103 protein-coding genes, 4 tRNA genes and 1 riboswitch (2 of these 108 running past the window's edge) are annotated in these 115,343 nt (G+C 59.8%); of the genes, 45 read left to right on the top strand and 62 right to left on the bottom strand.

Annotation, left to right across the window (positions count from 1 at the left end):
- Positions 1 to 1,433, top strand: the 3' portion of a protein-coding gene (locus J2Y90_RS14425) for a hypothetical protein (RefSeq protein WP_253500579.1). It extends 403 nt beyond the left edge of the window; 1,433 of the gene's 1,836 nt are visible here — the last part of the coding sequence; the start codon falls outside the window, past its left edge; it ends in the stop codon at positions 1,431 to 1,433.
- Between the two features lie 133 nt (positions 1,434 to 1,566).
- Here the strand turns inward: J2Y90_RS14425 and uraH are convergent, their stop codons facing one another.
- Complete coding sequence (uraH, locus tag J2Y90_RS14420; RefSeq protein WP_253500578.1) at positions 1,567 to 1,920, bottom strand: hydroxyisourate hydrolase; 354 nt, start codon at positions 1,918 to 1,920, stop codon at positions 1,567 to 1,569.
- Between the two features lie 419 nt (positions 1,921 to 2,339).
- Between uraH and puuE the strand changes: the two genes are divergently transcribed.
- The 8 genes from puuE (at position 2,340) to J2Y90_RS14380 (ending at position 10,496) form a co-directional block, all read left to right on the top strand.
- Complete coding sequence (puuE, locus tag J2Y90_RS14415; RefSeq protein ID WP_042608504.1) at positions 2,340 to 3,266, top strand: allantoinase PuuE; 927 nt, start codon at positions 2,340 to 2,342, stop codon at positions 3,264 to 3,266.
- Complete coding sequence (gene uraD, locus J2Y90_RS14410) at positions 3,263 to 3,778, top strand: 2-oxo-4-hydroxy-4-carboxy-5-ureidoimidazoline decarboxylase (protein ID WP_253500577.1); 516 nt, start codon at positions 3,263 to 3,265, stop codon at positions 3,776 to 3,778. The genes puuE and uraD overlap by 4 nt, the downstream gene beginning before the upstream one ends.
- A gap of 90 nt (positions 3,779 to 3,868) precedes the next feature.
- Positions 3,869 to 4,864 (top strand): allantoicase, encoded by a 996-nt coding sequence (gene alc, locus J2Y90_RS14405; protein ID WP_042608506.1) that lies wholly within the window; start codon positions 3,869 to 3,871, stop codon positions 4,862 to 4,864.
- Positions 4,865 to 5,005: 141 nt separating this feature from the next.
- A complete protein-coding gene (locus J2Y90_RS14400) occupies positions 5,006 to 5,509 on the top strand; it encodes an ureidoglycolate lyase (protein ID WP_039763801.1) in 504 nt (167 codons plus the stop codon).
- A gap of 51 nt (positions 5,510 to 5,560) precedes the next feature.
- Positions 5,561 to 6,874, top strand: a complete 1,314-nt coding sequence (locus J2Y90_RS14395) for a urate hydroxylase PuuD (RefSeq protein ID WP_253500576.1) — start codon at positions 5,561 to 5,563, stop codon at positions 6,872 to 6,874.
- 166 nt (positions 6,875 to 7,040) lie between these two features.
- Complete coding sequence (locus J2Y90_RS14390; RefSeq protein ID WP_042608508.1) at positions 7,041 to 8,393, top strand: nucleobase:cation symporter-2 family protein; 1,353 nt, start codon at positions 7,041 to 7,043, stop codon at positions 8,391 to 8,393.
- 159 nt (positions 8,394 to 8,552) lie between these two features.
- Positions 8,553 to 9,338: an outer membrane protein OmpK gene (locus tag J2Y90_RS14385; RefSeq protein WP_253500575.1), complete on the top strand. Its 786-nt coding sequence runs from the start codon at positions 8,553 to 8,555 to the stop codon at positions 9,336 to 9,338.
- 372 nt (positions 9,339 to 9,710) lie between these two features.
- Positions 9,711 to 10,496 (top strand): outer membrane protein OmpK, encoded by a 786-nt coding sequence (locus J2Y90_RS14380; protein ID WP_253500574.1) that lies wholly within the window; start codon positions 9,711 to 9,713, stop codon positions 10,494 to 10,496.
- 90 nt (positions 10,497 to 10,586) lie between these two features.
- Here J2Y90_RS14380 and J2Y90_RS14375 read toward each other — a convergent pair whose 3' ends face one another.
- Positions 10,587 to 11,759: a patatin-like phospholipase family protein gene (locus J2Y90_RS14375; protein ID WP_253500573.1), complete on the bottom strand. Its 1,173-nt coding sequence runs from the start codon at positions 11,757 to 11,759 to the stop codon at positions 10,587 to 10,589.
- 35 nt (positions 11,760 to 11,794) lie between these two features.
- A complete protein-coding gene (locus J2Y90_RS14370) occupies positions 11,795 to 12,727 on the bottom strand; it encodes a lipid A biosynthesis lauroyl acyltransferase (protein ID WP_016773752.1) in 933 nt (310 codons plus the stop codon).
- A gap of 117 nt (positions 12,728 to 12,844) precedes the next feature.
- Here J2Y90_RS14370 and minC point away from each other — a divergent pair, with 117 nt between their 5' ends.
- The 8 genes from minC (at position 12,845) to J2Y90_RS14330 (ending at position 21,009) form a co-directional block, all read left to right on the top strand.
- Entirely contained in the window at positions 12,845 to 13,582 is a 738-nt protein-coding gene (gene minC / locus J2Y90_RS14365) for a septum site-determining protein MinC (RefSeq protein WP_253500572.1), read from the top strand.
- 169 nt (positions 13,583 to 13,751) lie between these two features.
- Positions 13,752 to 14,564: a septum site-determining protein MinD gene (minD, locus tag J2Y90_RS14360; protein WP_007913953.1), complete on the top strand. Its 813-nt coding sequence runs from the start codon at positions 13,752 to 13,754 to the stop codon at positions 14,562 to 14,564.
- Positions 14,564 to 14,818, top strand: a complete 255-nt coding sequence (gene minE / locus J2Y90_RS14355; protein WP_003223146.1) for a cell division topological specificity factor MinE — start codon at positions 14,564 to 14,566, stop codon at positions 14,816 to 14,818. The genes minD and minE overlap by 1 nt, the downstream gene beginning before the upstream one ends.
- Positions 14,819 to 14,908: 90 nt before the next feature.
- On the top strand, positions 14,909 to 15,544 hold the full coding sequence (locus J2Y90_RS14350) for an RluA family pseudouridine synthase (RefSeq protein WP_039763788.1): 636 nt from the start codon (positions 14,909 to 14,911) through the stop codon (positions 15,542 to 15,544).
- 179 nt (positions 15,545 to 15,723) lie between these two features.
- Positions 15,724 to 17,013 (top strand): M18 family aminopeptidase, encoded by a 1,290-nt coding sequence (locus tag J2Y90_RS14345; protein ID WP_253500571.1) that lies wholly within the window; start codon positions 15,724 to 15,726, stop codon positions 17,011 to 17,013.
- 192 nt (positions 17,014 to 17,205) lie between these two features.
- Positions 17,206 to 17,382 carry a hypothetical protein gene (locus tag J2Y90_RS14340; protein WP_007965354.1) on the top strand — a complete coding sequence of 59 codons (177 nt, stop codon included), beginning with the start codon at positions 17,206 to 17,208 and terminating at the stop codon, positions 17,380 to 17,382.
- 74 nt (positions 17,383 to 17,456) lie between these two features.
- Complete coding sequence (locus J2Y90_RS14335) at positions 17,457 to 19,610, top strand: mechanosensitive ion channel family protein (protein ID WP_253500570.1); 2,154 nt, start codon at positions 17,457 to 17,459, stop codon at positions 19,608 to 19,610.
- 64 nt (positions 19,611 to 19,674) lie between these two features.
- A complete protein-coding gene (locus J2Y90_RS14330) occupies positions 19,675 to 21,009 on the top strand; it encodes an amidohydrolase (protein ID WP_253500569.1) in 1,335 nt (444 codons plus the stop codon).
- 954 nt (positions 21,010 to 21,963) lie between these two features.
- Here J2Y90_RS14330 and J2Y90_RS14325 read toward each other — a convergent pair.
- On the bottom strand, positions 21,964 to 22,677 hold the full coding sequence (locus tag J2Y90_RS14325; protein ID WP_253500568.1) for a UTRA domain-containing protein: 714 nt from the start codon (positions 22,675 to 22,677) through the stop codon (positions 21,964 to 21,966).
- A 350-nt stretch (positions 22,678 to 23,027) separates the two neighbouring features.
- Between J2Y90_RS14325 and J2Y90_RS14320 the strand changes: the two genes are divergently transcribed.
- The 6 genes from J2Y90_RS14320 to J2Y90_RS14290 all read left to right on the top strand — a co-directional run bounded on the left by J2Y90_RS14320 (position 23,028) and on the right by J2Y90_RS14290 (position 28,385).
- Entirely contained in the window at positions 23,028 to 24,095 is a 1,068-nt protein-coding gene (locus J2Y90_RS14320; protein WP_253500567.1) for an ABC transporter substrate-binding protein, read from the top strand.
- 180 nt (positions 24,096 to 24,275) lie between these two features.
- On the top strand, positions 24,276 to 25,082 hold the full coding sequence (locus tag J2Y90_RS14310) for an alkaline phosphatase family protein (RefSeq protein WP_253500566.1): 807 nt from the start codon (positions 24,276 to 24,278) through the stop codon (positions 25,080 to 25,082).
- Positions 25,083 to 25,087: 5 nt separating this feature from the next.
- Positions 25,088 to 25,924, top strand: a complete 837-nt coding sequence (locus tag J2Y90_RS14305) for an ABC transporter permease (protein ID WP_253505167.1) — start codon at positions 25,088 to 25,090, stop codon at positions 25,922 to 25,924.
- Positions 25,911 to 26,711 (top strand): ABC transporter permease, encoded by an 801-nt coding sequence (locus J2Y90_RS14300; protein ID WP_253500565.1) that lies wholly within the window; start codon positions 25,911 to 25,913, stop codon positions 26,709 to 26,711. Before J2Y90_RS14305 ends, J2Y90_RS14300 begins: the two co-directional genes overlap by 14 nt.
- On the top strand, positions 26,708 to 27,697 hold the full coding sequence (locus J2Y90_RS14295) for an ABC transporter ATP-binding protein (protein ID WP_253500564.1): 990 nt from the start codon (positions 26,708 to 26,710) through the stop codon (positions 27,695 to 27,697). Before J2Y90_RS14300 ends, J2Y90_RS14295 begins: the two co-directional genes overlap by 4 nt.
- 34 nt (positions 27,698 to 27,731) lie before the next feature.
- Positions 27,732 to 28,385 carry an HAD family hydrolase gene (locus tag J2Y90_RS14290; RefSeq protein WP_253500563.1) on the top strand — a complete coding sequence of 218 codons (654 nt, stop codon included), beginning with the start codon at positions 27,732 to 27,734 and terminating at the stop codon, positions 28,383 to 28,385.
- A gap of 114 nt (positions 28,386 to 28,499) precedes the next feature.
- Here J2Y90_RS14290 and J2Y90_RS14285 read toward each other — a convergent pair whose 3' ends face one another.
- Complete coding sequence (locus J2Y90_RS14285) at positions 28,500 to 29,462, bottom strand: zinc-binding dehydrogenase (RefSeq protein ID WP_253500562.1); 963 nt, start codon at positions 29,460 to 29,462, stop codon at positions 28,500 to 28,502.
- Between the two features lie 138 nt (positions 29,463 to 29,600).
- Between J2Y90_RS14285 and J2Y90_RS14280 the strand changes: the two genes are divergently transcribed.
- Together J2Y90_RS14280 and J2Y90_RS14275 are read left to right on the top strand one after the other, a co-directional pair.
- Entirely contained in the window at positions 29,601 to 31,685 is a 2,085-nt protein-coding gene (locus J2Y90_RS14280; RefSeq protein WP_161806099.1) for a carboxy terminal-processing peptidase, read from the top strand.
- 118 nt (positions 31,686 to 31,803) lie between these two features.
- Positions 31,804 to 33,594: a bifunctional diguanylate cyclase/phosphodiesterase gene (locus J2Y90_RS14275; RefSeq protein WP_253500561.1), complete on the top strand. Its 1,791-nt coding sequence runs from the start codon at positions 31,804 to 31,806 to the stop codon at positions 33,592 to 33,594.
- 991 nt (positions 33,595 to 34,585) lie between these two features.
- Here the strand turns inward: J2Y90_RS14275 and J2Y90_RS14270 are convergent.
- The 7 genes from J2Y90_RS14270 to J2Y90_RS14240 form a co-directional block, all read right to left on the bottom strand.
- Positions 34,586 to 34,972, bottom strand: a complete 387-nt coding sequence (locus tag J2Y90_RS14270) for a hypothetical protein (protein ID WP_253500560.1) — start codon at positions 34,970 to 34,972, stop codon at positions 34,586 to 34,588.
- Positions 34,969 to 39,681 (bottom strand): RHS repeat-associated core domain-containing protein, encoded by a 4,713-nt coding sequence (locus J2Y90_RS14265; RefSeq protein WP_253500559.1) that lies wholly within the window; start codon positions 39,679 to 39,681, stop codon positions 34,969 to 34,971. Before J2Y90_RS14265 ends, J2Y90_RS14270 begins: the two co-directional genes overlap by 4 nt.
- Before the next feature lie 240 nt (positions 39,682 to 39,921).
- A complete protein-coding gene (locus J2Y90_RS14260; RefSeq protein WP_253500558.1) occupies positions 39,922 to 40,329 on the bottom strand; it encodes a sel1 repeat family protein in 408 nt (135 codons plus the stop codon).
- The gene (locus tag J2Y90_RS14255; RefSeq protein WP_003223109.1) at positions 40,330 to 40,701 is read right to left on the bottom strand and encodes a hypothetical protein; all 372 of its coding nucleotides are present in this window, start codon (positions 40,699 to 40,701) and stop codon (positions 40,330 to 40,332) included.
- Positions 40,698 to 41,039 carry a helix-turn-helix domain-containing protein gene (locus J2Y90_RS14250; RefSeq protein ID WP_253500529.1) on the bottom strand — a complete coding sequence of 114 codons (342 nt, stop codon included), beginning with the start codon at positions 41,037 to 41,039 and terminating at the stop codon, positions 40,698 to 40,700. Before J2Y90_RS14250 ends, J2Y90_RS14255 begins: the two co-directional genes overlap by 4 nt.
- A 112-nt stretch (positions 41,040 to 41,151) precedes the next feature.
- Positions 41,152 to 41,607: a YkvA family protein gene (locus J2Y90_RS14245; protein ID WP_016773733.1), complete on the bottom strand. Its 456-nt coding sequence runs from the start codon at positions 41,605 to 41,607 to the stop codon at positions 41,152 to 41,154.
- A 293-nt stretch (positions 41,608 to 41,900) separates the two neighbouring features.
- A complete protein-coding gene (locus tag J2Y90_RS14240) occupies positions 41,901 to 42,617 on the bottom strand; it encodes an FKBP-type peptidyl-prolyl cis-trans isomerase (RefSeq protein ID WP_007950433.1) in 717 nt (238 codons plus the stop codon).
- 269 nt (positions 42,618 to 42,886) lie between these two features.
- Between J2Y90_RS14240 and J2Y90_RS14235 the strand changes: the two genes are divergently transcribed.
- Complete coding sequence (locus J2Y90_RS14235) at positions 42,887 to 44,698, top strand: di-heme-cytochrome C peroxidase (RefSeq protein ID WP_253500524.1); 1,812 nt, start codon at positions 42,887 to 42,889, stop codon at positions 44,696 to 44,698.
- Positions 44,695 to 45,864 carry a catalase family protein gene (locus J2Y90_RS14230; RefSeq protein WP_253500522.1) on the top strand — a complete coding sequence of 390 codons (1,170 nt, stop codon included), beginning with the start codon at positions 44,695 to 44,697 and terminating at the stop codon, positions 45,862 to 45,864. Before J2Y90_RS14235 ends, J2Y90_RS14230 begins: the two co-directional genes overlap by 4 nt.
- Positions 45,865 to 45,953: 89 nt before the next feature.
- Here J2Y90_RS14230 and J2Y90_RS14225 read toward each other — a convergent pair.
- From J2Y90_RS14225 to J2Y90_RS14210, 4 genes are all read right to left on the bottom strand, one after another.
- A tRNA-Asp gene (locus tag J2Y90_RS14225) sits at positions 45,954 to 46,030 on the bottom strand.
- A gap of 19 nt (positions 46,031 to 46,049) precedes the next feature.
- Positions 46,050 to 46,125, bottom strand: a tRNA-Val gene (locus J2Y90_RS14220).
- Between the two features lie 190 nt (positions 46,126 to 46,315).
- A tRNA-Asp gene (locus J2Y90_RS14215) sits at positions 46,316 to 46,392 on the bottom strand.
- Positions 46,393 to 46,411: 19 nt separating this feature from the next.
- Positions 46,412 to 46,487, bottom strand: a tRNA-Val gene (locus tag J2Y90_RS14210).
- Between the two features lie 159 nt (positions 46,488 to 46,646).
- Between J2Y90_RS14210 and rdgC the strand changes: the two genes are divergently transcribed.
- From rdgC to sugE, 3 genes are all read left to right on the top strand, one after another.
- Entirely contained in the window at positions 46,647 to 47,567 is a 921-nt protein-coding gene (gene rdgC / locus J2Y90_RS14205) for a recombination-associated protein RdgC (RefSeq protein WP_253500520.1), read from the top strand.
- Positions 47,568 to 47,715: 148 nt separating this feature from the next.
- Positions 47,716 to 48,681, top strand: a complete 966-nt coding sequence (locus J2Y90_RS14200; protein WP_253500518.1) for a bile acid:sodium symporter family protein — start codon at positions 47,716 to 47,718, stop codon at positions 48,679 to 48,681.
- A 119-nt stretch (positions 48,682 to 48,800) separates the two neighbouring features.
- Positions 48,801 to 49,115 carry a quaternary ammonium compound efflux SMR transporter SugE gene (gene sugE, locus J2Y90_RS14195; RefSeq protein ID WP_041479526.1) on the top strand — a complete coding sequence of 105 codons (315 nt, stop codon included), beginning with the start codon at positions 48,801 to 48,803 and terminating at the stop codon, positions 49,113 to 49,115.
- 114 nt (positions 49,116 to 49,229) lie between these two features.
- Here sugE and J2Y90_RS14190 read toward each other — a convergent pair whose 3' ends face one another.
- From J2Y90_RS14190 to J2Y90_RS14175, 4 genes are all read right to left on the bottom strand, one after another.
- Positions 49,230 to 51,101 carry an MFS transporter gene (locus tag J2Y90_RS14190; protein WP_253500516.1) on the bottom strand — a complete coding sequence of 624 codons (1,872 nt, stop codon included), beginning with the start codon at positions 51,099 to 51,101 and terminating at the stop codon, positions 49,230 to 49,232.
- Positions 51,102 to 51,198: 97 nt separating this feature from the next.
- Positions 51,199 to 52,350 (bottom strand): TDT family transporter, encoded by a 1,152-nt coding sequence (locus J2Y90_RS14185; RefSeq protein WP_253500511.1) that lies wholly within the window; start codon positions 52,348 to 52,350, stop codon positions 51,199 to 51,201.
- A gap of 105 nt (positions 52,351 to 52,455) precedes the next feature.
- Complete coding sequence (locus J2Y90_RS14180; RefSeq protein ID WP_253500509.1) at positions 52,456 to 52,767, bottom strand: cupin; 312 nt, start codon at positions 52,765 to 52,767, stop codon at positions 52,456 to 52,458.
- A gap of 49 nt (positions 52,768 to 52,816) precedes the next feature.
- Complete coding sequence (locus J2Y90_RS14175; protein WP_253500507.1) at positions 52,817 to 54,004, bottom strand: MFS transporter; 1,188 nt, start codon at positions 54,002 to 54,004, stop codon at positions 52,817 to 52,819.
- Between the two features lie 91 nt (positions 54,005 to 54,095).
- Here J2Y90_RS14175 and J2Y90_RS14170 point away from each other — a divergent pair, with 91 nt between their 5' ends.
- Together J2Y90_RS14170 and J2Y90_RS14165 are read left to right on the top strand one after the other, a co-directional pair.
- Positions 54,096 to 54,638, top strand: coding sequence for a TetR/AcrR family transcriptional regulator (locus tag J2Y90_RS14170; protein ID WP_253500506.1), 543 nt, complete (start codon positions 54,096 to 54,098; stop codon positions 54,636 to 54,638).
- Positions 54,639 to 54,894: 256 nt separating this feature from the next.
- Entirely contained in the window at positions 54,895 to 58,365 is a 3,471-nt protein-coding gene (locus J2Y90_RS14165; RefSeq protein WP_253500505.1) for a hybrid sensor histidine kinase/response regulator, read from the top strand.
- A gap of 660 nt (positions 58,366 to 59,025) precedes the next feature.
- Here J2Y90_RS14165 and rmuC read toward each other — a convergent pair.
- Positions 59,026 to 60,390, bottom strand: coding sequence for a DNA recombination protein RmuC (rmuC, locus tag J2Y90_RS14160; RefSeq protein WP_253505165.1), 1,365 nt, complete (start codon positions 60,388 to 60,390; stop codon positions 59,026 to 59,028).
- A 175-nt stretch (positions 60,391 to 60,565) separates the two neighbouring features.
- Positions 60,566 to 60,889 carry a sel1 repeat family protein gene (locus J2Y90_RS14155; protein WP_253500504.1) on the bottom strand — a complete coding sequence of 108 codons (324 nt, stop codon included), beginning with the start codon at positions 60,887 to 60,889 and terminating at the stop codon, positions 60,566 to 60,568.
- 911 nt (positions 60,890 to 61,800) lie between these two features.
- On the opposite strand from J2Y90_RS14155, the gene J2Y90_RS14150 reads away from it, so the two are divergent.
- The 3 genes from J2Y90_RS14150 (at position 61,801) to J2Y90_RS14140 (ending at position 64,195) form a co-directional block, all read left to right on the top strand.
- Positions 61,801 to 62,025 (top strand): hypothetical protein, encoded by a 225-nt coding sequence (locus tag J2Y90_RS14150; protein WP_016773719.1) that lies wholly within the window; start codon positions 61,801 to 61,803, stop codon positions 62,023 to 62,025.
- 269 nt (positions 62,026 to 62,294) lie between these two features.
- Positions 62,295 to 62,777: a hypothetical protein gene (locus J2Y90_RS14145; protein WP_041479533.1), complete on the top strand. Its 483-nt coding sequence runs from the start codon at positions 62,295 to 62,297 to the stop codon at positions 62,775 to 62,777.
- 146 nt (positions 62,778 to 62,923) lie between these two features.
- Positions 62,924 to 64,195, top strand: a complete 1,272-nt coding sequence (locus tag J2Y90_RS14140; protein WP_253500503.1) for an OmpP1/FadL family transporter — start codon at positions 62,924 to 62,926, stop codon at positions 64,193 to 64,195.
- Positions 64,196 to 64,405: 210 nt separating this feature from the next.
- Here J2Y90_RS14140 and J2Y90_RS14135 read toward each other — a convergent pair whose 3' ends face one another.
- From J2Y90_RS14135 to cobO, 14 genes are all read right to left on the bottom strand, one after another.
- Complete coding sequence (locus J2Y90_RS14135) at positions 64,406 to 64,966, bottom strand: glutathione peroxidase (protein WP_253500502.1); 561 nt, start codon at positions 64,964 to 64,966, stop codon at positions 64,406 to 64,408.
- A gap of 54 nt (positions 64,967 to 65,020) precedes the next feature.
- Complete coding sequence (locus J2Y90_RS26530) at positions 65,021 to 65,143, bottom strand: hypothetical protein (protein ID WP_256584315.1); 123 nt, start codon at positions 65,141 to 65,143, stop codon at positions 65,021 to 65,023.
- Positions 65,140 to 66,348 (bottom strand): MFS transporter, encoded by a 1,209-nt coding sequence (locus tag J2Y90_RS14130; RefSeq protein WP_253500501.1) that lies wholly within the window; start codon positions 66,346 to 66,348, stop codon positions 65,140 to 65,142. Before J2Y90_RS14130 ends, J2Y90_RS26530 begins: the two co-directional genes overlap by 4 nt.
- A 52-nt stretch (positions 66,349 to 66,400) precedes the next feature.
- The gene (locus J2Y90_RS14125; protein ID WP_253500500.1) at positions 66,401 to 66,805 is read right to left on the bottom strand and encodes a MarR family winged helix-turn-helix transcriptional regulator; all 405 of its coding nucleotides are present in this window, start codon (positions 66,803 to 66,805) and stop codon (positions 66,401 to 66,403) included.
- 175 nt (positions 66,806 to 66,980) lie between these two features.
- Positions 66,981 to 67,703: an adenosylcobinamide-GDP ribazoletransferase gene (locus tag J2Y90_RS14120; protein ID WP_253500499.1), complete on the bottom strand. Its 723-nt coding sequence runs from the start codon at positions 67,701 to 67,703 to the stop codon at positions 66,981 to 66,983.
- Between the two features lies 1 nt (position 67,704).
- Entirely contained in the window at positions 67,705 to 68,280 is a 576-nt protein-coding gene (gene cobC / locus J2Y90_RS14115; RefSeq protein ID WP_253500498.1) for an alpha-ribazole phosphatase family protein, read from the bottom strand.
- Positions 68,277 to 69,332, bottom strand: a complete 1,056-nt coding sequence (cobT, locus tag J2Y90_RS14110; protein WP_253500497.1) for a nicotinate-nucleotide--dimethylbenzimidazole phosphoribosyltransferase — start codon at positions 69,330 to 69,332, stop codon at positions 68,277 to 68,279. Before cobT ends, cobC begins: the two co-directional genes overlap by 4 nt.
- Entirely contained in the window at positions 69,329 to 69,850 is a 522-nt protein-coding gene (cobU, locus tag J2Y90_RS14105; RefSeq protein WP_253500496.1) for a bifunctional adenosylcobinamide kinase/adenosylcobinamide-phosphate guanylyltransferase, read from the bottom strand. Before cobU ends, cobT begins: the two co-directional genes overlap by 4 nt.
- Positions 69,851 to 69,970: 120 nt before the next feature.
- Complete coding sequence (locus J2Y90_RS14100; protein WP_253500495.1) at positions 69,971 to 71,422, bottom strand: cobyric acid synthase; 1,452 nt, start codon at positions 71,420 to 71,422, stop codon at positions 69,971 to 69,973.
- Positions 71,419 to 72,411 (bottom strand): threonine-phosphate decarboxylase CobD, encoded by a 993-nt coding sequence (cobD, locus tag J2Y90_RS14095; protein WP_253500494.1) that lies wholly within the window; start codon positions 72,409 to 72,411, stop codon positions 71,419 to 71,421. The genes J2Y90_RS14100 and cobD overlap by 4 nt, the downstream gene beginning before the upstream one ends.
- A complete protein-coding gene (gene cbiB, locus J2Y90_RS14090; protein WP_041479543.1) occupies positions 72,404 to 73,312 on the bottom strand; it encodes an adenosylcobinamide-phosphate synthase CbiB in 909 nt (302 codons plus the stop codon). Before cbiB ends, cobD begins: the two co-directional genes overlap by 8 nt.
- Positions 73,309 to 73,959 carry a 5,6-dimethylbenzimidazole synthase gene (gene bluB, locus J2Y90_RS14085; protein ID WP_065615127.1) on the bottom strand — a complete coding sequence of 217 codons (651 nt, stop codon included), beginning with the start codon at positions 73,957 to 73,959 and terminating at the stop codon, positions 73,309 to 73,311. Before bluB ends, cbiB begins: the two co-directional genes overlap by 4 nt.
- The gene (locus J2Y90_RS14080) at positions 73,956 to 75,338 is read right to left on the bottom strand and encodes a cobyrinate a,c-diamide synthase (protein WP_253500493.1); all 1,383 of its coding nucleotides are present in this window, start codon (positions 75,336 to 75,338) and stop codon (positions 73,956 to 73,958) included. The genes bluB and J2Y90_RS14080 overlap by 4 nt, the downstream gene beginning before the upstream one ends.
- Positions 75,335 to 75,946 carry a cob(I)yrinic acid a,c-diamide adenosyltransferase gene (gene cobO / locus J2Y90_RS14075; RefSeq protein WP_253500492.1) on the bottom strand — a complete coding sequence of 204 codons (612 nt, stop codon included), beginning with the start codon at positions 75,944 to 75,946 and terminating at the stop codon, positions 75,335 to 75,337. Before cobO ends, J2Y90_RS14080 begins: the two co-directional genes overlap by 4 nt.
- An 83-nt stretch (positions 75,947 to 76,029) precedes the next feature.
- Positions 76,030 to 76,258, bottom strand: a riboswitch (cobalamin riboswitch).
- 161 nt (positions 76,259 to 76,419) lie between these two features.
- Between cobO and J2Y90_RS14070 the strand changes: the two genes are divergently transcribed.
- A complete protein-coding gene (locus tag J2Y90_RS14070) occupies positions 76,420 to 77,004 on the top strand; it encodes a hypothetical protein (protein WP_253500491.1) in 585 nt (194 codons plus the stop codon).
- A 66-nt stretch (positions 77,005 to 77,070) separates the two neighbouring features.
- Positions 77,071 to 78,384 carry a PQQ-dependent sugar dehydrogenase gene (locus J2Y90_RS14065; protein WP_253500490.1) on the top strand — a complete coding sequence of 438 codons (1,314 nt, stop codon included), beginning with the start codon at positions 77,071 to 77,073 and terminating at the stop codon, positions 78,382 to 78,384.
- A 132-nt stretch (positions 78,385 to 78,516) separates the two neighbouring features.
- Here J2Y90_RS14065 and J2Y90_RS14060 read toward each other — a convergent pair whose 3' ends face one another.
- From J2Y90_RS14060 to J2Y90_RS14040, 5 genes are all read right to left on the bottom strand, one after another.
- Entirely contained in the window at positions 78,517 to 79,053 is a 537-nt protein-coding gene (locus J2Y90_RS14060; protein WP_253500489.1) for a C40 family peptidase, read from the bottom strand.
- A gap of 215 nt (positions 79,054 to 79,268) precedes the next feature.
- On the bottom strand, positions 79,269 to 79,886 hold the full coding sequence (locus tag J2Y90_RS14055; RefSeq protein WP_016773699.1) for a C40 family peptidase: 618 nt from the start codon (positions 79,884 to 79,886) through the stop codon (positions 79,269 to 79,271).
- 191 nt (positions 79,887 to 80,077) lie between these two features.
- Entirely contained in the window at positions 80,078 to 80,782 is a 705-nt protein-coding gene (gene hda, locus J2Y90_RS14050) for a DnaA regulatory inactivator Hda (RefSeq protein ID WP_007919828.1), read from the bottom strand.
- 207 nt (positions 80,783 to 80,989) lie between these two features.
- A complete protein-coding gene (locus J2Y90_RS14045; RefSeq protein WP_253500488.1) occupies positions 80,990 to 82,063 on the bottom strand; it encodes an AI-2E family transporter in 1,074 nt (357 codons plus the stop codon).
- Between the two features lie 34 nt (positions 82,064 to 82,097).
- The gene (locus J2Y90_RS14040) at positions 82,098 to 83,156 is read right to left on the bottom strand and encodes a DUF2066 domain-containing protein (RefSeq protein ID WP_253500487.1); all 1,059 of its coding nucleotides are present in this window, start codon (positions 83,154 to 83,156) and stop codon (positions 82,098 to 82,100) included.
- Between the two features lie 373 nt (positions 83,157 to 83,529).
- Between J2Y90_RS14040 and purM the strand changes: the two genes are divergently transcribed.
- Genes purM through J2Y90_RS14025 form a run of 3 tightly spaced genes read left to right on the top strand, consistent with a single transcriptional unit; the run spans position 83,530 to position 85,960 of the window.
- Positions 83,530 to 84,588 (top strand): phosphoribosylformylglycinamidine cyclo-ligase, encoded by a 1,059-nt coding sequence (gene purM, locus J2Y90_RS14035; RefSeq protein ID WP_253500486.1) that lies wholly within the window; start codon positions 83,530 to 83,532, stop codon positions 84,586 to 84,588.
- The gene (gene purN / locus J2Y90_RS14030) at positions 84,588 to 85,238 is read left to right on the top strand and encodes a phosphoribosylglycinamide formyltransferase (protein WP_253500485.1); all 651 of its coding nucleotides are present in this window, start codon (positions 84,588 to 84,590) and stop codon (positions 85,236 to 85,238) included. Before purM ends, purN begins: the two co-directional genes overlap by 1 nt.
- A gap of 8 nt (positions 85,239 to 85,246) precedes the next feature.
- Positions 85,247 to 85,960 (top strand): DUF3108 domain-containing protein, encoded by a 714-nt coding sequence (locus J2Y90_RS14025; protein ID WP_016773693.1) that lies wholly within the window; start codon positions 85,247 to 85,249, stop codon positions 85,958 to 85,960.
- Between the two features lie 166 nt (positions 85,961 to 86,126).
- On the opposite strand, the gene J2Y90_RS14020 is transcribed toward J2Y90_RS14025, so the two are convergent.
- Both J2Y90_RS14020 and J2Y90_RS14015 read right to left on the bottom strand, forming a co-directional pair.
- Positions 86,127 to 87,752, bottom strand: a complete 1,626-nt coding sequence (locus J2Y90_RS14020) for a methyl-accepting chemotaxis protein (RefSeq protein WP_253500484.1) — start codon at positions 87,750 to 87,752, stop codon at positions 86,127 to 86,129.
- A 137-nt stretch (positions 87,753 to 87,889) separates the two neighbouring features.
- On the bottom strand, positions 87,890 to 88,936 hold the full coding sequence (locus tag J2Y90_RS14015; RefSeq protein ID WP_253500483.1) for an amidohydrolase family protein: 1,047 nt from the start codon (positions 88,934 to 88,936) through the stop codon (positions 87,890 to 87,892).
- 129 nt (positions 88,937 to 89,065) lie between these two features.
- Between J2Y90_RS14015 and J2Y90_RS14010 the strand changes: the two genes are divergently transcribed.
- Positions 89,066 to 89,482, top strand: a complete 417-nt coding sequence (locus J2Y90_RS14010) for an OsmC family protein (protein WP_186551036.1) — start codon at positions 89,066 to 89,068, stop codon at positions 89,480 to 89,482.
- A gap of 61 nt (positions 89,483 to 89,543) precedes the next feature.
- Complete coding sequence (locus tag J2Y90_RS14005; RefSeq protein ID WP_253500482.1) at positions 89,544 to 90,416, top strand: pirin family protein; 873 nt, start codon at positions 89,544 to 89,546, stop codon at positions 90,414 to 90,416.
- Positions 90,417 to 90,501: 85 nt separating this feature from the next.
- On the opposite strand, the gene J2Y90_RS14000 is transcribed toward J2Y90_RS14005, so the two are convergent.
- From J2Y90_RS14000 to J2Y90_RS13985, 4 genes are all read right to left on the bottom strand, one after another.
- Positions 90,502 to 91,230: a dienelactone hydrolase family protein gene (locus J2Y90_RS14000; protein ID WP_253500481.1), complete on the bottom strand. Its 729-nt coding sequence runs from the start codon at positions 91,228 to 91,230 to the stop codon at positions 90,502 to 90,504.
- A gap of 69 nt (positions 91,231 to 91,299) precedes the next feature.
- Positions 91,300 to 93,204, bottom strand: coding sequence for a molecular chaperone HtpG (htpG, locus tag J2Y90_RS13995; RefSeq protein WP_253500480.1), 1,905 nt, complete (start codon positions 93,202 to 93,204; stop codon positions 91,300 to 91,302).
- 81 nt (positions 93,205 to 93,285) lie between these two features.
- Positions 93,286 to 93,738 (bottom strand): PaaI family thioesterase, encoded by a 453-nt coding sequence (locus tag J2Y90_RS13990; RefSeq protein WP_253500479.1) that lies wholly within the window; start codon positions 93,736 to 93,738, stop codon positions 93,286 to 93,288.
- Positions 93,735 to 94,211: a PaaI family thioesterase gene (locus J2Y90_RS13985; protein ID WP_253500478.1), complete on the bottom strand. Its 477-nt coding sequence runs from the start codon at positions 94,209 to 94,211 to the stop codon at positions 93,735 to 93,737. The genes J2Y90_RS13990 and J2Y90_RS13985 overlap by 4 nt, the downstream gene beginning before the upstream one ends.
- A 158-nt stretch (positions 94,212 to 94,369) precedes the next feature.
- Between J2Y90_RS13985 and J2Y90_RS13980 the strand changes: the two genes are divergently transcribed.
- On the top strand, positions 94,370 to 94,606 hold the full coding sequence (locus tag J2Y90_RS13980; protein WP_007959016.1) for a hypothetical protein: 237 nt from the start codon (positions 94,370 to 94,372) through the stop codon (positions 94,604 to 94,606).
- A gap of 62 nt (positions 94,607 to 94,668) precedes the next feature.
- Here J2Y90_RS13980 and J2Y90_RS13975 read toward each other — a convergent pair whose 3' ends face one another.
- From J2Y90_RS13975 to sdhC, 12 genes are all read right to left on the bottom strand, one after another.
- Entirely contained in the window at positions 94,669 to 95,070 is a 402-nt protein-coding gene (locus J2Y90_RS13975) for an MAPEG family protein (protein ID WP_056783897.1), read from the bottom strand.
- Entirely contained in the window at positions 95,070 to 95,807 is a 738-nt protein-coding gene (locus J2Y90_RS13970; RefSeq protein WP_253500477.1) for a DUF599 domain-containing protein, read from the bottom strand. Before J2Y90_RS13970 ends, J2Y90_RS13975 begins: the two co-directional genes overlap by 1 nt.
- Before the next feature lie 257 nt (positions 95,808 to 96,064).
- A complete protein-coding gene (gene brnQ / locus J2Y90_RS13965) occupies positions 96,065 to 97,378 on the bottom strand; it encodes a branched-chain amino acid transport system II carrier protein (RefSeq protein ID WP_253500476.1) in 1,314 nt (437 codons plus the stop codon).
- A gap of 393 nt (positions 97,379 to 97,771) precedes the next feature.
- On the bottom strand, positions 97,772 to 98,656 hold the full coding sequence (gene sucD / locus J2Y90_RS13960; RefSeq protein ID WP_253500475.1) for a succinate--CoA ligase subunit alpha: 885 nt from the start codon (positions 98,654 to 98,656) through the stop codon (positions 97,772 to 97,774).
- On the bottom strand, positions 98,656 to 99,822 hold the full coding sequence (sucC, locus tag J2Y90_RS13955) for an ADP-forming succinate--CoA ligase subunit beta (protein ID WP_253500474.1): 1,167 nt from the start codon (positions 99,820 to 99,822) through the stop codon (positions 98,656 to 98,658). Before sucC ends, sucD begins: the two co-directional genes overlap by 1 nt.
- Positions 99,823 to 100,004: 182 nt before the next feature.
- Complete coding sequence (gene lpdA, locus J2Y90_RS13950) at positions 100,005 to 101,441, bottom strand: dihydrolipoyl dehydrogenase (RefSeq protein WP_042607587.1); 1,437 nt, start codon at positions 101,439 to 101,441, stop codon at positions 100,005 to 100,007.
- Between the two features lie 108 nt (positions 101,442 to 101,549).
- Positions 101,550 to 102,773, bottom strand: a complete 1,224-nt coding sequence (odhB, locus tag J2Y90_RS13945; RefSeq protein ID WP_253500473.1) for a 2-oxoglutarate dehydrogenase complex dihydrolipoyllysine-residue succinyltransferase — start codon at positions 102,771 to 102,773, stop codon at positions 101,550 to 101,552.
- A 44-nt stretch (positions 102,774 to 102,817) separates the two neighbouring features.
- On the bottom strand, positions 102,818 to 105,649 hold the full coding sequence (locus J2Y90_RS13940; protein ID WP_123418772.1) for a 2-oxoglutarate dehydrogenase E1 component: 2,832 nt from the start codon (positions 105,647 to 105,649) through the stop codon (positions 102,818 to 102,820).
- A gap of 251 nt (positions 105,650 to 105,900) precedes the next feature.
- The gene (locus J2Y90_RS13935) at positions 105,901 to 106,605 is read right to left on the bottom strand and encodes a succinate dehydrogenase iron-sulfur subunit (RefSeq protein ID WP_016773675.1); all 705 of its coding nucleotides are present in this window, start codon (positions 106,603 to 106,605) and stop codon (positions 105,901 to 105,903) included.
- A gap of 11 nt (positions 106,606 to 106,616) precedes the next feature.
- Positions 106,617 to 108,389, bottom strand: a complete 1,773-nt coding sequence (sdhA, locus tag J2Y90_RS13930) for a succinate dehydrogenase flavoprotein subunit (RefSeq protein ID WP_042607585.1) — start codon at positions 108,387 to 108,389, stop codon at positions 106,617 to 106,619.
- Positions 108,390 to 108,392: 3 nt separating this feature from the next.
- The gene (gene sdhD / locus J2Y90_RS13925) at positions 108,393 to 108,761 is read right to left on the bottom strand and encodes a succinate dehydrogenase, hydrophobic membrane anchor protein (protein WP_008049683.1); all 369 of its coding nucleotides are present in this window, start codon (positions 108,759 to 108,761) and stop codon (positions 108,393 to 108,395) included.
- Positions 108,755 to 109,129, bottom strand: coding sequence for a succinate dehydrogenase, cytochrome b556 subunit (sdhC, locus tag J2Y90_RS13920; protein ID WP_016773673.1), 375 nt, complete (start codon positions 109,127 to 109,129; stop codon positions 108,755 to 108,757). Before sdhC ends, sdhD begins: the two co-directional genes overlap by 7 nt.
- A 363-nt stretch (positions 109,130 to 109,492) precedes the next feature.
- Here sdhC and gltA point away from each other — a divergent pair, with 363 nt between their 5' ends.
- On the top strand, positions 109,493 to 110,782 hold the full coding sequence (gene gltA, locus J2Y90_RS13915) for a citrate synthase (protein ID WP_217863979.1): 1,290 nt from the start codon (positions 109,493 to 109,495) through the stop codon (positions 110,780 to 110,782).
- 1,046 nt (positions 110,783 to 111,828) lie between these two features.
- Here gltA and J2Y90_RS13910 read toward each other — a convergent pair.
- From J2Y90_RS13910 to J2Y90_RS13900, 3 genes are all read right to left on the bottom strand, one after another.
- A complete protein-coding gene (locus J2Y90_RS13910; RefSeq protein ID WP_133340650.1) occupies positions 111,829 to 113,487 on the bottom strand; it encodes a cation acetate symporter in 1,659 nt (552 codons plus the stop codon).
- Entirely contained in the window at positions 113,484 to 113,795 is a 312-nt protein-coding gene (locus J2Y90_RS13905; protein WP_253500472.1) for a DUF485 domain-containing protein, read from the bottom strand. Before J2Y90_RS13905 ends, J2Y90_RS13910 begins: the two co-directional genes overlap by 4 nt.
- Positions 113,796 to 114,036: 241 nt before the next feature.
- Entirely contained in the window at positions 114,037 to 114,888 is an 852-nt protein-coding gene (locus tag J2Y90_RS13900; RefSeq protein WP_253500471.1) for a glycine betaine ABC transporter substrate-binding protein, read from the bottom strand.
- 297 nt (positions 114,889 to 115,185) lie between these two features.
- Between J2Y90_RS13900 and J2Y90_RS13895 the strand changes: the two genes are divergently transcribed.
- Positions 115,186 to 115,343: the beginning of a beta (1-6) glucans synthase gene (locus tag J2Y90_RS13895; protein WP_253500470.1), read on the top strand. The gene runs 1,438 nt beyond the window's last position; only the first 158 of its 1,596 coding nucleotides appear in the window; the start codon lies at positions 115,186 to 115,188; its stop codon lies beyond the right edge, outside the window.

Genomic DNA, 115,343 nt, shown 5'->3' with positions numbered 1-115,343 from the left:
CCTTTGCACCCGGAGTCCACGGCCTTGCTCTGGTTCGCAACGAAGGACAGCCGAGCTGGCGCATCCAGCGCCCTGACAGGCAACCGATCCGGCTCGCTTCGACTGACTCTACCCGTCCCACCTACCTGAAACCAGAGGATGCCAACAGGCTGACGAAACCCGAGCTGGCGACTGATGGCATTCGCTACAACAAGTTCAAGCAGACCTTTGTCACCACGGTAGAGGGCACCGTGATGGTGCGCAAAAACAAGGCCGGCGAATATCAGCAGGCATTTGCGTCGAGCCAGGAGGCGCCTGACATTTTTTTTGAGCAGATCGAAGGAACTGTGTTCTGGCGACAAAAAACCTCAAACACAAAGCCCAACGAAACCCCTTCATCCAGCCAGGAACCAGTCGGCCAGGCCGACGAGCCGATCGCCGGCCCGAGCAAACGGCCACGGCTGGAACCGGCCGTCTCGGCAACGGCAACCGTTCACCATCAGCAGACCCCGTACTTCTGGTTGTCATGGGGCCACTTGAACAAGCCTGCAGGGATCGAGTCGGTGCAGCTTGGCTGGTTGCATTATTCCATCGTGCCGGTGGGCTCAAACCCCGCGCCCAAAGTGTATTTCCTGCGTCACCCGGAGTTTGTGCCGACACACTTTGAAGCCTTCGAAAACATGCTGCTCAACGCTCCCGGGCTGCAGCCGGTGGCAACATTCCGACTTGGCAGCGATCCTGGCGAAATACATCCGGGGAAACGTTTTTTTGAAGAGCCGATAACCCAGTCTGTTGCTCGCGCTTTCCCGGATTTTTCTGCTGCCACTGCACGTGCTGTCGCCAGACGGTTGTTTGAGCTGGCGGATCATTCGCCGACCATTACCGGCACCGGGTTGGTGAATATCCAGGCCACGCTGCATCAGTGGCAGCAAAGACCACTCTCCACGGCGTCGGCACTGGCCGATCCAATAAGCATGCTGGCCGTGGCGCCCGACATCGACCTCGGCGGTAAAAGGCTGATCCCGATGCCTTCCCAGGGAGACGGCGAGTTGCAACGACTGACCTTCGATCCGCAGCGTTTTCCCTTTGCCTGGAACCACTACAAAACCTATCCCTCAGACCTCAACCTGAGGCGCCTGCTCGGCTCCTTGCTGGTAACCAGCGGCTACGAGATTTTCCCGCTGACGTATGAACATCGCATGCCAACACTGGTGTTCAAAAGAGCCCGTCAGGAGCAGATTTTCTTTCTCAAACTGGGGACGATCGATCAGGCGGGCCTGACTCATGTGCCCGGTAATGAACTGACTGAGCCGAGCACACCCGCCCGGATCGGTCAGGTTGCTTTCAAAGCGCTGACCGAGGCGGCTGCACAAAACAAAGTGGTGTGGCTGATCGGGGGAGTGTTGCAGGTTGCCGGCAAGCCTGACGCGGTATTCATTATTCGCGAGCGCTGAGCGATGGCCGGATGCTCTGATTGACGGACTTGAGGGCATCTTGAGGCAATAAAAAAGCCCGCAGTGTGAGCGGGCGAAAGACCAAAGAAGCTATATGCGCAGTCGCTTCCCGGTGGGGGCAGCTGCTTGGGGGTCAGCTGCCCCGGTACGTGGAATAGCTGTAAGGCGAAATCAGCAGGGGCACGTGGTAGTGCTCCTGCTCGGCGCAGATGCCGAAACGCAGCACCACCACATCGAGAAACGCCGGCTCGGGCAGTTGCACGCCACGTGCGCGGTAGTAATCGCCGGCATGGAACTGCACCTGATAAACGCCGCTGCGGTAATCGTCACCCTGCAGCAACGGCGCATCGACCCGGCCATCGCTGTTGGTTGTCGCACTGGCGACCAATTCCAGTTGCGAACCTTCAACGCGGTACAGCTCGACCTTGATCGAGCTGCCCGGGCAACCGTGTGCAGCGTCCAAAACGTGTGTTGTCAAACGTCCCATTGATTCTGCGCGCCTGGCCGCAACAAGCAGTCAGACTTCGCGCCTCCCGAAGTCAGTTGAAAGGAGACCGCACCGTTTCGGAGCACGAAACACTGCGGCGAGCGACTGATTAAGACACTTTTTAAAAAAATTGTACACAATAAAAACGACATTTTTCGCTTCACCCCCGCCATCCGGGTGTTTATCGCCAGTTCGCAGGCAAAGCGCCTGATCATTGAACCTTCTATTCATTAGCTGACTGGTCAGGCAGGTTTCTTGCAGGCTTGAACCATTAGCAGCAAAAGATGACGGCCGATGAAAAATGCGAAAATTCAGGCTTACAAAATGTAAATAAAGTTGTATACAATCAGCCCATCGCTGTGACGCCAGCCTGCCAGGCCGCCACACCAATCTGTCAACGTACAAGAAGGAAGACTGCAGTGAGCGCTGACTACCCACGCGACCTGATCGGTTACGGCAGTAACCCTCCTCACCCACACTGGCCGGGCAATGCCCGGATCGCGCTGTCCTTCGTGCTCAATTACGAAGAAGGCGGCGAGCGCAATATTCTGCACGGCGACAAGGAGTCCGAAGCCTTTCTGTCTGAAATGGTCGCTGCTCAGCCGCTGCAAGGCGCGCGCAACATGAGCATGGAATCGCTTTACGAGTATGGCAGCCGTGCCGGCGTCTGGCGCATTCTGAAACTGTTCAAGGAATTCGACATTCCGCTGACCATCTTCGCCGTGGCCATGGCCGCCCAGCGTCACCCCGACGTGATCCGTGCGATGGTCGAGGCCGGCCATGAAATCTGCAGCCACGGCTACCGCTGGATCGACTACCAGTACATGGACGAAGCGCAGGAACGCGAGCACATGCTCGAAGCGATCCGCATCCTCACCGAACTGACCGGTGAACGTCCGCTGGGCTGGTACACCGGCCGCACCGGGCCGAACACCCGTCGCCTGGTGATGGAAGAAGGCGGTTTCCTCTACGACTGCGATACCTACGACGACGACCTCCCCTACTGGGAACCGAACAACCCGACCGGCAAGCCGCATCTGGTGATCCCGTACACCCTCGACACCAACGACATGCGCTTCACCCAAGTGCAGGGTTTCAACAAGGGTGACGATTTTTTCGAATACCTCAAAGACGCGTTCGACGTGCTCTACGCCGAAGGTGCCGAAGCGCCGAAAATGCTCTCGATCGGTCTGCACTGCCGCCTGATCGGCCGCCCCGGTCGCCTCGCTTCGCTCAAGCGCTTTATCGAATACGCCAAAAGTCATGAACAGGTGTGGTTCAGCCGTCGCGTCGACATCGCACGCCACTGGCAGCAAACCCACCCGTACCAAGGGACTGCAAAATGAGCCGCTTTCAAACCCTGCAACCGTCGACACTGAGCCGCGACGCTTTCGTCAAAGCCTTCGCCGACATCTACGAACATTCGCCATGGGTGGCCGAAAAGGCCTACGACCTCGGTGCGGACGCGTCGATCGACGAGATCGAAACCCTGCACCAGCGCATGAGCGACATCCTGTTGAGCGCCGATCATGCCAGCCAGCTGGCGCTGATCAACGCTCACCCGGACCTGGCCGGCAAAGCCGCCGTCCAGGGCCAGCTTACCGCGGCCAGTACTGAAGAACAGTCGGGCGCGGGGATTCACCAATGCACGGCCGAAGAGTTCCAGCGCTTCACCGAGCTGAACGACGCCTACAAAGCCAAGTTCAAGTTTCCCTTCATCATGGCGGTAAAAGGCAGCAACCGGCATCAGATCCTCGCGGCGTTCGAAACGCGCATCAACAATTCGGTGGAAGCCGAGTTCAAATGCGCGCTGGCGGAGATCAACAAGATTGCCCTGTTCCGTTTACTGACCCTTTAGCGAGCCTGGCCCGAGAAATCTCTAGAACGCTTGTGTTTCCCAGGGCCCTGCAAGCATCCCCAGCCAACTTATCAAAGGCAGACAAGAAGAATGAAAGCTTACGCCGTACCTTTCGAAAAATACGTCAACCTGGCCGACGCCCGTCTGGGCACCAAGATCATTTCGGTCACCGATGACTGGTTCGCAGACGCCAATCGTCTGTTTCAGCCGACCCCGGCCGTATGGAAGGAGGGCGTGTTCGATGACAACGGCAAGTGGATGGACGGCTGGGAGTCGCGCCGCAAGCGCTTCGAAGGTTACGACAGCGCGGTGATCCGTCTGGGCGTACCGGGCTCGATCAAAGGCGTGGACATCGACACTTCATTCTTCACCGGCAACTACCCGCCATCGGCCTCGCTGGAAGCGTGCTTCCTGGCGTCGGGCGAGCCGGATGAGAACACTCAGTGGACCGAAGTGCTGTCGGCCGTCGAGCTGCAAGGCAACAGCCACCACTACCACGAAATCAGCAACGACCAGGCCTTCAGCCACCTGCGCTTCAACATCTACCCGGACGGCGGCGTCGCGCGTCTGCGCGTGTACGGCATTCCGTTCCGCGACTGGTCGGCCGTGGGTGACAACGAGCAAGTCGATCTCGCCGCAGCCCTCAATGGTGGCCGCGCCCTCGCCTGCTCCGACGAACACTTCGGCCGCATGAGCAACATCCTCAACCCGGGTCGTGGCATCAACATGGGCGACGGCTGGGAAACCGCGCGTCGTCGCACGCCGGGCAATGACTGGGTGATCGTCGCCCTGGGTCATCCGGGCGAAATCGAGAAAATCGTCGTCGACACCCTGCACTTCAAAGGCAACTACCCGGACACCTGCTCGATCCAGGGCGCGTTCGTCAAGGGCGGCACCGACAGCCAGATCGAAACCCAGTCGCTGTTCTGGCGCGAACTGCTGCCAAGCCAGAAGCTGGAAATGCACGCCGAACACACCTTCGTCGAGCAGATCAAAGCGCTGGGCCCGATCACCCACATTCGCCTGAACGTGTTCCCGGATGGTGGTGTGAGTCGCCTGCGTGTACTCGGCAAGGTCGCTAAATAACACTGCAATGATCGTTCCCACGCTCTGCGTGGGAATGCATCACTGGACGCTCTGCGTCCGCTTTGGATGTGACGCGGAGCGTCACGGGCTGCATTCCCACGCAGAGCGTGGGAACGATCACTCAACGAAAAGAAGAACAGCATGCGCACACTGACGATTGAACCGCTGACCAAAGAAGCCTTCGCCCCTTTCGGTGACGTCATCGAAACCGACGGCAGCGATCACTTCATGATCAACAACGGTTCGACCATGCGCTTCCACAAACTGGCGACGGTCGAAACCGCGACGCCTGAGGACAACGCAATCATCAGCATTTTCCGCGCGGATGCGCAGGACATGCCGCTGACCGTTTGCATGCTGGAACGCCATCCGCTGGGCAGCCAGGCTTTCATTCCGCTGCTCGGCAACCCCTTTCTGATCGTGGTCGCGCCCGTTGGCGATGCACCTGTATCAGGCTTGGTCCGCGCCTTCGTCACCAACGGCAGGCAGGGCATCAATTACCATCGCGGCGTCTGGCACCACCCGGTGCTGACGATCGAAAAGCGGGATGACTTCCTGGTGGTTGATCGCAGTGGCACAGGCAATAACTGCGATGAGCATTTTTTCAAAGAGGATGAGCGGTTGATCCTCGCCCCCCACCAATAAGAGAAGGTCTGATCACTCGACAACAAGAGTGACAGGCGAGAGGTAAAGACTGTGGAAGCACATCTGTTGGAATGGCTGAACCTGAGCGTGCGCTGGGTTCACATGATCACTGGCGTGGCCTGGATCGGCGCGTCGTTCTACTTCGTCTGGCTGGAGAACAACCTCAACCGCGTCAACCCGAAAACCGGTCTGGCCGGTGATCTGTGGGCGATCCACGGCGGCGGCATCTACCACCTGGAAAAATACAAACTGGCCCCGCCGTCCATGCCGGACAACCTGCACTGGTTCAAGTGGGAAGCCTACTTCACCTGGATGTCGGGGATCGCGCTGCTGTGCGTGGTGTTCTACTCCAACCCCGTACTCTACCTCGTCGCACCCGGCAGCGGCCTCAGCGGTCCTGAAGGCGTGGCCATCGGTATCGGCTCGCTGATCGTCGGCTGGTTCGTCTACGACTTCCTCTGCGATTCGGCCCTGGGCAAGAAACCCGCCCTGCTCGGCTTCATCCTGTTCGTCCTGATCATTGCCGCCGCCTATGGCTTCAGCAAAGTGTTCAGCGGTCGTGGTGCGTACCTGCATGTCGGCGCGATCATCGGCACCATCATGGTCGGCAACGTGTTCCGCATCATCATGCCGGCGCAGCGTGCATTGGTCGCGGCGATTGCCGAGAACCGCACGCCGGATCCGGCACTGCCGGCCAAGGGTCTGCTGCGTTCGCGGCACAACAACTACTTCACCCTGCCGGTGCTGTTCATCATGATCAGCAACCACTTCCCGAGCACCTATGGCAGCCAGTACAACTGGCTGATCCTGGCCGGGATCGCGGTGCTGGCAGTGTTGGTGCGTCACTACTTCAACACCCGTCACGACAGCCACAAGTTTGCCTGGACCCTGCCGGTGGCAGCGGTGGGCATGATCTGCCTGGCCTATGTCACTGGCCCGGCGCCGATGTCGAGCGCACCTGAAGTGGCCAAGGCGCCAGCCAAAATCGAATACCAACCGCTGCCGGAAACGGCACTGGGCGGTGGCGCGAAACCGGCCGAAGCGGCGCAACCTGAGGCACCCGCAGCTCCTGCAACAGCACCGGCGCAAGCCTCGAATGCCGGCCCCGGTTTCGACAAAGTGCACAACGTGATTCAAGAGCGTTGCACGGTGTGCCATTCGTCCAAGCCAACCAGCCCGTTGTTCAGCGCAGCCCCGGCCGGTGTGATGTTCGACACCCCCGAGCAGATCCGCCAGAACGCCGCGCGCATTCAGGCGCAAGCCATCACCACGCAGATCATGCCACTGGGCAACATTACCCAGATGACCCAGCAGGAACGTGACCTGATCGGTGCCTGGATCGCCCAGGGAGCGCAGACCAACTAAGCAACAAAGCTTCGCGAGCATGCTCGCTCCCACAGAGATCGCGCATTTCCTGTGGGAGCGAGCCTGCTCGCGAATCGCCTTAACGCGGTTTACCTGATGCACAGAAACAGCTGCAAGCAACCCGGCAGCTGTTAATCACAAGAATAAAAAAGATCCGAGGTGTTGCATGTCCGAGCTGTCCAAAGCGCGCATCCCCGACGCACCCGCCATTCAGCGTTTGCCCCTTTTGCAACTGATCCTGGTCGGTCTGCAACATGTTCTGCTGATGTACGGCGGTGCCATCGCGGTGCCGCTGATCATCGGACAGGCCGCTGGCCTGAGTCGCGAAGAAATCGCCTTCCTGATCAACGCCGACCTGCTGGTCGCCGGCATCGCCACCATCGTGCAGTCGCTCGGCATCGGCCCGATGGGCATTCGCATGCCGGTGATGATGGGCGCCAGTTTCGCCGCGGTCGGCAGTATGGTCGCCATGGCCGGCATGCCCGGCATCGGTCTGCAAGGGATCTTCGGTGCGACGATCGCTGCCGGCTTCTTCGGCATGCTGATCGCGCCGTTCATGTCCAAGGTCGTGCGTTTCTTCCCGCCGCTGGTGACCGGCACGGTCATCACCTCGATCGGTTTATCGCTGTTCCCCGTCGCCGTGAACTGGGCCGGTGGCGGTGTCGACGCCGCACAATTCGGTTCGCCGATTTATCTGGCCATCGCTGCGCTGGTGTTGGCCACCATCCTTTTGGTCCACCGCTTCATGCGCGGATTCTGGGTCAACATTTCCGTGCTGATCGGCATGTGCCTGGGCTACGTATTGTGCGGCGTGATCGGCATGGTCGACCTCAGCGGCATGGCGAGCGCGCCGTGGATTCAATTCGTCACCCCACTGCATTTCGGCATGCCCAAGTTCGAGCTGGCACCGATTCTGTCGATGTGTCTGGTGGTGGTGATCATCTTCGTCGAGTCCACCGGGATGTTCCTCGCACTGGGCAAGATCACCGGCCAGGAAGTCTGCCCGCGCATGCTCCGTCGCGGCTTGCTGTGCGACGCCGGCGCGTCGTTCTTCGCCGGCTTCTTCAACACCTTCACCCACTCCTCGTTCGCGCAGAACATCGGCCTGGTGCAGATGACCGGCGTGCGCTGCCGTTCGGTGACCATCGTCGCCGGCGGCTTGCTGATCGTCTTGAGCCTGCTGCCGAAAGCGGCGTTTCTGGTGGCGTCGATTCCACCGGCGGTGCTCGGCGGCGCAGCAATTGCGATGTTCGGCATGGTCGCCGCCACTGGCATCAAGATCCTGCAAGAGGCCGACATCGGTGACCGGCGCAATCAGTTGCTGGTTGCGGTGAGCATTGGCATGGGCCTGATCCCCGTCGTGCGTCCGGAATTTTTTGCCCACCTGCCGATGTGGATGAGCCCGATCACCCACAGCGGCATCGCCATGGCCACCCTCAGCGCGCTGACCCTGAACCTGCTGTTCAACATCCTCGGCGGCAAGGAGCGTGCGGCGATCAACGATTGCCATGCTCACTGACAGCCTCACCCATTCCCCCTGTAGGAGTGAGCCTGCTCGCGATTGCGTCTTTTCAGTCAACTGATTTGTTGAATGTAATCCCGCTATCGCGAGCAGGCTCACTCCTACAAAGGGATCGCAACTCTGTGCCTTGAAAATAAAAACAAGAGGGAGCAACAGATGATCCGCACGCAAACCAGCGTTGTGTTGGGTAGCGGCCTGCTGGCTGCCAGTCAGGCCATGGCCGGCGACCTGCTGCTGTGGCAGAGCAACAGCCTCAGTTACCTGTACGGCAAGAACTTCGCGATCAACCCGTCGTACCAGCAGACAGTCACTTTCGAGCACGCCGACAAGTGGAAGTACGGCGACAACTTTCTGTTCGTCGACAAGATCTTCTACAACGGCAAGGAAGATGCGAACAAGGGCCCGCACACCTTCTACGGCGAGTTCACCCCGCGCCTGTCCTTCGGCAAGATCCTCGACCGCAAGCTCGAGTTCGGCCCGATCAAGGACGTGCTGCTGGCGATGACCTACGAGTACGGCGAAGGGGAAAGCGAGGCCTACCTGATCGGCCCCGGCTTCGACCTGAAAGTGCCCGGTTTCAACTACGTCACGCTGAACATTTTCCGCCGCCACACCGAAGGCGCGCGCCCCGGCGATGGCGTCTGGCAGATTACCCCCGCGTGGTCCTGGAGCTTCCCGCTGGGCAGTTCCGATGTGCTGATCGACGGCTACCTCGACTGGGTCGTCGACAACGACGAGAACTCCCGCGGCACCTACCACGCCAACCTGCACATCAACCCGCAGATCAAATATGACCTCGGCAAAGCCTTGGGCTGGAGCCAGAAACAGCTGTACGTCGGCACCGAGTACAGCTACTGGAAGAACAAGTACGGCATCGAGAACAGCCACTCGTTCGACACCAACCAGAACACCGCCAGCCTGCTGCTGAAGGTGCACTTCTGAGATGGCCCGCAACCGTGCGCCATGCCTGTCGTCGGTGCTCTGTTGCGGGGCACTTGAGCGTTGGCCAAGGAGTCAGTATTCTCCGCGGCCTTCCGAATCCGGTCTAAAAAAAAGCCCGGATTTAATTTCTGACCGAAAAGCCAACTTATCCCGGCCCTGGTCAGTTCTGAGGCCCCCGAAAACACGCTCGATCGACTGTTTTTCAGCAGCCGAACGGCGTTTTTTTGTTTTTCGAAAAGCCTTGGCGCAGCTCTTGCTAACAGCAATGAAGCTGACCGATCGGATGACTTTTTCAGCAACGAAAAAAAGGCGCCACACCAGAGCGCCGAACTTAAAAAAATAATGTGCAACACCTACTTTGGGAGCAACCGAATGAAACGCATGTGCACCAGCCTGATGCTGGCCGGATCGATGTTCGCCGGCGGCCAGGCGATGGCCGAAGACCTGCTGCAGTGGCAGAACAACAGCCTGACCTACCTGTATGGCAAGGACTTCCAGGTCAACCCGCGCATTCAGCAGACCGTGACTTTCGAACACGCCGATGCGTGGACGTACGGGGATAATTTCTTCTTCTTCGACAAGATCTTCTACAACGGTGGCAAGGACTTCAGCAACGGTCCGAATACCTACTACGGTGAGTTCAGCCCACGCATCTCGCTGGGCAAGGTGCTCGACCAGAAGATCGAGTTCGGCCCGATCAAAGACGTCCTCGTCGCCATGACCTACGAATTCGGTGAAGGCGATACCGAGGCGTACCTGATCGGTCCGGGTTTCGACCTGGCGATCCCGGGCTTCGACTACTTCCAGCTGAACTTCTATCAGCGTCACACCCAGGGCGCACGCGCCGGTGACAATGTCTGGCAGATCACCCCGGTGTGGTCCTACACCATCCCGGTCGGCAAGTCGGACATCCTGATCGATGGCTTCATGGACTGGGTGGTCGACAACGACTCCAACTCCAAGGGCGACTACCACGCCAACCTGCACTTCAACCCGCAAGTCAAATACGACTTGGGCAAGGCGCTGAATTTCGGCGAGAAGCAGTTGTATGTCGGTGTCGAATACGACTATTGGTCGGACAAGTACGGGATCAAGGACAGCCAGTACTTCAAGACCGACCAGAGCACCACGAGCTTCCTGGTGAAGTTCCACTTCTGATCATAAAAGCTTCGCGAGCAGGCTCGCTCCCACATTTGACCGCGTTCCAATGTGGGAGCGAGCCTGCTCGCGAAGGCCTCACCGCAGATTTCAGGCGGGAGCCACCGCTTCGGATATCCGTAAAAACCGGCACAGCTCCTCGCGCTTGGCCAGCGCATCCCGCCGCCCCAACTCAATCAACTCGCTGCAATAGCCCGCCTCGAACAACAGATAACTGAGCACCCCCGCCCCGCTCGTCTTCGTCGCCCCCGGCCCGCGCAGAAACAGGCGCAACGCCGCCGGCAATTCCTGGCGATGCCGCGCCGCGATTTCATCGATCGGCTGACTCGGCGCAATCACCAGCACCTCCACCGGCGCCACACCCAAAGCCCGGGTCGGCGTACCGTCCGGGAGCAAATGACTGAACTGATTGAGCCGTTGTAACAACTCGATGTCGCTCTCAAGGCTGTCAATGAACGTGCTGTTGAGCATGTGCCCGCCGATCTGCGCCAGCGTCGGTTGCTGGCCGCTGTAGGCGCGCTCCAGCGGCTGCTGCGGATCGACGCCGCGCGGGTTGCCGCTGACGCCCACCACCAGCACGCGACTGGCACCCAGATGCAGCGCCGGACTGATCGGCGCCGACTGGCGCACCGCGCCATCGCCGAAATATTCCTCAGCGATTTTCACCGGCGCGAACAACAGCGGAATCGCCGAACTGGCCAACAGGTGATCGACCGACAGTTGCGTCGGCACGCCAATGCGGCGATGCCGCAGCCAGGCGTCGATGGTCCCGCCACCCTGATAGAACGTCACGGCTTGCCCCGACTCGTAGCCGAACGCGGTCACCGCCACCGCCTGTAATTGCTTGCGTGCGATGGATTCGGCGATGCCGGGCAGGTGCAGTTTTTCCTCGAGCAGTTCGCGCAGCGGCGAACTGTTGAGCAGCGCCACCGGCATCTGCCGACCGAGACCGAGCAGGCTGTGGCTGACGAAACGGCTGGCCTGATGAATCACTCCAGGCCAGTCGCTGCGCAATACGCGGTGGCTGCGAAAGCCTTGCCAGAACTGGGTCAGGCGTTCGATGGCGGCGCGAAAATCCGTGGCGCCACTGGCCAGGCTGACCGCATTGATCGCCCCGGCCGAGGTGCCGACGATCACCGGAAACGGATTGTCCGCGCCCTCTGGAAGCAACTCGGCGATCGCCGCCAGCACTCCGACCTGATACGCCGCCCGAGCCCCGCCGCCGGAAAGAATCAAACCTGTGACCGGTTCAGCAGGACTCATCGCAACACTCCAGGGTGCTTGTCAGGACGGGTGAATCAACGACGCTTGGGGTAAAGCTTCGGCTCGCCCGGCGGGCGACTCTTGAAGCGCCGATGCGCCCACAGATACTGCTCGGGGCACGCGCGCAATGCGCTCTCGACCCATTGATTGATGCGGATGCAATCAGCCTCTTCGCTCTCGCCGGGGAAATCCTCCAGCGGCGGATGAATCACCAGGCGATAACCGCTGCCGTCAGCCAGACGTTCTTGAGTGAACGGCACCACCAGTGCTTTGCCCAGGCGAGCAAACTTGGTCGTCGCGGTAACCGTTGCGGCCTGAATGCCGAACAGCGGCACGAAGACGCTTTGCTTGGCGCCGTAGTCCTGATCCGGCGCGTACCAGATCGCCCGGCCCGAGCGCAGCAGCTTGAGCATGCCGCGTACGTCGTCGCGCTCCACGGCCAGCGAATCGAGGTTGTGCCGCTCGCGGCCACGACGCTGGACGAAGTCGAACAACGGATTTTTGTGCTCGCGGTACATGCCGTCGATGGTGTGCTGCTGGCCAAGCAGGGCCGCGCCGATTTCCAGGGTGGTGAAATGCGCAGCCATCAGAATCACGCCTTTGCCTTCGCGCTGGGCCTTTTGCAAATGCTCCAGGCCTTCGACATGAGCCAGTTTCGCCAGTCGCTCGCGGGACCACCACCAGCTCATCGCCATTTCGAAAAAGGCAATGCCGGTGGAGGCGAAGTTTTCCTTGAGCAGGCGTTTGCGCTCGGCGGCGGACTTTTCCGGGAAGCACAATTCCAGATTGCGCCGGGCGATGGTCCGCCGGTCACTGGCGACGCGATACATCAACGCGCCCAAAACTCGACCGATGGTCAGCAGCGCCGGATACGGCAACTGCACGATCAGCCACAAAAGCCCCAGGCCGCACCAGAGCGGCCAGAAGCGCGGAGCAAGATATGCTTTTCGAAAACGCGGGCGATCCATTAAAGCTTCCGTAAATACAGTGGCCGCGCATTCTACATCGTTCGACGCGGCTTGCGGCTCGCGGGCGTTCTCGTTATAAGTCTCGGCACTTTTAGTGACAAGCCGTTGTATGCCGACATGAGCCAAACCGACCCGTTAGACCAAGATCCCGTATTCCAGCTCAAGGGCAGCATGCTGGCCATCACCGTGCTGGAACTGGCCCGTAACGACCTCGAAAGCCTCGATCGGCAATTGGCCGCCAAAGTCGCCCAGGCGCCGAATTTCTTCAGCAATGCACCGCTGGTTCTGGCGCTGGACAAACTGCCGCCGAACCAGGGCGCCGTCGACCTGCCGGGGCTGATGCGCGTCTGCCGTCAGCACGGTCTGCGTACCCTGGCCATCCGCGCCAGCCGCATCGAAGACATCGCCGCCGCCATCGCCATCGACATCCCCGTGCTGCCGCCCTCCGGTGCTCGCGAACGCCCATTGGAAACGCCGGAAGCCGAAGTCAAAAAGAAGCCGGAAAAACCGCCTGAGCCGACAGTCAAACCGACCCGCGTGATCACTACGCCAGTACGTGGTGGCCAACAGATATACGCCCAGGGTGGCGATCTGATCGTGGTCTCCTCGGTCAGTCCGGGGGCGGAACTTCTCGCCGATGGCAACATCCATGTATACGGCCCGATGCGCGGCCGTGCACTGGCCGGCGTCAAAGGTGACACCAAGGCACGGATTTTCTGTCAGCAATTGAGCGCTGAACTGATCTCCATCGCCGGTCATTACAAGGTCTCCGAGGATTTGCGTCGCGATCCGATGTGGGGCTCGGGCGTCCAGGTCAGCCTGTCGGGCGACGTGTTGAACATCATTCGGCTTTAACGGATACTGCCGCATTTTCCAAGCATCTCTAAAACGTAGCGAAAACGGCTCAAACGAAGTAGGAAAAAGGCCCAAAGCCAAATTCCAGCCAAGGCTGTCCGACTGCAGTAGTTTTCAAGAGATGTTTTTCAGGGGCTGAACAGTCCTTCTTCCTTAGGGGTGAAACACCTTGGCCAAGATTCTCGTGGTTACATCCGGCAAGGGTGGTGTGGGTAAGACCACCACCAGCGCCGCTATCGGTACCGGTCTCGCTCTGCGCGGCCACAAAACAGTGATCGTCGACTTCGACGTGGGCTTGCGTAACCTCGACCTGATCATGGGTTGCGAGCGCCGCGTGGTGTATGACTTCGTCAACGTGGTCAACGGCGAAGCCAACCTGCAACAGGCGCTGATCAAAGACAAGCGCCTGGAAAACCTCTACGTACTGGCGGCCAGCCAGACCCGCGACAAAGACGCGCTGACCGTCGAAGGCGTGGAAAAAGTCCTGATGGAGCTCAAGGAACAATTCGAGTTCGTCGTCTGCGATTCCCCGGCGGGCATCGAGAAAGGTGCGCACCTGGCAATGTACTTCGCCGATGAAGCGATCGTCGTGACCAACCCGGAAGTCTCCTCGGTACGTGACTCGGACCGCATGCTCGGCCTGCTGGCGAGCAAATCGCGCCGCGCCGAACGTGGCGAAGACCCGATCAAGGAACACCTGCTGATCACCCGCTACCACCCGGAGCGTGTTGAAAAGGGCGAGATGCTTGGCGTTGAAGACGTCAAGGAAATCCTCTCGGTAACCCTGCTCGGCGTCATCCCGGAATCCCAGGCAGTGCTCAAGGCTTCCAACCAGGGCGTGCCGGTGATTCTCGATGACCAGAGCGATGCCGGTCAGGCTTACAGCGATACCGTCGACCGCCTGCTGGGCAAAGAAAAAGCCCACCGATTCCTCGATGTCGAGAAGAAGGGATTCTTCGAGCGCCTGTTTGGAGGTAGGTAATGAACCTTTTTGACTTCTTTCGTGCCAACAAAAAGCCAAGTACCGCCTCGGTAGCGAAAGAGCGTCTACAGATCATCGTGGCGCATGAGCGCGGCCAGCGCAGCACGCCGGATTACCTGCCAGCCTTGCAAAAGGAACTGGTCGACGTGATCCGCAAGTACGTCAACATCGGCAACGACGACGTACACGTTGCGCTGGAAAGCCAGGGCAGTTGCTCGATTCTGGAACTCAACATCACCCTGCCTGATCGCTGAGTCGATCCGGCAGGTATGACGGCGGTTCAGGGCCATTCCCCGGTGGAATGGTCCTGAACCGCCGTTGGCATTTGTTACGAGGCTGTTTTAATGCCGCTGTCCAACATCCGCATCATCCATCAGGACGCCGCCGTACTGGTGGTCGACAAACCGACCCTGCTGCTCTCGGTGCCCGGCCGCGCTGACGACAACAAGGATTGTCTGATCACTCGCCTGCAGGAAAACGGCTATCCGGAAGCGCGCATCGTCCATCGGCTGGACTGGGAAACCTCCGGCATCATTCTGCTCGCGCGTGACGCCGACACTCATCGCGAACTGTCGCGGCAGTTTCACGACCGCGAAACCGAAAAGGCCTACACCGCTCTGGCCTGGGGTCAGCCGGAACTGGACAGCGGCAGCATCGACCTGCCGTTGCGCTACGACCCACCGACCAAGCCACGGCATGTGGTCGATCACGAATTCGGCAAGCATGCGCTGACGTTCTGGAAGGTTCTGGAACGTTGCGGCGACTGGTGCCGTGTCGAGCTGACACCGATCACCGGACGTTCGCATCAGTTGCGCGTGCACATGCTTTCGATCGGTCATCCGCTGCTCGGTGACGGCCTCTACGCCCACGAGCAAGCGCTGGCGGCCTGGCCGCGTCTGTGCCTGCACGCGAGCATGCTCAGCTTCACCCACCCGCAAACCGGCGAACGCCTGCGCTTCGAGTGCCCGGCGCCGTTCTGACAGCCAGCACCGGCCCCATGTGGGAGCGAGCCTGCTCGCGAAAGCGCTATCACATTCAGCGTTGATGTTGACTGATCAATCGCTTTCGCGAGCAGGCTCGCTCCCACAGGGGATCCGGTCCGGATTCAATTCCCCGGCCAATACGTTAAACTCCCGCCCATTGCTGTCTGGAGTTTCTTATGCGCGCAGAGTTGAACCAGGGCCTGATCGACTTTCTCAAGGCCTCCCCTACCCCGTTCCACGCCACCGCCAGCCTCGTTCAGCGTCTGGAGGCCGCCGGTTACGTGCGCCTCGACGAGCGCGAGCCATGGACCACCGAGGCCAACGGCCGCTATTACGTCACCCGCAACGACTCCTCGATCGTCGCGATCAAAATGGGCCGCAACTCGCCACTGCATGGCGGCATTCGTCTGGTCGGCGCCCACACCGACAGCCCGTGTCTGCGGGTCAAGCCGCAACCGGAACTGCAGCGTCAGGGTTTCTGGCAACTGGGCGTCGAAGTCTACGGCGGCGCGTTGCTGGCGCCGTGGTTCGACCGCGATCTGTCGCTGGCCGGCCGCGTCACTTTCCGCCGTGACGGCAAGGTCGAAAGCCAGTTGATCGACTTCAAGGCACCGATCGCGATCATTCCCAACCTGGCCATTCACCTCAACCGTGAAGCCAACCTCGGCTGGGCGATCAACGCGCAGACCGAACTGCCGCCGATTCTCGCCCAGTTCGCCGGTGACGAGCGCGTCGATTTCCGCGCCGTGCTCACCGATCAACTGGCCCGCGAACACGGCCTGAATGCCGACGTCGTGCTCGATTACGAGCTGAGTTTCTACGACACGCAAAGCGCAGCGGTGATCGGCCTGAACGGTGATTTCATTGCCGGTGCACGCCTCGATAACCTGCTGTCTTGCTACGCCGGCCTGCAAGCCTTGCTCAGCGCCGAAACCGACGAAACCTGCGTGCTGGTGTGCAACGACCACGAAGAAGTCGGCTCCTGCTCGGCCTGCGGTGCCGATGGCCCGATGCTCGAGCAGACCCTGCGCCGCCTGCTGCCGGAAGGCGACGAGTTCGTCCGCACCATCCAGAAATCCCTGCTGGTGTCGGCCGACAACGCCCACGGCGTGCATCCCAACTACGCGGAAAAACACGACGCCAACCACGGCCCGAAACTCAACGCCGGCCCGGTGATCAAGGTCAACAGCAACCAGCGCTACGCCACCAACAGCGAAACCGCCGGCTTCTTCCGCCATCTGTGCATGGCCGAAGAAGTCCCGGTGCAAAGCTTCGTGGTGCGTAGCGACATGGGCTGCGGCTCGACCATCGGCCCGATCACCGCCAGCCACCTGGGGGTTCGCACCGTCGACATCGGTTTGCCGACCTTTGCCATGCACTCGATCCGCGAGCTGTGCGGCAGCCATGACCTGGCGCATCTGGTCAAAGTGCTCAGCGCGTTTTATGCCAGTCGTGAGTTGCCGTAAAGGCTGAAAACTTCGCGAGCAGGCTCGCTCCCACATTGAGTTGCATTCCAACCTGTGGGAGCGAGCCTGCTCGCGAAAGCGCCTGTGCAGGCAGCAGAATCCTCTCTGACTTGATGCATTCCTGAGCCACATCACACCCCGCCTCGAAAACCTGCCTAGACTCTACGGATCCCACCAGACAAGGCAGTCTCCATGATCTCGATGTCCTCCTTCCACGCCATGCTCATCCCTATCCTCAGCGGGATGATCCTGCTGGCCATCGGCTTCAACTTCCGTGACAAGAACGCCGGTGTGTTTGCCATGTGGGTCGGCATGCTGATGATCCTCGCCACCGTGGTCTACAAGATCCTCGCCAAACTCAACGAATGACCGCGCCCGGCTCGCATTGCGCCGGAGGGCCTCGTACACTCCAGCGCATCCGCCTATCGCGAGGTTGTCTTCTGGTGTTCGCTCGTCTTTTTGCTTTACCCGGTCTGTTGCTTGTCTTGATCATGACGCTGCTGCCGCTGGCGCCCGCGCAAGCGGTCGGTCTGCCCGGCCTGCTCAACACTTCCAAGCCGCAAGCTGAAGCCCAGGAACCCCTCGGCCAGTCGCTGGACGAAGTGATCAAGTCACTGGAAAACGACAAGCAACGCGCGCAGCTGGTCAGCGATCTGAAGAAACTGCGCGACGCCACGAAAAAAGCTCAGGCCACTCCGGAAGAAGGCGTGCTAGGCCTGATCGGCGGCACCCTCGCTAACTTCGAGAAACAGTTTTCCGGCGCCGACAGCCCGCTCACCCGTTGGTCCAACGAGTTTGATCTGGCCAAGGATGAACTCACCAGCAAACTGCTGCCGGCCAACGAATGGCTGCCCATTATTTTCGGCTTCGCTGTGATCCTGATGGTCTGGAGCCTGCTCGCCGCCGCGCTGATCTGGCTCGGCCATCGCGTGCGCATGCGCTTTGGCCTTACCGAAGAACTGCCGCAACACCCCAAGGCCCTCGACATGCTGCGCTTCGCCCTGCGCAAGCTCGGGCCGTGGCTGATCGCCCTGGTGATGACGGTTTACATGAGCTACGTGCTGCCGTCATCGCTGGGCAAAAGCCTGGCGATGGTGCTGGCCTATGCCTTGGTGGTCGGCACCTGTTTCTCGGCGATCTGCGTGATTGCCTTCTCGTTGCTCGACGGCCCGCACCGCCATCGCGCGCTGTACATTCTTCGTCATCAGGCGTTCCGGCCACTGTGGCTGATCGGCAGCTTTGCGGCGTTCGGTGAAGCGCTGAGCGATCCGCGTCTGGTCGAGAGCCTGGGCGTGCATCTGGCGCACACTGCAGCGACCACCGCCAACGTACTCGCGGCACTGTCGACCGGCCTGTTCATTCTGCGATTCCGCCGGCCGATCGCGCACTTGATCCGCAACCAGCCGCTGTCGCGCCGCCTGACCCGCCGCGCCCTCAGCGACACCATCGAGATCCTCGGCACCTTCTGGTACGTGCCGGCGCTGGTGCTGGTCGGCATCTCGCTGTTCGCCACGTTCGTCTCCGCCGGCGACACCAGCACCGCGCTGCGGCAATCGCTGATCTGCACGGTTCTGCTGGTGTTGTGCATGGTCATCAACGGCCTCGTGCGTCGTCACTCGTTGAAGCCGCAACGCGGGCCGAAACGCCACGCGCTGTACTCGGAGCGCCTGAAGAATTTCTTCTATACCCTCGCGCATTTGCTGGTGTGGCTGATCTTCATCGAGCTGGGCCTGCGTGTCTGGGGCCATTCGCTGATCGCCTTCGCCGAAGGTGATGGCCATGACATCAGCGTCAGACTGTTCAGCCTGATCGGCACGCTGATTTTCTCCTGGCTGATCTGGATCCTCGCCGACACCGCCGTGCACCACGCCCTCACCCGCTCGCGCAAAGGCCTGGCCAACGCCCGCGCCCAGACGATGATGCCGCTGATCCGCAACGTGCTGTTCGTGGCGATTTTTATCATCGCGCTGATCGTCGCGTTGGCGAACATGGGCATGAACGTCACGCCACTGCTGGCCGGTGCCGGTGTGATCGGCCTGGCCATCGGTTTCGGCGCGCAGTCGCTGGTCGCCGACCTGATCACCGGCCTGTTCATCATCATCGAAGACTCGCTGGCCATCGACGATTACGTCGACGTCGGCGGCCACCTCGGCACCGTCGAAGGCCTGACCATCCGCACCGTCCGCCTGCGCGACATCGACGGCATCGTCCACACCATCCCGTTCAGCGAAATCAAAAGCATCAAGAACTACTCGCGGGAATTCGGCTACGCGATCTTCCGTGTCGCCGTGCCGTACAACATGGAAATCGACGACGCGATCAAACTGATGCGCGACGTCGGCCAGAAGATGCGCAGCGACCCGCTGCAACGCCGCAACATCTGGTCGCCGCTGGAGATTCAGGGCGTGGAAAGTTTCGAATCCGGCAGCGCGATACTGCGCGCACGGTTCAAGACTGCACCGATCAAACAGTGGGAGGTTTCTCGGGCGTTCAATTTGTCGCTGAAAAGGCAACTGGATGAGGCGGGGCTCGATCTGGCGACACCGCGGATGAGTGTGCAGGTGATTACTGCCGGTGGCGGTCAGCCGAAGGAATAGCACTCAGGCGCACGGTTGCAGTCACAGGCAAGGAAGCCAACAACAATAATCAAGGAGAAACCCCATGCAACTGACGCGCATTGCCCAGACCCTTTTGCTCACCCTGGTCGCCAGCCAGGCCGGCGCCGCGACGATGGACAGCGCCCGCACACAGATTGCCGAGCAGGCGCAAAAGCTTGAACCGCAGCTGCTGGAAACCCGCCGCGACCTTCACGCCCATCCAGAACTCGGCAACACTGAAAAACGCACCGCCGAGCTGGTCGCCAAACAACTGCGGGCCATGGGCCTGGAAGTGAAAACCGGCGTCGCCCGCACCGGTGTGGTTGCCATCCTGAAGGGCGCCCTGCCCGGCCCGACCGTGGCCCTGCGCGCCGACATGGACGCGCTGCCGGTCAAGGAGGTCGCCGACCTGCCGTTCGCCTCGAAAGCCAAAGGCACTTATCTCGACAAGGAAGTCGACGTCATGCATGCCTGCGGCCACGACGCCCACACCGCGATCCTGCTCAGCGCGGCGAAAATTCTGACGGGCATGCGCGACACTTTGCCCGGCACCGTGGTGTTCTACTTCCAGCCCGCCGAAGAAGGCCCGAGCGATTTCATTCCCGACGGCAAAAACACTTGGGGCGCAAAAATGATGGTCGAAGAAGGCGTGATGAAATCGCCGAAACCCGACGCGGTGTTCGGCCTGCACGTCTGGGCCGGCGTCCCCGCCGGCCAGATCGCCTACCGCCCCGGCCCGACCCTGGCCAGCTCCGACGACCTGCGCATCAAGATCCACGGCAAACAAACCCACGCCGGCCGCCCTTGGGACGGCATCGACCCGATCACCGTCGGCGCGCAAACCATCGTCGGCCTGCAAACCGTGGTCAGCCGTCGCACCGACATTTCCTCTTACCCGTCGGTAGTCAGCATCGGCACCATCAACGGCGGCACCCGCTACAACATCATCCCCGAATCACTCGACATGACCGGCACCATCCGCTCCTACGACTACGGCATCCGCCAGAAACTTCACAGCGATGTGCGCCAGACCATCGAGAAAATCGCCGAAAGCGGCGGCGCGAAAGCCGACGTCACCATCATCGAAAAGTACGACCCGACCATTAATAACCCGGCACTGACGGAGAAGATGCTGCCGACTCTGAAGTGGGCGGCCAAGGATGATGTAGTGCAGGGTCCACTGGTGGGTGGTGCGGAAGATTTCTCGTTTTTTGCCAAAGAGGCGCCGGGACTGTTCGTGTTTCTCGGGGTGACGCCGCGGGATCAGGACATGAGCAAGGCTGCGCCGAATCACAATCCGGGGTTCTTTGTGGATGAATCGGCGCTGGTGGTTGGGGTCAGGACATTGGCTTCGTTGGCGACGGATTATCTGTATGGGAATGCGGGGGTGGGCAAGTAGATAGGGGTGACTGTGGGGGCGCCTGCGCGAGCAAGCTCGCTCCCACAGGGATTGAGTACATCCGACAGAGACTGGTCGGCTGCCAGGGCGCCTTCGCGAGCAGGCTCACTCCTACATTGGACCGAGCTCATCCTCAAAGAAGAGGTCGGCTGCCAGGGCGCCTTCGCGAGCAAGCTCGCTCCTACAATTGGATCGAGTTCATCCTCAGGAATCAGGTCGGCTGTCAGGGCGCCATCGCGAGCAGGCTCACTCCTACATTGGACCGAGCTCATCCTCAAAGAAGAGGTCGGCTGCCAGGGCGCCTTCGCGAGCAAGCTCGCTCCTACAATTGGATCGAGTTCATCCTCAGGAATCAGGTCGGCTGTCAGGCCGCCATCGCGAGCAGGCTCACTCCTACACTTGGATCGAGTTCATCCTCAGGAATCAGGTCGGCTGTCAGGGCGCCTTCGCGAGCAGGCTCACTCCTACACTTGGATCGAGTTCATCCTCAAGAATCAGGTCGGCTGGCAGGCCGCCATCGCGAGCAGGTTCGCTCCCACACAAAGCAAAATCAAAAGATCGCAGCCTTCGGCAGCTCCTACCCACGATGAGCGTTAGCTCGAGTTCCGCTTTTGATCCTGGAGCCCGTCGGCAGGCTGAGCGGAGGGATTGATCCGGGCGTGGGAGCGCAGCGACCGTCTGGCGCAGCCAGACACAGCGGAAGGAGGTGCAGCGAAGCAAACCGGAGCCGCTGCGCCAGGATCGATTCCGCAGCGAAGGAACCCCGAGCCCCAGCGAGGGACCGAACGTCAGAGCACAGACTTTTGGTTACTTTGGGCTGGGCCGGCATTCCGGCGTTTGCCAAAGTGACCCGCCGTAAGAGCGGAACCGCCAGAAGCAACACCCACAGCAACGGATATTCACCCAAAAACCCCAAAACCTGGTCGGCCCAGAGGCCGCCAAGGTCAAAAAAGGTCAAACCACATCAACCCCAACGTGAATCGCATCATGCCGCCAAAACTCCAGATCACAATCAATCAACCGCCCATGCTGATCATAATTGACCCGCGCAATGCGCAACCCCGGACTCCCCACCGACACTCTTAAAGCCGCCGCCGCATCAACAGATAAAGAGGTAGGCACAATCTCAAAGCGCACCCGCCCATAGTGCAAATCGTAATGCCGCGCATACAACTCGGTAATCGACTGATTCAGATCAAAATCAAGAATTCCCGGAAAAAACTGCGGATTCAAATAGTGCTCCACATACAACACCAACCGCCCATCAATCCGCCGCGAGCGGCAAATCTGAATCACGCTCGACAACGCCGGCAACTGCAACCACGCACACACCGCCGCTGAAGCCGGCTGCAAGCGTGCCGAAATCACCTCGGTCGAAGGATCGCGCCCCTGCGCACTGACCATCGCGTGAAAATGACTGCGCTGCATCAGGTTGTACGCCAGGCGTGGCGGCGACACGAACCAGCCACGGCGCTCTTCGCGATAAATCTGCCCCTGCGCCTCCAGCTGCAACAACGCCTCGCGCACAGTGATTCGCGTGGTCCCGAACAACTCGCTGAGCTTGCGTTCGGCCGGCAACTTGCTGCCGGCCGCCAGCAGCCCGTGATCGAGCTGCTCCTGCAACACCTGGCCAATCGCTGTCACCGCTTTCGTTGCCTCATCGCGCATCAACGTTACCTATCTGGACTAGACCAGCACTGTTTCGGGGCAAATCCGAGCGCCGATCAAAGCGCTTTTGTGTGTTGCAAGCCTAGGCAGTGCAGATGACCGCCAGATGACAAAACTACCGAACGGTCGCTTTCACGACTTGCAATACATCGGCCAATTCCCCTGCTCACCAGGGTTTTTAGGGTGGTCTACGCTTATCTGGCACCTGCCGATCACGGGCAGATGAAACACCTGCCGCAGGGCCAGCGACATCAAAGTGTCATCCGGCTCACCTAAATTGGCTCAGGTATTGCTGACCTAGACCAACACAACCGCAATCGCAGCGTTGAACACGACCAAGGAGCTTCGGAATGAAACAGCTTTTCCTGGCAACACTGTTAGGCTCGACCATTGCAATGTGCACCGCCGCGATGGCGGCCGACACCGATCTGAAAACCCTCGAAGCCGCTGCGAAGGCGGAAGGCGCCGTCAACAGCGTCGGCATGCCCGATGACTGGGCCAACTGGAAAGGCACCTGGGAAGACCTGGCCAAGAAATACGGCCTGAAACACATCGATACCGACATGAGCTCGGCCCAGGAAATCGCCAAGTTCGCCGCCGAAAAAGACAATGCCACCGCCGACATCGGCGACGTCGGTGCCGCCTTCGGCCCGATCGCGGTCAAGCAAGGCGTGGTGCAACCGTACAAGCCAAGCACCTGGGATCAGGTTCCGGACTGGGCCAAAGACAAGGACGGCAACTGGGCGCTGGCCTACACCGGCACCATCGCTTTCATCGTCAACAAGAAGCTGCTGCACGGCTCCGAGGTGCCGACCAAATGGGCTGACCTCAAAACCGGCAAGTACAAGGTCTCCATCGGTGACGTGAGCACCGCCGCCCAGGCCGCCAACGGCGTGCTCGCCGCAGCACTGGCCAACGGTGGCGACGAGAAAAACATCCAGCCAGCCTTGCTGCTGTTTGCAGACATCGCCAAACAGGGCCGCCTGTCGATGGCCAACCCGACCATCGCCACCATGGAAAAGGGCGAGATCGAAGTCGGCGTGGTGTGGGACTTCAACGGTTTGAGCTACAAGGCCAAGATGGCCAACCCGGATGACTACGTGGTGCTGATCCCGTCCGACGGTTCGGTGATTTCCGGTTACACCACGATCATCAACAAGTACGCAAAAAACCCCAACGCCGCCAAGCTGACCCGCGAATACATCTTCAGCGACGCCGGCCAGACCAACCTCGCGCGAGGCAACGCCCGGCCGATCCGCGCCGAACACCTGCAACTGCCGGAAGACGTGAAAGCCAAACTGCTGCCGAACGAGCAGTACAAAAAGGTCACGCCGATCAAGGACGCCGATGCGTGGGAAAAGACCTCCAAGGCCCTGCCGCAGAAGTGGAACGAGGAAGTCATCGTAGAGATGAAGTAATCCCGTAGATCCCTGTTCGGGATCCGCTGAAGATCCAAATGTGGGAGCGAGCCTGCTCGCGAAGGCGGCGTGTCAGTCGACATCACTGTTGAATGATGTACCGCATTCGCGAGCAGGCTCGCTCCCACAGGGGATCGAGTTAGTTTCGGACTATATGAATTTCGCGGAGTTCTTGCCCCTATGAAGCACAACGTCATCCTTGTCGTGCTCGACGGCCTCAATTACGAGGTTGCATGTCACGCCATGGGGCATCTGCAGGCTTATGTTGGCGCAGGACGCGCGGCGCTCTATCGACTGGAGTGCGAGCTGCCCGCCCTGTCCCGACCGCTTTACGAATGCATTCTCACCGGTGTGCCGCCGATCGACAGCGGCATCGTCCACAACAATGTCTCGCGCCTGTCCAACCAGCGCAGCATCTACCACTACGCCCGCGATGCCGGACTGAAAACTGCCGCTGCGGCGTATCACTGGGTCAGCGAGTTGTATAACCGCTCACCGTTCGTGGCTGCGCGCGACCGCCACACCGACGATCCGGCGTTGCCGATCCAGCACGGACATTTCTACTGGAACGATCATTATCCGGATTCGCACCTTTTCGCCGACGCCGAGAATCTACGCCTGCGCCACGCGCCGAATTTCCTTCTGATCCACCCTATGAATATCGACGATGCCGGCCACAGGCACGGCCTCGACAGCTCGCAATACCGCAACAGCGCGCGCTCCGCCGACATCATCCTCGCCGACTATCTGCAGAGCTGGCTCGACGCTGGTTATCAGGTATTGGTGACCGCCGACCACGGCATGAACAACGATCGCTCGCACAACGGCCTGCTCCCGGAAGAACGCCAGGTGCCGCTGTTTGTCCTCGGCGATGCGTTCAGCCTGAACCCTGACGCCACACCGAAGCAGACCGAGCTCTGCGGCACGGTCTGCGAACTCCTCGGCGTACCCCACGACAAACCCCTGTGCCGGGAGCTGCTCAAGTGAACTCCATGACTCGCGGCAAATGGCTCGCGGCGCTGTGTCTGGTGCCCTTCGCGCTGTTCTTTATCGTCTTCGAAATCGCCCCGCTGGTCTGGGTGATGATCAACAGCCTGCAATCGGAAGAGGCCGGCTGGGGACTGGCCAACTTCAGCAAGGTTTTCAGTTCGAAGTTCTATCGGCAGGCGATCCAGTACAGCCTTGAGATCAGTTTCTGGTCGAGCGTATTCGGCATCATCATTGCCGTGCTAGGTGCGTATTCCCTGCGCCGAGTCGATTCGAAGCTGCGCAACTTTGTGAACGCCTTTGCCAACATGACCAGCAACTTCGCCGGCGTGCCGCTGGCGTTCGCGTTCATCATCCTGCTCGGTTTCAACGGCAGCATCACCATCATGCTGAAGCAGTCGGGGATCATTCAGGATTTCAATCTGTACTCGAAAACCGGCCTGATCATCCTCTACACCTACTTCCAGATTCCCCTCGGCGTGCTGCTGCTCTACCCCGCCTTCGACGCCTTGCGCGAAGACTGGCGCGAGTCCGCCGCGTTGCTCGGCGCCAACGGCTGGCAGTTCTGGCGACACATCGGTCTGCCGGTGCTGACCCCGGCGTTGCTCGGTACTTTCGTCATCCTGCTGGCCAACGCCCTTGGCGCCTACGCCACGGTTTATGCGCTGACCACCGGCAACTTCAACGTCCTGCCGATTCGTATTGCAGCGATGGTCTCCGGCGACATTTCCCTTGATCCGAACCTGGCCAGCGCCCTGGCCGTGGTGCTTGTGGCGCTGATGACCATCGTCACCGTCGTGCATCAACTGTTGTTGAAGAGGAGCTACCATGTCTCGCGCTGAATCCGGCCCGGCCGGCCTCTACCACCGCGTCGTGGTCTACCTGCTGTTCGCCATCCTGTTGTTGCCGCTGGCGGGCACGCTGGTCTACTCGATCGCCAGCAGTTGGTCGGCGACGATTCTGCCCAGCGGCTTCACCTTCAAGTGGTACATCCAGCTGTGGAGCGATCCGCGGTTTCTGCACGCGTTCGGCCAATCGCTGATCGTCTGTGTCGGCGCTTTGGTCTTGTCGGTGGTGCTGATCCTGCCGCTGCTGTTCGTCGTGCATTACCACTTTCCGAAACTCGATGCGCTGATGAACATCCTCATCCTCCTGCCCTTCGCGGTACCGCCGGTGGTGTCCTCGGTGGGGCTGTTGCAGCTCTATGGTTCCGGGCCGATGGCGATGGTCGGCACGCCCTGGATTCTGATCGGCTGCTACTTCACCGTGGCGCTGCCCTTCATGTACCGGGCGATAACCAACAACCTGCAAGCGATCAACCTGCGCGATCTGATGGATGCTGCGCAACTGCTCGGCGCCAGCACCTTTCAAGCGGCGTTCCTGGTGGTGCTGCCGAATTTGCGCAAGGGTCTGATGGTGGCGTTGCTGCTGTCGTTCTCGTTCCTCTTCGGCGAGTTCGTATTCGCCAATATTCTGGTCGGCACGCGCTACGAAACCCTGCAGGTGTATCTGAACAACATGCGCAACAGCAGTGGTCACTTCACCAGTGCGCTGGTCATCTCGTATTTCTTCTTCGTGCTGGTCCTGACCTGGATCGCCAACATCTTGAACAAGGACAAAAGCGAATGAGCTACGTCAGCGTCCAAAACCTGCAGAAAAGTTATGCCGGCACCACGGTATTCAGCGACATCGATTGCGAAATCAACAAAGGCGAGTTCGTCACCCTGCTCGGTCCGTCCGGGTGCGGCAAGTCGACTTTGTTGCGCTGCATCGCCGGACTGACGCCGGTGGATGGCGGCCAGATCCTCCTCGACGGTGTCGACATCGTGCCGTTGAGTCCGCAGAAACGCGGCATCGGCATGGTCTTTCAGAGTTATGCGCTGTTCCCCAACATGACTGTCCAACAGAACGTTGCCTTCGGCTTGCGCATGCAAAAGGTCAATGCCGATGACAGCCACAAGCGCGTCGCTGAAGTGTTGAAACTGGTTGAACTGCACGACTTCGCCAGCCGCTATCCGCATCAACTGTCCGGTGGTCAGTGCCAACGTGTCGCCCTCGCCCGTTCGCTGGTGACCCGCCCGCGCTTGTTGCTGCTGGATGAGCCGCTGTCGGCACTCGATGCACGGATTCGCAAGCACCTGCGCGAACAGATCCGTCAGATCCAGCGCGAACTCGGCCTGACCACGATCTTCGTTACCCACGATCAGGAAGAAGCGCTGACCATGTCCGATCGCATTTTCCTGATGAATCAGGGAAAGATCGTACAGAGCGGCGACGCCGAAACCCTCTACACCGCACCGGTCGATGTGTTCGCCGCCGGCTTCATCGGCAACTACAACCTCCTTGATGCCGAGGCTGCGTCAAAGCTGTTGCAACGGCCGATCAACCACCGCATCGCCGTCCGCCCGGAAGCCATCGAACTGAGCCTCGACGGCGAACTGGACGCGCAGATCCGCAGCCACAGCCTGCTCGGCAACGTCATTCGCTATCGTGTCGAAGCGCGCGGCGTGGAACTGGTGGTCGATGTGCTCAACCGCTCGGCCGCCGATCTGCATCCCGACGGACAACGCCTGGCACTTTCCATCGATGCGACAGCCTTGTGTGAGGTAGCCTGATGACTTTGCTGACGTTGAAGAGAGAACTGCACTGATGGCCCTGGCAATTTTTGATCTGGACGATACGTTGATCCACGGCGACTGCGCCACCCTCTGGTGCGAGCAGATGGGGCGCCTCGGCTGGGTCGATCCCGAGTCGTTCATGCGCCGCAACAACGAGCTGATGGACGCGTACAGCCATGGCAAATTGCGCATGGAAGAGTACATGGACTTCAGCCTCGAACCGATGATCGGGCGTACGCCGGAGGAAATCGAACACTTGGTCGGGCCGTGGGTTGAAGACTTCATCGAACCGATCATCTTCAGCGACGCGACCAAAACCATCGCCGCCCACCGCAAGGCCGGCGACCGGATTCTGGTGATCTCGGCGTCGGGCACACATCTGGTTGGTCCGATCGCTGATCGCCTGGGCATCGACGAAATATTGGCCATCGAACTGGAAGTCACCCATGGCGTGTATAGCGGCAACACCGTCGGCACCCTGACGTATCGCGAAGGCAAGATCACCCGTTTGCTGGAATGGCTCGATGCCGAAGAAGAAAACCTCGAAGGCGCGAGCTTCTATTCCGACTCACGCAATGATCTGCCATTGCTACTGAAGGTGGACTTCCCGCATGTGGTCAACCCGGATCCGGTGCTGCTTGAGCACGCAGAGAAGGCCGGCTGGCCGATCCATCTCTGGAAATGACGAAGATTTCATGTAGGAGTGAGCCTGCTCGCGATGGCGGTGTTCCAGTCAGCATTGATGTTGGCTGACACGCCGCAATCGCGAGCAGGCTCACTCCTACAGGAACCTGTTGTGTCAGCTAAGACTGTCGTCAATCACCAACACCAACTTGCCCGCCACCGTGTTGCTTGCCAGCTCGGCAAACGCCGCTTCGGCATCCTTCACCGCAAACGCTTTGGCCAACTGCGGACGCAAGCGCCCCTCGGCAAACAGCGGCCAGACATGCTGGCCCAGATCGCTGAGCAGATCGGCCTTGAACTGATCGTCACGGCTGCGCAACGTCGAACCGAGCAGTTGCACACGCTTGCCCAACACCTGCGCCAGATCCAGCGTCGCCTCGCGTCCGCCCATCAAACCGATCAGCACCCAGCGCCCGTCCAGCGCCATCAGTTTGAGGTTCAGCGCTGAATAATTGCCGCCCACCGGGTCGAGAATCACATCGAACGGCCCAAAGTCGCGCAGGCTCTCGATGTCATCGGTGCGCACCACGCCGCCCTGGGCACCCAGCGCTTCGCAGTAAGCCAGACGCTCGGCGGAACCGACGCTGACCCAGCACGGGTTACCGAACGCCTTGCACAGCTGAATGGCCGCTGAACCGATTCCACTTGCGCCGGCGTGCAGGAGAATTTTCTCACCGGGTTTCAACGCTGCAAGTTGAAACACATTCAGCCAGACGGTGGCGTACACCTCGGGCAACGCTGCCGCTTCGATCAGCGAAACGCCCTCGGGCACCGGCAGCACATGCCGTCCGTCGACGACCACTTCTTCGGCCATGCCGCCCCCGGCCAGCAAGGCGCAGACCCGATCGCCGACCTGCCAGGACGAGCCCGCACCGACCTCGCTGACCACACCGGAGCACTCAAGACCGAGCACTTGGCTGGCACCCGGCGGCGGCGGATAAAGCCCTGCCTTCTGTAATAAATCGGCCCGATTGAGGCCAGCTGCCGCCACACGGATGCGGACTTGTCCTACATCACATGTAGGACTCGGCTCTTCAACCCATGCCACTTGACCTTCAACGCCTTGCAATGCCTTCACACTGCCTCCATAGTGAGTCTGGACTGAGCCCGAAGCTGTAGCGCCGGGCTTTTTGCATTATGCGACCGGCTCTCAAAGAACCGGCGACTTCAAAGACGGCCTAATATGCGTTATCAATTGTCCCCGCGTCGAATCAGCATGAAGCATCTGCTCCCCAGCACCGCCCTCGCTCTTTTCATCGGTATCGGTCTGTTGCCGGTGTCGGGCACCACATTCGCAGCCAACAGCTGGGACAAGTTGCAGCCTGATCGCGATGAAGTCATCGCCAGCCTGAACGTCGTCGAGTTGCTCAAGCGTCACCACTACAGCAAGCCGCCGCTCGACGATGCGCGCTCGGTGATCATCTACGACAGCTACATCAAGCTGCTCGACCCGTCCCGCAGCTATTTCATGGCCAGCGACATCGCCGAATTCGACAAGTGGAAGACCCAGTTCGACGACTTCCTCAAAAGCGGCGACCTCAACGCCGGGTTCACCATCTACAAGCGCTACCTGGACCGCGTCAAAGCGCGTCTGGACTTCGCCCTTGCCGAGCTGAACAAGGGCGTCGACAAGATGGACTTCAACACCAAGGAGACCTTGCTGATCGATCGCAAGGACGCGCCATGGCTCAAGTCCACCGCAGAACTCGACGACCTGTGGCGCAAACGCGTCAAGGACGAAGTGCTGCGCCAGAAGATCGCCGGCAAAGAGCCGAAGCAGATCCAGGAAACCCTGACCAAGCGCTACAAGAATCAGCTGGCGCGCCTGGACCAGACCCGTGCCGAAGACATCTTCCAGGCGTACATCAACACCTTCGCCATGTCCTACGACCCGCACACCAATTATCTGTCGCCGGATAACGCGGAAAACTTCGACATCAACATGAGCCTGTCCCTTGAGGGCATCGGTGCCGTGTTGCAGAGCGACAACGATCAAGTGAAAGTCGTACGTCTGGTACCGGCCGGCCCGGCTGACAAAACCAAGCAGGTCGCTCCGGCGGACAAGATCATCGGCGTTGCCCAAGGCAACAAGGAAATGGTCGACGTGGTCGGCTGGCGTCTGGACGAAGTGGTCAAATTGATTCGCGGTCCGAAAGGCACCGTGGTGCGTCTGGAAGTGATCCCGGCGAGCAATGCGCCGAATGACCAGACCACCAAGATCGTGCCGATCACCCGTGAAGCGGTGAAGCTCGAAGACCAGGCCGTGAAAAAGTCGATCCTCAGCCTGAAACAGGACGGCAAGGACTACAAACTTGGCGTGATCGAGATCCCGGCTTTCTACCTCGACTTCAAGGCGTTCCGTGCCGGCGACCCGGATTACAAGAGCACCACTCGCGACGTCAAGAAGCTGCTCACCGAGTTGCAGAAAGACAAAGTGGACGGCGTGGTCATCGACCTGCGCAACAACGGCGGCGGTTCCCTGCAGGAAGCCACCGAGCTGACCAGCCTGTTCATCGACAAAGGCCCGACCGTACTGGTGCGTAATGCCGACGGCCGGGTCGACGTGCTCGAAGACGAAAACCCTGGCGCGTTCTACAAAGGCCCGATGGCGCTGCTGGTCAACCGCCTGTCCGCCTCGGCTTCGGAGATCTTCGCCGGCGCCATGCAGGACTATCACCGCGCGCTGATCATCGGTGGCCAGACCTTCGGCAAAGGCACCGTGCAGACCATTCAGCCGCTGAACCATGGCGAACTGAAACTGACCCTGGCCAAGTTCTACCGCGTCTCCGGGCAGAGCACCCAGCATCAGGGCGTGCTGCCAGACATCGATTATCCGTCGCTGATCGACACCAAGGAAATCGGCGAAAGCGCCCTGCCGGAAGCCATGCCGTGGGACACCATCCGCGCGGCGATCAAACCGGCGGCCGATCCGTTCAAGCCGTTCCTCGCTCAGTTGAAGTCCGAACATGACGCGCGCACCAACAAGGATGCCGAGTTCGTGTTCATCCGCGACAAGCTGGCCCTGGCGCAGAAACTGATGGAAGAAAAAACCGTCAGCCTCAACGAAGCCGATCGTCGTGCCCAGCACGCCGACATCGACGCCAAGCAGCTGGCGATGGAGAACATCCGTCGCAAGGCCAAAGGCGAAGAACCGCTCAAAGAGCTGAAGAAAGAAGACGAGGACGCACTGGCCGCTGCCGAGCCGGACAAGGTCAAACCGGAAGACGATGCCTACCTGAGCGAAACCGGGCGCGTACTGCTGGATTATCTGAAGCTGAGCAATCAGGTGGCCAAGAAGTAAGTGATGGCAAATTAGTGCTGACGATCCTCGGATCGTCATCAAACAGTCATCATTCTGTCGTGCAATAAAGGACCGGGAGCAAGCGCTCCCGGTCCTTTTTTTATCGCCAGAGACTGCCATGACCACGACCGAACAGCTGAGCGCCTTGAGCTCGATCCTGACTCAAAGCGGTTTACACAGCCTGTTCCAGCCGATCATCTGCCTCTCCGAACGACGCATTCTCGGTTACGAAGCCCTCACCCGTGGCCCATCCAACAGTCCTCTGCACTCGCCAATCGCCCTGTTCGCCGTAGCGCGTCAGGCCGGTCGATTGAGCGAACTGGAAATCGCCTGCCGACAAAGCGCCTGTCGCCGTTTCAACGAACAGCAGTTGCCGGGCAAGCTGTTCCTCAACGTCTCGCCGGAATCCTTGCTCGAAGCAGCGCACCAACCGGGGCGCACGTTGCAACTGTTGCAGGACTTCGGTATCCCGCCGAGCCAGGTAGTCATCGAACTCACCGAGCAAACGCCTATCGACGATTTTCAGTTGCTGCAAACTGCCCTGCATCATTACCGCGCGATGGGCTTTTCCATCGCGCTGGACGATTTGGGGGCTGGGTACTCGAGCCTTCGTCTATGGTCGGAACTGCGTCCGGACTACGTGAAGATCGACCGGCACTTCATCGATGGCATTCATCAGGATGCATTGAAAAGAGAGTTTGTCGGGTCGATTCTGCAAATCGCCAAGGCTTCGCGCGCACTGGTTATTGCCGAGGGTATCGAGTTAGCGGAAGAACTCGCGGTACTCACGGAAATGGGCGTCGATCTGGTGCAGGGTTATTTGCTCGGCCGCCCTCAGGAACATCCATCCCGCGACGCCCGCGCCATGATGCCCAAACACGACAGCAACGCCGTCGCGCTGAACGACGAAGGCAGCGACCTCAGCGCCTTGCTCAACGACCAGCCCGCCGTCCAGCGTGATACGCCAACCGCCTCGGTGCTCGAAGCCTTCCGCCGCCAGGCGAACCTCAATTCACTCGCGGTGCTCGACGAACAAGGCCAGCCCTGCGGCATTGTCCATCGCCACTCCCTGTCGGACGCTCTGCTCAAACCGTTTGCCACCGAGCTCTTCGCCCGCAAACCGATCAGCCGCCTGATGAACGACGACTTCCTCGCCGTCGAAATGAGCCAGTCACTGCAGCAAGTCAGCCGCCTGATCACCAGCCGCGCCCGCCAGCGCATCGAAGAAGACTTCATCATCACCCTCAACGGCGGCTACCTCGGCCTCGGCCGGGTCATCGACGTGCTGAAACTGATCACCGAACTGAAGATTCAACAGGCGCGCTACGCTAATCCACTCACCCTGTTGCCGGGCAACGTACCGATCCAGCAATGCCTCACCCGCCTGCTGCAACAGGCCCGCGAATCGATCATCTGCTACGTCGACATCGACAGCTTCAAACCCTTCAACGACATCTACGGCTATGGCCGCGGCGACGAAGTCCTGCTCTGCCTTGCGCAATGCCTCAACGAACGCGTCGACCCCACCCGCGACTTCGTCGGCCACATCGGCGGCGACGACTTCCTCCTCGTCCTCGGCCCCGAAGACTGGCGCAAACGCCTCAACCAACTGCTCGACGACTTCCAAAGCCAATGCCGCCGCTTCTACCGCCCCGAGCATCTGGAGGCCGGTTGCTTTGTTGCGCCCAACCGCCAAGGGGTACGGCAGGAGTTTGCGCTGTTGTCGTTATCGATTGGGGTGGTGCATTTGCGACCTGAAGCATGCGCAACGCTTGATGCCAGCCAGCTTGCGGAGATAGCTTCGCAGGCTAAGCATCATGCGAAGGATGTTGTGGGGTTTAGTGTTTATTTGTTGGAAACTGGCACCGCTCCTATCCTTCAGCCGACACAGCTAATCGGCCAACGTTGATCAGCTAACGATGCGGATCACGTTGGCGGGTTTACTGGAGAAAGTGTCTATAAGGCCATTCTGAGCTTTACCGAGAATCATCGGCAAACGCTCAGCACTTTTATCGTCTGGCAAGAGATAACTCGTTAGCCCAAACTTCGGTCAGGATAGAGTACACATGTTCGAAAAAACCCCGCGGATCTTTCATTTCATTCCATCCGAGGGGGAGCAACGAATGCGAGAAAGGATCATGTTTAAAAGCGTCCGAAAGCTTACTTGTTTCGCCATCAAGAGACCGTCTCAATACAGAAACCAAGACAAGCTTGTGCCGAGGAGTCAAACCAGAAAATCTTTTCACTATAAACCTGCGAATTAACTCGGCTCTGTCTATAGGACACTCAGGGTCATACTTCTCCAACTCAGCACCCAAGGTCTCCTCGCGATCATATATATCGAACCCTCCAAGAAAATGCTTCAATTGCGGATTGTATGGAGCATCGAGATAGGGATGCATTAACATCAGACGGTCTCCACCGGATACAAAGCGAAAGGCTGCAAAGTCTCAAAGTCAAATTTCATTTCGAACCCGCTCATCTTTGAGATGAATCGGGGCTCTGAAGGATTCGATGGGTTAGGCTCGTATCCTTCTCCAACGTTTTCTGCCGGCATACGAACAACCAAGTTCCCCATAGCGTCTTCACCCGTAAATCGCGGCATATTTCTCGCCTCCCTCGTCAGCGATTCTTGATAAGCGTTCATCTGCGCTCGGTGAGTTAGGAACCTAGAACCGTACACACCTCTAAACTCATTTTCTTGCGCAGAAGATTCAACATAGCAATCGGACTTCATCAAAATATCAACCATATTATTTTCGTGCCTTAGACAGTCTTACTTGACATTACATAATCACTGAAGGAAAGCCTACTCAGCCAGTTCCCATCCTGTGCGGGCGTAGTTACACGCAAAAAACCGATATCATGTGAGCTGATAGAGACAAAATCTTTCAACAACCTCAAGCTCCCATCCAACCTAGATAGAATAATCGTTGCTCGTCTGGATTTCTTGTTAAACCTTGATCTTCATAGTCAAATATAAAAACCAGATCGTTCACAGTGGGCTCCCTACCAACCTCCAACTCGTAAGCTTTAAGACCCAGAGACATTTGCGACGACATGCTTGAGGGATGAACATTCAACTTCGCTCCCTTACAGTAAAAATCCAGCTGAGGATTATCTTTTCTCAACAATGCAAAACACTTATAAAAATCACGTTCAAAATAGGTTTTTTTCCGTCCGCAAATATCCGCAGTCGCAATAGATATCTCTTCATCATCGCATACGAGATTGACCTTCTGCTTTTCGCCATTTTTTACGACGACAACCGAAAACTGTGTCTTCACTTACCAACCCTCCTGTACGGATTAGGAATAGAATAGCCAAACTCTCTACCATCATCGATTATCAGCGTAGCGCCAAGAATATCCTCTCGCTTAATTTCACCGGGAATAGCAATTTCCTGCTCTTGACTAAAATTATATGCTGCACCCAACTCTTTTTTGAGGTCTCGACCAGGAATCATCTTGAGGGTGTAGAGAAATCCCGGCCTCGTAAAATAGCTGGTAGCGAATGTTTTACCCATATCACGAGATAAAGAGGTGCTGATGAAATTACTAGGAGGAAAGTCACTATCGATCGAATGCAGGAATAGATCGTTGCTATCTCCCTTACTTTTGAATCCATTCTCGAAAACTTCAGACGGATCTGTCGCTGCCCCCCGATATAAGTAGGCTTGTTGTGGTAGTGACTGAGATGGATGATCTTCACCTCCCTGTATTCCTTTCGTGGGATCGATCGGTTGGAATACTGGTTTGTTGCATTTGTCGTCCGGACAATTACTCAACCCCAACGGATCCACCCACCCCGTCGGATTCGGCACGTACTGGTACTGATTCAACCCGCCTGCCAGCTTCACCGGATCCGGGGTCAGATACCGCCCTAGCCTCGGGTCGTAATACCGATGGCGGTTGTAATGCAGGCCGCTTTCAACATCGAAGTACTGCCCCTGAAAACGCAGCGGCTGGTCGAGGTAGTCTTCGCCGGCCAGGGTGACGGCGGCGACTTTGCCGTAGGCGTCGTATTGCGCGGACCAGACGATTTCGCCGCTGTAGTCGGTGAGTTCCTGCGGGGTGCCGAGGTGGTCAAGCTGGTAGTAGAACGGGCAGGCCTTTTTCGGGCCTTTGCCGTCGAGCATCGCCAGTGGGCGGAAGGTGCCGGGTTCGTAGAGGAAGTTGCGGTATTGGCTGGCGCTGCTTTCGGCGACAAGGTGCTCGCCTTGCCAGAAAAATTCGGTGGTGACGCCGTCGATGGTTTTGCGGATGCGCCGGCCGAAGGCGTCGTACTGGTAGCTGGCGGTCTGGCCGTCGGGGCGGGTCAGGCCGATGAGGCGGTGCTGGCAGTCGTAGCGGTATTCGGTGACCAGGGTCTGGCCGTGGCCGCGGCGTTCGCGGATCAGGTTGCCGAAGGCGTCGTAGTCGTAATGACGGTCGCCCTGCATCAGCAGGCGATTGCCCTTGATCTGCGCCGGGCCGGGGCGGTCCTGCATCAGCAGGTTGCCGGCCGGGTCGTGGGCGAAGGATTCGGGCAGTTCGTCGCGTGAGTGACGTACGCGGATCAGCCGGTCAAGGGCATCGTAGCCGTAGGTGCGCTGGCCGTGGCGACTGTCGGCGATGTGCTCGAGATTGCCGTTGGCGCTGTAGGCATAATCGCGACGGTACAGCGAGGCGCCGCGATGGCCTACGGCGTGGGCGAGCAAACGGCCCTGATCGTCGTAGGCATATTCGCTGAGCAGCAGGCCTTGCTGGCGTTGCTGCTCGCGACCGGACTGATACACATGCCGGGTCAGCGGCGTGCCGTTGAGGTCGATGGCTGACAGCGCACCGCCCTTGACGTAGTGATAGTCGAGCTTGCTGTTGTCCGGCAGGCGCAGGCGTTTGAGCTGACCGCAAGCATCGTAGGCGTAGCGCAAAGTGCCCCAGCCTTGGTGCTCGGTGATCAGCCGGTCCTGACGGTCGTACTCGAAGGCCAGCGGATGGTTCTGCCCGTCATCGACACCGATCAATCGGCCGAAGCGGTCGTAGTCATATCGCACCTTGATCCCGTCGGGCAGGATTTTGACGAGCAGACGCCCGGCCTTGTCGCGCTGGTAGTGGGTGACCAGACTGGGGCCGAAATCACCAAACTCGGTTTTTTCCAGCAGATGGCCATTGAGGTCGTAAACGTACGCGGTACGCCGCCCATCAAACCCGGTTTCCTGTCGGATCAATCCGGTCGGCGTGTAATCCAGTCGGTACTTTTCTCCGGACTCGTTTTCGATCTCGGTGAGCAACAGCCGCGCATGGTCATAGCGATACTGCACACGGGTGCCGTCGGGGTTGATCCGCCGCGAGACCAGGTGCAGATCGTCGTCATATTCGTAGCGGGTGATGCGCCCCAGTTCATCGCGCTCGGCGGTGATCTGGCCGTAGGCGCCGTAGCTGTAGGCGCGCGTGCTTCCCGTAGGAGAAGTCGTCAGGATCAGTCGGCCGGCCGCGTCCCACTGCTGACGGCTGACGACACCAAATTCGTCCTGGGTGGTAATCCGCCGGCCCAGCGCATCGTAGGAAAAGCGCCGCACGCCACCGTCGGGCAGAGTTTCTTCGATGAGCTGACCGAGTTCGTTCCACACCCAGCGATGGCGGCTGCTGTCCGGGTAACGCAACGACAGCAACTGACCGCGCAGGTTGTAGTAGTAATGGGTGACCTGACCGTCAGGATCGACCGCTTCGGTGACGGCGCCTTCGGCGTTGCGCCGATAGATCCACACCGCATCACCGCGGCAGCGCTTGTGGAGAAAACCGTTGCGGTACTCGTAGGACGTTGGCGCCTCGTCCGGCGGAATCAGCGCGATCAGCCGCCCGACCTCGTCGTAGCGGTATTCGGTGACCGCGCCCAACGCATCCTGCTCGGCGATCAAGCGGCCCTGTTCGTCATAGGCCTTGAGCTGCTCACCGCCATCGGCCGCAACCTGGCGCACCAACCGCGCGCGCTCGTCGTGGACGTAGACTTCTTCGGTGCCGTCGACGTAGTGCACGGTCACGCTGGCGTCGTCATCGTTCCAGACGTAACGCGTGTTCATCTGCGAGAAAGACGCCCAATGCCGCACGCAGCGCGCCGCTTTGCCCTCGCGCTGCCACTCCCAGAAGAAGCTCGCGCCGCCGGTCAGCTGCCGCTGGAGGATGACGTGGTGGTCGTCGTAGTCGTAGCGCTCGCTGTCGCCGACCGTATTGGTCGCAACCAGCAGGCGTTGGCGGGCATCGAAGCTGTAGGTGGCGAGGTTTTGTTCGGTGGTCCACTCGCCCTGAACCAAGACCTGATAATCGACCGCCACCAGTTGCGCGCGGTCATAACGCAACAGCAGCGCGCGGCCGGCGCCGTTGTCCAGACGCTGAATGCGGTCGGAGCGGTCGCGTTGCAGGGTCAGACGATTGCCGTAGACATCGCTGATCGCCGTCAGCCGGCCGGCGCGAAAGTGATAGAACCGCGCGGTTTCCCCGGCCAGAGCCAGAATCAGCTCTTCCGGTTCATCGCCGAGAAAAATCGCCGCCCGCGACAGGCTGTTGTGAATCGCCGGACGCGCGACATTGGGCAAGGGAAAACGGGTGCGGCGGTTTTCGTGGTCGATCCAGTTCACGCCATCGCCGTCGAAGGCCAGCCGATGGGCCAGGGTGTGGCTCCAGCCGAAACCCAGGCCGATGTCGATCTCGACGGCGCTGCTGCGGTACAAACGAGTGAACTCGAAGGGCAGCACGCCGTCGAGCACCGCGTCGGTCAGGGTCAGCAGTTCTTCGCCGGTGACCATCGACACCGGACAGCCGTTGGTGCAGGTGTTGGGCACGCAGTCGGCAGCATCGCCGTTGGGGTTTTTCGCCTGGTCGGGGGCGTCGTCGTGCTGTTCGTCTTTCTTCAACATGGCGTTGCGCTTGGCGTCCCAGCGCAATTGCATCCGACCCTTTTTCACCCCGGCGGCGATGCCCCGCGCGGCGACGGCCTTGTAGCGGTCGACGTATTCAATGAAGCCGTTGATGATGCCGAACAGCGCCTTGACCAGACGCTTGGCGACGTTGAACAACTGGGCTGCACGGTCGGCCAGACGCAGCGTCAGATAAGCGATCCCCGCCCCCGCCCCGACGAATGTCAAAACGACAGCGATCAGTACATCGATGATCAGTTGCACGATCATCATCGACGCCACTTCAGCAGACTTGCCGGCAATCTCGCTGGGCGGCAGCATGTCCAGCCACAGGCTCGCCGACCGTAGCAGCAAGCACATCGCTGCCTCATCACTGACCAGCAACTGCAGCTTTTCCATAAGATCAGGCGCGGTCTGCGCCAGCTTGATAAGGTCAGCCGCGCCGCTGCCCAGGCGCTCGGCAAACTTGCCGGGATCCTGAAGAATTTCCGAGAGCTGACCGAGGCTGTCCCACACCCCTTCGATGGCCGCCCAACTGCCGGCGAGCATGCCGTTACTGGCCGCTGTGGCCACCGACTGTGACCATTGCGGCTTGAAACCCTGCCACTCGCTGCGCAGCCAGCGTTCCAGTTCGCCGGTCAAACCGTCGTAGGATTTGAACAGCTCCGCGACTTGATTGGAGGTAACAGCGCTGTGCACCAGAACGCGGTAGAACTTGCCCTCGTCGCCTCTGAACTCGCCCTTGCCCTGCTGATCAAGGGTGATCGGGGTAGGCTCGCCGCTTTCCACGTCAACCACGTCGACGGTGATGTTCCCCAGCGGGATGTCGTAGACCGATTCGAACTTGCTCTCGATCTGCATCAGCCCGCCCTGCGGGCACTGGACGACGCTGGAAGAAAACTCGTCGTCGCTGCTGCTGACCGCCGTGCTGCGATCACCGAAGCGAATGATCCGCTCCATGCCCACCAGCGACGGCAGATCTGCTGCCCCGCTGATCTGGTCCGCCCTGCGACTGAGCCAGTGATCGAGCTGTTTGCGGTAGAGACTGAGCGTTTGCGGAAAGCTGTCGAGTTCCTGCTCGATGCGAGCGATGGCTTCCATCAACACACGCAGGCAGACAAGGTGGGCTGAAAAACGGGCTGGAGCATGAGCGGTCCCTCGCGCAAGAAATTAGTCGCGGGAACTGTGCGGGGGATCAAAGAGGAAAGAAGTCAGGCGAGTAGGCAAAGGATGTAGGACTAATCTGCAATCAAGCATCCAGCGAAAAACGCGCGAGCAAAAACGCAAAACGCAGCGCGAGGAAAACCTCACGCCGCGTTTACTTGAAAGACATACCTGGAATTACAGCGTTGAATCACCAGCCTTCAGCTGTTGCAGCTTGAGCTCGGCCAACGGATGCCCGGCCTTGGCGGCCATGCTCCACCAACGAATGGCTTCAGCGGGATCTGGTGCTTTGCTCGGGGTACCGGCGAGGCTGATCACGCCGACTTGATAGGCCGCTTTACCGTCGCCGGCCAACGCCGCCAGACGCAGTAAACGCACGCCTTCTTCACGCGCGCCCAGACCGACGCCACGAAAGGTCAGAATGTGCCCGTAAAAGCTTTGCGCGCCGACATCGCCGAGGTTGGCCATGCGCGCAAACTGGCCTTCAAGCCAGCGCCAGCCGCGCGGCTGGCGAACGAACCACGACCAATGAAACAGCCTGCGGGCCAGCCAGTATCCGGCCCGCGCCTTGAGGCGCAGAAACACTCAGGCCTCCGCCGATTCCGGGTACTCGTATTCGAAGACGCGCACCACTTCCGACGCATGCCAGGACGCCGCCGCCACGCCATCCGACGGTCCGGAAAAACGCCCCAGACGCTCGACGCATTCAAAAAAACCGGTACGCGGCAAGCGACTGGCTCCCTGACTGATGACCAGCGAACTGCGCAATGGCTGCTCGGCTTTGGCATCCAGTGCGGCCAGATGCTCGAGCGCGGCCGTCAGCGTCTGCATCGCCGGAGTCGGCAATTGCAAACGCTCAAGCAAGGCTCGATAGGTCAGAAGATGGCGCTGACGGCGCGCCTGATCCAGTTCCCCCAGCAATCCGTCCCAATGTTGACGGCTGATGCGTACGCTCACGATTCATCCCTCCACCCTGGCACCGTCAGTTCCCAAGCCAGGCTGCGGCGAATCGCGGCGTCGGGTTGACGCTCACCACTTTCGATCATGGCCAGATAAGACGGGCTGATGCCTACCGTGCGGGCCAGCGCCTCGATGGCGATGCCCTTCCCTTCGCGCAAACTGCGTAGCTGATCCAGACCCGGAAGAATCGGATCTGGCGATGCGGCGAGCGGCACTGCAGGCTGCTGCGCCGGTGTTGCGTTGATCCCTGCTGCTTTCAGTAAAGCCTGATATTGAGCCCACGGCAGAACCGCGTATTCGGGTTCGCCATCGCGTGCAATTATCTGAATATCCATGACTACCCCGTAGGACAACAACACTTAGCGAGTCGGCACTTTTCCCTAGAAGTGTAATCCTAACAGCGGCCAAGGTCGCGGGGGGTATCTATCTACAGGCAGCCTTTCTCAGTCAGGGCTTTTTCGGGCCTTGCAGTTGCAATTGCTCAGGGGTGTCGGGCAGGCGTTCGACCACCGCCAGCTTTTCCGGTTGCTGGCGCTTGCGCCACAGGCGGAAGGCATTGAGCTCGTCATCGAGGGTTTTCATCAGCCAGGCGAGAACGGCGATGTCATCGAGCATGCCGAACATGGGAATGAAATCCGGGATGGCATCGACAGGGCTGAGAAAGTACATCAGGCCAGCGACCACCGAGATCAGCGATTTGGCACTGATCGCGCGGTATTCGCCGCGCCAGTAAGCCAGGCACAGCGACTGCAGCAAGCGCAGATCATCCTTCAACTTCCCGAGGCGATTGCCTTGCGCAGCGCCTTTGCTGGCCACGGCAAACAACAGAGTAGGCAGGCGTCCACGGGCCAGCAGGCGTCCGGCCAGGGGCAGGAATCGAGCGAAATTCCACGGAGCTTTCATCTATTCTTCCCATTGAAATGTTATCCACACAAATTGTGGATAACCTTGTGAACAGAGCTGCATTTCTACGCTGAAAGCCCCGTCTCATAAGGGCTGCGCTCAGATCGGGCATTTTTTACTCACCTAAAAAAGCCCAATATTTCATTGACTTGGCGGCTCGGGGCGGCTAGCGCGAACAGCCTCAAAGCTATGACTGTGTTGAATGGCGTCAGTTCGCTCTGTTTACCTTTGCCAGCTTTCAGATGCAACAACGCCCCGCATAAGCGAGGCGTTGCTGTTGATACCGTTGCGTGTTACTTGGCAGCGGCGTCTTCTTTGGCTGGATCCTTGATGGCCAGCAGTTCCAGGTCGAAGACCAGAACTGAATTGGCCGGGATCGCCGGGCTTGGCGACTGAGCGCCGTAAGCCAGATCGCTAGGGATGTACAGTTTGTACTTCTCGCCAACGTGCATCAGTTGCAGACCTTCGACCCAACCCGGAATCACACCGCTGACCGGCAGATCGATCGGGCTGCCGCGCTCGACGGAGCTGTCGAACACAGTGCCGTTGGTCAGCTTGCCGGTGTAGTGAACTGTCACTACGTCGGTCGGCTTAGGCTGTGGGCCATCGGCTTTCTTCACTACTTCGTACTGCAGGCCGGAAGCGGTGGTGGTTACACCTGCCTTCTTGCCGTTTTCTTCGAGGAATTTCTTGCCGGCAGCTGCCGACTCTTCGCTCATTTTGGCCATGCGCTCTTCAGCACGCTTTTGCAGCGCGGCGAAGGCTTCAACCAGTTCTTCATCTTTCAGCTTCTGTTCTTTCTTGCCAACGGCATCTTCGATGCCCTGGGCTACCGCTTTGGAGTCCAGATCATCCATGCCTTCCTGGGCAAGGCTTTTGCCCATGTTCAGGCCGATGCCGTAGGAAGCTTTTTGCGCCGGGGTTTTCAGCTCTACGCTGGTCTGCGAGTCACAACCCGCGAGTACCAGGCTAACCAGGGCTACCGCCGCCGCCAACCGATGCTGTTTCATGCTATTTCCTTGTTCATGCGCCGAATGGGCAATCGAGTAAAGCCGCGAGCTTATCAGGCCGCCACGACCAATGGCTACCGGCATGAGAGCAGGAATCTTCTGATAAGTTCAGGGATTAAAACGCATTTGGCCGATGGCTGGATGAAGCTTCTGTCATCCACGGATGACAAGGGTCGTCGGCGCTTGCCACTGCCTCCGGCGTAATGGCCACTTGCCCAGCAGTCGCTGCTCAGGCATAACAGCGCAACAATTCGACAAGGATGTTTAACTTGCGCCTCTTATTCCGCGTTCTCAGTCTGGTGATCGTGCTGGCGGTAATCGCCGTTGCAGTGATTGTCTATTACCTCGCCAATCCGAAATTGCCCTTCTACACCCCGCCGCAACAGGTACGTTACCTGGACCAGTGGAGCGAAGAACAACGGCAGACCTACTACTTCACGCCGCAAGGTACGCAAGTCAAAGGCCTGCGTTACGAGTGGTTCCAGGCACTGGAATTGCCCTTCTCCGAACAGCGCTTCGCCTCCCCCGAGTACCTCGCCCGCTTCGGTTTCCTGGTCGACCCGCAGCAGAAAGCGAGCGCCAGCAACCCGGGCAACCTGCCAGTCGGTTTCGCCCGGCACCAGAATCCCGGCAACGCTTCCGAACACTTTCTGGACATCACCTGCGCCGCTTGCCATACCGGCGAATTGCGCTTCAACGGTCAGGCCGTGCGCATCGATGGCGGCACCGCGCAACATGTGTTGCCTTCCAGCGTTCCTACATTGCGCGGCGGCAGTTTCGGACAGGCCTTGGTCGCAAGTCTGGCCTCGACCTACTACAACCCGTGGAAATTCGAGCGCTTCGCCCGTCAAGTGCTCGGTGAAGATTACGACGCGCGTCACGGGCAATTGCGCAAAGACTTCAAAACCTCGCTCAACACTTTCCTCAAAGTGGCCTGGAACGACACCCATCGCGGCCTCTACCCGACCGAAGAAGGCCCGGGGCGCACCGACGCGTTCGGACGGATTGCCAACGCGACCTTCGGCGATGCCATTTCCCCTGCCAATTACCGCGTGGCCGATGCGCCGGTGGATTACCCGCAACTGTGGGACATGTGGACGTTCGATTGGGTGCAGTGGAACGGCTCGGCGCAGCAGCCGATGGCACGCAATATCGGCGAGGCGCTCGGCGTGGGTGCCACGCTGAATTTCTTCGATGGCAACGGTCAGCCGCTGCAGGGCGCTGAGCGCTACTCCTCCAGCGTGCGCGTGCGCGATCTGCACGCCATCGAAGAAACCTTGCAACAACTGAAGCCGCCCACCTGGCCGGAAGATCTGTTCGGTGCGGTCGACAAGCCGTTGGCCGCCAAGGGCCGTGCGCTGTTCACCGAAAACTGCGCCGGCTGCCATGTCCCGCGTCAATCCCGGGAAGGCGAACGCTGGGTGCAGCAATTGCAGATGCTGCCCGTGGACATGATCGGTACCGATCCCAACGCGGCCAATAACATTGCCAGCCACCGTTTCGACCTGAGCGCACTGCAATGGGATGTCAAAGAACTGGAAAAGATGGACGTCAAGCTGCACCCCGAACCCAAAGAGCCGCTCGATCCGAGCCAACTATCGGTAGCCAAAGGCCTGGCTTACGTCACCGCGTTCGTGGAGAACCGTGCCTATCGCGAAGCGAAGATCACCCCGGAAGAAAAACCGCGTATGGACGGTTTCGGCCTGCCGATCGGCGTGCGCGAAAAAGTCGCTTACAAGGCACGACCGCTGGCCGGGGTATGGGCGACTGCGCCGTTTCTGCACAACGGTTCGGTGCCGAGCATTTATCAGTTGCTGTCACCGCAGGATGAGCGCGCAACCACCTTCTATAAAGGCACAGTCGAATACGACCCGCGCCATCTCGGCTACCGCACTGAGCCTTTCACCAACGGTTTTCTGTTCGACACGCGCATCAGCGGCAATCACAACAGCGGCCACGAATTCCGCGCCGGCGCACGCGGTAACGGGGTGATCGGCCGGCTCCTGCAACCCGAGGAGCGCTGGGCGCTGCTCGAATACCTGAAAGTATTGGGCGGACCACTGGAGGCGCAGTTGCCATGATCATGCCGACATTCAAAAGGGAACTGCCGCCGTTGGCGCGTTTCTGGCTATGGCTGGGGCGCTTGCTTGGCAAGTCCTTGCTGATCCTGCTGGTCATCGCCCTCCTTGGCTGGGCCATCGCCACCGCGTGGTTCGCCTGGCAGCATCGTGGGCCGGTATCCGCGCAGGAGCAGATTCCAGCGGGCGAAGCGGCGATGACGCAGGACATCATTCAAACCGCAGTGCGCATCGTCGACCAACACCGCGAAAGTACCCGCTATCTGCGCGATGCCCACGCCAAGGCGCATGGCTGCATGAAGGCGCAAGTGCAGGTGTTACCGCAACTGGAGCAATCGCTGCGACAAGGTGTGTTCAGTGAGCCGGGCAAGACCTGGCAGGCGTTGATCCGCTTGTCCAACGGCAATGCCTATCCGCAATTCGACAGCATTCGCGACGCGCGAGGCATGGCGATCAAGCTTCTCGACGTGCCGGGCAAGCAATTGCTCAGCGATAAGAGTGACCGGCATGAACAGGATTTCGTGATGTTCAGCCATCCGAACTTCTTTGTCAGCGATGTCGCCGAGTACCGTCAGAATGTCGCGGCGCAGGCTGACGGCAAGAAGGTCATGGCGTTTTTTCCGACATGGGATCCGCGCTCCTGGCAGGTCCGTCATCTCTTTATTGCGCTGGCTACCCTGTCACCGCCGCCGGACAGTCCGACCACGACCACCTATTTTTCGGTATCGCCCTACAAGTTCGGCGAGGCCAATGCGAAGTTCCGCGTCGCGCCGGATCCGGACAATTGCCCGGCGTATGCGCTGCCCAAACAGAATCACGACCTGCCGAATTTTCTGCGCAGCGCACTGAACCAGCAGTTGTCGACGGATCGGGTGCCCGCGTGCTTCGCCTTGCAGATCCAGCGCCAGGACGCGAACAAATACATGCCGATCGAGGACACGAGCATTGAGTGGCGTGAGCAGGATGCACCGTTTGAAACCGTGGCGCGGATCACCCTGCCCGCGCAGGACTTCGACACGCCGGCGCTGAATCTGCAATGCGACAACCTGTCGTTCAATCCGTGGTTCGGCATCGAGGCGCATCGGCCGATTGGCGGGATCAATCGCTTGCGCAAGGCAGTGTACGAGGCGGTGAGCGATTATCGGCATGCCCGCAATGCGGCGCAGTAGCGCGGCGATTTTATAAATCGCAGACAGCAAAAAGCCCGCACAAGGCGGGCTTTTTGTGGTGTCTGGCGTTCAGTTCCAGATACCGAATATGGCGCAGCGGACGGGACTCGAACCCGCGACCCCCGGCGTGACAGGCCGGTATTCTAACCGACTGAACTACCGCTGCGCTAAACACTTGAAACGAATGGTGGGTGATGACGGGATCGAACCGCCGACATTCTGCTTGTAAGGCAGACGCTCTCCCAGCTGAGCTAATCACCCTTCGCTTCGTTACGGGGCGCATTATGCCACAGGTTTTCGTAAAGTGTTGATTTAATTGAATATTTTTCAAAAAAATCTGAAAACCGGTGAAACGATACATCCCGCATGTACAACCTTGAGACAGAAAAAAACCCGCCTCAGCGGGTTCTTCCTTGGTGACCTGGCGTTCAGTGTTCCAGGTTACCGAATATGGCGCAGCGGACGGGACTCGAACCCGCGACCCCCGGCGTGACAGGCCGGTATTCTAACCGACTGAACTACCGCTGCGCTAAACACTTGAAACGAATGGTGGGTGATGACGGGATCGAACCGCCGACATTCTGCTTGTAAGGCAGACGCTCTCCCAGCTGAGCTAATCACCCTTCGCTTCGGTGTGGCGCGCATTCTACGGAGCACCCCCACCTCTGGCAAGCACTTTTTTAAATAATTTTCCGAGGCCTTCCAAAGGCTTAGAGAAGGGTTGGCCTATGCCCCGGCGAAGACAATAATGCCCCCCTTTGTATAAAGGAGTGACTCACCCCATGTGGTTCAAGAACCTGCTGATCTATCGCCTGACCCAAGACCTGCCTGTCGATGCCGAGGCGCTGGAGACTGCACTGGCGACCAAACTGGCGCGGCCGTGTGCAAGCCAGGAGCTGACCACTTACGGTTTCGTTGCACCATTCGGCAAGGGCGAAGATGCGCCGCTCGTGCACGTCAGCGGGGATTTCCTGCTGGTCGCCGCTCGTAAAGAAGAACGCATTCTGCCGGGCAGCGTCGTGCGTGACGCGGTCAAGGAAAAGGTCGAAGAGATCGAAGCCGAGCAGATGCGCAAGGTCTACAAGAAGGAACGCGATCAGATCAAGGATGAAATCATCCAGGCATTCCTGCCGCGCGCGTTCATTCGTCGTTCGTCGACCTTCGCTGCCATCGCGCCGAAACAGGGCCTGATCCTGGTCAACTCGGCCAGCCCGAAACGCGCCGAAGATCTGCTCTCAACCCTGCGCGAAGTGATCGGCACCCTGCCCGTCCGTCCATTGACCGTGAAAATGGCGCCAACAGCGGTGATGACCGAGTGGGTCACCACGCAGAAAGCCGCCGACGATTTCTATGTGCTGGATGAGTGCGAACTGCGCGACACCCACGAAGACGGCGGCATCGTCCGTTGCAAGCGTCAGGACCTGACCAGCGAAGAAATCCAGCTGCACCTGAGTACTGGCAAAGTCGTCACTCAGCTGTCGCTGGCCTGGCAGGACAAACTGTCGTTCATGCTCGACGACAAGATGACCGTCAAGCGCCTGAAATTCGAAGATCTGTTGCAGGATCAGGCGGAACAGGACGGCGGAGATGAAGCTTTGGGTCAGCTGGATGCCAGCTTCACCCTGATGATGCTGACCTTCGGCGACTTCCTGCCGGCGCTGGTTGAAGCGTTGGGTGGGGAAGAGATGCCGCAGGGGATCTAAAGCCCTGCGAGGTTCAAACTGTAGGAGTGAGCCTGCTCGCGATGAGGGACTGACATTCAACGAATATGTTGACTGATAGACCGCTATCGCGAGCAGGCTCACTCCTACATTTGTTTTGTGCTGTTCTTTTAATAACAAGGATCAAGCCATGCGCGCACTGGCTGCACTCAGCCGCTTTGTCGGCAATACCTTCGCTTACTGGGTTCTGATATTCGCCGTCGTGGCGTTCCTGCAACCGGCGTGGTTCATCGGTCTGAAAAGCGCGATCGTACCGCTGCTGGGTCTGGTGATGTTCGGCATGGGCCTGACCCTCAAACTTGAAGACTTCGCCGCCGTCGCTCGGCATCCGTGGCGGGTGGCGCTGGGCGTGGTTGCGCATTTCGTGATCATGCCGGGTGTGGCGTGGTTGCTCTGCCAGGTTTTTCACCTGCCGCCGGAAATCGCCGTCGGCGTAATTCTGGTCGGCTGCTGCCCGAGTGGCACGTCGTCGAACGTGATGACCTGGCTGGCGCGCGGTGATCTGGCGCTTTCCGTGGCGATCGCCGCGGTCACTACCCTGCTTGCCCCGTTGCTGACCCCGGCGCTGATCTGGCTGCTCGCCTCGGCGTGGTTGCCGGTGTCGTTCATGGAGCTGTTCTGGTCGATCCTGCAAGTGGTGCTGCTGCCAATCATTCTCGGCGTGGTCGCACAGCGTCTGCTCGGCGACAAGGTACGGCATGCGGTGGATGTGTTGCCGTTGGTGTCGGTGGTCAGCATCGTGATTATCGTCACCGCCGTCGTGGCGGCGAGTCAGGCGAAAATCGCCGAGTCCGGTCTGCTGATCATGGCAGTGGTGATGCTGCACAACAGCTTCGGCTATCTGCTCGGTTACTTCACCGGGCGCCTGTTCGGCTTGCCTTTGGCTCAGCGCAAGTCGCTGGCACTGGAAGTCGGTATGCAGAACTCGGGACTGGGTGCGGCGTTGGCCAGTGCGCACTTCTCGCCGCTGGCGGCGGTGCCGAGCGCTCTGTTCAGCGTCTGGCACAACATTTCTGGTGCTCTGCTGTCGACGTACTTCCGGCGCATGAGCGAAAAGGAAGACCGCGACAATCTCGCGCAACGGGCGGTCGACTGAGCCGAAAACTTGATCCCCGGGTTAATGCTCGTCACTATATTGCGCAACGCGGGGACGACCCTGCGGCTCGTTCGAGTCATTAATCTGGGGACGACCCCGTCAATCGATGGAGGTCCTGCATGTCCTGGATCATTCTGTTTTGCGCCGGCCTGTTCGAAGTCGGCTGGGCCGTCGGGCTGAAATACACTGACGGTTTCACCCGCCCGCTCCCCACCGCCCTGACCGTTGCCGCCATGGCTATCAGTCTGGGTTTGCTGGGCCTGGCGATGAAGGAATTGCCGTTGGGCACGGCTTATGCGATCTGGACTGGCGTCGGTGCGGTGGGTACGGTGATTGCCGGGATCATTCTGTTCGGCGAATCGATGGCGTTGATCAGGCTGGCGAGTGTGGCGTTGATCGTCACGGGTTTGATAGGCCTTAAAGTCAGCGCTTAAGCCACTACCGTCTTCGCGAGCAGGCTCGCTCCCACATTCAACCGCATTCCGTCATTGGAACACGGTCACCTGTGGGAGCGAGCCTGCTCGCGAAGGGGCCTTTTGATGCACCGACTATCTAACAGATCCGCGCAACTCCCCCACCAACTCTTGCAACTTCGCCGGCTCCGCCCCTTCGGTAATCGCCGGTCCTGCCACCAGCGTCACCCGCGACCACAGCCGCTGGAACAAGCCCTTGTTCGGATCGCGACTGAAGAAACTCCCCCACAACCCCTGCAACGCCAGCGGGATCACCGGCACAGGCGTCTCTTCGAGAATCCGCGTCACACCACCGCGAAATTCGTTGATCTCGCCGTTGGCGGTCAATTTGCCTTCCGGGAAGATGCACACCAGTTCGCCGTCCTTCAGATATTGAGCAATGCGCGTGAAGGCTTTTTCGTAGATCTGGATATCTTCCTGGCGTCCGGCGATAGGAATCGCGCCCGCCGTGCGAAAGATAAAATTCAGCACCGGCAAGTTGTAGATCTTGTAGTACATGACAAAGCGAATCGGCCTACGCACTGCCCCGCCGATCAGCAAGGCATCAACGAATGACACGTGATTGCACACCAGCAGCGCCGCCCCCTCGTCCGGGATCGCTTCAAGGTTGCGATGCTCGACGCGGTACATGGAATGGCTGAGCAGCCAGATCATGAAGCGCATGCTGAACTCGGGCACGATCTTGAAGATGTAGGCGTTGACGCCAATGTTCAGCAGCGACACCACCAGGAACAGTTGCGGAATCGACAACTTGGCAACACTCAACAAAACGATCGAAACAATCGCCGACACCACCATAAACAGCGCGTTGAGAATGTTGTTGGCGGCAATCACCCGCGCCCGCTCGTTTTCAGCCGTGCGCGACTGGATCAGCGCGTACAACGGCACGATATAGAAGCCGCCGAAAATGCCCAGGCCAAGGATGTCGATCAACACCGCCCAGGTGTGAACGAAGCCCAACACGGCAATCCAGCTATGGCCGGTGACGCTGTCCGGGATGCCCCCGGAATGCCACCACAGCAACAGGCCAAACACGGTCAGGCCGAACGAGCCGAACGGCACCAGACCGATCTCGACTTTGCGCCCGGAGAGCTTTTCGCAAAGCATCGAACCCAGCGCGATCCCCACCGAGAACACCGTCAGAATAAGCGTCACCACTGTTTCGTCGCCGTGCATCCACTCCTTGGCGTAGGCCGGGATCTGCGTCAGGTAGATCGCCCCGACAAACCAGAACCACGAGTTGCCGACAATCGAGCGCGACACCGCTGGCGTCTGGCCCAGGCCGAGTTTCAGCGTCGCCCAGGACTGGCTGAAGATGTTCCAGTTCAGGCGCATTTCCGGCGACGATGCCGCCGCACGCGGAATGCTGCGGCTGGCCAGATAACCCAGCACGGCAATGCCGACGATCGCTGCGGAGACCACCGGCGCGTAGTGCTCGGACGACATCATGATCCCGGCGCCGATGGTGCCGGCGAGAATTGCCAGAAACGTGCCCATTTCCACCAGACCGTTGCCGCCGACCAGTTCGTCATCGCGCAAAGCCTGCGGCAGGATCGAATACTTCACCGGGCCGAACAACGCCGAGTGTGTGCCCATGGCGAACAGCGCCACCAGCATCAGCGACAGATGATCGAAGAGAAAGCCGATCGATCCTACGGCCATGATGGCGATTTCCGCGAGTTTGATCAGACGGATCAACGCGTCCTTGGCGAATTTTTCCCCGAACTGCCCGGCCAGCGCCGAGAACAGGAAAAACGGCAGGATAAACAGCAGCGCGCACAGATTGACCCAGATCGAGCGGTCACCCTCGATGGTCAGCCGATAGAGGATGGCGAGGATCAACGACTGCTTGAAAACGTTGTCGTTGAACGCGCCGAGCGACTGGGTAATAAAGAAGGGCAAAAAGCGCCGGGTGCGCAACAGGTTGAACTGTGAGGGGTGACTCATCTTCCGTGTTTCCTGATGTTAGGTAGTGAGGCCTGGGGTGCTTGTTATTGGAATCCCGCACCGCGATCCAGGCCACACCTTACCTAAACTTTTCAGTTTATTTCTTCAAACCTGCGATACACGGCGAGACAAACAGCTCGCCACGCCACGCGCCCTGCACGGTGCGCTTGCCGACGATCAGCCACATCGCCGCCAACAAAATCACCAGCGCCGTACCGAACATGCTGAAAAACGTCAGATCGAGGATGCTCGCCAGTTTCAGCGTCGCCAGGGAATACACGCCCAGCGGGAAGGTGAAGCCCCACCAGCCGAGGTTGAACGGAATGCCGTCACGCAGATAACGCACGGTGATCAACAGCGCCATCAACATCCACCACAGACCAAAACCCCACAGCGTAATCCCCGCCACCAGGCCCAGACCGGAAGCGATTTCGCCGACACCGGGCAGACCATTCGCGGCAAAAATCGCTGGGGCCTCACCGCCCAGCAGCAACATGCCCAACGCACCGGTGCCGATCGGCCCGAGGGCCAGCCAGCTCGACGCAGCCATGTTTTCGTGGGGCAGTTTGTGCAAGGCCATGCGCAACAACAGGATGGTCAGGATGCTGAACGCCACCGGCAGGGAAAAAGCCCAGAGCACATAGCTGGTGGTCAGTACGATGAGTTGCGCATGAGCGTCGGTCAGATGCGGGGCGAGCAAGCCGCCGCTGGCCGCTGCCACTTCCGCCGCCACTACTGGCAGCAACCAGACCGCGGTCATCTGATCGATGCTGTGTTCCTGACGGGTAAACATCATGTACGGAATCAAAACACCGCAGGCCAGCGACATCGCGACATCGATCCACCACAACACTTCAACCAGTTGAATGACATCGTCGCCCCAGCGCGGCAGGCCGAACAACAGAAAGCCGTTGATGATCGTCGCCAGGCCCATGGGAATGGTGCCGAAGAACATCGACACGGTTGAATGGCCGAAAATCCGCCGCGCCTCGTCAAAGAACAAAATCCACCGCGCAGCGTAGGCAGCGGTAAACAGCGCAAACAACACAATATTGAACAGCCACAGCGCCTCGGCCACGGCGCGCAATCCGGGAATGGCCAGTGGTAATTGTGCCAGCGCCAATGCCAGCACTCCGGTACCCATGGTCGCGGCGAACCAGTTAGGCGTGAATTGACGGATCACTTCGCGCGGATGCTGAAGCTGGCTGAAAGGCTTGTAGCCGGGGGTGACACTGTTGGGGCAAATCATCATGAACTCCTGTCCTCTGGTGAGGTTGAGCCCATGGTAGATCTGAATCGAATATCGATATAACGGGTAATATCTCTAACTGTTATCTGTTTTGCAGATAAACAGTTAAACGCTGCCTTCGGCTTCCACCACCAGAATCCGCGCCACTCCTTGCGGATGGGCGACATGCTCGGTGCCGACCGAGGCGTAGAAAATGTCGCCCACTTCCAATAGAACGTGTCGCTCTTCGCCGCTTTCGCGAAAGTGCATCTGCACCTGACCATCGAGCACCACGAACACCTCCTCACCGTCGTTGACGTGCCACTTGTACGGCTGGTCGGTCCAGTGCAGGCGCGTAGTGATGCCGTTCATATTGGCGATGTCCAGCGCACCCCAGGCGCGTTCGGCGGTAAACGATTTACTGCGGATAATCTTCATGAGTCGATCCGTGAGAGAAGTTCGCCAAGGCTAACCGAAACCGCGGCGCTCAAGGAGCGCTGCAAACTTTGCGCGCCGGCGGACGCAGACTGAGCAGCAGCGCAGCCACGGCCAGCACGATCAACACAACGCCGTAACCATCAGTAGTCGCCAGGAGCCCGAAACTGCGAGCCAGATGCCCGGCCAGCAGCGCCGGCAAACAGAACGCCAGATAACTGAGCGCGTAATACGCCGACATCAACCCGGCTCGCTCGTGGGGCAAGGCCAGCGGCACCAGACTGCGCACAGCCCCCAAAAAGCCCGAACCGAAACCGCAACCGGCGACCAGCGTGCCGAAGAAAAACAGCGACAGGCTAGCGCCATGCACTCCGAACAAAATCAATATCAGCCCGACCGGCAGCAAGCTCGCGCCCAGCCGCAGTGCCTGAGCGGCCGGGCGGTTACGCATCGTGAAGATCATCAACGCGCCGGTCACGGTCAGTGCCGCAACCGTCGCACCGCCGATCAGATTGGAGGTCGAGCCAGTGGCCGTGCGCACCAATGACGGTGCCAGCGAGGCATAAAAACCTCCCAGCGCCCAGGTTGCGGTGTTCAGTGGCAGCACTCGCCACAACGTTGAACGCGCCTGCACCGGCACATGCAAGGTCGGCCGCAACGACGCCCACGCCCCGCTCTGTCGCGAGACACTTTCCGGCAAGCGCCAGACATACAGGCCTTGCAACACGAACAACGCCAACAGCAACCCGTAAGTCAGTTGCAACGGTGCCGGTGCGAACTCTGCCAGCAAGCCACAGCCCAAACCGCCCAAAGCCATTCCGAGTAACGGCGCGACGCTGTTGATCAACGGCCCCTGCTGGCGATCGGTGTCGAGCAATGTTGCGCTCAAGGCGGCAGTGGCCATGCCGGTGGCGAAACCCTGCAGCACCCGCGCGCCGACCAACCAGGCGACGCTGTCGGCATAAATGAACAGCAGCATGGCCAGCGCATTGAGCAGCACAGCGGTGAAAATCACTGGCTTACGCCCCAGATGGTCGGATAGCGAACCGACCGTCAGTAACGCCGCCAGCAGACTCAACGCATAAACGGCGAAAATCAGCGTCAGCATCGCCGCTGAGAAGTGCAGCTGGTCCTGATACAAGCGATACAAAGGCGTCGGCGCGGTGGAAGCGGCGAGAAAACTGAGTAAGGTGATCGCCAGAAACCACAGGCTGGATCGATGGGACGCAAGGCTGGTCATAGGCACACTCCGCAAAAGCTAACTTTTTGCTTTTGCGGAGTGTGCTACCGCTTCGCGCTTAAAGCAAATTCTTTGTGTTAAGGTCTGGGCCATGGCTATTAAAGAAGGTTTACGCCCCGGTGGCCGCAGTGCCCGGGTGCAAGAGTCGATTCATTCGGCGGTCAATGCGCTGCTGCAAGAGCAGGAACGTTCCACCGTGACCGTCCCGCAAATCGCCGCCCGCGCGGGCGTTACGCCGTCGACAATCTATCGACGCTGGGGTGATCTGGCGGCGTTGCTGGCGGACGTCGCCCTCGCCCGCATGCGCCCGGACAGCGAGCCGGCGAACACTGGCAGCCTGCGTGGCGATATCCGTGCGTGGGCCGAGCAGTACCTCGACGAGATGAGTTCGGAAGTCGGACGCAACATGATGCGTGACGTGCAGGCGAGCGCGACGCCGGGGTATTGCGTGGCAATCATTGGTGCGCAGTTGCAGACCATTGTCGATCGCTATCCGCATGAGAAAACGCCGAGTGTCGATCGCTTGATCAATCTGGTGGTGGCGCCGGTGGTGTTCCGGATTCTGTTTTCGGCGGCGGCGCTGGAGGTTGATGAGTTGCACCGCCTGATCGATATTGCGCTGCGTCCGGACTGACGCAAGCATTGATGTAGGAGCTGACGAGTGCAACGAGGCTGCGATCTTTTGATCTTCAACATCAGGATCAAAAGATCGCAGCGTGCCGCAGCTCCTACACGATTGCGCTAGGCAGGATCAACGCACAAACGCAATGATCCATGCCTGCGACACCCCGCCACGCCACGACCTTGGTCGACACTGACTAACCGCCGCGCCCGTGCGAGACTGTCCGCCCGGGCAGGCGTGCCGGGGAGTCTTTTGTCGGGAGTGCTGCATGTCGTTGTCCACCGGGCTGATCGCCGTCGTTGCCCTGGCCTACATGGCCATCATGTTCGCCATCGCCTTTTACGGCGACCGTCGCAGCACGCCGTTGCCGCCGCGAGTGCGTGCCTGGGTGTACAGCCTGTCGCTGGCGGTTTACTGCACCAGTTGGACCTTCTTCGGCGCGGTCGGCCAGGCGGCGGAACAACTGTGGTCGTTCCTGCCGATCTACCTCGGCCCGATCCTGCTGCTGGTGGGCGCGCCGTGGGTCCTGCAGAAAATGGTGATGATCAGCAAACAGGAGAACATCACCTCCATCGCCGACTTCATCGCCGCGCGCTACGGTAAATCGCAATCCCTGGCGGTGGTCGTAGCGCTGATCTGCCTGGTTGGCGTCTTGCCCTATATTGCCCTTCAGCTCAAAGGCATTGTCCTCGGCGTGAACCTGTTGATCGGTGCCGGCGCCGATGCCATGGGCACCCGCGCCCAGGACACGGCGCTGATCGTGTCGCTGGTGCTGGCGTTGTTCACCATCGTTTTCGGCACGCGCAACCTTGATGCCACCGAACACCACCGCGGCATGGTCTTGGCAATTGCCTTCGAATCACTGGTCAAGCTGTTCGCTTTTCTTGCTGTCGGCGCTTTCGTTACTTACGGTCTGTATGACGGTTTCGACGACCTGTTCAATCAGGCGATGCTCGCCCCGCGCCTTGAAGCCTATTGGAAGGAAACCATCAACTGGCCGTCGATGGTGGTGCAGACCGGTGTGGCGATGATGGCGATCATCTGCCTGCCCCGGCAATTTCACGTCACCGTGGTGGAGAACATCGACCCGCAGGATCTGCGTCTGGCGAAATGGGTGTTCCCGGCTTATCTGGCGTTGGCCGCACTGTTTGTAGTCCCGATCGCCCTCGCCGGTCAGATGATGCTGCCCAGCCACGTGCTGCCCGACTCGTTCGTGATCAGCCTGCCGCTGGCCCAGGCCCATCCGGCGCTGGCGATGCTGGCGTTTATCGGCGGTGCATCGGCAGCGACCGGCATGGTGATTGTCGCCAGCGTCGCGCTGTCGACCATGGTTTCCAACGACATGCTGTTGCCGTGGCTGCTGCGCCGCAATAACGCCGAGCGCCCGTTCGAAGTGTTCCGCCAGTGGATGCTCTCAGTGCGCCGGGTCAGCATCGTGGTGATTCTGCTGCTGGCCTACGTCAGCTATCGCTTGCTCGGCTCGACCGCGAGCCTGGCGACCATCGGCCAGATCGCCTTCGCGGCGGTGACGCAACTGGCGCCGGCGATGCTTGGCGCGTTGTACTGGAAGCAGGCCAACCGCCGGGGCGTGTTCGCCGGCCTCGCCACCGGCACGTTTCTATGGTTTTACACGCTGGTGCTGCCGATTGCCGCGCACAGTCTCGGCTGGTCACTGGCGAGTTTCCCCGGCTTGGCGTGGCTGCACAGCAATCCGCTGAACCTGCCGATCACGCCGCTGACCCAAGGCGTGGTGCTGTCGCTGGCGGGTAACTTCACCCTGTTTGCCTGGGTCTCGGTGCTGTCGCGCACGCGAGTTTCCGAACACTGGCAGGCCGGGCGTTTCATCGGCCAGGAAATCAGCGCACGGCCCAATGGTCGTTCGATGCTGGCGGTGCAGATCGACGATCTGCTGCAACTGGCGGCACGTTTCGTCGGCGAAGAACGCGCGCGGCAGAGCTTCATTCGTTTCGCCTACCGCCAGGGCAAGGGCTTTAACCCCAACCAGAACGCCGACAGCGAATGGATCGCACACACCGAACGCCTGCTGGCCGGTGTCCTTGGCGCATCGTCGACGCGTGCTGTAGTAAAAGCCGCCATCGAAGGTCGGGAAATGCAGCTGGAGGACGTAGTCCGGATCGCTGACGAAGCCTCGGAAGTGCTGCAGTTCAACCGCGCGCTGTTGCAAGGCGCGATCGAGAACATCACGCAAGGCATCAGCGTGGTCGACCAATCGCTGAAACTGGTGGCGTGGAACCGGCGTTATCTGGAGCTGTTCAACTACCCCGACGGCCTGATCAGCGTCGGCCGGCCGATTGCCGACATCATTCGCTACAACGCCGAGCGGGGCCTGTGCGGCCCCGGCGAGGCCGAAGTGCACGTTGCGCGCCGCTTGCACTGGATGCGTCAGGGCCGCGCGCACACCTCCGAACGGCTGTTCCCCAACGGCCGGGTGATCGAACTGATCGGCAACCCGATGCCCGGTGGCGGTTTCGTCATGAGCTTCACTGACATTACTGCGTTTCGCGAGGCCGAACAGGCGCTGACCGAGGCCAACGAAGGCCTCGAACAACGGGTCAGCGAGCGCACCCAGGAACTCTCGCAACTCAACGTTGCACTCACCGAAGCCAAGGGCACCGCCGAGGCGGCGAACCAGTCGAAAACCCGCTTTCTTGCCGCCGTCAGCCATGACTTGATGCAGCCGCTGAACGCCGCACGGCTGTTCTCCGCGGCCCTCTCCCATCAAAACGAAGGCTTGAGCGCCGAGGCGCAACAACTGGTGCACCACCTCGACAGCTCGCTGCGTTCGGCAGAAGACCTGATCAGCGATCTGCTGGACATCTCGCGCCTGGAAAACGGCAAGATCAACCCGGATCGCAAGGCCTTCGCCCTCAACGAACTGTTCGACATCCTCGGCGCGGAGTTCAAAGCGCTGGCCCAAGAGCAAAAGCTCACGTTCCGGGTGCGCGGCAGTCAGCTGCGCATCGACAGCGACATCAAACTGCTGCGGCGGATTCTGCAGAACTTCCTCACCAACGCTTTCCGCTACGCCAAGGGCCCGGTGCTGCTGGGCGTGCGCCGGCGCGGCGACGAATTGTGCCTGGAAGTCTGGGATCGCGGCCCGGGGATTCCGGAAGACAAGCAGCAAGTGATTTTCGAAGAGTTCAAACGCCTCGACAGCCACCAGACCCGCGCCGAAAAAGGCCTGGGCCTGGGTCTGGCGATCGCCGACGGCTTGTGCCGGGTGCTCGGGCATACCTTGCGCGTTCGTTCCTGGCCGGGGCGCGGCAGTGTATTCAGCGTGACGGTACCGCTGGCGCGCACGCAAACACCTGCGGCGAGCGCCTCGGTCGAACCGAACAGCAAAATGCTCAGCGGCGCGCAGGTGCTGTGCATCGATAACGAAGACAGCATTTTGATTGGCATGAACAGCCTGCTCAGCCGCTGGGGCTGCCAGGTATGGACGGCGCGTAATCGCGACGAATGCGCGGCGATATTGAATGAAGGGGTACGGCCGCAACTGGCACTGGTCGACTATCACCTCGACCACGGCGATACCGGCACAGAGCTGATGGCGTGGTTGCGTACCCGTCTGGGCGAGCCGGTGCCCGGCGTGGTGATCAGCGCGGATGGGCGCCCGGAAACCGTGGCCCAAGTGCACGCGGCAGGGCTGGATTACCTGGCCAAACCGGTGAAGCCGGCAGCGTTGCGGGCACTGTTGAGTCGGTATCTGCCGCTGTAGGCGGTGATTTCGCCGACGCGTTCGCGAGCAGGCTCGCTCCCACAGAAAGGCAAAAGCAAAAGCAAAGATCGCAGCCTTCGGCAGCTCCTACAGTTGGATCGCATGAATTCGATGGAAATTGGTTGGCCTTCAGATCGCCATCGCGAGCAGGCTCACTCCCACAGAAAAGCAAAATCAAAAGATCGCAGCCTTCGGCAGCTCCTACAGTTGGATCGCGTGAATTCGATGGAAATTGGTTGGCCTTCAGATCGCCATCGCGAGCAGGCTCACTCCCACAGAAAAGCAAAATCAAAAGATCGCAGCCTTCGGCAGCTCCTACACAATGAGCGTTAGCTCGAGTGCTGTTGATCTTGATCTTGATCCACCGGCGACGTCGGAAGGCTGAGTGGAGGGATTGATCCGGGCGTGGGAGCGCAGCGACCGTCTGGCGCAGCCAGACACAGCGGAAGGAGGTGCAGCGAAGCAAACCGGAGCCGCTGCGCCCGGATCAGTCCCGGAGCGAAGGAACCCGAGCCTGCGAGGGCCGAACGCAGGAGCTAGCGTTTTTTGCTTACTTTTTTTGGCGCTTGTAAAAAAGTAAGTCGCCGTAAGGGCGAAACCGTAATAAGCCATCACCGCAGCAACGGATATGTCCCCAAAATCACCCTAAAAAACGACCTCTTATTCAGGCAACTCAACCAACCCATCAACATCCGTCATCGCCCGCTCAAGCAAATCCGCCGGCAAGCTCTTGCTCGCCCGCGCACCGAGCAACTTCAATTGCTCACTGCGACTGACCAGATTGCCGCGCCCTTCTGTCAGCTTGTTACGCGCAGAGCTGTAAGCCTTATCCAGTTGCTGCAAGCGATTGCCAACCTCGTCCAGATCCTGAATAAACAACACGAATTTGTCGTACAGCCAACCCGCGCGCTCGGCGATTTCCCGGGCGTTCTGGCTCTGCCGTTCCTGCTTCCACAGACTGTCGATCACCCGCAGCGTGGCCAGCAACGTGGTCGGACTGACAATCACGATATTGCGGTCAAAGGCTTCCTGGAACAGCGACGGCTCAGCCTGTAACGCAGCAGAAAACGCCGCCTCGATCGGTACGAACAGCAAAACGAAATCGAGGCTGTGCAAGCCTTCGAGGCGCTTGTAGTCCTTGCCGGCCAGGCCTTTGACGTGATTGCGCAGCGACAACACATGCTGCTTGATCGCGATTTGCCCCAACGTGTCGTCATCAGCCGCAACATATTGTTGATAGGCGGTGAGGCTGACTTTCGAGTCGACCACCACTTGCTTGTCACCCGGCAGATAAATGATCACATCGGGCTGGAAGCGCTCGCCGTCCGGGCCTTTGAGATTGACCTGGGTCTGGTACTCACGGCCCTTCTCCAGCCCTGCGTGCTCAAGAACGCGCTCAAGGATCAGTTCGCCCCAGTTGCCCTGGGTCTTCTGGCCCTTGAGCGCGCGGGTCAGGTTGGTCGCTTCGTCGCTCAAACGCAGATTCAGCGCCTGCAGACGCTCCAGTTCCTTGGCCAGCGAGAAACGCTCGCGGGCTTCGGCCTGATAACTTTCTTCGACGCGTTTTTCGAAGGACTGGATGCGTTCTTTCAACGGATCGAGCAACTGCCCGAGCCGCTGCTGGCTGGTTTCAGCGAAGCGCTGCTCACGCTCATCGAAAATCTTGCCGGCCAGCTCGGCGAACTGCGCACGCAGTTCGTCCCGCGAGCCTTGCAGATCGTTGAGGCGTTGTTGATGGCTTTCCTGTTGCTCGCGCAGTTCGGCACTCAGCGAGGCGGCGTGGGCGTCGAGGCGGCGCAACTCGGCATCTTTGTTGGCGCGTTCGAGATTCCAGGCATGGGAGGCGTCGCGGGCGTCATCGCGCTCGATCTGCAGCAGCTCGACTTCACGGCGCAGGGCGGCAAGGTCGGCCTGCTTGGCGGCGTTGGCCTGACCAAGATCGGCGATTTCGTCGCGGCTGGCTTCAAGCTGAGCATTGAGTCCGTCCTGAGCCAGTTGTGCCATGGCCAGGCGCTCTTCGAGCAACGCCAGATCAGCCTGCGCGTTGCTGGCCCGGCGTTGCAGTTGCCAGGCCAGCGCCAGCAGCGGCAACCCTGCTGCCGCCAGACCAAGCAATATGCTGGTCAAGTCCATAGCCATAGCGACTCCTGCCAATCCGATAAAGCCTGAAGGTTAACCAAGGTGTCAGGGCTTGGACAGCTCAGTCTTCGATGAGACCGAGTTCCTGCTGCGCGCGACGGTCGCCTGCGCGGGCGGCCTGACGCAGCAGTTCCTGACCGATACGCCGGTCGCGCGCGTTGCCGCATTCACGGCAGATCAGTTGGCCGAGACGGCTTTGCGCGGCGACCACACCTTCACGGGCCGGTTGCTTGAGCAGACGGCCGGCGAGATGCTTGGCGCTTGGGCTATCGCTCAGGCGCGGCGCATCGAGCAGCCATTCAGCCACGCGCACGGAGAAGCGCTTGGGCGGGGTAACAGGAGTCGGGTTCGGGCTAACGGAGTCTGATACTGAGCGAAACTTCATAAAGCACTGCGGGACAGATCGGAAGGCGCGCCACTTTACTCTCTTTTTCTTACAGGTAAAGCCGAAAAAAACCCGGCACGCCCGTCCTAGAGCAAGCGCTAGGGACAATCCACAGAAGCTGTGGATAAGTCAGTGGACAACCGCTTTACGATCCTCGCAAAGCCTTATGGAATGGGCCTCGCAGTCAAACTGACGATTTTTTCACCAACAAAAAAAGGCGATATTTTTCATTGACTTAAACTTTTGATACAGGCAGCGGCTGGAGTCAGGATCGATATGACAGTTGCGTTACGCTCCGTGCAACTAATGTGCACAAGTACCTCTGAGACGGTTATATGCGTGCGCTTTGTTGGGTCGTTTTGTGCGACGGAAAAGGCCAAAAGTATTTGCGAGAAAGCCCGCGCGCCGACGGATGGTCAGGCGCAGCCATGTCCCTTCAGGCTTTTTTTCATTGCGGGGTTTGCTTCGTCTCGACGGATCCGTTACTATCCGCGGCGTTAGTACCAAGCTGAAAGTCAATTCCGGTCGAACATCTCCCACGGTCAATCTTCCAACAGGAAGAAATATCCGAAAAAAGCGGGACCGACCCCTCGATGGTTTCCAGGTAAATCTTGCGACGACGCTGCCTTTGAATGAAAGCAAAGGGCGTTGCGAAGAACACTTACTCTGACCGAACCAACCTGCAAATTGATCAGGATCTTCACCCCGGGCCCAGAACCTTTGCCCTCGCTGTGATGCCTGTCCTCCTAAGTACCTACCTGCCAGCCCAAGCGCGCTCACTTATCAGCGCTTCAAACTGGCTGCTTTGTTCCAGTCGGGTTCTTCGTTCGATCAATGGTGATCAACGTTACTGGAACGTTTTAACGTTGCACGGTTCTTATCCGTGTCATTTGTAGGAACACCTAATAACTATGTCTACTCAAATCCAGACTCAGGATGCCATTCGCACCCTAACCAACGCTTTTGCTCCAATGAACTGCCTGATCATGGCCGCTCGCAAAGGCTGCTTCAGCTTCACCGTGGTCAATGAACACGGTATCGCTCGTCACAGCGAGCGTTTGTACCCCGATCAATACTCCAGCGCCGAACCGCTGCAGGCCGTGATCGAACGCACGCGTCAGGCACTGGTTGCCTGAAAGCCGACCAGGCTGCAAAAGCAAAGCCCTGCTGAAAAGCGGGGCTTTTTATTGCCTGATAATTCACTGTTAGCGCTGCGCTGCTAAGCATGTTCCGATCTAACGCTCGGCGAGCGTTGACGGAAATATTTTAAAAACAGTCCTTTACACGCTGAATATGACACTACACTTCAACTCAAGCGGTGACCCGCTTGCGGCGAGCCTGAGTCGATCCACTGCTGCCAAAGCCCCTTCAGGACTCGCCCTCAACAACAAGAACCGAGGGTGTTATGGGTATCGCTGCCAGCGAACTGTGCCGCTATGTGATCCGTCCCACATTGATCTATCTGGGACGCCACTGCGCAACCGCCGAATCCCTGCTGCTGGGTATCGCCGCCAGCCAGTCCGCCCTCGGGTCAGCGCTGCACGACCGCCGTGGCCACGGCCTCTACCGGATTGCCGAGCATCGTCATCAGGCGCTCTGGGACGATTATCTGGCGCTGGATCCGGAGCGTGCCAGCCTGGTGCGCGGCCTCGCCAGCCAGCATGCATTCCTCAGTGGCCCGCACCTGGAACTGACCGTCAACCTGCGTTACGCCACTGCCATCGCCTGGCTGCTGGTAGAAGAACAGAACCCCACCCTCCCCGCTCCAACTGACCTGCTCGGCATGGCGCGCATCTGGCGCCAGACCTTTCAACCGCAGGGCCGTCTGCGTGACTTCACCTGTGCCTGGCAAACCTGTGTTTCACCGCTGAATCAGGTCGCTTGCTGACCGTGCGGTTCCACAAGTTCTCGCAACAGGCCGCCATTCTGGTTGGATTGTCCTACAAAACCGCTCTAAATCAAGGCATACGGGCTATAGCGCTGGAACGAAAATGTTGGTAATTTTCGCCCCGGTGATCACCAGGAGTTCTAATAATGAAAAAAGTCATGCTCAAAACCACCCTTAGCCTCGCCGTTACCCTTGCCTCCACGCAGATCTTCGCGGCAGGTTTTGCCCTCAACGAACAAAGCATCAGTGGGATGGGGACTGGTTTTGCCGGGCGATCTTCTTCTGCCGACGACGCAAGCACTGTTTATGGCAACCCGGCCGGCATGGCGCGCATCAAGCGCGAACAAGTCACCGGCGGTGTCGCCGTTGTCGACGCACACACCGATATCAGCAACGCCAGCTCCAGCCCGAACGGCGGCAGCAACAAAGGCAACATGGTGCCCTTCACCGCAGTACCTATGGGCTTCTATGTAAAACCGATCGATGATCACTGGGCATTCGGCCTCGGTGTCTACGTGCCGTTCGGCCTGATCACGGATTACGAAAACGGCTTTGCCGGCCGTTACTTCGGCAGCAAGTCCGAAGTGCAAGTCATCACCTTCCAGCCAACCGTCAGCTATGCCTTCAACGACAAGGTATCGATCGGTTTCGGCCCGACCATCAACCGCATCGACGGCTCGCTGGAATCCAACCTCTCGATCACCCAGGCACTGCCGGACGGCAAGGTCAAGATCAAGGGTGACGACACCGCGCTGGGCTACAACGTCGGCTTGCTGGTCCAGGCCACCGACACCACCCGCCTGGGCCTGACCTATCACTCCAAGGTCGACTACAAACTCGAAGGCAACACCAAGGTCAACTACGGCGCACTGGCGCTCGTGGGCGTAGGCGCCAATCAGAAGTACGACGCTTCGCTGAAGATCACCACGCCGGAATCCGTGGACTTCTCGGTCACCCAGGCGATCAACGATCGCTGGAACGTCTACGCCGGTACCACCTGGACTCGCTGGAGCCAGCTGGACAAGATCACCGTGAAGAACTCCGGCGTGCAGCCTCTGCTGGCCGGCCAGTTCGGTTCGATCAACGAAGACCAGAACTGGCATGACTCCTGGGCCTACGCGGTGGGCACCTCGTACCAGTTGAACAAGGAATGGGTACTGCGTACCGGTCTGACCTTCGACCAGTCGCCAACCAATAACGAAGACCGCTCGCCACGCATCCCGACTGGCGACCGCACCATCTTCAGTATCGGTGCCGGCTGGAGCCCGACCGACGACCTGACCATCGACGTCGCGTACTCGTACCTGAAGGAAGAGTCGGTCAAGATCCGCAACGAAAACGCGCGTGGCCAGAGCTACGATGCCAAGTATGAAAACTCGGCAAACGGCTTCGGTGTCGGCGCGACTTACCGCTTCTGATGCACCGTGGCGAGGCGCAATCCTCGCCCACGAAAAAGCCCCGCTCTCTTTGCAGAGGCGGGGCTTTTTCATGTCTGCAACTTTTCACTGAAACGACAAATTTCCATTGTGGGAGCGAGCCTGCTCGCGAAGGCGGTATGTCAGATGTTGATGTGCTGACCTGTCACACCGCTTCGCGAGCAGGCTCGCTCCCACAGGGAACAACGTTAATCAGGGCTTTAGCGGTTTCGAGGCAATTGCCTTTTCGATCGCGGCAATAAACTCGGGATCATCGGGTTCGGTCAAACTGGAAAAACTCGCCACGACCTTGCCCTGCCGATCCACCACGTACTTGTAGAAATTCCACTTCGGCGCATTGCTCTGCGCGGCCAGCACCTGGAACAGATGCGTGGCGTCGTCGCCGCGAACTTTCTGCGGCTCGGTCATGTTGAAGGTCACGCCATAATTGGCGTAGCAGACCTTGGCGGTTTCCGCGCTGTCCTTGGATTCCTGCTTGAAGTCATTCGACGGCACGCCAAGCATCTCCAGCCCTTGCGCCTTGTAGCGCTTGTTGAGCGCTTCAAGTCCTTCGAACTGTGGGGCGAAACCGCAGAAGCTGGCGGTATTGACCACCACCAGCGGCTTGTCGGCGTACTGCTTGCACAGATCGATGGATTCCTTGGCGCGCAGCTTCGGCAGCGAGCCTTGCAACAGCTCAGGACAATCGGCGGCCTGGGCCAGGCCAGTCAACGCCATCAGCAACGCGGGAACAGCACACCAGCGCATCAACATGTCGAACTTCCTTGGGCAGTCATCAGGCTTCGACGTTACTCGCCACGCTGCGATCTAGCAAATGCTCATGCCCAACTGCATCAGCGCCAGACCGCCGCGTTGCCAGCCCCACCATACCAGCGCCAAGAGCGCTGCAGCCAGTGCAGTCAGGGCGAATCGCGCGCAGATCCGGCTCATGCTGCGCTCGCAGCGGCTTGCAGGCGTGCCACCGGACGCTCGCGCACCGGCCAGTTCAGCGCCGCCGCCAACAGGCTCAAGAGAATCGCCACTTGCCAGATCAAGTCATAACTCCCGGTTCGGTCGTATACCACCCCGCCCAGCCAGCCGCCGAGGAACGAGCCGAGCTGATGGAACAGAAAGACGATGCCACCGAGCATGGACAAATTGCGCACGCCGAACAAGGTCGCCACCGTACCGTTGGTCAACGGCACCGTCGACAGCCACAGAAAGCCCATGGCCATGCCGAACAGATAGGCCGATGTGGTCGTCACCGGCAGCCACAGGAACAGCACGATCACCACCGCGCGCAGCAGATACAGCGCAGTCAGCAGACGCGGTTTGGACATGCGCCCACCGAGCCAGCCGGCGGTGTAGGTCCCGAAAATATTGAACAGCCCGATCAACGCCAGGACTGTAGTGCCGACTGTCGCCGGCAGATGCTGATCGACCAGATACGCCGGCAGGTGCACGCCGATGAATACCACCTGAAAGCCGCAAACAAAAAAACCGAACGCCAGCAGCCAGAACCCTGAATGTGAGCAGGCTTCGCGCAGCGCTTCGCCTAGAGATTGCTCGTGGCCAAGTACCGGCAATGGCTTGTCCTTGAGCATGCTCACCAGCGGCACGATCATCGCCACCAGCAAGCCCAGCACCAGCAATGCGGCCGACCAGCCAAGCCAGCCGATCAACCCGAGCGTGCCCGGCAACATGGCGAACTGGCCAAACGAACCGGCAGCGCTGGCAATGCCCATGCCCATGCTGCGTTTGTCGGCCGGTACGGCGCGACCGACCACACCGAGGATCACCGAGAACGAGGTGCCGGACAAACCGATACCGATCAACAGACCAGCGCTCAGCGACAGGCTCAGAGGCGAATCAGCCAAGCCCATAAACACCAGCCCCAACGCGTACAGAACGCCGCCGACCAGCACCACTTTCGCCGCACCGAAGCGGTCGGCCAGCGCGCCGGTGAACGGTTGCGCCAGGCCCCAGATCAGGTTCTGCAGGGCGATGGCGAAGGCAAACACCTCGCGCCCCCAGCCGAATTGCGCGCTCATCGGCGACAGGAACAGACCGAACCCGTGGCGCACGCCCAATGACAACGCCAGGATCAGCGCACTCCCCAGCAACACCCAACCGCACGTACGCCACATCGTTGTCATTGTTATTCTCCAGTCGCGGGTATATACCCGCTTGAGCTCGAAGAAACGGCCGTCAGGCCAGTTCGTCGAGCAATTTGAGCAAGGTTTCGCGTTTCTCGGCACCGAGACGCTCGATCAGCCGCTGTTGCGCCGCTTCCCACGCTGGCAACGCGGCCGACAGTCGCTGCACGCCAATCTCGGTGAGGCGCACGATGCGATTGCGCATGTCCTCGCCTTCGGCCAGCGTCACCAGACCCTCGCCCTCAAGCACACGCAAGTTACGCCCGAGGGTGCTGCGATCCAGGCCCATGGCTTCAGCCAGTTCGGAAATGCTCGGTTGCTCCAGCCGCTGCAGATTGCACAGCAGAGAATACTGGGCAACGTTAATCCCGAAGCCGTCGAGAGCGCCGTCGTAATGCCTGCTGACGCCACGCGCGGCGCGACGCAAGTTGGTACACAAACACTGAGAAGGAAGCATGATGCGTGTATATACCCGCGAGTGTGTTAAATCAAGTTACAGTTGAGTTGATTCTGAACATCATTGTTGCCGGTGAGGCCGCCTTCGCGAGCAGGCTCGCTCCCGCAGGGGATAGCATTCCGAGGGTGGGAGCGAGCCTGCTCGCGAAGGGGCCGGCATTATCAACGCAAATCCTTCAGACCAACGCGAGGCCAACCAACACCGCCATCTCCAGCAATTCCAGCATCGCCCCTGCCGTATCCCCGGTAGTCCCGCCCAACCGCCGCATCATCAACCGCCGCAGCCAGACAAACACCCCCAGCGAAATCAGCACCGCACCAAACCCGGCGATCAACACGCCGCCCAGCGCACTCAACCCCAGCACCCACCACCCCGCCTTACGCGGCAGATGATCAGCCAGCGCCTGGCCCAATCCACCCGCACGCACATACGGCGTGGTCAGAAACAACCCCAGCAGCGCCGCCCGCCCCAGCACCGGTACGATGATCAGCGCCATGCCCTGTCCTTGCTCGATCAACGCGAGCAGCGCGGCGAATTTGAGCAATAACACCAGCACCAGCGTGACCACCGCGATCGGCCCGCTGCGCGGATCTTTCATGATCGTCAGCGTGCGCTCGCGATCGCCGAAACCGCCGAGCCAGGCATCGGCGCTGTCGGCCAGGCCATCGAGATGCAGCGCGCCGCTGAGCAACACCCACACGGTCAACAGCAGCGCCGCATGCAATAACATCGGAGCGCCGGCCAACAGCAAATTCGACGCATAAAGGATCAGCCCGAACAACAATCCCACCAGCGGATAGAACAGCAGCGACCGCCCGAGTTGTTCTGGTTCGGGCATGCCCGGCAGGCGAATCGGCAGGCTGCTGAGAAACTGCAAAGCGATCCACAGCGGCAGCATCTTAGTGACCTTCCTTGAGCGCGCCGTCAGCCTCGACCGTCAGCGCAAACAGCGCGCCATGTCCAACTTCGACGTTGAGCAGTTGTTCACGCGGCAGTCCCCGCGCCTGCGCGAGCAACAAACGCATCACGCCGCCGTGGCTGATCAGCAGAATCCGCTCACCGGCGTAGGCCGCATGCAGCCGCTCAACCGCGGCCAGCACTCGCTCGGCAAACTCGCTGACCGGCTCACCGTGCGGCGGCGTGAAGCCATAGGGATCGGCCCAGAACAGCCCCAACGCTTCGGCATCCGTCACCATCAACGCCTTCGCGCTCTGCCCTTCCCATGCGCCGAAATGCAATTCCTGCAGATCCTTGTCGAGATGCACCGACAGCTCCAGTCGCTCGCCCAGTTCGGCGGCAAACCGCGCGCAACGCTGCAATGGCGAGCTGACAATGCGATCCCATGGCCCGCCTTCGGCCACCGCCGCACGCATCTGCGTCCAGCCATCTTCGGTCAGCGCATCGTCGAGGCTGCCGCGCAAGCCGCCGCCCAGTTCCGTTTCGCCGTGGCGCAGCAGGTCCAGGCGCAGGCTCATGCCGGGCGATCCGCCACGGCCGCTTCGGCGAACGTCGCCATTTGCCCGTGCAGGTCACAGGCCAGGCGCAACAATGGCACCGCCAACGCGGCGCCGCTGCCCTCGCCCAGGCGCAGGCCGAGTTCCAGCAACGGCTCGGCGCTCAGGGTTTCCAGCACATGGCGATGGCCCGGCTCGGCCCCGCGATGGCCGAACAACAGCCAATCGCGACAGGCCGGATTCAAGCGCACCGCGACCAGTGCCGCGACCGTGCAGATAAAACCGTCGACCAGCACCGCGATGCCTTCCTGCGCGCAGGCCAGATAGGCGCCGACCAACGCGGCAATCTCGAAGCCGCCGAGATTGAACAGCGTCTGCAAGGCATCGCCACGCTGCGCAGCATGCAGCGCCACCGCACGTTCGATAACTTGCGCCTTGTGGCTGACGCCAGCGGCATTCAGTCCGGTACCGGGACCGGTCAGGTGCGCCACCGGGCAATAGAGCAAGGCACAGGCCAGCGCACTGGCCGCCGTGGTGTTGCCGATGCCCATCTCGCCGCCGATGAACAATTGGGTGCCGGCGGCTTTCGCGCGCAAGACGCTGTCGCGACCGGCCTGCAAGGCCGATTCGCCCTGAGCCTGAGTCATTGCTGCGCCCTGAACGAAGTTCGCCGTGCCCGGGCCAATGTTCAGATGGCGCACGCCGGCCAGGTTCAGAGTCGAATTCACCGTGCCCAGATCGATCACTTCCAGTTGCGCGCCGAGCTGACGCGCCAGCACGCTGATCGCCGCGCCGCCGCTGACGAAATTCAGCAGCATCTGTCCGGTGACTTCCTGCGGATAAGCCGAAACGCCCTCCGCCACCACACCGTGATCGCCAGCGAAAATCGCGATCCAGATTTGATCGAGCGTCGGCTTGAGCTGACCTTGCAGACCAGCCAGTTGCACGGCCACCGATTCAAGGCGCCCGAGCGAACCGGCCGGTTTGGTCAATTGCTGCTGGCGCTCGGTCGCTTGCGCAACGATGTCGGCATTCACGGCTTGGCACGGGTTCAGCCACCAGGTCGGGCTCATAAGGCAGGTCCTTTCAAAGTCAGGGGCAGGCCGGCAACGGTCAGCACCACTCGCTGACAACGCTCGGCCAGAGCTTGATGCAGCCAACCGGCTTCATCGACGTAGCGGCGAGTCAATTCGCCCAGCGGCACGACACCCATTCCGGTCTCGTTGCTGACAAAAATGATTTCACCCGGCAGCGCGGCCAGGCAGTCAAGCAGGGCTTCACGCTCAGCGGCGAGACGTTCGGCGTCGTCGAGCATCAGCAGATTGGTCAGCCACAGGGTCAGGCAATCAACCAGCAGGCAGCGCTCGGTGTCGGCGGATTCGCGCAGCACCCGGGCCAGTTTCAGCGGCTCTTCGATCAACGCCCATTCGGCCGGGCGGCGTGCGCGGTGATGGGCGACGCGTTGGTTCATCTCGCCGTCGAGCGGCTGGCTGGTGGCGATGTAGGTCACGGCGAGATGGCTGTCGCTGGCGAGTTTTTCTGCCAGACGACTCTTGCCGGAGCGGGCGCCGCCGAGGATCAGTTGGAGCATGGGTTCATCCAAAAATGTGTGGTGAGACAACCGGCCCCTTCGCGAGCAGGCTCGCTCCCACCGTTGATCGCGTCTCCGTGTGGGAGCGAGCCTGCTCGCGAAAAGGCCAGTCCAGACAGCTCAAATCCCACAGAGCTGACGCAACAGCCCGGTATCCAGATGCTTTTCCACCAGATCCGCCAGCCGCTCGATATCGCGCTCGCGCAAGCCGTGGTAGTCGACTTCTTGCACGTCACTCAAGCCGGCCCAGCGCAGCAACGCCGCACTCGCCTCAGGCGATTCGAACAAGCCATGCAGATAGGTGCCGAACACCTGGCCATCGGCACTTTGCGCACCATCACAACGTCCGTCGTCCAGATGCACCGCCGGGTTTTCCAGCGCCGCCCCGGTAGTCACACCAGCATGGATTTCATAACCGCTGACGTCGGCGTTTTCCAGCGCCAGCCGCCCGCGCACGTTGCGCAGTTGCTTCTCGGCTTCGAGCTGGGTTTCGAACGCCAGCAGACCCAGACCGGCGCTGGAGCCGACAACGCCTTCAAGGCCGAGCGGGTCGTGCACCTGCTCACCGAGCATCTGCAGACCGCCGCAAATCCCCAGCACCTTGCCGCCGTAGCGCAGATGCCGATTGATCGCTGCGTCCCAGCCGTTGGCGCGCAGATAAGCCAGATCACTGCGCACGCTTTTCGAGCCCGGCAGGATGATCAGGTCGGCGGCCGGAATCGCCTGCCCCGGGCCGACGAATTGCAGGTCGACCTGCGGATGCAGACGCAGCGGGTCGAAGTCGGTGTGATTACTGATGCGCGGCAGCACCGGCACCACTACCTTCAAGACCTGCTCGGCCTTGTCGGTCTGGCGTTGGTCGATGCCGTCTTCAGCCTCAAGGTGCAGATCCATCACGTAGGGCAACACGCCGACCACCGGTTTGCCGGTGCGCTGTTCGAGCCAGTCGAGGCCCGGTTGCAGCAAGGCGATGTCGCCGCGAAAGCGGTTGATGATGAAGCCTTTGACCCGCGCCTGTTCGCTTGGCGACAGCAACTCCAGCGTGCCCACCAGATGCGCAAACACGCCACCGCGATTGATGTCGGCGATCAGCAGCACCGGGCAATCCACCGCTTCGGCAAAGCCCATGTTGGCAATATCGCCGGCGCGCAGGTTGATCTCGGCTGGCGAACCGGCGCCTTCGACCATCACCAGCGGATACGCCGCGCTGAGCCGCGCATGGGAAGCGAGCACCGCTTGCATCGCGATGGCTTTGTAATCGTGATAGGCAACGGCGTTCATCGTCGTCACGGCGCGGCCATGAATGATCACTTGTGCGCCGGTGTCGCTGTTGGGCTTGAGCAGCACCGGATTCATGTCGGTGTGCGGTTCGAGACCGGCGGCTTGCGCCTGCACCGCCTGCGCCCGGCCGATCTCGCCGCCGTCAGCCGTCACCGCGCTGTTGAGCGCCATGTTCTGCGGCTTGAACGGCACCACCGCCACGCCCTGGCGAGTGGCCCACCGACACAGCGCCGTCACCAGGGTGCTTTTGCCGGCGTCGGACGTGGTGCCTTGCACCATCAGAGTGGTCATGGTTTTTCCTTGGCGAAAGCTTGCAAAGCCTGTTCGAGGCGCAGTTCTTGCGCGGCATCGGCAGGCAGGCCGAAGCGCACACTGCTGTTGTGCGTGAAGAGGCGCAGGAGGATGCCGCGTCGGGCGAGGAATTCGTGCAGCGCTTCGGCGCGCTCGGTGATCAGCCACTGAAACAGCGCGCAGCCGCCCTGCGGTGCAAAACCGCAACGGGTCAACAGCGCTGCCAGCCGTTCACTCGCTTCGTCACTGCGAATCCGCTGCCGGGTATGGCCCTCGGTGTCTTGCAGGCACGCCGTACCGAGTACCCGCGTCGGCCCGCTCACCGCCCACGGCCCGACCTGTTCGGCGAGCAGTTTGAGCAACTTGCGTTCGGCCAGAACGAAACCGAGGCGCACCCCGGCCAGACCGAAAAACTTGCCGAACGAACGCAACACCACCAGCCCCACCTGATGCGCATACGGCGCGAGGCTCAGTTGCGGTGTGTTGTCCATGAACGCTTCGTCGACCACCAGCCAGCCACCGCGTTGCGCCAGCCGCGCATGCCAGTCGAGCAGGCGCGCCGGGGTCAGGCTCAGGCCGGTCGGGTTGTTCGGGTTGACCACCACCAGCACATCGAGGCTGTCGAGAAAGAACTCGACCTCCTGCTCAAGCACTTCACGGACGATGTAACCGCTGCGCCGCCACGCCTCGGCATGTTCGGCATAGCAAGGCGACAACACGCCGACCTTGCCGGCCCGGCGCAAACGCGGCAGCAGCTGGATGGCCATTTGCGAACCAGCCACCGGCAACACCTGCGCGGCGCCGTAGTAATCGCAGGCGGCCTGTTCCAGACCGTCGTCGGTTTCCGGAAGGCGCGCCCAAGCGCGCAGCGGAATTTCCGGAATCGGGAACGGCCACGGCGCGAGGCCGCTGGACAAGTCCAGCCAGTCAGCCTCGGCAATCCCGTAATCGAGTGCCGCCTTGCGCAGCCGGCCACCGTGCTCAAGCATAAAATTCCGCCCCCAGGCAAAGCATCAGCAGCCACAACCATACGCCGCGCTGGACCAATTGCCAGCCACGGTCGATGGAATCGGCATCGGCCGGCGCACCTTCGCCCAGTTGCGGGCGCTCATGCAGTTCGCCGTGATAGATCGCCGGGCCACCCAATTCGACGCCCAGCGCACCGGCACCGGCCGCCATCACCGGGCCGGCGTTGGGGCTGTCCCACTGCGGCGCCTGGGTGCGCCAGCACTTGAGCGCGAGCCGGGTTTTGCCGAGCAGCGCGTAGGTCAATGCCACCAGACGCGCAGGAATGTAGTTCAACACGTCGTCGATTTTCGCCGCTGCCCAGCCGAAACGTTCGAAGCGTTCGTTGCGATACCCCCACATCGCATCGAGGGTATTGCTCAAGCGATACAGAACGACGCCCGGTGCGCCGGCGACGACAAACCAGAACAGCGCAGCGAACACCGCATCGCTGCCGTTTTCCAGCACCGACTCAGTGGCCGCACGGGCTACGGCAGTGCTGTCGAGCTCATCGGTCTGGCGGCTGACCAGATAGCCGACGCGCTTGCGCGCCTCGTCCAGATCATCGGCGCGTAACGCCGCCGCGACCGGCGCGACATGCTCGCCGAGGCTGCGCATGCCGAGGGCGCAATACAACGCGAGAATCTCGACGATCCAGCCCACGTAGGGCGCCCAGGAAAATGCCGTGGCGAGCAAGGTCAGCGGCAGCACCGCGAGCACCCAAGCGGTCACACCATGGCTGCGCCAGCCACGACCGCCGGCGTTGAAGCGTTGCTCGATGCGCCCGGCAAAATTGCCGAATGCCACCAGCGGATGCCAGCGTTTCGGTTCACCGAGCAGCGCATCCAGCGCTACCGCAGCGACACTCAGCAACGCCACACTCATTGACTCACTCCCCAATAATTTTCATACAGCAACTCGTTCAGCGGCCGCGCTTGCGCCCAGCCTTCGAGCACCAGCATCGGCGCCGGATAGAATTCCTTGACCGGCCCCAGACACAGCACCGCCAGCGGCTTGGCACCGGCCGGCAACTTGAGTAAGTCCGCCAGGGCCTGCGGCTCGAACAGCGAGACCCAGCCCATGCCCAGGCCTTCGGCACGGGACGCCAGCCACAGATTCTGGATCGCGCAGGACAACGAGGCCATGTCCATTTCCGGCAACGTGCGCCGACCGAAGATGTGTTTTTCGCGATCGTCCATCAGCGCCGCGACCAGCACTTCGGCGCAATCGTTGATGCCTTCGACCTTGAGCTGCATGAACTCATCGCTGCGCTCGCCGAGGGCTTCGGCGGTGCGGATGCGTTCTGCTTCCACCAGATCGCGGATCTGCCCGCGCAGAGCGCGATCGCTGATACGGATGAAGCGCCAGGGCTGCATCAGGCCGACGCTTGGGGCTTGGTGGGCGGCTTCCAAGAGTCGACGCAGCAGATCCGGTTCAACGGTGCCGCCGGTGAAGTGGCGCATGTCGCGGCGTTCGGCGATGGCCTTGTAGACCGCAGCGCGTTCGGCTTCGGAGAATGTGTTGTCGGTCATGGCCCTTTCGCGAGCAAGCTCGCTCCCACAGGGTTCAGGTGATCCATTGTAGGAGTGAGCCTGCTCGCGATAGCGGTTTCAAAGTTCGGCGCAAACAGCGCAGCGACAGCCACCGGATTCGACGGAAAATAAAAGTGCACATAAGAAGCCGTCATCCGCCCCTCACGATAAACCGCCTCGGCGCCACGCCCGCCATTCGGGCTCAAGCCCCGGGCAATCGGCGCCAGCTCAGTGGTGGTCAGCGAATGATGATAGGTATGCCCACGCAAAGCCCCCTCCGGCAATTCAACCGCCTGCAACGCCAGCGCCGCGAGACGCTTCTGCATCACCGCATCGCCCTTGAGCAAACCGACCAGTTCAGCGCGGGTGCCTTCGACATCAGTCAGCGAATCGAGCAGATAAAGCATCCCGCCACATTCAGCGAGCAACGGCTTGCCCGCCGCATGGTGCGCGCGGATCGCTGCAAGCATTGAGGTGTTTTGCGCCAGCGCGACGTGGTGCAACTCCGGATAACCGCCCGGCAGATACAGGCTGTCCGCCTCGGGCAATTGCGTGTCGCGGATCGGCGAGAAGAACTGCAGCTCGGCCCCCATCGCCCGCAGCAGATCGAGGCTGGCGCCATAGGTGAAGGCGAACGCTTCATCGCGGGCGACGGCGATGCGCACACCTTTTAATAGAGGCTCGGCGGCGATGACATCAGGCGCGGCGAATTCAACGGCTGGTGGCAGCGCGACTTGGCAACTGCTGGCGAGGGCATCGGCGGCCGCGTCGAGACGCAGATCCAGATCATTCAATTCGCTGGCCTGGACCAGACCGAGGTGGCGGCTCGGCAATTCGATGCCGGTCTCGCGGGACAGTGCGCCGTACCAGCGCAAACCTTCGGTGAGGCTGCCTTCGAGCAATTGCGCATGGCGCAAGGTGCCGACGCGATTGGCCAGCACGCCGGCGAACGGCAAGTCCGGCTGATACTTCGCCAGGCCCAGCGCCAAAGCGCCGAAGGTCTGCGCCATGGCAGTGCCGTCGATCACGCCGAGCACCGGCACGCCGAAGTGGCGCGCCAGATCAGCACTGGACGGCGTGCCGTCGAACAGGCCCATCACGCCCTCGATCAGAATCAGATCGGCCTCGCCGGCGGCTTCCCACAACAGCCGGCGACTTTCCTGCTCGCCGACCATCCACATGTCCAGTTGATACACCGGCGCACCGCTGGCGCGCTCGAGAATCATCGGGTCGAGAAAGTCCGGGCCGCATTTGAACACGCGCACCTTGCGCCCCTGATTGCGATGCAAACGGGCGAGCGCAGCGGTGACGGTGGTCTTGCCCTGGCCGGAGGCCGGCGCGGCGATGAGCACCGCCGGGCAGTGACGTGGTTGCTTCAAAGTTCGACGCCTTTCTGCGCTTTGATCCCGGCCTGGAAAGCGTGCTTGAGCATGCCCATTTCGGTAACCGTGTCGCCCATCTCGATCATTTCCGGCTTGGCGCCGCGACCGGTGACGACCACATGTTGCATCGGCGGGCGCGCCTGCAAATCGCTGAGCACCTGATCGAGATCGAGGTAGCCGTGCTTGAGGGCGATGTTCAACTCGTCGAGCACCACCAGTCCGATCGCCGGGTCACGCAACAATTCGCGGGAGACTTCCCAGGCCGCGGTCGCAGCCGCGATGTCGCGCTGGCGATCCTGGGTTTCCCAGGTGAAGCCTTCACCCATGACGTGGAAACGCACCTGCTCGGGGAAGCGGCGAAAGAACAATTCCTCGCCGGTGCTGTTGCGGCCCTTGATGAACTGCACCACACCGCACTGCATGCCGTGGCCCATGGCACGGGCGAGCATGCCGAACGCCGAACTGCTCTTGCCTTTGCCATTGCCGGTCAGCACCAGCACCAGGCCGCACTCGTCGGGTGAATTGGCGATGCGTTCGTCGATCACGGCTTTCTTGCGCTGCATGCGCGCCAGATGGCGCTCGTCGCGCTCGGGGGAATCAGTCATGGGGGGAGCTCTCCGTTGAGGCTGGATAACGGCGGGCAGGCACAAGAATAGACGGCAAAAAGCCTGGCATCGCCCACCGTGATGCCGCTGAGATGGATCAGGCCGGTCTCCGGGCTCATGAGCGGCATCTGCCGGACTGCGCGCCTTCCCGCTTCTTTCGAGGCAGTGGCTCAAGGCGCAGTCTTCACTCATTTACCGTTGCGGGGGCAGCGCCGGGATCGTCGTGGCTTCGCTTGAAGTCCACCCTCACCGGCTTCCCTGTTTCACTCTGTCGACACTGGGTCACAGAGCACCTGAAACAAGCGGCGAAGGTTAGAGGGTTGGGGATGGAGCGTCAATTAAACAGGCGTCTCGAGCGCGAATAAGTGCCGCTGATTAATTATCCAGCGGCAACCTTGTGCCAAACTGTGACAAGTGATATCAAAGAGCCATGTTTTCTCGAAACATCTACAACAACAATAAGGATGACGACGATGCAAGGCATGATCATCAGCAATCCCCGCCTGGAATTCCTGCGCCCGGTGCTGGAACGCTGGTTTGACTGTATCGATCGCTACAACAGCGTGCGCGGCGACAACGACACGCCTTACTGGCACGACGAAGAAGCCAATCTCGGCCTGCTCTCGGCAGCGGCGTGGATGGCTGAAATGGTGACGTTGAGCGACACGGCTACACGCAAACAGAACGAAGAAGGCGAACGCAACGCCCGCGCCAATCTGCTGATTGCCGGTAGCGAAGACCGCGCGTTCATTCAGGCCACGCAACGCTGGCCACGGGTCAACAACCTCAACCTGAGCCAGGCCTTGCTCGACATCACCCTTGATGCCAAGCGCATCAGCTACGCCAGCGATCTCAAGCTCGGCTGCCTGTTCATTGCCCCGCAAAAAGTCCAGCACAGCGCCAGTCCCGAAGAGCTGCAGGATATGGTCGATGACCTGCAAAAAGAGCACACCTGCGCGATGGCCTGGTATTTCCCCTACGCCTATCGCAAATTGCGCAGCGACGCGGGCAACTATCATCCAGGCATCGCCGTACTGTTCAAGGAAGCCCGCAGTTGAGCAGTTGAACCATCGGGCCTGCGCCCTCCTCTATGATTAGGAATGCATTCATAGGGAAGATCAGCAATGCGCAAGGCCCAACTCGCTCTCATCATCGCCGTCGCTGGCGGGCTCGCCGCCTGCGGTGAAACCTCCAGCCTGCAAGTCTCCGACGGCACCGGACCGTCGCCTAAACTGCCCGAACCGAACAAGACGCTGATTCCGACGGTGAACATCGCCCCGGCGGTGGGCTGGCCGCAAGGCACGAAACCGACCGCAGCGGCCGGCACTCAGGTCGCCGCGTTTGCCGAAGGCCTCGATCATCCGCGCTGGCTGTATGTGCTGCCCAACGGCGATGTGCTGGTGGCGGAAACCAACGCGCCGCCCAAGCCCGATGACAGCAAAGGCATTCGCGGCTGGGTGATGAAGAAAGTCATGGGCAAGGCCGGTGCCGGCGTACCCAGCCCGAACCGCATCACCCTGCTGCGCGACGCCGACCACGACGGCGTCGCAGAAACCCGCACGGCGTTTCTGCAGAACCTCAATTCGCCGTTTGGCATGACGCTGGTCGGCAATGATTTGTACGTCGCCGACACCGACCGCCTGCTGCGCTTCAACTACGAGCCGGGCGCCACCGAGATCAAGACCCAGCCGATCAAAGTCGTCGACCTGCCGGGTGGCACGTTGAATCACCACTGGACCAAAAACGTTATTGCCAGCAAGGACGGCAACAAGCTCTACGTCACCGTCGGCTCGAACAGTAACGTCGGCGAAAACGGTCTGGATCAGGAAGAAGGCCGCGCGGCTATCTGGGAAGTCGATCGCGCAACCGGCAATCACCGGATCTTCGCCTCGGGCATCCGCAACCCCAATGGCCTCGCTTGGGAACCCACCAGCGGCGCACTGTGGACGGCGGTCAACGAGCGTGACGAAATCGGCAGCGATCTGGTGCCGGACTACATCACCTCGGTCAAGGACGGCGGTTTCTATGGCTGGCCGTTCAGCTACTACGGACAACATGTCGATGTGCGGGTCAAACCGCAGAACCTCGATCTGGTGGCCAAGGCCATCGCGCCGGATTATGCCGTTGGCCCGCACACTGCTTCGCTGGGCCTTACCTTCGCCGAGGGCAACAGCCTGCCGGCGCAATTCAAGGAAGGCGCATTCATTGGCCAGCACGGCTCGTGGAACCGCAAACCGCACAGTGGCTACAAGGTGATTTTCGTGCCGTTCACTGGCGGCAAACCGACCGGGCAACCGGTGGATGTGCTGACCGGCTTCCTCGACAAGGACGAGAACGCATTGGGCCGCCCGGTGGGCGTGGTGATCGACCAGCAAGGTGGCTTGCTGGTGGCGGATGATGTCGGGAACAAAATTTGGCGAGTGTCTTCTGCCAAATAACTTACCGCTCGACACATAACAACTGTGGGAGCGAGCTTGCTCGCGAAAGCGTCGGATCAGTCAATGTTGAATTGAATGACACACCGCCTTCGCGAGCAAGCTCGCTCCCACATTGGTTTTTGTGTTGCCTTACTAAGGGTTATGCGCCAACTGCCCCGGCTGCAACACTCGCTTGGCGCTCAAATAGGCTTTCTGCCAATAAGTCTTCGACAGGCTGTCGAGCTTGACCGTGCCGCCCGTGGCCGGTGCATGCACGAAGCGCCCCTCGCCTACGTAGATCCCCGCATGACTGACCTGCGAGCCGCCATTGGTGGCGAAGAAGATCAGGTCGCCGGTCTGCAAGCCTTCCTTGCCAACATTCGGCGCCTGCATGACGATCATTTCGCGGGTCGAGCGTGGCAGCGAAATCCCTGCCGCGTCGCGGTAGACAAACCCGATCAGGCCGCTGCAATCGAAGCCGGAATCCGGCGTGTTGCCGCCCCAGCGATACGGCGTACCGACCAGGCCGAGGGCACGGAACAGCACGTCTTCGGCAACGGGGGAAACAGCCTGGGAAGGACCGAACACGATCGGCGCGCGAACCACGGGGGCTGGCGGCGGTGTACGGCTGGCGCAGGCGCTGAGCAGCGCGGCGCAAATGATCAAGGTGAGGCGGGCCGACATCGTCATAAGCAGAACATCCTGATCTGGCTGCGGCTTTCTCTGCAGAATGGGCAGAAACAAAACCGCCTGCGTCATCACGCAGGCGGTTTGCCATCAATATAGATTCAGGATTCTAGCGGCTACGCGGCAAACTTCAAGTAAGACTTTAACTTCACCTTGTAAAGTTTACGTCTACTCCGTTGCCGGACCGTTTTGTCGCCGCGAACGCAGCGACATGCAGGTTACTTGCGAGCGGTGACCACGGTCGGCGCCATGGCGAGTGCACGCTTGGCTTCGATGAAGGTCTTGCTCCAATAGCTGTCACCGAGGCTGTCGATGCGAACACCGCCGCTGCGACGACTGCTGGAGTGGATGAACTGGTTGTCGCCCAGGTAGATCCCGGCGTGACTGACACGACCGCGACGACCATTGGTGGCGAAGAACAGCAGATCACCCGGCTCAAGGTTGCTGCGCGACACCAGCGGCGCGTCAACGTTGATCATTTCGCGAGTGGAGCGAGGCAGGTTCATGCCGGCCTCTTCGCGGAACAGGTAACCAATGAAACCGCTGCAATCGAAGCCGGCTTCAGAGGTACCGCCGAACCGGTAACGGGTACCGATCAGGGACATGCCGCGTTCCAGGATGCTGTCAGCCAGCACAGGCAGCTGATAAGGCTTGCTGCCGTTGAACTGGTTGAGTTCTTTTTCGGTGTCCAGCTCTTCCTGGTAAATAACGGAGGACTGGGCAGTAGCAGAATTCTTGACCTGTTGCGGCGGCTCTTGAACCGGAGAATGAGCAGCACAACCGAATAACAGGGTAACGAGTGCGAGAGGCACGAGGGGTGCGAAGCGCTTTAGCATGGGCACGACCGTGGCTGGTAGTTGTAAAGAAGCCGAGACTATGCCCGCTATCGTCCTCATTTGCAAATTCAATCGAACTTTATGTGACTTCCCGGTTTCGCGTTTACATCTAAGCGCTTAAACCGCCTGGCCGGTGAAGCGACCCTTGGAACAGGGTTTTCTGGCGCCTGAAAGCTGGCAAAAGCCCACTATCACCAGCCCAGGGTTTCCTTGAGAAAGGGAATGGTCAGCTTGCGTTGCGCCTGCAGAGAAGCCTGATCGAGTTGCTCAAGCAGATCGAACAACGCGCTCATGCTGCGCGTGCCGCGAGTGAGAATGAAGTGCCCGACCTCATCGGTCAGGTGCAGACCACGACGCGAGGCGCGCAATTGCAGCGCACGCAATTTGTCTTCATCGGAAAGTGGGCGCATCTGGAAGATCAGCGCCAGGGTCAGGCGGGATTTCAGGTCAGCCAGCTTCACTGGCAATTCGCGCGGCGAAGTGGACGCGGCGATCAGCAGGCGCCGGCCGCTGTCACGCAGACGGTTGAACAGATGAAACATCGCCTCTTCCCAGTCCGCCTTGCCGGCGATCACCTGCAAATCATCCAGGCAGACCAGTTCGTACTGTTCAAGGTTGTCGAGGATTTCCACGCCGCGGTCCATCAACTCGGCCAGCGGCAGATACACCGCCGGTTCGCCCATCTGCTCGAAGCGCAAGCAAGCTGCCTGCAACAGATGCGTGCGCCCGACGCCGTGCTTGCCCCACAGGTAGATCAGGCTCTCCGTCCACCCGGCGTCGGCTTCGCAGAGGCGCTCGACATAGCCGAGTGCAGCGGCATTGGCGCCTGGGTAGTAGTTGATGAAGGTGGCGTCGTCACGCAGACGCACACCTAGGGGCAGCTGAATCGGTTTCATGCTGACTGAACAGTTCTCAAAGGAACCGTTAGTGGCCTCTGTGTAAAGTTGGCGAAGTTTATACCCGTGAGGCTGAGCGCACAATGCGACAGACTCCAAGCAAAATCAAAGGTTTGCGTTGACGCACCGGTTTTGTGAAGGATTCTCTGGCGCCCTCGCGTGCAGGCCACAGGCCAGCCCGGCGAAGCGCCGGGCCGCCCTGCTTCATTACAGCTCGGGTTCGTCGACGCCGCTGTAGATCTCGGAATCCTTGTACAGAACGTGGACATGCCGCACCAGCACCATGATCACCGCCGCCACCGGCAGCGCCAGCAGCACGCCGGTGAACCCGAACAGCTCGCCACCCGCGAGGATGGCAAAGATCACCGCCACCGGGTGCAGGCCGATTCGGTCCCCGACCAGCAGCGGCGTGAGCACCATGCCTTCCAGCGCCTGACCAACCATGAACACCGCGACAATCCCGACCATCGGGTACAGATCGCCACCGAACTGGAACAACCCGGCGATCAATGCCGCGCCGATGCCGATGACAAAACCCATGTACGGCACGATCGCCGCGAGACCGGCAATCAGGCCGATCAACAGCCCCAGCTCCAGACCGACGATCATCAGGCCAGCCGCGTAAATCACCCCCAGCGCAACCATCACCAGCAACTGGCCACGCACGAATGCGCCGAGTACCTCGTGGCACTCACCCGCCAGCGCCACCACGCGCTCTTCGCGATCACGCGGCAGCAGGCTGCGGATCTTGGCCATCATCACGTCCCAGTCGCGCAACAGGTAGAAGCTCACCACCGGAATCAATACCAGATTCGCCAGCCAGCCGATCAGTGCCAGACTCGAGGCGGTGGCCTGACTCAGCACCACGCCGACGATGTCGGTGGTCTGACCCATGTGCTCGCTGATCGCGGCTTTGACCTTGTCGAATTTCCAGAAACCGTCCGACAAACCCAATTTCGCTTGCGCCCACGGCACAGCGGTGTGCTGCAACCAGTCGAGCATCTGCGGCGCCAGCTCGTATAAACGCAGCAACTGCTTTGCGAGCATCGGTACCAGCACCAGCATCAATGCGGTGACGATCAAGGTGAACAACGCGAACACGGCGATCACGCCCCAGGTTCGCGACAAACCGAGCCGTTCCAGACGATCCACCAGCGGATCGAACAGATATGCCAGCAACAACGCGACCAGAAACGGCGTGAGGATCGGGTGCAGCAACCATACAAACGCGCAAAGCAGGACTACCCCACCGAGCCAGAACCAACGCCGCGTATCGGCCATTTACCACTCCTGATGCTTCTATATAAGGAAAGACTTACCAGCGAAACCGCAACGACGGTGCCACCGCTGCCGGGGTTGGCGCTACAACCGCAGGCGCACCCTCGACTGCTGGCTGCACAGGTGCCAATGGAGCCGGCGCCTCGGCAGGCAACTCCTGCAACTTCGCCAGCGACAATTGCGCGCGCAACTGGTCAGCACTGCCATTGACCCGATAGACGATGCGATCGCCCTGTACGCTTTGCAGACGCACACCGAACGGTTCGAGTAACCGCAGCAGCGCCGCGTAATGCTCCAGATTCATGCCCTGCACTTCCAGCGTCTGCTGACCCGATGCGCCGGGCTTGGCGACAAATCGCGGCGCCAGCCGCTCGGCCACCGCAAGCATTACCGCATCGGCAACGGCGGCCTGATCGGCGCCCTGCACGCTGCCGGCCTCTTTCTGATCACCCAGCCACAAGCGCCATTTGGCCTGCCACTGCCCGCCCTCTTCGCGGGCGTGCACCGCGAGCAAGGCGTCAGCGTTGTAACGTTCCGAAGCACTGCGCAGGGGCGCGGGATCAGCACTTTCCAGCGCCGGCGCAGTGGCGACGAGTTGTTCGCTGAGATCCGCCAGCGGCAAACGCAGCGGCAAACCGCGATGTTGCGCGGCTGTGCGCAATGTTGAGGCTGCGGCCTGACCATCACCGACCAGACTCGCACCTTCGGTTGAATCGTTCAGCCACCAGCTGAGGATCGACGGCCGACTGGCGCCCCACACCGGCAACCCGGCCCGGCGCAGGGCCTGCTCGGTGGTTGCCGGATCGAAGTCGACTTTCAGTACTTCCGGTGGCCCGGCGTCGAAACCGAACTGGCTGATGATCTGCTGCGGATCCTTGCGAATCGGCGCCAGCCCCGGATTCTGCGCGGCTTTCGGGTCGCCGGTCAGGCGCAGCACCAGGGTATCGAGCGCGGCCTGCGTGGCGCGATCGCGCTCTTCCACTGCCTGGCCGTTGACCGGCTGACGGACCTGGTACAGGCCTTTGAGGTTTTCGGCATGGCTCGCCAGGCTGACCAGTGTCAGGCAGCCTACAAACAATAATTTACAAAAACGCATGGAAAATTCCCGTCGACAGGAGCGGCTGGAACACGCCGCGTGAACCGTTTGAGCAAGGCTGTGACCCCCAGCTCTCGCAAAACATTCACACGGTGGCGGTAAGTTTTTGCACACTCCTAACGATAGACGGTTAATCGCCACACCTTATACAGGCAGTCATACGCAGCGATTGCAAAAAATTTCCGCCGATATGGCCCTGCCCGTCGGTGCGAGGATGGCCGCTGCCCCTCAAGCCTGATAAAATCGCGCGCCTTCGCAGACCGGCAACAGCCGGGCCCCTCGAAACTCGTGTGAGGCGATCGCCCATCGAGTTCGATGTTCCCGCTGAACTCGGTCGTTACCCCCTGAATCCCCTCCCCTAAAGGCCTGGATCATGAGCAAGCAACCCTCCCTGAGCTACAAGGACGCCGGTGTAGACATCGACGCCGGTGAAGCATTGGTCGAACGCATCAAGAGCGTCGCCAAGCGCACTGCGCGCCCGGAAGTCATGGGCGGCCTGGGCGGTTTCGGCGCCCTCTGCGAAATCCCGGCCGGCTACAAGCAGCCGGTGCTGGTCTCCGGCACCGACGGCGTCGGCACCAAGCTGCGTCTGGCGCTGAACCTGAACAAGCACGACAGCATCGGCATCGACCTGGTCGCCATGTGCGTCAACGATCTGGTGGTGTGCGGCGCCGAGCCGCTGTTCTTCCTCGACTACTACGCCACCGGCAAACTGAATGTCGACACCGCTGCCCAAGTGGTTACCGGCATCGGCGCTGGCTGCGAACTGTCGGGTTGCTCGCTGGTTGGCGGCGAAACCGCTGAAATGCCAGGCATGTACGAAGGCGAAGACTACGACCTGGCCGGCTTCTGCGTCGGCGTCGTGGAAAAAGCGGAAATCATCGACGGCTCGAAAGTCGCCACCGGTGACGCCCTGATCGCCCTGCCATCGTCCGGCCCGCACTCCAACGGCTACTCGCTGATCCGCAAGATCATCGAAATCTCCGGCGCCGACATCGAGAACACCCAGCTCGACGGCAAACCGCTGACCGACCTGCTGATGGCCCCGACCCGCATCTACGTCAAGCCACTGCTCAAGCTGATCAAGGACACTGGCGCGGTCAAGGCCATGGCCCACATCACCGGTGGCGGCCTGCTCGACAACATCCCGCGCGTGTTGCCAAAAGGCGCGCAAGCAGTGGTTGACGTGGCAAGCTGGACTCGCCCGGCCGTCTTCGACTGGCTGCAAGAGAAAGGCAACGTTGACGAAACCGAGATGCACCGCGTGCTCAACTGCGGCGTCGGCATGGTCATCTGCGTGGCTCAGGAGCACGTCGAAGTTGCCCTTAACACTCTGCGTGACGCTGGCGAGCAGCCTTGGGTCATCGGTCAGATCGCCGTGGCCGCCGAGGGCGCTGCGCAGGTCGAGCTGAAGAACCTCAAGGCTCACTGATGCCAAAGCCCTGTGATGTCGTGGTGCTGTTGTCCGGCACCGGCAGTAACTTGCAGGCTCTGATCGACAGCACGCGGACCGGCGACAGCCCGGTCCGCATCGCTGCGGTGATTTCCAACCGCGCCGACGCCTACGGCCTGCAACGCGCCCGCGATGCGGGTATCGCCACCCGCTCGCTGGATCACAAGGCATTCGAGGGCCGCGAGGCCTTCGATGCCGCGCTGATCGAACTGATCGACCAATTCAACCCGAAACTTGTGGTACTGGCCGGCTTCATGCGCATTCTCAGCGCTGGTTTCGTTCGCCACTATCAGGGTCGCCTGCTCAACATCCACCCGTCGCTGCTGCCCAAATACAAAGGGTTACACACTCATCAGCGTGCGCTGGAGGCCGGCGACACGGAACATGGCTGCTCCGTGCACTTCGTCACCGAGGAACTCGATGGCGGACCACTGGTCGTACAGGCAGTATTACCGGTAGAGTTGCACGACACGCCGCAGAGTCTGGCGCAACGAGTCCACGTTCAGGAACACCTGATCTATCCGATGGCGGTACGCTGGTTTGCCGAAGGCAGACTGACCCTCGGGGACCAGGGTGCTTTACTCGACGGCCAGCTACTCGCCGCCAGCGGCCACTTGATTCGAAATTAGGAGATATTATGCGTCGCGCCCTGCTCTTCGCTTGCGCTCTGCTCGCCCTGCCCTTCGCGCAGGCAGCGGACCTTCAACCGTTCTCCGCCAGCTACACCGCCGACTGGAAGCAGCTGCCCATGAGCGGCACTGCCGAACGCAGCCTGACCAAGGAAGCCAACGGCGTCTGGAAACTCAGCTTCAAGGCGTCGATGATGATCGCCAGTCTGACCGAAGAAAGCACCCTGAAGCTGGACAAGGACACCTTGCTGCCGCAGTCCTACCACTTCGAACGCGGTGGTCTGGGCAAAGCGAAAAAGGCTGATCTGGACTTCGACTGGGCCAACAAGCTGGTGACCGGTACCGACCGTGGCGATGCGGTGAAGATCCCGCTGAACCGTGGCATGGTCGACAAGTCGACCTACCAGCTGGCACTGCAGCACGACGTCGCCGCCGGCAAGAAAAGCATGAGCTATCAGGTCGTCGATGATGGCGAAGTCGATACCTACGACTTCCGCGTACTGGGTTCGGAAAAGGTCGACACCAAGGCCGGCCAGATCGACGCGATCAAGGTCGAACGCGTGCGCGACCCGACACAAAGCAAGCGCATCACCGTGCTGTGGTTCGCCAAGGACTGGGATTACCTGCTGGTGCGCCTGCAACAGGTCGAGACTGACGGCAAGGAGTACAACATCATGCTCCAGGACGGCACGGTCAACGGCAAGACTGTCAAAGGCAGCTGATCCATCGCAAGAACAACGAGCCCCGCGAATGCGGGGCTTTTTATTTGCCCGCAGCTTTCGCCCCTGTAGGAGCTGACGAGTGAAACGAGGCTGCGATCTTTTGATCTTGATCTTGAAAAGATCGCAGCGTGCCGCAGCTCCTACAGGGATTTCGTCGCCTGCTGATTCAGACAGAAAACCGCGCCACCATCCCATTCAGATCCACCGCCAGGCGCGACAGATCCTGACTCGCCGCGCTGGTCTGATTGGCCCCCGCCGAAGTCTGCATCGCCAGATCCCGGATGTTCATCAGATTGCGATCCACCTCGCGCGCCACTGCGGCCTGCTCTTCCGAGGCACTGGCGATCACCAGGTTGCGCTCGTTGATCAAGGTAAACGCCGAAGCGATTTCCTCCAGGGCCGAACCTGCGCCCTTAGCCAGCTCCAGGGTCGAGCGCGCCCGGGCGTTGCTTTGCTGCATCGAGCTGACTGCCAAATCAGTGCCCTGCTGGATCCCGCCGATCATCTGCTCGATCTCCTGCGTCGACTGCTGGGTGCGATGAGCCAAGGCGCGCACCTCATCGGCGACCACCGCAAAACCACGTCCGGCATCACCGGCGCGTGCCGCTTCGATAGCGGCGTTGAGGGCGAGCAGATTGGTCTGTTCGGCGATCGAGCGAATCACGTCCAGCACCTTGCTGATGCCGTGAACCTTTTGCGCCAGCGCTTCAACCTGCGCCGCATTATTGGTGACGTCGCCGGCCAGAAACTCGATCGACGTCACCGTCTGCTGCACCTGCTCACGCCCCTGGCGGGCGATGCGGTCGGACTCACGGGAAGCTTCGGACGTAGCCACGGCATTGTTCGCCACCTCTTCCACCGCTGCTGTCATCTGGTTGACTGCGGTGGCGGCCTGTTCGATTTCCTGGCTCTGCTGATGCAGGCCGCGAGTGGCGTCTTCGGTGACGCTGCTGAGCTCTTCGGCGGCCGAGGCCAACTGAGTGGACGACTCGGAGATGCGCCGAATGGTGTCGCGCAGATTGTGCTGCATGCTTTTCAGCGCTTGCAGCAAGCGCGCCGGTTCGTCTTTGCCAGCGATGTGAATGTCACCGGTCAAATCCCCGCTGGCCACCACTTCAGCCACGCTGAGCGATTGCGACAATGGCACGACGATGCTGCGTGTCAGCAGCAATGCCAGGCCAATGGTGATCAGTGCGGCCATGGCGATCATCACCCCGACCCACACCCGTGACTGACTGAATACCAAGCGTGCAGCCTCGGTGGCCAGATTGGCGTTGTGTTTATTCATCTCGACCAGATCGCGCAGAGTCACGGCAATCTCATCGGCCAGTGGACTCATCTGATCATTGAGAATCGCCGAGGCCTCAGCGACCCGATTCTGCGCCGAGAGCTGTAGGACTTGTGCCTGCAGCTCGAGGTATTTGTGCTCGGCAACCTTGAAGCGATCGAACAGCGCGCGCTCTTCAGGCAAGGCGATCAACCGGTCATAGCGCTGCTGCGCTTCGCTCAAGCCACTGCGCAGTTCGTTGAGCTTGGCGACGTTCTGCTCCAGTGCCTTGGGGTCGCGATTGAGCAACAGGCGCATGGTCAATGCGCGCAGACGCAGCATGTCCTGACTCATTTCCCCGACCGCCATCACGCTGGGCAGCCAGTTGTTGTCGACCTCATCGGACTGCGCACGCATGTTCGACATTTGCAGCAAGGCGAACGCCCCAAGGGCAAACACCATCAACGCCAGCAGGCCGAAACCGAGACCGGCGCGCGGGGCAATATTGAGACTACGGATATTCATGACTCTGGCTCCTTCCAAAAAGCGCTGCATCACCTGCAGCGGGTTGCTTTAGAAGGTATCGGCATTGCGCTGAAATTGCGTAAGACGAATAGGCGCCAGGCAGACGAGCGGCTGGTTCGAACCCGCGGTTTGACGTTTCAGCGCTGATCCGCGGGTTGGCTTGCGTTGCGCGGCAATATCGCCAGGAAGTTGTCTCTTGCGACTTTGCGTGCAACCGCCTCCGGCAGCGCATCGAGGAAAGGTTTGTAGCTGTGCATTTCCTTACCGAGCTTGTTGAATCGTCCTACCACGTCAGAGCCCAGCATGAAGCGATCGGGATATTTCTCCACCAGGGCCAGCCACTCCGCACGCGGCTTGCCCTGCTCGTCCAGCAGGTACGGGGTGAGCATGCTCCACGACAGATCGATGAACAGATTCGGATAGGCCTCAAGCATGCGCGTCAGGGTGGGCAACAAGAACGGCAACTGCGTCTGGTGCCGATGAATTTCCGCGCTGGTGCCAGCATGCGCCCAGATGAATCGTGTGTGCGGGTGATTGCGCAGCGGCTCTTCGACTTCCTTCAAGTACAGCGGATTTTTCTCACGCTTGGAGGTGATGTTGGAATGCAGCATTACCGGCAGATCGTTTTCAGCTGCAAGATGATAGATCTTGGTCATGGCCTCGTTGTTAGCCCTGGGTGTGTCGCCGGAGGTCAGCGCCGTCAGATCGTCGTGCCGGGTAAACACTTCGCCAATGCCCTGCCACAGCCCCGGATAAAGATCGAGCATGCGTTGGATATGCGCGGCGGAATTCTTGTCGTTGGGATTGAAGCCAGACAGGAACGGATGAAAGTACTGGCGCTGCTCCGGCGCGAGTTTTTCCACCGCGTGGGCAATGATCACATCGGTGGCGCTGTACCAATAGGCATCGGCGTCATCACCGGCGTAATAACGCGGGCGCTTGGGTTCATCTTCATGCCATTTCTTCGCCACGGGAATGCCGGAAATCATTACGTGCTCGATGGAGTTTTCCTTCATGGCCGTGAGCAATTTCTGCATGCCGGCGCTTTCCTGGAAAAAATCCACGTAATGCAGGTGCGCATCGCTGTAGGTGTATTCGCGGGCGCCGGCACTGCCAACGAACAGCAGCAGACAGGCAAGACTCAGACGAGACAAGGACACAAGTAATCTCCGGCAGATGGGCATAGCCTAGACCGCGCCCTGACGACAAGGGTTCATCCCCGCCGAAAAGCGGAACGCGAACCGCTGGGAATGCTCTATAACTGCAAGGTCTGTTTTGATCCAACGATTTTTCCTGCCGCCTGTGAGGTTTCCATGACTGTCACCGTCAATACCGTCTCTGCCGAAGGTTTTCGTCATACCGTCCAGATCGACGACCACGAATTGTTTGCCGACGTACCGAAAACCGCCGGTGGCGAAGGCACCGCGCCGGAGCCGCACGACTATTTCGACGCCGCCCTCGGCGCCTGCAAAGCGCTGACCCTGAAGATGTACGCGAAGAAAAAAGACATCCCACTGACCGGCGTGGGTGTCGAAGTCAAGCGCGACAACAGCGAAGAGCAGAAAGGCAAATACGCCCTGCATGTCACCCTGACGCTCAAAGGCGTATTGACCGACGCCCAGCGCGAGGAACTGCTGCGTGTGGCCGATCGCTGCCCGATTCACAAGCTGATGACCACCAGCGAAGTAACCATCGAAACCCACGCGCCACAAGGCTTTGACAGCCAATAATCCTCCCGATGCCAGCGGCGGGTTATGCTTCTGGCATCACCCGCTCAGCCTGGAATGCACCATGGACATGCCACTCCTGATCATCCGCCCGCGCGCCGAAGACGTAGAAGGCCAGCCGATCCTGCGCCCGCTGCCGTCAGCCAAATGCCGCAACGTCGGGCCTTTCGTGTTTTTCGACCACATGCTCGAGACGATTTATCCGACGGGCAAAGGCATGGATATCCGACAGCACCCGCACATCGGTCTGTCGACGCTCACCTACTTGTTTGAAGGACAACTGCAGCACAAGGACAGTCTGGGCTCCGATCAGGTGGTCGGCGCTGGCGATGTCAGCTGGATGACCGCAGGCAGCGCCATCGCCCACGTCGAGCGTACGCCTGTGCCGCTGCTCGCCGAAACTTTTACCCTGCACGGCCTGCAAGTCTGGCTGGCCTCGCCCAAGGCACACGAACAGGGCCCGGGGCATTACAGCCATCACCCGGCAGCGACGTTGCCGGTCAGCGATAACCTTGGCGTGCAGATTCGCATGATTGCCGGGTCGGGCTTTTGCCTTGAATCGCCGGTGCCGGTGCTTTCTCCTACGCTGTATGCCGAAGTGAAGATGCAGACCGCGACCACATTGCTGATTCCGGCCGAGCATGAAGAACGCGCGGTGTATGTGTTGAGCGGTGATGCGCAATTGAATGGCGACGCGATCGAGCCGCATGCGCTGGTGGTGCTGCCCGCTGGCGAAGAAATGAGTCTGTTTGCTGAAAGCGATGTGCACGCGGTGGTGTTCGGCGGCGCGCCGCTGGACGGGCCGAGGCGGATCAACTGGAATTTCGTCGCCAGTGATCCGGCGGCGATTGATGAAGCACGGCGCAAATGGGCGGCCGGGGATTGGCCGACGGTGCCAGGGGAAGTCGAGCGGATCGAACTACCGGCAAGCCGTTAAAGCAAAAGATCGCAGCCTTCGGCAGCTCCTACACCGGATTCATGTAGGAGCTGCCGAAGGCTGCGATCTTTTGATCTGAGGGCAATCAGCCCTTGAACAATTCATCCAGCAAATCATGCATCGACTTGAACGCACGCTTGGCGATCTTTTCGTCGTACATCATCTTGCCCGGCACGTTCGCGTGTGGATCGGTGAACGAGTGCACCGCACCGCCGTAGCTGAGCAACTGCCAGTCGACCTTGGCCGCGTTCATTTCATCTTCGAACGCCGGCAGTTGCTCCTTCGGCACCAACGGATCGGATGCGCCATGCAGCACCAGCACCGAGCCCTTGATGTTCTGTGCATCCGCCGGGTTCGGCGAATCCAGCGTGCCGTGGAACGACACCGCCGCTTTCACCGGCGCGCCAGTACGGGCCAGGTCCAGCGCGCAGCAACCACCGAAGCAGAAACCGAATACCGCCAGTTTCGACGTATCAACCGCCGCTTCGCCCTGGCTTTGCAATTGCTCGAAGGCCACTTGCAGACGCTTGCGCAGCAGCGCGCGGTCGTCCTTGAGCGGCATCATCGCTGCCAGCGCCTCATCAGCATTTTGCGGACGCACGGTCTGACCGTAGACATCCGCGATCAATACAACATAACCCTTGGCCGCCACCGCTTTGGCGATGTCCTCGGCACCGGCGCTGACGCCCATCCAGTTCGGCGCCATCAGCAAACCCGGGCGCGCGCCCTTATGCTCGGCGTCGAACGCCAGGCGGCCTTCATAGGCTTGGCCGTCAATCTGATAGACCACGGAACGTACAGTGACTTGGCTCATTTCTGACTCCTGATTGTGTAGACACCAGAACGAAAAAACCCGCCGAAGCGGGTTTTTCCTACAACGTGATCAAACCGACAGTTCAACCAGCAGCTTGTTCAGACGGCGCACGTAAGCGGCCGGATCCTTCAAGCTGTCGCCCGCCGCCAGGGCGGCCTGATCGAAGAGGATGTGCGACAGATCGCCAAAACGCTCTTCGCTCTGCTCGCCATCGAGTTTCTCGATCAGCGGGTGGCTCGGGTTGAATTCGAAGATCGGCTTCGAATCCGGGACTTTCTGCCCGCTGGCTTCGAGGATCTGGCGCATTTGCAGGCCCAGGTCCTGTTCGCCGATGGCCAGAATCGCCGGCGAATCGGTCAGACGATGCGACACACGCACCTCAGCCACGGAATCGCCCAGTGCGGTTTTCAGACGCTCGACCAGACCTTCTTTGGACTTGGCGACTTCTTCTGCAGCTTTCTTGTCCTCTTCCGAGTCCAGGTTGCCCAGATCGAGGTCACCACGCGCCACGTCGACAAAGGTCTTGCCGTCGAACTCGCTGAGGTAGCTCATCAGCCACTCGTCGATGCGGTCGGTCAACAGCAGCACTTCGATGCCTTTCTTGCGGAAGACTTCCAGGTGCGGGCTGTTCTTCACCTGCGCGTAGGTTTCGCCGGTGAGGTAGTAGATCTTGTCCTGACCTTCCTTGGCGCGGGCCAGGTAGTCAGCCAGACCGACGACCTGCTCGCCGTCTTCGCCCTGGGTCGATGCGAAACGCAGCAGACCGGCAATTTTCTCTTTGTTGGCGAAGTCTTCGGCCGGGCCTTCTTTCATGACCTGACCGAAGTTCTTCCAGAAGCCTTTGTATTGCTCAGGCTCGTTCTTCGCCAGTTTTTCCAGCATGTCCAACACACGCTTGGTCAGCGCGGTTTTCATCGAATCGATGATCGGGTCTTTCTGCAGGATCTCACGCGACACGTTCAGCGACAGGTCGTTGGAATCGACCACACCCTTGATGAAGCGCAGGTACAGCGGCAGGAACGACTCGGCCTGATCCATTACAAACACACGCTGCACGTACAGCTTCAGGCCCTTCGGCGCTTCACGCTGGTACAGGTCGAACGGCGCGCGGGCCGGCACGTACAGCAGCGAGCTGTACTCGAGCTTGCCTTCGACCTTGTTGTGGCTCCACGACAGCGGATTCTCGAAGTCGTGAGCGATGTGCTTGTAGAACTCCTGGTATTCCTCGTCCTTCACCTCAGTGCGCGGACGGGTCCACAGGGCGCTGGCGCGGTTGACGGTTTCCCATTCAACGGCCGGTGCCTCTTCGCCTTCGGCCGGAGTGACTTCCTTCGGCAGCTCGATCGGCAAAGCGATGTGGTCGGAGTACTTCTTGATGATGTTGCGCAGACGCCAGCCATCAGCGAATTCGTCTTCACCGGACTTCAGGTGCAGGACGATGCGGGTGCCGCGTTCTGGTTTATCGATAGTGGCGACTTCAAATTCGCCCTCGCCTTTCGACGACCAGTGCACGCCTTCGCTGGCGTCGGTGCCGGCGCGACGGCTGTAGACATCAACCTTGTCGGCGACGATGAAGGCCGAGTAGAAGCCCACGCCGAACTGGCCGATCAGGTGCGAATCTTTCTTCTGATCGCCGGACAGGTTTTTCATGAAATCGGCGGTGCCGGATTTGGCGATGGTCCCCAGGTGGGTGATCACATCGTCACGGTTCATGCCGATACCGTTGTCTTCGAGGGTGACGGTCTTGGCGTCCTTGTCGAAGCTCACACGGATTTTCAGGTCAGCGCCACCTTCGAGCAACTCAGGCTTGGCCAGGGCTTCGAAGCGCAGCTTGTCGACGGCGTCAGAGGCGTTCGAGATCAATTCGCGAAGGAAAATTTCCTTATTCGAATACAGCGAATGGATCATGAGGTGCAGCAGCTGCTTTACCTCGGTCTGGAAGCCCAGGGTTTCCTTTTGAGTTTCCACACTCATGGTCATCAAACTCCAATCAGATGGCATTGGCCGCGACCCGAATGGTCTGCGGCGGGTTGTCATCTGAGTTGGGGGCGCTGATCAGGATTTCAAGGGCTCATCAATTTTGAAGTGCGCGCGAGCCGTGGCAATCGGTTCGGCCTCGGTACTCTGCCACGCCGTGACCGCAACGTTGGCCACGCGACGGCCCTGCCGGCAGACCTGGCACCTGGCCCAAGTGTCGCGAAACTGCCCGGCGCGCAGGTAATCGAGGGAAAAATCGATGATTTTCGGCACACCCGGCGTGCCGGTGAAAATCAGCAGATGCAGGGCTGCGGCCAGCTCCATGAAGCCGGCAATCACCCCGCCGTGGATCGCCGGCAATAAAGGGTTACCAATATTGTCCTTGTTCGCCGGTAGCTTGAACAGCAACTCATCGCCCACTCGCGAGCACTCGATGCCGATCAACCCGGCATAAGGGATCAATACCAGCAGCGGCGCGTAATCGCCCAGCGCGTGGGCCTGTTGCAGCTGCTCCCTGAGGTCGTTGCTCATTGGCCGGTTCCCTTGATCGCGCCCGCGAAACCTTTGCTGCCCTTGAGGCCAATGCCCATGCGCATGAATGTGCCGACCACGTGGGCGATTGGTTGCTGGGGATCGTCCTGGTAGGCAAAACCACGGGCAAAGATCACGTCGGTGGTGACGCGGTAGCACTGGGCGAAGCCGTACACCGCTTTGTGCGGTTCAGCGGCGTGCATGTAGTCGATGCGCAGATCGAGGGTCGGGCAGACTTCGAACTCTGGCAGCACGCACAGAGTCGACATACCGCAAGCGGTGTCCATCAACGAGGTGATGGCACCGCCATGGATGACTCCGGTTTCGGGATTGCCGACGATTTTTTCGCTGTAGGGCAGGATCACCGTCAGGCCTTCGCTGGAGGCGCTGTGCACTTGCAGACCCAAGACCTGACAGTGGCGCAATGCCGATAAAAAGCGCGTCGCGCGCTCAAAAACGGGGGTTTGGGCCATTTGATAAATACTCGCATTAAGGCCTTGTGCCAGTAGTGAGAAAAACGGCAAAAGTTCCGTGATAAAACAAACTTATATATCTGAAACAAATGAGGAACTTAACCCGTAGCGCCAAGCTCTTAAGGCCAGTAGTTATTTTCCATAAGGAGATACACCCCATGCGTAAGACTTTAGCTATTGCCTTGATGTTGACCGCTTCCCTCGGTCTCGCTGCCTGCGATAAAAAATCCGAGGACAAAGCTCAAGATGCCAACCAACATGCTGAGCAAGCTCAGCAAGACATGAACAAAGCTCAGGATAAAGTGAACGACGCAGCAAAAGAAAACGCCGAAGCTGCCAAAGCTCAGGCTGAATCGAACGCCGCTGCTCAAGAAGAAGCCGCCAAAAAGCAATAAGCTTTCTGGTGTGAAAGGAAAACCCGCCAAGTGCGGGTTTTCTTTTGCCTGCGATTTACCGGTTATAGCAACACGGTTCTAAAAGTCGGACTAATCATCAGCAACAACGAGCAGATGAAGCCAACTAGCCACATCAGGCTGCGTAACTTCGCCAGGTCGGCCAGATAGAACCACAGATAGAAGATTCGCGAGATCACGAAGATGATCGCCAGCGCATCGATAAGCCAGCCTGCGGTTTGCGTGGTGTGGGCCATCAGCACACCGACCGCGAACAGGATAAAGGCTTCGATACTGTTCTGATGGGCCGCCAGGGCCCTGGCACCGAACCCGGTCAACTGCGCCTGTTGCTGGCGCGGCAGATGATTGTCGTAACCGCCCTGCTCTTTCATGGCCTTGGCCACCGGCATGCGCGCCACATAAATCAATAAAGCACTGATAAACACACACCAGAACGGAATACTCATCAAACAGCCTCTTTGTTCGCCTCAGGGACGGGCGCCTCTGTAGGGGTATAGACCATGACATCGAGAACGTCGGAATGAAACTCGCGGCGATACAAAACCACCACGACTCCCGCGCTCATGATCATGAACAGCCACGGGCTGACGAACCACGCCAGCATGCTCATGCCGAAGTAATAAGAGCGCAGGCCGAAGTTGAACTGGTTGGCCGCCATCGAAATCACCCGCGCCGCCCGCGAAGCGAACGCCTTGCGCTCCTGCTCGGTCACTTGGCGCTCACCGATCATCGGCGCCGAACCGACCAGAATCGCGGCGAAGTTGTACTGCCGCATGCACCAGCTGAACGTGAAGAACGCATAGACGAACACCAGTGCCAGACACAGCAACTTGATCTCCGACATGCCTTGGGACGCCTGCTGCACCATCGGAATATCCGCCAACAGCGACACCGCACGCTCGGACGCACCAAGCACGGTGAGAATACCGGCGAGGATGATCAGCGTGCTGGAAGCGAAGAACGAGGCGTTGCGCTCCAGATTGCCGATCACACTCGCGTCGGCGATACGGTTGTCACGCAGCAACATGCGGCGCATCCAGTCTTCGCGGTACAGGTGCAACACGCTGGCCAGACACGCCGTGTCGCGGGCCTTCCAGGTGGCATAACGGGTATAGCCGCCCCAGCAGATGACAAACCAGACGGCGGCGAGCAGGTGGATCAGATTGGCTTGGATGAACGACATGCAATTCCTTGTGAAATGTAAACTCTGTACCTGTAGGAGTGAGCCTGCTCGCGATAGCGGTTTTCAATCAAATACTGACGTGACTGAAAAATCGCTATCGCGAGCAGGCTCACTCCTACATAAAAGCTAAGCAACCCTTCGACGTTAGCTCAGCAAAAAAGACACTGCCTCACGCGCATAAAAAATGCCCCGTATCGATTGATACGGGGCATTTCTGTTTAACCGTGCTCGACCCGCTTGTGGCGGGTCGAATCACGTCAGGCAGTGACTTCGCTGCGCTTGCCCAGCAGGCGATCGCATACCACGGCAACCACCAGGGTCATCACGCACGGCACCAGCCACGCCAGCCCCTGCTCGCTCAACGGCAGATGGGTAAGCTGAGTTGGCATCCAGTCGGCCAGACCGGCGCCCTTCAAGGCGTCGATGGTGCCGAACAGGAACGACACCAGCATCACCGGGCCAAGAATGCGTGCGTGCTCATGCCAGAAATCCTTGCAGAAGCTCAGCGCGACCAGAACGATGCACGGCGGATAGATCGCGGTGAGCACCGGAATCGAGAAGGCAATGAGCTTGGTCAGACCGAGGTTCGATACCAGCAGCGAGAACGCCGCGAGGATAATCACCAGAGTCTTGTAGGACAGAGGCAGCACACGGCTGAAATATTCTGCGCAGGCACAGGTCAGGCCGACCGCCGTAACCAGACAGGCCAGCGAGATCAGCACCGCGAGGAAACCACTGCCCAGCGAACCGAAAGTGTGTTGCACGTAGGCATGCAGCACAGCCGCGCCGTTGGTGGCACCGACCGCGACTTCATGGCTGCCGGAACCGAGGCGGAACAGACTGACATACACCAGCGCCAGACCGACACCGGCAATCAGGCCAGCAATGATCGCGTAACGTGTGATCAGCGCCGGCGACTCGACGCCACGGGAGCGGATCGCGTTGACGATAACGATGCCGAACACCAGTGCGCCGAGGGTGTCCATGGTCAGGTAACCATTGATGAACCCTTGCGAAAATGGCGCGGCGACGTATTCCGGTGTGCCGTGACCGATATCACCCGCCGGCAAGGCGAACGCGGCGATGCCCAATACTGCCAGCGCAATGATTTTCAGCGGCGCGAGGAAACGGCCAACGGTATCCAGCAAACGCCCAGGGTAGAGCGAAACAAAGAACACCAGCAGGAAGTACACCGAACTGTAGAGGAACAGCGCCAGCGGGCTCTCGCCGGTCAACGGCGCCAGACCCACCTCGAACGATACGGTCGCGGTACGCGGGGTGGCGAACAGTGGACCCACCGCCAGATAGCACGCCGCAGCGAGGATACCGCCAGCGATCTTGCCGATCGGGCTGCTCAATGCATCCATGGCACCGCCGACCTTGGCCAGCGCCACCACGGTGATCACCGGCAAACCTACGGCGGTGATCAGAAAGCCCAATGCAGCCATCCAGACGTGAGGTCCGGCCTGCAAGCCGACGATCGGCGGGAAGATGATGTTACCGGCCCCGACAAACAGGGCAAACGTCATAAAACCAAGTGCCAGGACGTCCTGACCTTTCAAAACTTTCATTAAGGTAATACCACACTACTGAAATCGGAATTTAGAGGGGGATTGCCCTGTTGGATTAGGGAAATGCTGTCGATCCGTATGGGACTGACCCTTAAAGCGCGTGGCTGCCTTGTGGGCGGCGGACGCAAAAATGGCTGCCAGCCTAACGAATTTGGCTGACAAACGCACTGTTAGAGGGCGAACTATCCGATACGCGACGTTTCAGTGTCGCGTTTACGTATCTTATTTTCAGAATAAGAGGCACAACGCAAAAGATCGCAGCCTTCGGCAACTCCTACAGAAGATCGCGTTCCTCTGCAGGAGCTGCCGAAGGCTGCGATCTTTTGATCTGCAGAAACGACAAAGGCCACCCGAAGGTGGCCTTTGTTGCTGGAGCTAAAAGTCAGCCGAAGCTTACTTCTTCACTTCCCAGCCAGTCAGCTCGGCCAGGGCCTTGCCGATGTCTGCCAGCGAACGCACGGTTTTTACGCCTGCGTCTTGCAGCGCAGCGAATTTCTCGTCTGCAGTGCCTTTGCCGCCAGAGATGATTGCGCCAGCATGGCCCATGCGCTTGCCCGGAGGAGCAGTCACACCAGCGATGTAGGAAACAACCGGCTTGGTCACGTTTGCCTTGATGTAGGCAGCCGCTTCTTCTTCAGCCGAACCGCCGATCTCGCCGATCATTACGATCGCTTCGGTCTGCGGGTCTTCCTGGAACAGCTTCAGGATGTCGATGAAGTTCGAACCCGGGATCGGGTCACCGCCGATGCCGACGCAAGTCGACTGACCGAAACCGGCATCAGTGGTCTGCTTCACAGCTTCGTAGGTCAGGGTGCCGGAACGCGAAACGATACCGACCTTGCCTGGCAAGTGAATGTGACCTGGCATGATGCCGATCTTGCATTCGCCTGGGGTGATCACGCCTGGGCAGTTAGGGCCGATCAGGACCACGCCCAGCTCGTCGCACTTGACCTTGGCGTCCAGCATGTCCAGGGTAGGAATGCCTTCGGTGATGCAGACGATCAGCTTGATGCCGCCGAAGGCCGCTTCCAGGATCGAGTCCTTGCAGAAAGGAGCCGGAACGTAGATCACGCTGGCGGTGGCGCCAGTGGCTGCTACAGCTTCTTTCACAGTGTTGAACACAGGCAGGTTCAGGTGAGTGGTACCACCCTTGCCTGGAGTCACGCCGCCGACCATTTTGGTGCCGTAGGCAATGGCTTGCTCGGAGTGGAAAGTACCCTGTGCGCCGGTGAAGCCCTGGCAGATGACTTTGGTGTCTTTATTGATCAGGACGCTCATTACTTGCCCTCCGCAGCTTTAACGACTTGTTGAGCAGCGTCGGTCAGGCTGGTAGCAGCGATGATGTTCAAACCGCTTTCTGCCAGTACTTTAGCGCCCAGTTCAGCGTTGTTGCCTTCAAGACGAACAACAACCGGGATTTTCACGCCGACTTCTTTCACTGCACCGATGATGCCTTCGGCAATCATGTCGCAACGAACGATGCCGCCGAAGATGTTAACCAGTACTGCAGCGACATTGCTGTCGGACAGAATGATTTTGAAAGCTTCGGTCACGCGCTCTTTGGTAGCACCACCGCCTACGTCGAGGAAGTTGGCTGGCTTGCCGCCGTGCAGGTTGACGATGTCCATGGTACCCATGGCCAGACCGGCACCGTTGACCATGCAGCCGATGTTGCCTTCCAGGGCTACGTAGTTCAGTTCGAACTTGGCAGCGTGCGCTTCGCGCGGATCGTCCTGCGACGGATCGTGGAAAGCCTTCAGCTTAGGCTGACGGTACATGGCGTTGGCGTCGATGTTGATCTTCGCGTCCAGGCAGTGCAGATCGCCGTCAGCCTTGATCACCAGCGGGTTCACTTCCAGCAGAGCCAGGTCGTGGTCTTTGAACAGCTTGGCCAGACCTACGAAGATCTTGGCGAACTGAGTGACCTGCTTGCCTTCCAGACCCAGCTGGAATGCCAGCTCGCGACCCTGGGATGGCTGAGCGCCAACCAGTGGATCGATAGTGGCCTTGAGAATTTTTTCTGGAGTGTCGTGAGCGATTTTCTCGATGTCCACCCCACCTTCGGTGGAAGCCATGAACACGATGCGACGGCTCGAACGGTCAACGACAGCGCCCAGGTACAGCTCTTTAGCGATATCAGTGCACGATTCAACCAGGATCTTGGTGACTGGCTGGCCATTGGCGTCAGTCTGGTAAGTCACCAGACGCTTGCCCAGCCACTGCTGTGCGAAGGCTTTGGCGTCTTCTTTGCTGCGAACCAGCTTTACGCCGCCCGCTTTACCGCGACCACCGGCGTGAACCTGGGCTTTGACGACCCACTCGTTGCCGCCGATCTTGTCGCAAGCTTCTGCTGCTGCTTCCGGGGTGTCTACTGCGTAACCAGTGGAAACTGGCAGGCCGTATTCAGCGAACAGCTGCTTACCCTGATACTCGTGAAGATTCATGCTTTTTACCGTCTTCGTTAGGTACTGCGCATTCGGCGCTGCGCTCGTTTGAGTGCCGCGCCACCTGTGACTGCTGCTTGCGTAGCTGGGCTACGCAAGACTGCGTCCGGCGGACATTCCGCGGTGAGTCTTGCTCGCAAGGCTCACGACGGGCCGCTGCCGCCGTGGTTTCTTATTGTGTCTTAACGCTTCTTGCGGTTGGCAATGTGGATGGCGCCGCCATTCACTGCCAGAGCAGCTTCGTGCAAGGCTTCGGACAGGGTCGGATGGGAGAAAACCATCATGCCCAGGTCTTCAGCGCTGGTGCCGAATTCCATGCCGATCGCGCCCTGCTGAACCAGTTCCGCAGCGCTCGGGCCAATCACGTGCACGCCCAATACGCGGTCGGTCTTGGCATCGGCGATGACCTTGACGAAACCACCGGTATCGTTGGCAGCCATGGCACGGCCGGAAGCGGCGAACGGGAAGGTGCCGACGTTGACTTCAACGCCTTCGGCCTTCAGCGCCTGCTCGGTTTTGCCAACCCACGCGATTTCCGGGTGAGTATAAATAACCGAAGGGATCAAATCATAGTTCATCTGAGCCTTGTGGCCCTTGATGCGCTCGACAACCATGATGCCTTCTTCCGAAGCCTTGTGGGCCAGCATCATGCCGCGAACCACGTCACCAATGGCGAAGACGCCCGGTACAGCGGTGACGCAATGGTCATCGACCGCGATGAAACCGCGCTCGTCGATTTCCACGCCGCAGTCGGCAGACAGCAGATCAGTGGTCACCGGACGGCGACCAACGGCTACGATCAGCTTGTCGAAAGTGATGGTCTGTTCGCCGTTGGCATCGGTGTAGTTGACGACGACTTCTTCGCCGTTGACTTTCGAACCGGTAACGCGAGCGCCCAGCTTGATGTCCAGGCCCTGTTTGGTCAGGGTTTTCAGGGCTTCCTTGGAAACAGCGGTGTCCGCTGCCATCAGGAAAGTGTCCAGCGCTTCCAGAACTACAACTTCGGAACCCAGACGCGACCATACCGAACCCAGTTCCAGACCGATCACGCCAGCGCCGATCACGCCCAGACGTTTAGGAACGGACTGGAACTCCAGAGCGCCAGTCGAATCGACGATGACTTTCTGGTCGACCGGAGCCGGTGGAATGTCGATCGGACGCGAACCTGGCGCGAGGATGACGTTTTCCGCTTCGATGACTTCAACCGAGCCGTCCGGCTTGGTGACTTCGACTTTCTTGCCAGCCAGCAGCTTGCCGTGGCCCTGGATCGAAGTAACGCCGTTGGCCTTGAACAGGGTGGCAACGCCGCCGGTCAGGTTCTTGACGATGCCAGCCTTGCGGCCAACCATCGCAGCGACGTCCATTTTGACTTCGCCGGTCGAGATGCCGTGAACGTTGAAGCTTTCTTTGGCCTCCTTGTATTTCCACGAGCTGTCGAGCAGCGCCTTGGAAGGAATGCAACCCACGTTCAGGCAGGTACCGCCTAGGGCTTGTTTGCCCTCTGCGTCGGTGTACTTCTCGATGCAGGCAGTGGTCAGGCCCAACTGAGCAGCCTTGATGGCGGCTACGTAGCCACCAGGGCCGGCACCGATCACTACTACGTCAAATTTCTGCGACATTCAAAAAATCCTCTTTAGCAATAAAGCTACAAGCCGCAAGCTTGAAGCTGCAAGCCCACCCGCTCGCCTTGAGCTTGAGGCTTGTAGCTGAAAGCTTGCAGCTGCTTTTTAGATATCCAGCAACAGACGAGCCGGATCTTCCAGCAGGTTCTTGATGGTCACCAGGAAGGTCACAGCTTCTTTGCCATCGATCAGACGGTGATCGTAGGACAGTGCCAGGTACATCATCGGACGGATCACGACCTGACCGTTGATGGCCATTGGACGCTGGATGATGTTGTGCATGCCCAGAATCGCTGCCTGCGGCGGGTTGACGATTGGCGTCGACATCATCGAACCGAAGGTACCACCGTTGGTGATGGTGAAGGTACCACCGGTCATCTCGTCCATCGACAGTTTGCCGTCACGGGCTTTCTTGCCGAATGTTGCGATGCCGCCTTCGATTTCAGCCAGGCTCATCAGCTCGGCGTTACGCAGAACCGGTACCACCAGGCCACGGTCGCTGGAAACGGCAACGCCGATATCCGCGTAGCCGTGGTAAACGATGTCGCCGCCGTCGATCGACGCGTTGACCGCCGGGAAGCGTTTCAGCGCTTCGGTGGCCGCTTTGACGAAGAACGACATGAAGCCCAGACGTACGCCGTTGTGCGACTTCTCGAACAGGTCCTTGTACTTCGAACGCAGAGCCATGACTTCGGTCATGTCGACTTCGTTGAAAGTGGTCAGCATCGCCATGTTCGACTGAGCTTCAACCAGACGCTTGGCCACGGTGGCACGAACGCGGGTCATCGGTACGCGCTTCTCGATGCGGTCGCCAGCAGCGAACACAGGAGCGGCAGCCGAAGGAGCAGCAGCCTTGGCAGGCGCGGCAGCCGGAGCGGCTTTCTTCGCAGCAACAGCTGCAACCACGTCTTCCTTGGTCACACGACCACCCTTGCCGGTGCCGGCAACGGAAGCGATGTTGATGCCGTTTTCTTCAGCCAGTTTGCGTGCAGCCGGAGCAGCGATCGGGTCATCTTCGCCATCAGCAGCGGCCGGTGCGGCAACGGCAGTAGCAGCCGGAGCAGCAGCGGCCGGAGCAGCGGCAGCAGCGCCGCCCTCTTCGATCGAGCCCAGGACCTGGTTCGACAGAACGGTAGCGCCCTCTTCGGCAACGATTGCGCCCAGTACGCCGTCCGCTTCAGCCAACACTTCGAGCACGACCTTGTCGGTTTCGATGTCGACGATCAGGTCGTCACGCTTGACGGCCTCACCTGGTTTCTTGTGCCAGGTGGCAACGGTGCCATCGGCAACCGATTCCGGGAATGACGGGGCTTTGATTTCGATAGCCATTATCTGTGGGTCCTTAAAATTCGGTTTCAGTCAGCGCGAAGGCGTTAAACAGTGAAAGCATCTTGCAGCAGTTTTTCCTGCTGCTCGGCGTGCATCGATGCATAACCACAAGCTGGGGCAGCCGACGCCTCACGGCCCGCGTACTCAAGTACGAGAGTCCTGTCGAGGTTGGCGATGCTGCGACGCAAGTGATGCTGGCTGCAGTACCAGGCACCCTGGTTCATCGGCTCTTCCTGACACCAGACGGCATGTTTGACGTTGGTGTACGGAGCCAGGACTTCTTTCAAGTCGTCCTCAGGGAACGGATACAGCTGCTCGATACGCACGATGGCGATATCTTCGCGGCCTTCGGCACGGCGTTTTTCCAGCAGGTCGTAGTAGACCTTGCCGCTGCACAGAACCACACGCTCGACCTTTTTCGGGTCCAGTGCGTCGATTTCCGGGATCACGGTCTGGAACGAACCTTCAGCCAGATCTTCCAGCGTCGAGATGGCCAGCTTGTGGCGCAGCAGCGACTTCGGCGTCAATACGACCAGCGGCTTGCGCAGCGGACGGATCACCTGACGACGCAGCAAGTGGTAGATCTGCGCTGGCGTGGTCGGCATGCACACCTGAATGTTGTGCTCGGCGCACAGCTGCAGGTAACGCTCAAGACGCGCCGAGCTGTGCTCAGGGCCCTGGCCTTCGTAGCCGTGTGGCAGCAACATGGTCAGACCGCAGAGACGGCCCCACTTGTGCTCGCCGCTGGTGATGAACTGGTCGATCACGACCTGTGCACCGTTGGCGAAGTCGCCGAACTGGGCTTCCCAGATCACCAGCGCGTTTGGCGTGGTGGTCGAGTAACCGTATTCGAATGCCAGTACCGCCTCTTCCGAAAGGAACGAGTCGTACAGGTCGAAACGTGGCTGACCGTCGTACAGGTTCTGCAGCGGAATATAGGTGCCCGCGTCTTTTTGGTTGTGCAGCACAGCGTGACGGTGCGAGAACGTACCGCGGCCGATGTCCTGACCGGTCATGCGAATCGGGTGACCTTCGAATGCCAGGGTCGCGTACGCCATGGTTTCAGCGTAACCCCAGTTGATCGGCAGGCCGCCGGCTTGCATCTTCTGACGGTCTTCATAGATCTTCGCGACCTGACGCTGAACCACGAAGCCTTCCGGAATTTCCAGCAGCTTGGCGGACAGCTCTTGCAGGGTCTTCAGATCGAAACGCGTGTCGTGACGCGCAGTCCAGGCGTGGCCCAGATATGGACGCCAGTCGACGAACAGCTCTTTGTTCGGCTCTTTGACCAGCGATTTCACCACGTGCAGACCGTTGTCCAGCGCGTTGCGGTATTCGTCGACCTTGGCCTGAACACGTTCAGCGTCGAGCACACCGGCCTGGGTCAGGCGCTCAGCGTACAGCTCACGCGTGGTGCGCTGTTTGGTGATCTGCTGATACATCAGTGGCTGGGTGCCGCTCGGCTCGTCGGCCTCGTTGTGGCCGCGACGACGGTAGCAGACCAGATCGATCACCACGTCACGCTTGAACTGCATGCGGTAGTCGATGGCCAGCTGGGTCACGAACAGCACGGCTTCCGGATCATCACCATTAACATGGAGGATCGGCGCCTGGATCATCTTGGCAACGTCGGTGGCGTACTCGGTGGAACGCGAGTCCAGCGGGTTGCTGATGGTGAAACCAACCTGGTTGTTGATCACGATGTGCACGGTACCGCCGGTCTTGAAACCGCGGGTCTGCGACATCTGGAAGGTTTCCATGACCACGCCCTGACCGGCGAATGCCGCGTCACCGTGGATGGAGATCGGCAGGACTTTCTCGCCGGTCAGGTCGTTGCGACGGTCCTGACGAGCGCGCACCGAACCTTCGACCACCGGGGAAACGATTTCCAGGTGGGACGGGTTGAACGCCATGGCCAGGTGAACTTCACCGCCGGTGGTCATCACGTTGGACGAGAAGCCCTGGTGATATTTGACGTCACCGGAACCGAGCTCGACCTTCTTCTTGCCTTCGAACTCGTCGAACAGCTCGCGCGGGTTCTTGCCGAAGGTGTTGACCAGCACGTTCAGACGGCCACGGTGGGCCATGCCGATGACGACTTCCTTGGTACCGTACGAGCCGGAACGCTGGATCAGTTCGTCGAGCATCGGAATCAGGCTTTCGCCGCCTTCCAGACCGAAACGCTTGGTGCCCGGATATTTGGTGCCCAGGTATTTTTCCAGGCCTTCACCGGCAGTCACGCGTTCAAGCAGGTGGCTCTTGATGTCGGCGGAGTACGTCGGACGGCCACGCACGCTTTCCAGACGCTGCTGGAACCACTGGCGCTGCTCGGAATCGGTGATGTGCGTGAATTCAGCGCCGATGGTGCGGCAATATGTCTGCTGCAACGCTTCGTGAATTTCGCGTAGGCTCGCTTCCTCTTTGCCGATGAACAGGTCGCCGGCACGGAACGTCGTATCAAGATCGGCATTGGTCAAGCCGTAATGATTGATCGACAGGTCTGCAGGTGCAGGACGCTGCCACAGTCCCAGCGGGTCAAGCTGGGCTGCCTGGTGGCCACGCATACGGTAGGCCTGGATCAATCGCAGCACTTCAACTTGCTTCTTCTCGTGCTCACTGCTCACGCTGCCGGCGGAAACCGGTTGGGCGCGGCGCTGGTTCTTTGCCAGCAGCACGAAATGATCGCGAATCGTCGAGTGCGAAACATCAGTGGCAGAGTTGCCGTCGGCGGGCAACTTCTGAAAGTAGGTGCGCCACTCTTCTGGCACAGCGTTAGGGTCGTGCAGGTAGAGCTCATAAAGCTCTTCCACATAGGCAGCGTTTCCACCTGAAAGGTAGGCGCTGTTCCACATGCGCTGCATCACGCTTTCTTGCATGCTTGGTCACCCTCGGTTAGGGGAACACCATCGGTGTCGACACCGAGCAAACTTGCAGAAGTCCGAATGCAGCGACTAAAACAAGCCACCTAGGATCACACTGATAGTCCGGGTACCAGCCCGGATGCCCCTGCTTGTCTCATTTCTTCAAAAGAAGAGCTGCAGCTTATGGCTACGACTCTGGTTATAGCCATGACGCGGGTTGAAGCCCGCGCCACAGCCTCTACGGTGCAACGGTTACAGCAGCTGAATCACACGCCGCTCGAGAGCAGCATGTTACGGATGTGACCGATGGCCTTAGTCGGGTTCAGGCCTTTCGGACATACGTTGACGCAGTTCATGATGCCCCGGCAGCGGAAAACGCTGAACGGGTCGTCAAGTGAAGCCAGACGTTCGCTGGTCTTGGTGTCGCGGCTGTCTGCCAGGAAGCGGTAGGCTTGCAGCAGCGCAGCAGGACCGAGGAACTTGTCCGGGTTCCACCAGAAGGACGGGCAGGAGGTCGAGCAGCAGGCGCACAGGATGCACTCGTACAGACCGTCGAGCTTTTCGCGCTCTTCTGGCGACTGCAGACGCTCGATGGCCGGAGCCGGCGTGTCGTTCTGCAGGTAAGGCTTCACCTTCTCGTATTGCTTGTAGAAGATGCTCATATCGACGACCAGGTCACGGATAACCGGCAAACCTGGCAGCGGACGAACGATCAGCTTGTTACCTTTTACAACAGCGGACAGCGGCGTGATGCATGCCAGACCGTTCTTGCCGTTGATGTTCATGCCGTCGGAGCCGCAGACGCCTTCACGGCAGGAGCGACGATAGGAGAACCCTTCGTCCTGCTCTTTGATCAGGGCCAGCACGTCCAGCACCATCAGGTCTTTACCACCGGTATCGACCTGGAAATCCTGCATGAACGGCGCAGCGTCCTGATCAGGGTTGTAGCGATAAACACTGACTTGCAACATGGCGGTCACCCTTAATAAGTCCGGACTTTAGGTTCGAAAGTCGGAACAGTCTTCGGCGAGAAGTTCACGGCACGCTTGGTGACGCGCTTGTCACCCGGGAAGTACAGGGTGTGGCACAGCCAGTTTTCGTCGTCACGGTCTTCGAAGTCTTCACGGGCGTGAGCGCCGCGGGACTCTTTACGTACTTCGGCCGCGATGGCGGTAGCTTCAGCCACTTCCAGCAGGTTCTGCAGTTCCAGCGCTTCGATACGTGCAGTGTTGAACGCCTGCGACTTATCGTTGATCTTCACGTTGGCGATGCGAGCACGCAGGTCAGCGAGCTGAGCGATGCCCTTCTGCATGTATTCGCCGGTACGGAACACACCGAAGTAGTTCTGCATGCAGCTTTGCAGCTCGCGACGCAGGGTGGCAACGTCTTCACCGTCGGTACGGTTGTTCAGCGCGTTCAGGCGCGACAGTGCAGCTTCGATGTCGGACTCGGTAGCGTCGTCGTATTCGATGCCATCGGTCAACGCCTTTTCCAGGTGCAGGCCGGCAGCGCGACCGAATACCACCAGGTCGAGCAGCGAGTTGCCGCCCAGACGGTTCGCACCGTGTACCGATACGCAAGCCACTTCGCCTACTGCGAACAGGCCAGGAATGATCTGGTCCTGACCTTCGGCATTCTGGGTGATCGCCTGGCCATGAATGTTGGTGGCAACGCCGCCCATCATGTAGTGGCAGGTCGGAACAACCGGCACCGGCGCAACTACCGGGTCGACGTGGGCGAAAGTCTTCGACAGTTCGCAGATGCCTGGCAGACGGCTGTGCAGCACTTCCTCGCCCAGGTGGTCGAGTTTGAGCATTACGTGGTCGCCATTCGGACCGCAACCGTTGCCAGCGATGATTTCCTTGACCATCGAACGGGCAACCACGTCACGACCAGCCAGGTCTTTCGCGTTCGGAGCATAACGCTCCATGAAACGCTCGCCGTGCTTGTTGATCAGGTAACCACCTTCACCACGGCAACCTTCTGTAACCAGTACACCGGCGCCGGCAATGCCGGTCGGGTGGAACTGCCACATTTCGATGTCTTGTACCGGCACGCCAGCACGCAGAGCCATACCGACGCCGTCACCGGTGTTGATCAGGGCGTTGGTGGTGGATGCGTAGATACGACCTGCACCGCCAGTCGCCAGAACGGTGGCCTTGGCACGGATGTAGGAGGTTTCGCCGGTTTCGATGCAGATCGCGATCACACCAACGAATTCGCCTTCCTGGTTTTTCACCAGATCAACAGCGTAGTACTCGTTGAGGAACGTGGTGCCGGCTTTCAGGTTGCCCTGATAAAGGGTGTGCAGCAGCGCGTGACCGGTACGGTCGGACGCAGCGCAGGTTCGTGCAGCCTGACCGCCCTTGCCGTAGTCCTTGGACTGGCCACCGAACGGACGCTGATAGATGCGGCCTTGCTCGGTACGCGAGAACGGCAGACCCATGTGGTCCAGCTCGAACACGGCAGCCGGGCCTTCCTGACACATGTATTCGATAGCGTCCTGGTCACCGATGTAGTCGGAACCCTTGACGGTATCGTACATGTGCCAGCGCCAGTCATCGTTCGGGTCGGCAGAGGCGATGGCGCAAGTGATGCCACCCTGAGCGGAAACAGTGTGCGAACGGGTCGGGAAAACCTTGGTGATCACCGCAGTCTTGTGACCGCCCTGTGCCAGCTGCAGCGCAGCGCGCATGCCGGCACCGCCACCACCAATAATGATGGCGTCGAAAGAAATCGTTGGAATGTTAGCCATGAATCAGATACCCCAGAGAATCTGCACACCCCAGACGAAGTAAGCGAACATCGCAACGCCGCATACTGCCTGGAAAAGGAAACGTATCGCCGTTGCGGACTTGCCGAACGCCATCGGCGTCAGGTAGTCGGTCGCGATGGTCCACATGCCGACCCAGGCGTGAGCGCCGAGAGCAACAAGGGCCAGCAGGCTGAAAATACGCATTCCGTTGTGAGCGAACAGTTCATGCCACTGGGCATACTCGAGGCCAGGGTTGGCGACGATGTATCCGATCAGGAAGATGAAGTAAGCCGCGAGAACGACCGCAGACACACGCTGTGCCATCCAGTCATAGAGGCCCGAACGCGACAGGTTAGTGACGTTAGTTACCATATCCAGACTCCTGCCAGAACGATTACCACCACGGAAACGGCGATAACGATTTTCGAGCCCAGCTTGCCGCCTTCCAGCGTCTCACCGATGCCCATGTCCATGATCAAGTGGCGCACACCGGCTACCAGGTGATACAGCAGAGCGGACAGGATGCCCCAAATCACTAGCTTGGCTAGCGGACTGGTCAGACACGCTTTCACCTGACCGAAGCCTTCCTCGGAGCTCAGCGACTTGTCCAATGCGTAAAGCATGATGGCAAGGCACACGAAGAGGATGACACCGGAGATACGGTGAAGAATGGACGTGTAAGCAGTGACTGGGAGTTTGATGGTCCTTAGGTCTAGGTTTACAGGTCGTTGGCTTTTCACGGCTTTTTTTTCACACTGAAGAGCCCCTAACAATCAGGGCAAAGTTGTTGGGGAGTGCACTGGTCAGGTAACCACCACCCAGGGATGCGACCCCCAATGAAAGCAAGCCCAAAAGCCCTTGGCGGTCGGTGGCCGAGTATAGACAGTTAGGCTACTAATGACAACGCGTTCACCTACCCCCAATAGCGGATTGCACAAGTTGCATAAAAGGCGTAAATGGCAGGCAATTTCGAGGAAAAAGTCGGCTTAAAGCCTTCTGGAGCAAGACTTTAGGCAAATTGACATTCGAATTTATCTCACTATAGTGGTGCGGGCCCTGCGTGGGGGGTCTGTCTGATGGTTCAAGCATAAATAGGAGGCCACATGGCTGACAAAAAAGCGCAGTTGATCATCGAGGGCGCAGCCCCCGTCGAGCTGCCCATTTTAACCGGCACCGTTGGTCCCGATGTAATCGATGTTCGGGGCCTGACGGCCACGGGCCGCTTCACTTTCGACCCGGGTTTCATGTCGACCGCTTCGTGCGAATCGAAAATCACCTATATCGACGGCGACAACGGCATTCTGTTGCACCGCGGCTACCCGATCGAACAGCTGGCTGAACAGTCGGACTACCTGGAAACCTGCTACCTGCTGCTCAACGGCGAATTGCCGACTGCAGAACAGAAGGCCCAGTTCGTCAGCACCGTGAAAAACCACACCATGGTTCACGAGCAGCTGAAAACTTTCTTCAACGGCTTCCGTCGCGACGCCCACCCGATGGCCGTCATGTGCGGTGTAGTCGGCGCCCTCTCGGCCTTCTACCACGACTCGCTGGACATCAATAACCCGCAGCATCGCGAAATTTCCGCGATCCGTCTGGTTGCGAAGATGCCGACCCTGGCAGCGATGGTTTACAAGTACTCCATGGGCCAACCCATGATGTACCCGCGCAACGACCTGACGTACGCGGAAAACTTCCTGCACATGATGTTCAACACCCCGTGCGAGATCAAACCGATCAGCCCGGTGCTCGCCAAGGCCATGGACCGGATCTTCATCCTCCACGCCGACCACGAGCAGAACGCTTCGACCTCCACCGTGCGTCTGGCCGGCTCTTCGGGTGCCAACCCGTTCGCCTGTATCGCCGCCGGTATTGCCGCACTGTGGGGCCCTGCCCACGGCGGTGCGAACGAAGCCGTGCTGACCATGCTCGACGAGATTGGCGATGTGTCGAACATCGACAAGTTCATCGCCAAGGCCAAGGACAAGAACGATCCGTTCAAGTTGATGGGCTTCGGCCACCGCGTCTACAAGAACCGCGACCCTCGCGCGACTGTCATGAAGCAGACCTGCGACGAAGTGTTGAAGGAACTGGGCATCAACAACGATCCGCAACTCGAACTGGCCATGCGCCTGGAAGAGATCGCCCTGACCGACCCGTACTTCATCGAGCGCTCACTGTACCCGAACGTCGATTTCTACTCGGGGATCATCCTCAAGGCGATCGGCATTCCGACCAGCATGTTCACTGTGATCTTCGCTCTGGCGCGTACTGTCGGCTGGATTTCGCACTGGAAGGAAATGCTCTCGAGCCCTTACAAGATTGGCCGTCCGCGCCAGCTGTACACGGGTTACGAGTCGCGTGACATTACCAAGCTGGAAGATCGCAAATAAGGGTTTTGCTTTTTTGTGATGGGTTAGTGGTGTGTCAGGAACGGCCTCTTATATAGAGGCCGTTTTTGTTGGTGGTCTCAGCGGCCTTCGGGCCGACTGGTTTCTGGGTTTTGGGGGCATATCCGTTGCTGCGGGTGCTGCCGCTGGCGGTTTCGCTCTTACAGCGAGTCACCTTTTCCAAACGCCGAAAGGTAACCCAAAAGGCTTTGCCCCGGCGTACGGCCCGCTCGCTGGGGCTCGGGGTACCTTCGTTACGGGATCGATCCGGGCGCAGCGTCTCCGGTTTGCTGCGCTGCACCTCCTCCCGCTGTGTACGACTGCGTCGTACGGTCGCTGCGCTCCCCCCCCGGATCGATCCCGTAACGAAGCCTGCCGAAGGGGCAAAAGATCAAGAGCCGAAGCAAAGCAAAAGCCAGATCAAGAGCCAGATCAAAAGATCGCAGCCTTCGGCAGCTCCTACAGTTGGATCGCGTGAATTCGATAGAAATTGGTTGCCTCGCAGATCGCCATCGCGAGCAGGCTCACTCCTACAAGGGGGCGGTGTACATCAGGAAAAATCAGGTCGGCTGTCAGGCCGCCTTCGCGAGCTCGCTCCCACAGAACAGCAAAGCAGCGCAGCTGCCCGCGGCGAAGCCGCACCACTCAACAATGAGCGTTAGCTCGAGTGCTCTTGATCTTGATCCACAGGCGACGTCGGAAGGCTGAGTGGAGGGATTGATCCGGGCGTGGGAGCGCAGCGACCGTTTGGCGTAGCCAAACACAGCGAGAGGAGGTGCAGCGAAGCAAACCGGAGGCGCTGCGCCAGGATCGATCCCGCAGCGAAGGAACCCGAGCCTGCGAGGGCCGAACGCAGGAGCTAGCGTTTTTTGCTTACTTTTTTAGGCGCTTGTAAAAAAGTGAGTCGCCGTCAGGGCGAAACCCTAAGCCGCCGTTACCGCAGCAACGGATATGCACACTACCCCATGGCAAAAGTCCGATAACCGCCCACAAAAAAACGCCCCGATCTCTCAACCAGGGCGCTTTTTTCAGATCGAACTCAAAGCAGATTAGTGCGAAACCGCCCCACTCGCCCCCAATCCAGTCTGCGAACGGACAAACTGCGGGAAGAACAGCGCCCGCTCGTTATCCGCAGCTGCCGACTTGTCAGTGATCGAGAAGAACCAGATCCCCACGAACGCAATGATCATCGAAAACAGCGCCGGATACTCGTAAGGGAAGATCGCCTTCTCGTGATGCAGAATCTGCACCCAGATGGTCGGGCCAAGGATCATCAGGCCAACAGCACTGACCAGACCCAGCCAGCCGCCAATCATCGCGCCACGGGTAGTCAGCTTCTTCCAGTACATCGAAAGCAGCAGCACAGGGAAGTTGCAGCTCGCCGCGATCGAGAACGCCAGGCCCACCATGAACGCAATGTTCTGGCTTTCGAACAGAATGCCCAGACCAATCGCCAGCACTGCCAGGGCGATGGTAGTGATCTTCGACACGCGAATCTCATCCTTCTCGTTGGCCTTGCCCTTCTTGATAACACTGGCGTACAGATCATGCGAGACCGCCGAAGCACCTGCCAGCGTCAGACCGGCTACCACCGCGAGAATGGTCGCGAACGCCACCGCCGAGATGAAGCCCAGGAAGATGCTGCCGCCGACCGCGTTGGCCAGGTGCACAGCCGCCATGTTGTTGCCGCCGAGCAAGGCGCCCGCTGCATCCTTGAAGGCCGGGTTGGTGCTGACCAGCAGGATCGCGCCGAAGCCGATGATGAAGGTCAGGATGTAGAAGTAGCCGATGAAGCCGGTAGCGTACAGCACGCTCTTGCGCGCTTCCTTGGCGTCACTCACGGTGAAGAAGCGCATCAGAATGTGCGGCAGGCCAGCGGTACCGAACATCAGCGCCAGACCCAGCGAGAACGCCGAGATCGGATCCTTGACCAGACCGCCCGGGCTCATGATCGCTTCACCCTTGGCGTGCACCTTGATCGCTTCGGAGAACAGCGTGTTGAAGTCGAAGCCGACGTGCTTCATCACCATCAGCGCCATGAACGAAGCACCGGACAGCAGCAAAACAGCCTTGATGATCTGCACCCAAGTGGTCGCGAGCATGCCGCCGAACAGCACGTACATGCACATCAGCACGCCCACCAGAATCACTGCAACGTGGTAATCGAGGCCGAACAGCAACTGGATCAGCTTGCCGGCACCGACCATTTGCGCGATCAGGTAGAACGCCACCACCACCAGCGAACCGCAGGCGGACAGGGTGCGAATCTGGGTTTGCCCGAGGCGGTAGGACGCCACGTCGGCAAAGGTGTATTTACCCAGGTTGCGCAGGCGCTCGGCGATCAGGAACAGAATGATCGGCCAGCCAACGAGGAAGCCGATCGAGTAGATCAGGCCATCGTAGCCGGAGGTGAACACCAGTGCGGAAATGCCCAGGAAGGACGCTGCCGACATGTAGTCGCCGGCAATTGCCAGGCCGTTCTGGAAACCGGTGATCTTGCCGCCTGCCGCATAGTAGTCGGCAGCCGAATTGTTTTTCTTCGAAGCCCAGTAGGTGATGTACAACGTCGCGCCGACGAAGGCCACGAACATCAGGATCGCCGGGATGTTCAGCGGTTGCTTGGCCACCGCACCGGTCAGGGCGTCAGCCGCCCAGGCGCCGGGTGCGAACGCGGCAATGCTCAGAAGAGCCAGTAGACGCCGGATCATTGCTGAGCCTCCTTGAGAATCGCATTGTTCAGGTCGTCGAACTCGCCATTGGCGCGGCGCACGTAGATGCCGGTCAGGACGAAGGCCGAAATGATCAGGCCGACACCGATCGGGATGCCCCAGGTGATCGAGGATTCAGGACTGATTTTCGCCCCGAGCACGTGTGGCCCGTATGCGATCAGCAGGATGAATGCGGAGTAGAGCCCAAGCATGATTGCCGAGAGAATCCAGGCGAATCGTTCCCTTTTCTGAACCAGCTCCTTGAATCGGGGACTGTTTTGAATCGAGAGGTAAATGCTGTCGTTCATTGTTTTTATCCTCGCAGCACAAATTATTGTTGGAACGTAGCTAATGTATGCGGCTGCGAGAGAGGTTCCAGACGACCTTAGTAGTAGATGGCCATGATGTTTTTGCCATTTTCCGGTACACACAAAACAACTGTAGGAGTGAGCCTGCTCGCGATGGCGTCGTATCAGTCAGTATTTCTATCAACTGACGGGACGCTATCGCGAGCAGGCTCACTCCTACAGGGGTGTGGGTGTGTTGAAATTATTTGGTCCAGTCAGCTACGCGATCCGGGTGTTTGGCCACCCAGTCCTTGGCCGCTGCATCAGGCTTGGCGCCGTCCTGAATCGCCAGCATGACCTCGCCGATTTCGTCTTTCGACGCCCACTGGAAGTTTTTCAGGAACTTGGCCACTTCCGGCGCCTTGGCTTCCAGGCCTTTACTACCGATGCTGTTGACGGTTTCAGCCTCGCCATATACGCCTTTCGGGTCGTCGAGGAAGCGCAGTTTCCACTTGGCGAACATCCAGTGCGGCACCCAACCGGTGACGGCGATGGATTCGTTTTTCTTCTCGGCACGGGTCAGCTCGGCAATCATGCCGGCGCCGGAACTGGCCTTGAGGCTGTACTTGTCCAGACCGTAATCCTTGATCGCCTGATCGGTCTTGAGCATCACGCCTGAACCGGCGTCGATGCCGACAATGCGGTTTTTGAAAGTGTCGTCGGTTTTCAGGTCTTCGATCGACTTGGCTTTGACGTACTCCGGCACGATCAGGCCGATTTTCGCATCCTTGAAGTTCGGGCCGTAATCGACGACCTGATCCTTGTTTTTCGTCCAGTAGTCACCGTGGGTCACGGGCAGCCACGCCGAGAGCATGGCGTCGAGTTTGCCGGTAGCCACGCCTTGCCACATGATCCCGGTGGCGACGGCTTGCAGCTTCACGTCGTAGCCGAGTTTCTGTTTGATCACTTCGGCCGCCACATGGGTGGTCGCGACGCTGTCGGACCAGCCGTCAACGTAACCGATGTTCAGGGTCTGTTTTTCAGCGTTGGCGAAAGTGGAACTCATCGCAAGCGCCAGAACGGCACCTGCGCCTAAAAGTCGTCGCATCTTCATCGTTTACTTCCCCGAAATGCTGCGCCCGACGGATGCCGGGCATCGTCAACGTATTGTTATGGTGCACAGCGCCCCCATCACGCCGGACCTCACACACCGAACATCAGCCGATTTTTCAAAAAGGGTACTGATGGTTTGATCATCAACCTCAACCGGCAGGCGACCTGCTCTGTCAGCGACCTCAAGGCAACGAGAAACGACATCAGAAAGCCATTAATCAAGCGAGATTAACTGGCGCCAGACAATCCGCCCGAACTTTGCATGTACAACGCCTGCAAGCCACCTGCCCTTCTGTAAATGCAGGTAACATGCGTCGCTTTGCAGCCACTCGGCCTGACCATGTCCGCGACGTCCCGATTTCCTTTTCTGCCCTATCTGTTCGCCTGCCTGTTCGGGCTGCTGGCCCTTGGCGGTTTCTGGTATGGCCTCGGCCAACCGGTGATCCTGCCGGACGC

The sequence above is a fragment of the Pseudomonas koreensis genome (genome assembly GCF_024169245.1).
In the GTDB taxonomy this organism is placed as follows: Bacteria; Pseudomonadota; Gammaproteobacteria; order Pseudomonadales; family Pseudomonadaceae; genus Aquipseudomonas; species Aquipseudomonas koreensis_F.
Note: the sequence above shows the minus strand (reverse complement) of the source record. Positions and strands in the feature narration are given on the sequence as shown.

Coding starts and splice junctions, on each gene's coding strand:
- J2Y90_RS14000 (WP_253500481.1), bottom strand. CDS start 91,230: ATGAGCCAAGTCACTGTACGTTCCGTGGTCTATCAGATTGACGGCCAA.
- J2Y90_RS13935 (WP_016773675.1), bottom strand. CDS start 106,605: ATGTTGCAAGTCAGTGTTTATCGCTACAACCCTGATCAGGACGCTGCG.
- hda (WP_007919828.1), bottom strand. CDS start 80,782: ATGAAACCGATTCAGCTGCCCCTAGGTGTGCGTCTGCGTGACGACGCC.
- rdgC (WP_253500520.1), top strand. CDS start 46,647: ATGTGGTTCAAGAACCTGCTGATCTATCGCCTGACCCAAGACCTGCCT.
- gltA (WP_217863979.1), top strand. CDS start 109,493: ATGGCTGACAAAAAAGCGCAGTTGATCATCGAGGGCGCAGCCCCCGTC.
- J2Y90_RS14070 (WP_253500491.1), top strand. CDS start 76,420: ATGCAAGGCATGATCATCAGCAATCCCCGCCTGGAATTCCTGCGCCCG.
- J2Y90_RS14340 (WP_007965354.1), top strand. CDS start 17,206: ATGATCTCGATGTCCTCCTTCCACGCCATGCTCATCCCTATCCTCAGC.
- lpdA (WP_042607587.1), bottom strand. CDS start 101,441: ATGTCGCAGAAATTTGACGTAGTAGTGATCGGTGCCGGCCCTGGTGGC.
- J2Y90_RS14200 (WP_253500518.1), top strand. CDS start 47,716: ATGCGCGCACTGGCTGCACTCAGCCGCTTTGTCGGCAATACCTTCGCT.
- J2Y90_RS14120 (WP_253500499.1), bottom strand. CDS start 67,703: ATGCTGCCGCTGTGGATCGCTTTGCAGTTTCTCAGCAGCCTGCCGATT.
- odhB (WP_253500473.1), bottom strand. CDS start 102,773: ATGGCTATCGAAATCAAAGCCCCGTCATTCCCGGAATCGGTTGCCGAT.
- cobU (WP_253500496.1), bottom strand. CDS start 69,850: ATGCTCCAACTGATCCTCGGCGGCGCCCGCTCCGGCAAGAGTCGTCTG.
- J2Y90_RS14390 (WP_042608508.1), top strand. CDS start 7,041: ATGTCCGAGCTGTCCAAAGCGCGCATCCCCGACGCACCCGCCATTCAG.
- J2Y90_RS14280 (WP_161806099.1), top strand. CDS start 29,601: ATGAAGCATCTGCTCCCCAGCACCGCCCTCGCTCTTTTCATCGGTATC.
- J2Y90_RS14305 (WP_253505167.1), top strand. CDS start 25,088: ATGACTCGCGGCAAATGGCTCGCGGCGCTGTGTCTGGTGCCCTTCGCG.
- J2Y90_RS14065 (WP_253500490.1), top strand. CDS start 77,071: ATGCGCAAGGCCCAACTCGCTCTCATCATCGCCGTCGCTGGCGGGCTC.
- J2Y90_RS14350 (WP_039763788.1), top strand. CDS start 14,909: ATGCCGCTGTCCAACATCCGCATCATCCATCAGGACGCCGCCGTACTG.
- J2Y90_RS14265 (WP_253500559.1), bottom strand. CDS start 39,681: ATGGAAGCCATCGCTCGCATCGAGCAGGAACTCGACAGCTTTCCGCAA.
- J2Y90_RS14330 (WP_253500569.1), top strand. CDS start 19,675: ATGCAACTGACGCGCATTGCCCAGACCCTTTTGCTCACCCTGGTCGCC.
- uraD (WP_253500577.1), top strand. CDS start 3,263: ATGAGCCGCTTTCAAACCCTGCAACCGTCGACACTGAGCCGCGACGCT.
- cobD (WP_253500494.1), bottom strand. CDS start 72,411: ATGCTTGAGCACGGTGGCCGGCTGCGCAAGGCGGCACTCGATTACGGG.
- J2Y90_RS14055 (WP_016773699.1), bottom strand. CDS start 79,886: ATGCTAAAGCGCTTCGCACCCCTCGTGCCTCTCGCACTCGTTACCCTG.
- J2Y90_RS13970 (WP_253500477.1), bottom strand. CDS start 95,807: ATGTCGTTCATCCAAGCCAATCTGATCCACCTGCTCGCCGCCGTCTGG.
- J2Y90_RS14125 (WP_253500500.1), bottom strand. CDS start 66,805: ATGCTTCCTTCTCAGTGTTTGTGTACCAACTTGCGTCGCGCCGCGCGT.
- J2Y90_RS13940 (WP_123418772.1), bottom strand. CDS start 105,649: ATGCAAGAAAGCGTGATGCAGCGCATGTGGAACAGCGCCTACCTTTCA.
- J2Y90_RS14045 (WP_253500488.1), bottom strand. CDS start 82,063: ATGGCCGATACGCGGCGTTGGTTCTGGCTCGGTGGGGTAGTCCTGCTT.
- cobT (WP_253500497.1), bottom strand. CDS start 69,332: ATGAGCCCGACCTGGTGGCTGAACCCGTGCCAAGCCGTGAATGCCGAC.
- J2Y90_RS14190 (WP_253500516.1), bottom strand. CDS start 51,101: ATGAGTCACCCCTCACAGTTCAACCTGTTGCGCACCCGGCGCTTTTTG.
- J2Y90_RS14155 (WP_253500504.1), bottom strand. CDS start 60,889: ATGAAGTTTCGCTCAGTATCAGACTCCGTTAGCCCGAACCCGACTCCT.
- J2Y90_RS14060 (WP_253500489.1), bottom strand. CDS start 79,053: ATGACGATGTCGGCCCGCCTCACCTTGATCATTTGCGCCGCGCTGCTC.
- sucD (WP_253500475.1), bottom strand. CDS start 98,656: ATGAGCGTCCTGATCAATAAAGACACCAAAGTCATCTGCCAGGGCTTC.
- J2Y90_RS14245 (WP_016773733.1), bottom strand. CDS start 41,607: ATGAAAGCTCCGTGGAATTTCGCTCGATTCCTGCCCCTGGCCGGACGC.
- htpG (WP_253500480.1), bottom strand. CDS start 93,204: ATGAGTGTGGAAACTCAAAAGGAAACCCTGGGCTTCCAGACCGAGGTA.
- J2Y90_RS14170 (WP_253500506.1), top strand. CDS start 54,096: ATGGCTATTAAAGAAGGTTTACGCCCCGGTGGCCGCAGTGCCCGGGTG.
- J2Y90_RS13985 (WP_253500478.1), bottom strand. CDS start 94,211: ATGGCCCAAACCCCCGTTTTTGAGCGCGCGACGCGCTTTTTATCGGCA.
- J2Y90_RS14165 (WP_253500505.1), top strand. CDS start 54,895: ATGTCGTTGTCCACCGGGCTGATCGCCGTCGTTGCCCTGGCCTACATG.
- sdhD (WP_008049683.1), bottom strand. CDS start 108,761: ATGGTAACTAACGTCACTAACCTGTCGCGTTCGGGCCTCTATGACTGG.
- minE (WP_003223146.1), top strand. CDS start 14,564: ATGAACCTTTTTGACTTCTTTCGTGCCAACAAAAAGCCAAGTACCGCC.
- purM (WP_253500486.1), top strand. CDS start 83,530: ATGAGCAAGCAACCCTCCCTGAGCTACAAGGACGCCGGTGTAGACATC.
- J2Y90_RS13905 (WP_253500472.1), bottom strand. CDS start 113,795: ATGAACGACAGCATTTACCTCTCGATTCAAAACAGTCCCCGATTCAAG.
- J2Y90_RS14150 (WP_016773719.1), top strand. CDS start 61,801: ATGTCTACTCAAATCCAGACTCAGGATGCCATTCGCACCCTAACCAAC.
- J2Y90_RS13900 (WP_253500471.1), bottom strand. CDS start 114,888: ATGAAGATGCGACGACTTTTAGGCGCAGGTGCCGTTCTGGCGCTTGCG.
- J2Y90_RS14300 (WP_253500565.1), top strand. CDS start 25,911: ATGTCTCGCGCTGAATCCGGCCCGGCCGGCCTCTACCACCGCGTCGTG.
- bluB (WP_065615127.1), bottom strand. CDS start 73,959: ATGACCGACAACACATTCTCCGAAGCCGAACGCGCTGCGGTCTACAAG.
- J2Y90_RS13975 (WP_056783897.1), bottom strand. CDS start 95,070: ATGAGTATTCCGTTCTGGTGTGTGTTTATCAGTGCTTTATTGATTTAT.
- J2Y90_RS14100 (WP_253500495.1), bottom strand. CDS start 71,422: ATGACCACTCTGATGGTGCAAGGCACCACGTCCGACGCCGGCAAAAGC.
- J2Y90_RS26530 (WP_256584315.1), bottom strand. CDS start 65,143: ATGAGCCGGATCTGCGCGCGATTCGCCCTGACTGCACTGGCTGCAGCG.
- J2Y90_RS14290 (WP_253500563.1), top strand. CDS start 27,732: ATGGCCCTGGCAATTTTTGATCTGGACGATACGTTGATCCACGGCGAC.
- J2Y90_RS14320 (WP_253500567.1), top strand. CDS start 23,028: ATGAAACAGCTTTTCCTGGCAACACTGTTAGGCTCGACCATTGCAATG.
- J2Y90_RS14025 (WP_016773693.1), top strand. CDS start 85,247: ATGCGTCGCGCCCTGCTCTTCGCTTGCGCTCTGCTCGCCCTGCCCTTC.
- J2Y90_RS14250 (WP_253500529.1), bottom strand. CDS start 41,039: ATGGATATTCAGATAATTGCACGCGATGGCGAACCCGAATACGCGGTT.
- J2Y90_RS14040 (WP_253500487.1), bottom strand. CDS start 83,156: ATGCGTTTTTGTAAATTATTGTTTGTAGGCTGCCTGACACTGGTCAGC.
- J2Y90_RS14310 (WP_253500566.1), top strand. CDS start 24,276: ATGAAGCACAACGTCATCCTTGTCGTGCTCGACGGCCTCAATTACGAG.
- J2Y90_RS14005 (WP_253500482.1), top strand. CDS start 89,544: ATGGACATGCCACTCCTGATCATCCGCCCGCGCGCCGAAGACGTAGAA.
- cobC (WP_253500498.1), bottom strand. CDS start 68,280: ATGAGCCTGCGCCTGGACCTGCTGCGCCACGGCGAAACGGAACTGGGC.
- J2Y90_RS14275 (WP_253500561.1), top strand. CDS start 31,804: ATGACCACGACCGAACAGCTGAGCGCCTTGAGCTCGATCCTGACTCAA.
- J2Y90_RS14230 (WP_253500522.1), top strand. CDS start 44,695: ATGATCATGCCGACATTCAAAAGGGAACTGCCGCCGTTGGCGCGTTTC.
- J2Y90_RS14240 (WP_007950433.1), bottom strand. CDS start 42,617: ATGAAACAGCATCGGTTGGCGGCGGCGGTAGCCCTGGTTAGCCTGGTA.
- sugE (WP_041479526.1), top strand. CDS start 48,801: ATGTCCTGGATCATTCTGTTTTGCGCCGGCCTGTTCGAAGTCGGCTGG.
- J2Y90_RS14400 (WP_039763801.1), top strand. CDS start 5,006: ATGCGCACACTGACGATTGAACCGCTGACCAAAGAAGCCTTCGCCCCT.
- minC (WP_253500572.1), top strand. CDS start 12,845: ATGAGCCAAACCGACCCGTTAGACCAAGATCCCGTATTCCAGCTCAAG.
- J2Y90_RS14130 (WP_253500501.1), bottom strand. CDS start 66,348: ATGACAACGATGTGGCGTACGTGCGGTTGGGTGTTGCTGGGGAGTGCG.
- alc (WP_042608506.1), top strand. CDS start 3,869: ATGAAAGCTTACGCCGTACCTTTCGAAAAATACGTCAACCTGGCCGAC.
- J2Y90_RS14010 (WP_186551036.1), top strand. CDS start 89,066: ATGACTGTCACCGTCAATACCGTCTCTGCCGAAGGTTTTCGTCATACC.
- J2Y90_RS14380 (WP_253500574.1), top strand. CDS start 9,711: ATGAAACGCATGTGCACCAGCCTGATGCTGGCCGGATCGATGTTCGCC.
- J2Y90_RS14175 (WP_253500507.1), bottom strand. CDS start 54,004: ATGACCAGCCTTGCGTCCCATCGATCCAGCCTGTGGTTTCTGGCGATC.
- J2Y90_RS13990 (WP_253500479.1), bottom strand. CDS start 93,738: ATGAGCAACGACCTCAGGGAGCAGCTGCAACAGGCCCACGCGCTGGGC.
- cobO (WP_253500492.1), bottom strand. CDS start 75,946: ATGACTGATTCCCCCGAGCGCGACGAGCGCCATCTGGCGCGCATGCAG.
- J2Y90_RS14145 (WP_041479533.1), top strand. CDS start 62,295: ATGGGTATCGCTGCCAGCGAACTGTGCCGCTATGTGATCCGTCCCACA.
- J2Y90_RS14135 (WP_253500502.1), bottom strand. CDS start 64,966: ATGTTGATGCGCTGGTGTGCTGTTCCCGCGTTGCTGATGGCGTTGACT.
- cbiB (WP_041479543.1), bottom strand. CDS start 73,312: ATGAGTGTGGCGTTGCTGAGTGTCGCTGCGGTAGCGCTGGATGCGCTG.
- J2Y90_RS14375 (WP_253500573.1), bottom strand. CDS start 11,759: ATGAGTCCTGCTGAACCGGTCACAGGTTTGATTCTTTCCGGCGGCGGG.
- J2Y90_RS14325 (WP_253500568.1), bottom strand. CDS start 22,677: ATGCGCGATGAGGCAACGAAAGCGGTGACAGCGATTGGCCAGGTGTTG.
- J2Y90_RS14185 (WP_253500511.1), bottom strand. CDS start 52,350: ATGATTTGCCCCAACAGTGTCACCCCCGGCTACAAGCCTTTCAGCCAG.
- brnQ (WP_253500476.1), bottom strand. CDS start 97,378: ATGAAAGTTTTGAAAGGTCAGGACGTCCTGGCACTTGGTTTTATGACG.
- J2Y90_RS13980 (WP_007959016.1), top strand. CDS start 94,370: ATGCGTAAGACTTTAGCTATTGCCTTGATGTTGACCGCTTCCCTCGGT.
- purN (WP_253500485.1), top strand. CDS start 84,588: ATGCCAAAGCCCTGTGATGTCGTGGTGCTGTTGTCCGGCACCGGCAGT.
- J2Y90_RS14295 (WP_253500564.1), top strand. CDS start 26,708: ATGAGCTACGTCAGCGTCCAAAACCTGCAGAAAAGTTATGCCGGCACC.
- J2Y90_RS13910 (WP_133340650.1), bottom strand. CDS start 113,487: ATGATCCGGCGTCTACTGGCTCTTCTGAGCATTGCCGCGTTCGCACCC.
- J2Y90_RS14015 (WP_253500483.1), bottom strand. CDS start 88,936: ATGCCCATCTGCCGGAGATTACTTGTGTCCTTGTCTCGTCTGAGTCTT.
- J2Y90_RS14370 (WP_016773752.1), bottom strand. CDS start 12,727: ATGGATCGCCCGCGTTTTCGAAAAGCATATCTTGCTCCGCGCTTCTGG.
- sdhA (WP_042607585.1), bottom strand. CDS start 108,389: ATGGCTAACATTCCAACGATTTCTTTCGACGCCATCATTATTGGTGGT.
- J2Y90_RS14180 (WP_253500509.1), bottom strand. CDS start 52,767: ATGAAGATTATCCGCAGTAAATCGTTTACCGCCGAACGCGCCTGGGGT.
- sucC (WP_253500474.1), bottom strand. CDS start 99,822: ATGAATCTTCACGAGTATCAGGGTAAGCAGCTGTTCGCTGAATACGGC.
- J2Y90_RS14140 (WP_253500503.1), top strand. CDS start 62,924: ATGAAAAAAGTCATGCTCAAAACCACCCTTAGCCTCGCCGTTACCCTT.
- J2Y90_RS14385 (WP_253500575.1), top strand. CDS start 8,553: ATGATCCGCACGCAAACCAGCGTTGTGTTGGGTAGCGGCCTGCTGGCT.
- uraH (WP_253500578.1), bottom strand. CDS start 1,920: ATGGGACGTTTGACAACACACGTTTTGGACGCTGCACACGGTTGCCCG.
- J2Y90_RS14345 (WP_253500571.1), top strand. CDS start 15,724: ATGCGCGCAGAGTTGAACCAGGGCCTGATCGACTTTCTCAAGGCCTCC.
- J2Y90_RS14020 (WP_253500484.1), bottom strand. CDS start 87,752: ATGAATATCCGTAGTCTCAATATTGCCCCGCGCGCCGGTCTCGGTTTC.